At 38.2% G+C, this 115,343-nt stretch carries 108 protein-coding genes, 1 tRNA gene, 3 pseudogenes, 2 riboswitches and 1 other annotated feature (2 of these 115 only partly in view); of the genes and pseudogenes, 95 read left to right on the forward strand and 17 right to left on the reverse strand.

The genetic code is table 11. The annotated features are described in order from the left end of the window. The 6 genes from P3R27_RS00790 to P3R27_RS00815 form a co-directional block, all read left to right on the forward strand. Positions 1–169 carry the final stretch of a carbohydrate ABC transporter permease gene (locus P3R27_RS00790; RefSeq protein ID WP_010736672.1) on the forward strand. 695 nt of this gene lie to the left of the window's left edge, so only the last 169 of its 864 coding nucleotides appear in the window; the start codon falls outside the window, past its left edge; the stop codon is at positions 167–169. Between the two features lie 4 nt (positions 170–173). After that, the gene (locus P3R27_RS00795; protein ID WP_301356613.1) at positions 174–749 is read left to right on the forward strand and encodes a DUF624 domain-containing protein; all 576 of its coding nucleotides are present in this window, start codon (positions 174–176) and stop codon (positions 747–749) included. After that, positions 746–2,278, forward strand: a complete 1,533-nt coding sequence (locus tag P3R27_RS00800; protein ID WP_034686972.1) for an alpha-N-arabinofuranosidase — start codon at positions 746–748, stop codon at positions 2,276–2,278. The genes P3R27_RS00795 and P3R27_RS00800 overlap by 4 nt, the downstream gene beginning before the upstream one ends. Further along, positions 2,275–3,240, forward strand: a complete 966-nt coding sequence (locus P3R27_RS00805) for a glycoside hydrolase family 43 protein (RefSeq protein ID WP_301356610.1) — start codon at positions 2,275–2,277, stop codon at positions 3,238–3,240. The genes P3R27_RS00800 and P3R27_RS00805 overlap by 4 nt, the downstream gene beginning before the upstream one ends. Before the next feature lie 265 nt (positions 3,241–3,505). After that, positions 3,506–5,362: an LTA synthase family protein gene (locus P3R27_RS00810; protein WP_126134337.1), complete on the forward strand. Its 1,857-nt coding sequence runs from the start codon at positions 3,506–3,508 to the stop codon at positions 5,360–5,362. A 95-nt stretch (positions 5,363–5,457) separates the two neighbouring features. Continuing rightward, complete coding sequence (locus P3R27_RS00815; protein ID WP_034686965.1) at positions 5,458–5,889, forward strand: hypothetical protein; 432 nt, start codon at positions 5,458–5,460, stop codon at positions 5,887–5,889. A 59-nt stretch (positions 5,890–5,948) separates the two neighbouring features. Here the strand turns inward: P3R27_RS00815 and P3R27_RS00820 are convergent, their stop codons facing one another. Beyond that, positions 5,949–7,106 carry an AI-2E family transporter gene (locus tag P3R27_RS00820; RefSeq protein ID WP_126134336.1) on the reverse strand — a complete coding sequence of 386 codons (1,158 nt, stop codon included), beginning with the start codon at positions 7,104–7,106 and terminating at the stop codon, positions 5,949–5,951. Then, a complete protein-coding gene (locus P3R27_RS00825; protein WP_034686961.1) occupies positions 7,106–7,468 on the reverse strand; it encodes a PTS glucitol/sorbitol transporter subunit IIA in 363 nt (120 codons plus the stop codon). Before P3R27_RS00825 ends, P3R27_RS00820 begins: the two co-directional genes overlap by 1 nt. 136 nt (positions 7,469–7,604) lie before the next feature. Between P3R27_RS00825 and P3R27_RS00830 the strand changes: the two genes are divergently transcribed. The 3 genes from P3R27_RS00830 to P3R27_RS00840 all read left to right on the forward strand — a co-directional run bounded on the left by P3R27_RS00830 (position 7,605) and on the right by P3R27_RS00840 (position 9,469). Next, a complete protein-coding gene (locus P3R27_RS00830; RefSeq protein ID WP_034686959.1) occupies positions 7,605–8,624 on the forward strand; it encodes a lactonase family protein in 1,020 nt (339 codons plus the stop codon). 11 nt (positions 8,625–8,635) lie between these two features. Further along, on the forward strand, positions 8,636–8,797 hold the full coding sequence (locus tag P3R27_RS00835) for a hypothetical protein (protein ID WP_164546249.1): 162 nt from the start codon (positions 8,636–8,638) through the stop codon (positions 8,795–8,797). Between the two features lie 375 nt (positions 8,798–9,172). Next, positions 9,173–9,469, forward strand: a complete 297-nt coding sequence (locus P3R27_RS00840; protein ID WP_126134335.1) for a bacteriocin immunity protein — start codon at positions 9,173–9,175, stop codon at positions 9,467–9,469. A 130-nt stretch (positions 9,470–9,599) separates the two neighbouring features. Here P3R27_RS00840 and P3R27_RS00845 read toward each other — a convergent pair whose 3' ends face one another. Together P3R27_RS00845 and P3R27_RS00850 are read right to left on the reverse strand one after the other, a co-directional pair. Next, positions 9,600–10,220: an NAD(P)H-dependent oxidoreductase gene (locus tag P3R27_RS00845; RefSeq protein WP_034686954.1), complete on the reverse strand. Its 621-nt coding sequence runs from the start codon at positions 10,218–10,220 to the stop codon at positions 9,600–9,602. Positions 10,221–10,337: 117 nt separating this feature from the next. Next, the gene (locus tag P3R27_RS00850; RefSeq protein WP_034686951.1) at positions 10,338–10,646 is read right to left on the reverse strand and encodes a rhodanese-like domain-containing protein; all 309 of its coding nucleotides are present in this window, start codon (positions 10,644–10,646) and stop codon (positions 10,338–10,340) included. A 193-nt stretch (positions 10,647–10,839) separates the two neighbouring features. Between P3R27_RS00850 and P3R27_RS00855 the strand changes: the two genes are divergently transcribed. The 26 genes and pseudogenes from P3R27_RS00855 (at position 10,840) to P3R27_RS00980 (ending at position 43,230) form a co-directional block, all read left to right on the forward strand. Beyond that, complete coding sequence (locus tag P3R27_RS00855) at positions 10,840–11,484, forward strand: TetR/AcrR family transcriptional regulator (protein WP_126134334.1); 645 nt, start codon at positions 10,840–10,842, stop codon at positions 11,482–11,484. Between the two features lie 15 nt (positions 11,485–11,499). Then, the gene (locus P3R27_RS00860; protein ID WP_034686944.1) at positions 11,500–13,227 is read left to right on the forward strand and encodes an ABC transporter ATP-binding protein; all 1,728 of its coding nucleotides are present in this window, start codon (positions 11,500–11,502) and stop codon (positions 13,225–13,227) included. Next, positions 13,224–15,101: an ABC transporter ATP-binding protein gene (locus P3R27_RS00865; protein WP_034686942.1), complete on the forward strand. Its 1,878-nt coding sequence runs from the start codon at positions 13,224–13,226 to the stop codon at positions 15,099–15,101. Before P3R27_RS00860 ends, P3R27_RS00865 begins: the two co-directional genes overlap by 4 nt. A gap of 244 nt (positions 15,102–15,345) precedes the next feature. Then, on the forward strand, positions 15,346–16,200 hold the full coding sequence (locus P3R27_RS00870; protein WP_023520295.1) for a VOC family protein: 855 nt from the start codon (positions 15,346–15,348) through the stop codon (positions 16,198–16,200). 194 nt (positions 16,201–16,394) lie between these two features. Beyond that, positions 16,395–17,414, forward strand: coding sequence for a serine hydrolase domain-containing protein (locus P3R27_RS00875; RefSeq protein ID WP_301356609.1), 1,020 nt, complete (start codon positions 16,395–16,397; stop codon positions 17,412–17,414). A 45-nt stretch (positions 17,415–17,459) separates the two neighbouring features. Next, positions 17,460–18,413, forward strand: coding sequence for a mannose-6-phosphate isomerase, class I (manA, locus tag P3R27_RS00880; protein WP_034686938.1), 954 nt, complete (start codon positions 17,460–17,462; stop codon positions 18,411–18,413). Positions 18,414–18,688: 275 nt separating this feature from the next. Further along, positions 18,689–19,597: a ribokinase gene (gene rbsK / locus P3R27_RS00885; protein WP_126134332.1), complete on the forward strand. Its 909-nt coding sequence runs from the start codon at positions 18,689–18,691 to the stop codon at positions 19,595–19,597. A gap of 22 nt (positions 19,598–19,619) precedes the next feature. Next, the gene (gene rbsD, locus P3R27_RS00890; protein ID WP_034686932.1) at positions 19,620–20,015 is read left to right on the forward strand and encodes a D-ribose pyranase; all 396 of its coding nucleotides are present in this window, start codon (positions 19,620–19,622) and stop codon (positions 20,013–20,015) included. 17 nt (positions 20,016–20,032) lie between these two features. After that, positions 20,033–20,920 (forward strand): ribose/proton symporter RbsU, encoded by an 888-nt coding sequence (gene rbsU, locus P3R27_RS00895; RefSeq protein ID WP_034686930.1) that lies wholly within the window; start codon positions 20,033–20,035, stop codon positions 20,918–20,920. 158 nt (positions 20,921–21,078) lie between these two features. After that, positions 21,079–22,770, forward strand: coding sequence for a PTS transporter subunit EIIC (locus tag P3R27_RS00900; RefSeq protein WP_301356606.1), 1,692 nt, complete (start codon positions 21,079–21,081; stop codon positions 22,768–22,770). A 1-nt stretch (position 22,771) separates the two neighbouring features. After that, positions 22,772–24,802: a BglG family transcription antiterminator gene (locus P3R27_RS00905; RefSeq protein WP_034686926.1), complete on the forward strand. Its 2,031-nt coding sequence runs from the start codon at positions 22,772–22,774 to the stop codon at positions 24,800–24,802. Positions 24,803–24,815: 13 nt separating this feature from the next. Then, a complete protein-coding gene (locus P3R27_RS00910; RefSeq protein ID WP_034686925.1) occupies positions 24,816–25,259 on the forward strand; it encodes a PTS mannitol transporter subunit IIA in 444 nt (147 codons plus the stop codon). 156 nt (positions 25,260–25,415) lie between these two features. After that, the gene (locus P3R27_RS00915) at positions 25,416–28,538 is read left to right on the forward strand and encodes a SpaA isopeptide-forming pilin-related protein (protein WP_301356605.1); all 3,123 of its coding nucleotides are present in this window, start codon (positions 25,416–25,418) and stop codon (positions 28,536–28,538) included. Next, entirely contained in the window at positions 28,531–30,168 is a 1,638-nt protein-coding gene (locus P3R27_RS00920) for an immunoglobulin-like domain-containing protein (RefSeq protein WP_235186250.1), read from the forward strand. The genes P3R27_RS00915 and P3R27_RS00920 overlap by 8 nt, the downstream gene beginning before the upstream one ends. Before the next feature lie 58 nt (positions 30,169–30,226). Then, positions 30,227–30,905: pseudogene (locus P3R27_RS00925) on the forward strand (IS607 family transposase). After that, positions 30,847–32,040: an RNA-guided endonuclease InsQ/TnpB family protein gene (locus tag P3R27_RS00930; protein WP_034686921.1), complete on the forward strand. Its 1,194-nt coding sequence runs from the start codon at positions 30,847–30,849 to the stop codon at positions 32,038–32,040. Before P3R27_RS00925 ends, P3R27_RS00930 begins: the two are co-directional and overlap by 59 nt. A gap of 184 nt (positions 32,041–32,224) precedes the next feature. Next, a complete protein-coding gene (locus tag P3R27_RS00935) occupies positions 32,225–32,428 on the forward strand; it encodes a hypothetical protein (RefSeq protein ID WP_034686920.1) in 204 nt (67 codons plus the stop codon). A 13-nt stretch (positions 32,429–32,441) separates the two neighbouring features. Then, positions 32,442–33,275 (forward strand): VirB6/TrbL-like conjugal transfer protein, CD1112 family, encoded by an 834-nt coding sequence (locus tag P3R27_RS00940; protein ID WP_034686919.1) that lies wholly within the window; start codon positions 32,442–32,444, stop codon positions 33,273–33,275. 21 nt (positions 33,276–33,296) lie between these two features. Beyond that, a complete protein-coding gene (locus tag P3R27_RS00945; RefSeq protein ID WP_126134329.1) occupies positions 33,297–33,680 on the forward strand; it encodes a PrgI family protein in 384 nt (127 codons plus the stop codon). Further along, a complete protein-coding gene (locus P3R27_RS00950; RefSeq protein WP_369075740.1) occupies positions 33,664–36,066 on the forward strand; it encodes a VirB4-like conjugal transfer ATPase, CD1110 family in 2,403 nt (800 codons plus the stop codon). The genes P3R27_RS00945 and P3R27_RS00950 overlap by 17 nt, the downstream gene beginning before the upstream one ends. Next, the gene (locus P3R27_RS00955) at positions 36,063–37,988 is read left to right on the forward strand and encodes a peptidoglycan amidohydrolase family protein (protein ID WP_126134327.1); all 1,926 of its coding nucleotides are present in this window, start codon (positions 36,063–36,065) and stop codon (positions 37,986–37,988) included. The genes P3R27_RS00950 and P3R27_RS00955 overlap by 4 nt, the downstream gene beginning before the upstream one ends. Continuing rightward, positions 37,985–38,512 carry a hypothetical protein gene (locus P3R27_RS00960; protein ID WP_034686913.1) on the forward strand — a complete coding sequence of 176 codons (528 nt, stop codon included), beginning with the start codon at positions 37,985–37,987 and terminating at the stop codon, positions 38,510–38,512. Before P3R27_RS00955 ends, P3R27_RS00960 begins: the two co-directional genes overlap by 4 nt. Before the next feature lie 60 nt (positions 38,513–38,572). Continuing rightward, complete coding sequence (locus P3R27_RS00965; RefSeq protein ID WP_034686911.1) at positions 38,573–39,586, forward strand: hypothetical protein; 1,014 nt, start codon at positions 38,573–38,575, stop codon at positions 39,584–39,586. A 256-nt stretch (positions 39,587–39,842) separates the two neighbouring features. Next, positions 39,843–41,615: a PTS mannitol transporter subunit IIBC gene (locus tag P3R27_RS00970; protein ID WP_126134326.1), complete on the forward strand. Its 1,773-nt coding sequence runs from the start codon at positions 39,843–39,845 to the stop codon at positions 41,613–41,615. 12 nt (positions 41,616–41,627) lie between these two features. Then, on the forward strand, positions 41,628–42,065 hold the full coding sequence (locus P3R27_RS00975) for a PTS mannitol transporter subunit IIA (protein ID WP_019723779.1): 438 nt from the start codon (positions 41,628–41,630) through the stop codon (positions 42,063–42,065). Positions 42,066–42,078: 13 nt separating this feature from the next. After that, positions 42,079–43,230: a mannitol-1-phosphate 5-dehydrogenase gene (locus tag P3R27_RS00980; protein WP_034686908.1), complete on the forward strand. Its 1,152-nt coding sequence runs from the start codon at positions 42,079–42,081 to the stop codon at positions 43,228–43,230. 86 nt (positions 43,231–43,316) lie between these two features. Here P3R27_RS00980 and P3R27_RS00985 read toward each other — a convergent pair whose 3' ends face one another. The 3 genes from P3R27_RS00985 to P3R27_RS00995 all read right to left on the reverse strand — a co-directional run bounded on the left by P3R27_RS00985 (position 43,317) and on the right by P3R27_RS00995 (position 46,963). Beyond that, the gene (locus tag P3R27_RS00985; protein ID WP_034686907.1) at positions 43,317–44,018 is read right to left on the reverse strand and encodes a type 1 glutamine amidotransferase; all 702 of its coding nucleotides are present in this window, start codon (positions 44,016–44,018) and stop codon (positions 43,317–43,319) included. Continuing rightward, positions 44,011–45,363: a Mur ligase family protein gene (locus P3R27_RS00990; protein ID WP_034686906.1), complete on the reverse strand. Its 1,353-nt coding sequence runs from the start codon at positions 45,361–45,363 to the stop codon at positions 44,011–44,013. Before P3R27_RS00990 ends, P3R27_RS00985 begins: the two co-directional genes overlap by 8 nt. Before the next feature lie 199 nt (positions 45,364–45,562). Next, the gene (locus P3R27_RS00995; RefSeq protein ID WP_034686905.1) at positions 45,563–46,963 is read right to left on the reverse strand and encodes a TrkH family potassium uptake protein; all 1,401 of its coding nucleotides are present in this window, start codon (positions 46,961–46,963) and stop codon (positions 45,563–45,565) included. 360 nt (positions 46,964–47,323) lie between these two features. Between P3R27_RS00995 and P3R27_RS01000 the strand changes: the two genes are divergently transcribed. The 4 genes from P3R27_RS01000 (at position 47,324) to P3R27_RS01015 (ending at position 50,549) form a co-directional block, all read left to right on the forward strand. Continuing rightward, positions 47,324–47,797: a hypothetical protein gene (locus tag P3R27_RS01000; protein WP_034686904.1), complete on the forward strand. Its 474-nt coding sequence runs from the start codon at positions 47,324–47,326 to the stop codon at positions 47,795–47,797. Next, positions 47,794–48,573, forward strand: a complete 780-nt coding sequence (locus P3R27_RS01005; protein WP_034686903.1) for a DUF6681 family protein — start codon at positions 47,794–47,796, stop codon at positions 48,571–48,573. The genes P3R27_RS01000 and P3R27_RS01005 overlap by 4 nt, the downstream gene beginning before the upstream one ends. A 204-nt stretch (positions 48,574–48,777) precedes the next feature. Then, complete coding sequence (gene lepB, locus P3R27_RS01010; RefSeq protein ID WP_010736630.1) at positions 48,778–49,347, forward strand: signal peptidase I; 570 nt, start codon at positions 48,778–48,780, stop codon at positions 49,345–49,347. 236 nt (positions 49,348–49,583) lie between these two features. Further along, complete coding sequence (locus P3R27_RS01015) at positions 49,584–50,549, forward strand: peptidylprolyl isomerase (protein WP_034686901.1); 966 nt, start codon at positions 49,584–49,586, stop codon at positions 50,547–50,549. Positions 50,550–50,672: 123 nt separating this feature from the next. Here P3R27_RS01015 and P3R27_RS01020 read toward each other — a convergent pair whose 3' ends face one another. Beyond that, a complete protein-coding gene (locus P3R27_RS01020) occupies positions 50,673–51,272 on the reverse strand; it encodes a class I SAM-dependent methyltransferase (protein ID WP_034686899.1) in 600 nt (199 codons plus the stop codon). A 178-nt stretch (positions 51,273–51,450) separates the two neighbouring features. Between P3R27_RS01020 and P3R27_RS01025 the strand changes: the two genes are divergently transcribed. The 7 genes from P3R27_RS01025 (at position 51,451) to upp (ending at position 58,754) form a co-directional block, all read left to right on the forward strand. Continuing rightward, positions 51,451–52,035: a thymidine kinase gene (locus P3R27_RS01025; RefSeq protein WP_010736627.1), complete on the forward strand. Its 585-nt coding sequence runs from the start codon at positions 51,451–51,453 to the stop codon at positions 52,033–52,035. A 2-nt stretch (positions 52,036–52,037) separates the two neighbouring features. Further along, a complete protein-coding gene (gene prfA, locus P3R27_RS01030; RefSeq protein WP_034686898.1) occupies positions 52,038–53,111 on the forward strand; it encodes a peptide chain release factor 1 in 1,074 nt (357 codons plus the stop codon). Beyond that, positions 53,104–53,940 (forward strand): peptide chain release factor N(5)-glutamine methyltransferase, encoded by an 837-nt coding sequence (prmC, locus tag P3R27_RS01035; protein WP_034686897.1) that lies wholly within the window; start codon positions 53,104–53,106, stop codon positions 53,938–53,940. The genes prfA and prmC overlap by 8 nt, the downstream gene beginning before the upstream one ends. A gap of 192 nt (positions 53,941–54,132) precedes the next feature. Beyond that, positions 54,133–55,158: an L-threonylcarbamoyladenylate synthase gene (locus P3R27_RS01040; protein ID WP_034686896.1), complete on the forward strand. Its 1,026-nt coding sequence runs from the start codon at positions 54,133–54,135 to the stop codon at positions 55,156–55,158. Positions 55,159–55,347: 189 nt separating this feature from the next. Then, complete coding sequence (gene glyA / locus P3R27_RS01045) at positions 55,348–56,592, forward strand: serine hydroxymethyltransferase (protein WP_126134321.1); 1,245 nt, start codon at positions 55,348–55,350, stop codon at positions 56,590–56,592. A gap of 374 nt (positions 56,593–56,966) precedes the next feature. Further along, positions 56,967–57,908, forward strand: a complete 942-nt coding sequence (locus P3R27_RS01050; RefSeq protein WP_034686891.1) for an alpha/beta hydrolase — start codon at positions 56,967–56,969, stop codon at positions 57,906–57,908. A gap of 216 nt (positions 57,909–58,124) precedes the next feature. Next, positions 58,125–58,754 (forward strand): uracil phosphoribosyltransferase, encoded by a 630-nt coding sequence (gene upp, locus P3R27_RS01055; protein WP_010736621.1) that lies wholly within the window; start codon positions 58,125–58,127, stop codon positions 58,752–58,754. 104 nt (positions 58,755–58,858) lie between these two features. On the opposite strand, the gene P3R27_RS01060 is transcribed toward upp, so the two are convergent. Then, on the reverse strand, positions 58,859–59,101 hold the full coding sequence (locus tag P3R27_RS01060; protein ID WP_034686887.1) for a hypothetical protein: 243 nt from the start codon (positions 59,099–59,101) through the stop codon (positions 58,859–58,861). A 121-nt stretch (positions 59,102–59,222) separates the two neighbouring features. Here P3R27_RS01060 and P3R27_RS01065 point away from each other — a divergent pair. From P3R27_RS01065 to P3R27_RS01105, 9 genes are all read left to right on the forward strand, one after another. Beyond that, positions 59,223–59,295: transfer RNA gene (locus P3R27_RS01065), tRNA-Thr, on the forward strand. A 364-nt stretch (positions 59,296–59,659) separates the two neighbouring features. Beyond that, positions 59,660–59,793, forward strand: a riboswitch (FMN riboswitch). A gap of 109 nt (positions 59,794–59,902) precedes the next feature. Then, positions 59,903–60,976 carry a bifunctional diaminohydroxyphosphoribosylaminopyrimidine deaminase/5-amino-6-(5-phosphoribosylamino)uracil reductase RibD gene (gene ribD / locus P3R27_RS01070; protein ID WP_034686885.1) on the forward strand — a complete coding sequence of 358 codons (1,074 nt, stop codon included), beginning with the start codon at positions 59,903–59,905 and terminating at the stop codon, positions 60,974–60,976. Further along, positions 60,961–61,581, forward strand: coding sequence for a riboflavin synthase (ribE, locus tag P3R27_RS01075; protein WP_034686884.1), 621 nt, complete (start codon positions 60,961–60,963; stop codon positions 61,579–61,581). The genes ribD and ribE overlap by 16 nt, the downstream gene beginning before the upstream one ends. Next, positions 61,578–62,753 (forward strand): GTP cyclohydrolase II, encoded by a 1,176-nt coding sequence (gene ribA, locus P3R27_RS01080; protein ID WP_284592107.1) that lies wholly within the window; start codon positions 61,578–61,580, stop codon positions 62,751–62,753. The genes ribE and ribA overlap by 4 nt, the downstream gene beginning before the upstream one ends. Before the next feature lie 18 nt (positions 62,754–62,771). Further along, positions 62,772–63,233 (forward strand): 6,7-dimethyl-8-ribityllumazine synthase, encoded by a 462-nt coding sequence (gene ribH / locus P3R27_RS01085; protein WP_034686878.1) that lies wholly within the window; start codon positions 62,772–62,774, stop codon positions 63,231–63,233. 603 nt (positions 63,234–63,836) lie between these two features. After that, complete coding sequence (locus P3R27_RS01090; protein WP_034686875.1) at positions 63,837–64,547, forward strand: glucosamine-6-phosphate deaminase; 711 nt, start codon at positions 63,837–63,839, stop codon at positions 64,545–64,547. Between the two features lie 191 nt (positions 64,548–64,738). Beyond that, positions 64,739–65,530 carry a MurR/RpiR family transcriptional regulator gene (locus tag P3R27_RS01095; protein ID WP_010734608.1) on the forward strand — a complete coding sequence of 264 codons (792 nt, stop codon included), beginning with the start codon at positions 64,739–64,741 and terminating at the stop codon, positions 65,528–65,530. A gap of 90 nt (positions 65,531–65,620) precedes the next feature. After that, entirely contained in the window at positions 65,621–67,189 is a 1,569-nt protein-coding gene (malX, locus tag P3R27_RS01100) for a maltose/glucose-specific PTS transporter subunit IIBC (RefSeq protein WP_126134320.1), read from the forward strand. 19 nt (positions 67,190–67,208) lie between these two features. Then, positions 67,209–68,369 (forward strand): MalY/PatB family protein, encoded by a 1,161-nt coding sequence (locus tag P3R27_RS01105; RefSeq protein ID WP_126134319.1) that lies wholly within the window; start codon positions 67,209–67,211, stop codon positions 68,367–68,369. Positions 68,370–68,524: 155 nt separating this feature from the next. Here the strand turns inward: P3R27_RS01105 and P3R27_RS01110 are convergent, their stop codons facing one another. From P3R27_RS01110 to P3R27_RS01120, 3 genes are read right to left on the reverse strand one after another with little or no spacing between them, the layout of a single operon-like run. Next, positions 68,525–68,902, reverse strand: a complete 378-nt coding sequence (locus tag P3R27_RS01110) for a hypothetical protein (RefSeq protein ID WP_126134318.1) — start codon at positions 68,900–68,902, stop codon at positions 68,525–68,527. Positions 68,903–68,930: 28 nt separating this feature from the next. Next, positions 68,931–69,395, reverse strand: a complete 465-nt coding sequence (locus tag P3R27_RS01115; RefSeq protein ID WP_126134317.1) for a hypothetical protein — start codon at positions 69,393–69,395, stop codon at positions 68,931–68,933. A 12-nt stretch (positions 69,396–69,407) separates the two neighbouring features. After that, on the reverse strand, positions 69,408–69,764 hold the full coding sequence (locus P3R27_RS01120) for a hypothetical protein (protein ID WP_126134316.1): 357 nt from the start codon (positions 69,762–69,764) through the stop codon (positions 69,408–69,410). Positions 69,765–70,584: 820 nt separating this feature from the next. Between P3R27_RS01120 and P3R27_RS01125 the strand changes: the two genes are divergently transcribed. The 7 genes from P3R27_RS01125 to P3R27_RS01155 all read left to right on the forward strand — a co-directional run bounded on the left by P3R27_RS01125 (position 70,585) and on the right by P3R27_RS01155 (position 76,086). Next, positions 70,585–71,199 carry a hypothetical protein gene (locus tag P3R27_RS01125; protein ID WP_023520262.1) on the forward strand — a complete coding sequence of 205 codons (615 nt, stop codon included), beginning with the start codon at positions 70,585–70,587 and terminating at the stop codon, positions 71,197–71,199. A gap of 65 nt (positions 71,200–71,264) precedes the next feature. Beyond that, a complete protein-coding gene (locus P3R27_RS01130; protein ID WP_034686858.1) occupies positions 71,265–71,807 on the forward strand; it encodes a hypothetical protein in 543 nt (180 codons plus the stop codon). A 158-nt stretch (positions 71,808–71,965) separates the two neighbouring features. Beyond that, positions 71,966–72,397, forward strand: coding sequence for a LysM peptidoglycan-binding domain-containing protein (locus tag P3R27_RS01135; protein ID WP_241234776.1), 432 nt, complete (start codon positions 71,966–71,968; stop codon positions 72,395–72,397). A 74-nt stretch (positions 72,398–72,471) separates the two neighbouring features. After that, the gene (locus P3R27_RS01140; RefSeq protein WP_241234775.1) at positions 72,472–72,648 is read left to right on the forward strand and encodes a hypothetical protein; all 177 of its coding nucleotides are present in this window, start codon (positions 72,472–72,474) and stop codon (positions 72,646–72,648) included. A 10-nt stretch (positions 72,649–72,658) separates the two neighbouring features. After that, the gene (locus P3R27_RS01145; protein WP_010734620.1) at positions 72,659–73,042 is read left to right on the forward strand and encodes a phage holin family protein; all 384 of its coding nucleotides are present in this window, start codon (positions 72,659–72,661) and stop codon (positions 73,040–73,042) included. 97 nt (positions 73,043–73,139) lie between these two features. Further along, entirely contained in the window at positions 73,140–73,808 is a 669-nt protein-coding gene (gene bacL2 / locus P3R27_RS01150) for a BacL2 family protein (RefSeq protein ID WP_126134315.1), read from the forward strand. Positions 73,809–73,845: 37 nt separating this feature from the next. Then, positions 73,846–76,086 (forward strand): glycoside hydrolase domain-containing protein, encoded by a 2,241-nt coding sequence (locus P3R27_RS01155; protein ID WP_284592110.1) that lies wholly within the window; start codon positions 73,846–73,848, stop codon positions 76,084–76,086. A gap of 1,378 nt (positions 76,087–77,464) precedes the next feature. Here the strand turns inward: P3R27_RS01155 and P3R27_RS01160 are convergent. Then, positions 77,465–78,418 carry a glycosyltransferase family 2 protein gene (locus P3R27_RS01160; RefSeq protein ID WP_034686848.1) on the reverse strand — a complete coding sequence of 318 codons (954 nt, stop codon included), beginning with the start codon at positions 78,416–78,418 and terminating at the stop codon, positions 77,465–77,467. Between the two features lie 196 nt (positions 78,419–78,614). Here P3R27_RS01160 and P3R27_RS01165 point away from each other — a divergent pair, with 196 nt between their 5' ends. Continuing rightward, the gene (locus tag P3R27_RS01165; RefSeq protein ID WP_126134313.1) at positions 78,615–79,079 is read left to right on the forward strand and encodes a methylated-DNA--[protein]-cysteine S-methyltransferase; all 465 of its coding nucleotides are present in this window, start codon (positions 78,615–78,617) and stop codon (positions 79,077–79,079) included. Between the two features lie 83 nt (positions 79,080–79,162). Here the strand turns inward: P3R27_RS01165 and P3R27_RS01170 are convergent, their stop codons facing one another. Continuing rightward, the gene (locus P3R27_RS01170) at positions 79,163–80,206 is read right to left on the reverse strand and encodes a YeiH family protein (RefSeq protein WP_034686845.1); all 1,044 of its coding nucleotides are present in this window, start codon (positions 80,204–80,206) and stop codon (positions 79,163–79,165) included. Positions 80,207–80,327: 121 nt separating this feature from the next. After that, positions 80,328–81,296 (reverse strand): TDT family transporter, encoded by a 969-nt coding sequence (locus tag P3R27_RS01175; RefSeq protein WP_126134312.1) that lies wholly within the window; start codon positions 81,294–81,296, stop codon positions 80,328–80,330. Between the two features lie 290 nt (positions 81,297–81,586). On the opposite strand from P3R27_RS01175, the gene P3R27_RS01180 reads away from it, so the two are divergent. From P3R27_RS01180 to P3R27_RS01270, 19 genes and pseudogenes are all read left to right on the forward strand, one after another. Beyond that, entirely contained in the window at positions 81,587–82,408 is an 822-nt protein-coding gene (locus P3R27_RS01180; RefSeq protein WP_034686840.1) for a LysR family transcriptional regulator, read from the forward strand. Positions 82,409–82,595: 187 nt separating this feature from the next. Beyond that, entirely contained in the window at positions 82,596–83,783 is a 1,188-nt protein-coding gene (locus P3R27_RS01185; protein WP_010734630.1) for an FtsW/RodA/SpoVE family cell cycle protein, read from the forward strand. Positions 83,784–83,789: 6 nt separating this feature from the next. Further along, positions 83,790–84,146, forward strand: coding sequence for an arsenate reductase family protein (locus tag P3R27_RS01190; protein ID WP_126134311.1), 357 nt, complete (start codon positions 83,790–83,792; stop codon positions 84,144–84,146). A 1-nt stretch (position 84,147) separates the two neighbouring features. Further along, on the forward strand, positions 84,148–84,486 hold the full coding sequence (locus tag P3R27_RS01195; RefSeq protein WP_010734632.1) for a glycine cleavage system H family protein: 339 nt from the start codon (positions 84,148–84,150) through the stop codon (positions 84,484–84,486). 67 nt (positions 84,487–84,553) lie between these two features. Beyond that, positions 84,554–84,803 (forward strand) — a binding site (T-box leader). Positions 84,804–84,870: 67 nt separating this feature from the next. Continuing rightward, positions 84,871–85,905 (forward strand): methionine ABC transporter ATP-binding protein, encoded by a 1,035-nt coding sequence (locus P3R27_RS01200; RefSeq protein ID WP_034686838.1) that lies wholly within the window; start codon positions 84,871–84,873, stop codon positions 85,903–85,905. After that, positions 85,898–86,584, forward strand: coding sequence for a methionine ABC transporter permease (locus P3R27_RS01205; RefSeq protein WP_010734634.1), 687 nt, complete (start codon positions 85,898–85,900; stop codon positions 86,582–86,584). Before P3R27_RS01200 ends, P3R27_RS01205 begins: the two co-directional genes overlap by 8 nt. Before the next feature lie 23 nt (positions 86,585–86,607). Then, entirely contained in the window at positions 86,608–87,456 is an 849-nt protein-coding gene (locus P3R27_RS01210; protein ID WP_126134310.1) for a MetQ/NlpA family ABC transporter substrate-binding protein, read from the forward strand. 212 nt (positions 87,457–87,668) lie between these two features. Further along, a complete protein-coding gene (gene sufC / locus P3R27_RS01215) occupies positions 87,669–88,442 on the forward strand; it encodes a Fe-S cluster assembly ATPase SufC (protein WP_010734636.1) in 774 nt (257 codons plus the stop codon). 14 nt (positions 88,443–88,456) lie between these two features. Beyond that, entirely contained in the window at positions 88,457–89,746 is a 1,290-nt protein-coding gene (gene sufD / locus P3R27_RS01220; RefSeq protein ID WP_019724375.1) for a Fe-S cluster assembly protein SufD, read from the forward strand. Continuing rightward, a complete protein-coding gene (locus P3R27_RS01225; RefSeq protein WP_126134309.1) occupies positions 89,743–90,978 on the forward strand; it encodes a cysteine desulfurase in 1,236 nt (411 codons plus the stop codon). Before sufD ends, P3R27_RS01225 begins: the two co-directional genes overlap by 4 nt. Then, positions 90,965–91,435: a Fe-S cluster assembly sulfur transfer protein SufU gene (gene sufU / locus P3R27_RS01230; RefSeq protein ID WP_010734639.1), complete on the forward strand. Its 471-nt coding sequence runs from the start codon at positions 90,965–90,967 to the stop codon at positions 91,433–91,435. Before P3R27_RS01225 ends, sufU begins: the two co-directional genes overlap by 14 nt. A gap of 4 nt (positions 91,436–91,439) precedes the next feature. Continuing rightward, entirely contained in the window at positions 91,440–92,831 is a 1,392-nt protein-coding gene (gene sufB / locus P3R27_RS01235) for a Fe-S cluster assembly protein SufB (protein ID WP_034686829.1), read from the forward strand. Positions 92,832–93,914: 1,083 nt separating this feature from the next. After that, positions 93,915–94,262 carry a hypothetical protein gene (locus tag P3R27_RS01240; protein ID WP_301357071.1) on the forward strand — a complete coding sequence of 116 codons (348 nt, stop codon included), beginning with the start codon at positions 93,915–93,917 and terminating at the stop codon, positions 94,260–94,262. Then, positions 94,259–95,107: a T7SS effector LXG polymorphic toxin gene (locus P3R27_RS01245; protein ID WP_126134272.1), complete on the forward strand. Its 849-nt coding sequence runs from the start codon at positions 94,259–94,261 to the stop codon at positions 95,105–95,107. Before P3R27_RS01240 ends, P3R27_RS01245 begins: the two co-directional genes overlap by 4 nt. A gap of 17 nt (positions 95,108–95,124) precedes the next feature. Further along, the gene (locus P3R27_RS01250; RefSeq protein WP_301357072.1) at positions 95,125–95,604 is read left to right on the forward strand and encodes a hypothetical protein; all 480 of its coding nucleotides are present in this window, start codon (positions 95,125–95,127) and stop codon (positions 95,602–95,604) included. 12 nt (positions 95,605–95,616) lie between these two features. After that, positions 95,617–96,102 (forward strand): DUF2247 family protein, encoded by a 486-nt coding sequence (locus tag P3R27_RS01255; RefSeq protein WP_034686825.1) that lies wholly within the window; start codon positions 95,617–95,619, stop codon positions 96,100–96,102. Between the two features lie 396 nt (positions 96,103–96,498). Next, positions 96,499–97,119, forward strand: a complete 621-nt coding sequence (gene yqeK, locus P3R27_RS01260) for a bis(5'-nucleosyl)-tetraphosphatase (symmetrical) YqeK (RefSeq protein WP_126134271.1) — start codon at positions 96,499–96,501, stop codon at positions 97,117–97,119. Then, the gene (locus tag P3R27_RS01265) at positions 97,104–97,307 is read left to right on the forward strand and encodes a hypothetical protein (protein WP_034686821.1); all 204 of its coding nucleotides are present in this window, start codon (positions 97,104–97,106) and stop codon (positions 97,305–97,307) included. The genes yqeK and P3R27_RS01265 overlap by 16 nt, the downstream gene beginning before the upstream one ends. Positions 97,308–97,310: 3 nt before the next feature. Next, positions 97,311–97,436 (forward strand): annotated as a pseudogene (locus tag P3R27_RS01270) (family 1 glycosylhydrolase); the annotation flags it as partial. A 148-nt stretch (positions 97,437–97,584) separates the two neighbouring features. On the opposite strand, the gene P3R27_RS01275 reads toward P3R27_RS01270, so the two are convergent. Further along, positions 97,585–98,220, reverse strand: coding sequence for a VanZ family protein (locus P3R27_RS01275; protein WP_034686819.1), 636 nt, complete (start codon positions 98,218–98,220; stop codon positions 97,585–97,587). A gap of 454 nt (positions 98,221–98,674) precedes the next feature. Here P3R27_RS01275 and P3R27_RS01280 point away from each other — a divergent pair, with 454 nt between their 5' ends. The 12 genes and pseudogenes from P3R27_RS01280 to P3R27_RS01340 all read left to right on the forward strand — a co-directional run bounded on the left by P3R27_RS01280 (position 98,675) and on the right by P3R27_RS01340 (position 113,530). Next, the gene (locus P3R27_RS01280) at positions 98,675–100,249 is read left to right on the forward strand and encodes a hypothetical protein (protein ID WP_301357436.1); all 1,575 of its coding nucleotides are present in this window, start codon (positions 98,675–98,677) and stop codon (positions 100,247–100,249) included. A 25-nt stretch (positions 100,250–100,274) separates the two neighbouring features. Next, a complete protein-coding gene (locus tag P3R27_RS01285; protein WP_034686814.1) occupies positions 100,275–101,168 on the forward strand; it encodes a hypothetical protein in 894 nt (297 codons plus the stop codon). 421 nt (positions 101,169–101,589) lie between these two features. Then, positions 101,590–101,767, forward strand: a riboswitch (cobalamin riboswitch). A 189-nt stretch (positions 101,768–101,956) separates the two neighbouring features. Then, positions 101,957–102,925 carry an ABC transporter substrate-binding protein gene (locus tag P3R27_RS01290; RefSeq protein WP_034687228.1) on the forward strand — a complete coding sequence of 323 codons (969 nt, stop codon included), beginning with the start codon at positions 101,957–101,959 and terminating at the stop codon, positions 102,923–102,925. Then, positions 102,918–103,916, forward strand: coding sequence for a FecCD family ABC transporter permease (locus tag P3R27_RS01295; RefSeq protein ID WP_301357493.1), 999 nt, complete (start codon positions 102,918–102,920; stop codon positions 103,914–103,916). Before P3R27_RS01290 ends, P3R27_RS01295 begins: the two co-directional genes overlap by 8 nt. A 13-nt stretch (positions 103,917–103,929) precedes the next feature. Further along, the gene (locus P3R27_RS01300) at positions 103,930–104,454 is read left to right on the forward strand and encodes an ATP:cob(I)alamin adenosyltransferase (RefSeq protein ID WP_034687224.1); all 525 of its coding nucleotides are present in this window, start codon (positions 103,930–103,932) and stop codon (positions 104,452–104,454) included. Between the two features lie 13 nt (positions 104,455–104,467). Then, on the forward strand, positions 104,468–105,244 hold the full coding sequence (locus tag P3R27_RS01305; protein ID WP_034686811.1) for an ABC transporter ATP-binding protein: 777 nt from the start codon (positions 104,468–104,470) through the stop codon (positions 105,242–105,244). A gap of 908 nt (positions 105,245–106,152) precedes the next feature. Further along, the gene (locus tag P3R27_RS01315) at positions 106,153–107,556 is read left to right on the forward strand and encodes a UvrD-helicase domain-containing protein (RefSeq protein ID WP_034686809.1); all 1,404 of its coding nucleotides are present in this window, start codon (positions 106,153–106,155) and stop codon (positions 107,554–107,556) included. Next, positions 107,549–108,223: a DarT ssDNA thymidine ADP-ribosyltransferase family protein gene (locus P3R27_RS01320; RefSeq protein WP_034686807.1), complete on the forward strand. Its 675-nt coding sequence runs from the start codon at positions 107,549–107,551 to the stop codon at positions 108,221–108,223. Before P3R27_RS01315 ends, P3R27_RS01320 begins: the two co-directional genes overlap by 8 nt. A gap of 10 nt (positions 108,224–108,233) precedes the next feature. Further along, positions 108,234–109,805: an ADP-ribosylglycohydrolase family protein gene (locus P3R27_RS01325; RefSeq protein WP_126134269.1), complete on the forward strand. Its 1,572-nt coding sequence runs from the start codon at positions 108,234–108,236 to the stop codon at positions 109,803–109,805. Positions 109,806–110,616: 811 nt separating this feature from the next. After that, entirely contained in the window at positions 110,617–112,092 is a 1,476-nt protein-coding gene (locus P3R27_RS01330) for a glucosaminidase domain-containing protein (RefSeq protein ID WP_034686804.1), read from the forward strand. Between the two features lie 134 nt (positions 112,093–112,226). After that, positions 112,227–112,436 (forward strand): annotated as a pseudogene (locus P3R27_RS01335) (transposase); the annotation flags it as partial. A gap of 209 nt (positions 112,437–112,645) precedes the next feature. Further along, positions 112,646–113,530 (forward strand): diacylglycerol/lipid kinase family protein, encoded by an 885-nt coding sequence (locus P3R27_RS01340; RefSeq protein ID WP_126134268.1) that lies wholly within the window; start codon positions 112,646–112,648, stop codon positions 113,528–113,530. A 443-nt stretch (positions 113,531–113,973) separates the two neighbouring features. Here the strand turns inward: P3R27_RS01340 and P3R27_RS01345 are convergent, their stop codons facing one another. Further along, positions 113,974–114,690, reverse strand: coding sequence for an N-acetylmannosamine-6-phosphate 2-epimerase (locus P3R27_RS01345; protein ID WP_126134267.1), 717 nt, complete (start codon positions 114,688–114,690; stop codon positions 113,974–113,976). A 240-nt stretch (positions 114,691–114,930) separates the two neighbouring features. Between P3R27_RS01345 and P3R27_RS01350 the strand changes: the two genes are divergently transcribed. Next, positions 114,931–115,343: the 5' portion of an MFS transporter gene (locus P3R27_RS01350; RefSeq protein ID WP_301356840.1), read on the forward strand. The gene runs 781 nt beyond the window's last position; 413 of the gene's 1,194 nt are visible here — the first part of the coding sequence; it begins with the start codon at positions 114,931–114,933; its stop codon lies beyond the right edge, outside the window.

The following is a 115,343-nucleotide window of genomic DNA, read 5'->3' on the forward strand; positions in this document are numbered from 1 at the left end:
AATGCGGACGTTACCTGCAGGATTAGCTTTATTCACTGGACAAAATATTTCATTTTATGGACCGGTGATGGCAGGAACAGTTATTTCGATGTTGCCATTGTTGATCATTTATATTTTTGCTCAAAAATACTTTGTACAAGGAACTGCAATGTCTGGCATGAAAGAGTGAGAAGATGAAATTAGTCGAAACAAAATGGTATGGTCAATTGATCCAGATTTCCGATCATATCTTATTAGGGATTTTATGGGTCGTCGTTTCTTTGCCTTTAGTCACAGTAGTACCAGCCACAACAGGTGTTTTTACTGCGCTGAATAAATGGAAGAATGGCGAATCAGGGCATGTTTGCTATTCCTTTTTGCAGGGCTTTAAGCGTAAGTTTTTCCTTCAATTAGTGATGAGTTGCGTGACCATCATCAGTTATTTTGCGATGAATCTTATTTTGCAAGAATCTGCTATTTGGTTAGTGATTTGTGGTTATGTAACAATGTTGGTTTTTACGATGTTTTTACTTTCTTGGTGTAGTTCTCTTGCTCAAAATGACGCTCTTTCCGGAAAGGAACTTTTTCAAGAAAGTACGTTGTGGGTGTTGACCAACTTTTTGAAGAATCTTGTATGTTGTGGCATATTATTAGTTTTTCTTGTGCTTGTGTTTATGTTTCCGCCGATTATTTTTGTATTAGCAGGTGGGGTTTGGTGGTTGATCAATCATTTAGTGGGAAACATAGATAGGAAAGGAGTGTGGCAATGAAAAAAGTTGAATTAAAGGTACGTCAAGGATTTTCTAAAGGAGCTATCAGTCCACGACTCTTCGGTTCTTTTGTCGAACATATGGGAAGTGTCGTATATAACGGAATATTTGAACCAGGACATCCGACCGCGGATAGGAATGGCTTTCGACAGGACGTACTTTCTTATGTAAAAGAACTGTCTTTAGGGGTGATCCGTTATCCTGGAGGGAATTTTACTTCAGGATATGACTGGCAAGATACGATTGGTCCAGTCACCGAGCGTCCAAAAAAAATCGATCTTGCATGGCAAGGAATCGAACCAAATACATTCGGGCTACATGAATTTTTCAAATGGTTAGACATGGTCGAAGCAGAGCCAATCATGACGGTGAATCTAGGCACAAAAGGAATCGACGATGCGCGTAATCTAGTAGAGTATTGTAACTTTCCTCAAGGAACCTCTTGGAGTGAGTTACGGAAACAAAACGGACAAGAGCAACCTTTTAACGTGAAACTTTGGTGCTTAGGAAATGAGTTAGACGGTCCTTGGCAAATTGGCGCAAAAAGTGCCTATGAGTATGGCCGCTTAGCCAATGAATCTGCCAAAGCGATGAAATTAGTCGATGAATCGATCGAAACGATTTTAGTCGGTAGTTCGACGCCACGCTTAGCGTCTTATCCTGAATGGGACCGAATCGCTTTAGAAGAAGCATATGAAAACGTAGATTATATTGCTTTGCATAATTACATCGATAAATATGACGAAGAAGATTTGACTAAACCTCCAAAAAATGAGCGAGCAGATACCAAAACTTACTTAGCTAAAGCGGAACGGTTTGATCGACAAATCGAAGAAATCATTGCGACGTGTGACTATGTGAAAGGCTATCTACGCAGTGACAAGACGATGTACTTAGCTTTTGATGAATGGAATGTTCATAGCCAACCAGAACAAACCTATCAAAAATTCCAAGAGGGGTCACCAATCGATTGGTGCCAGTTCACTATGGAAGATACATTGTTGTTCGGCACATTGGGTCTTGCGATTTTACGGCATGCAGATCGTGTCAAAATTGCTTGTCAATCGCTTTTAGTCAATACCATCCCGCTTATCCTAACAGAGAAAAATGGGATCGCATGGGTAAATCCAACCTATTATGTGATGCAACATCTGGCAAAATATGCGAAAGGCACTGTATTAGACCAACAAACGTTTTGTCCCACTTATGACTGTGATACTGGAAAAGAAGTGCCGATCATTGATAGCGTAGTTGTCGAAAACGAGCAAGAAATCGTACTGTTTCTAGTGAATCGTACAGAAGAGAAAGTCTCTATTACGACAACGCATGATTTTGAGTTGGAGACTAAAGCAGTCCAACTAGTAGTAAAAAGTGATCATTTACTTGATAAAAATACGAAAGACGCACCGAATACGATCCAGCCGATAGAACAAGTAATCAATGTAAATGAAAAGAACACGATCCATATGGTGCTTGAAGCATATTCTTGGAATGTCATCAGACTAAAAAAATGTGAGGAACCTTTATGAAAAAAACAACTTATGCTAATCCAATCGTCCTTGAACGAGCCGATCCTTGGATCTACAAACATACGGACGGCTACTATTATTTTACGGGTTCTCTACCTGGTTATCAGTCCATCGAAGTAAGACGTGCGAGAACGATCGATGGATTGAAGCATGCGGAAACGTTACTGGTTTGGCATGCACCTAAAACTGGACCCATGAGTCAATTGATCTGGGCCCCAGAAATCCATTATATCCAAGGAAAGTGGTATATCTATTTTGCAGCCAGTGATCATGCAGAGATTCGTGATCGGGATCATCACCACCGAATGTTCGTTCTTGAAAACACGTCCATTGACCCAATGAATACTGATTGGGAAGAAAAAGGGCAAATCATCACTGCTACAGATACATTTAGTTTAGACGGCACGACTTTTACACATCAAGGAAAGTTGTATTATGTTTGGGCGCAATTAGACCCGCGTATTCCGGGAAACTCCAATCTCTATTTATCAGAAATGGCAAATCCTTGGACACTGACCGGGAAACAACTATTATTAGCCATCCCAGAATTTTCTTGGGAAAAGCAAGGATTTGCAGTCAATGAAGGACCAGCCGTACTGATTCGTAACGGGAAAATATTCATCACTTACTCAGGGAGTGCCACTGATGAAAATTATGCGATGGGTTTGCTGTGGGCTGAAGAGTCAGCGGATCTACTTGACGGTTATTCTTGGCATAAGAACCCTGAACCTGTCTTTGTCTCTTCGGAGAAAAATAAGCAGTTTGGACCGGGACATAACTCCTTTACTCTCTCAGAAGATGGCAAAGAAGATGTATTAGTTTACCATGCACGACCAGAAAAAAATGAAGGAATCGATCCACTGAATAATCCCAATCGTCATGCCAACGCACAAGTATTTTCGTGGGACACAAAAGGGTTCCCAGTTTTTGGTGAACCAGTTGCGTATTCGGCTAATATTTGAGCATCATTTCAATCACAGTGACATAAAGCCCTTCAAGAAATAAGCGGTAATAGCCACAATTTGTTGTTTAAAATTGTGGCTATTACCGCTTATTCTTTGTGAGCTGGAGAGACTAAGACACAGTTTCATTCCTTTTGTTTTCTATTTATTTTTTTATAAAATTGGTCGTTCAGACCACTTGTTTTTTGAACTTTACTTTCATTTATGAAGCGACTAGAATAAAATAGGCGTTAAAGTAATTTAGAAAAAGTGAAGGAGCGCTCTCTTGAACAAACATTTAGATAAGCTTTCAACCAAACAACAAAAAATTCTACGAATCACTACTCTGGGGATAGTAACAGTTTTAGTGATACTTATAAGTAATTTGTATTTACAATGGTGCCAGAATAATCTTTCAGTTGATTTAGCCTTGAAATTTGCTTTTTCATGGCACACAGAAAAATTTTTACTTGCTTGTTTCGTATTACTTACTGTCTTTTTATTTATGGTCGCTTTCGCGGGTTCTTACTTATTTGGTCTGCTTTTTTATCTCGTAAGTATCGGTATATTAGGTTTTGCGAATTACTTGAAAATGAGCTATCGTCAAGAACCAATCTATCCAGATGACTTAAAGATGATCACAGAGTTCAATTTACTCAAAGACATGACTGGAACACCGATTTTTATTGGGTTGATGCTAGTAGCGATCCTTGCCTTTGGTGGAGTGGTCTGGGCAATTGTCCGTAGTTTCAAAAAAGATCGAACATTCCAAATCTATCGTGTCTTGACTTTAGTCATGACCGTTGCAATGATGGGTTATTTCAGTAACTTCAATAATCCCAATAATTTGTTGCGTAAAGCTTATAATCAAACGGCTTTGTGGATTCCTTATAGTCAAAAAATGAATTATTATAATACAGGATTCATTGGTGGCTTTTTGTACAATCTAAAAGTTGAACCGATGGAACGACCAGAAGGTTATTCAAAAGAAAAAATCAATGAAATCACTGAAAAATATCAAGCAATCGCAGACGAAAAAAATCAAACGGCACATGATGAGCAGCCAAATATCATTTATGTGATGAGTGAAAGCTTTTCTGATCCAAGTCATCTAAATGGTGTCACGGTGACCGGTGATCCCTTAGCTGACTATCGTGAAGTGGCAAATCAAACCTATAGTGGCCGAATGCTTTCGCAAAATTATGGTGGTGGAACAGCAAATATTGAGTTTGAAGCCTTAACGGGTCTATCCATGGCGCTATTCAATGGTCAAATGACCACACCATATACGATGCTCGTTCCCAAGCTGGATCAATTACCATCGCTTGTTTCCACGCTCAATGCACAAAACTACCGAACAACGGCGATCCATCCTTATAATACATCGATGTATAAACGTGAAGATGTCTATCAGACGCTAGGGTTTGATTCGTTTATCAGCGAGGGAAATATGACTTACACTGATACCATTGATAATAATCCATATATTTCAGATGAGTCTGCCTATAAAGAAATTTTAGACTTATTAAAGGATGAGCAAACGCCTCAGTTTGTCCATTTGGTCACGATGCAGACCCATATGCCTTATGCAGGCAAGTATTCGCAATTAGATTTTTCAGCTACAACAGAAGATGATACTGGAACAGACACACTCAATAATTATTTGCAAGATATTGCTTATAGTAGTCAAGCATTGAAAGCATTCACTGAAGCGCTGAAAGATACTCCAAGAAGAACGCTAGTCGTTTTTTGGGGAGATCATTTACCGGGGATCTATTCGGACGAGATCAAAAATAAAAATGAGAAACAAGCCTTACATCAGACAGAGTTCCTCATGTTCGATACAGCAGGTGAGTTAGAGAAACGTGAAATCAACGATGCTGTCACTAGCCCTTTTTATTTTGCAGCGAATCTTTTAGAACAAACGAATCAAAAAACCACTGGTTTTTATCAATTACTGCTTGAAATGGAGTCGGCTATTCCCGCGTTCGAACGAGAACTGTATTTTCAAAATGGCCAATGGGGAAAAGAAGCTCAGTTGAATCAGGCGCAAGAGGAAGTATACGAGGCGTATCGCTTGATCCAATATGATCTGGTTTCAGGAGAACAATATAGTTTGGATGCAGGATTTTATGAAAAATAAACGATAAAAATAACATTTTATTGATGTAATGACTTGTTTTCTACTAGAATAAACAGGTAAAATAGAGAAAGAAAAAGAAGAAAGTAGGAAAACCTATGTTACCGAATCTCGGTTATTACGTGCAGACAGTCGATAAAATCGTGAAAGAAACAGAAGCAATCGGCGAAACGATGCACCCAAAATATGAAAAAATCAGAGAAGCAATCGATCAAAAGAAGACAGCTGAACTAACGCAAGCCGAGCTTGTTGAGACGGTTGAGTTATTTGACCAAGGTACTGAAAAATATCGTAATATGCTAAAGAAAATCAGTACGTTGCGTCCACCAGCCAAAGTAATGGGTATCCATAAGAACTTTGAAAAAGCCTACAAAAATTACGTAGCTGGTTGTGAAGAAATGACTCAAAGCGTCCAACCAGAAAAAGGCATCGATGCTGAACAATTTGATGCGTCAGAAGCAAAACAAGACCAAGCGACAGATGATATTTCCGCAGCGATCCAAAAAATGACTAACTTATTGATGAAATAATCAAAAAGCCGAGGCGACTGAAAATAGGGTTCCTATTCTCGATCATCTCGGCTTTTAATTTATTCTTGTTGCTTTTCTTCATAAAGGGAAGAAATCGTAGTGTACCATTCAAAAATATGAGAAATCAATACTTTCGCTGCGGCATAGACAGGTATCCCTAAAATCACACCGACCACACCAAATAATTTTCCGGATGTTAATAGGACAAGTAAAATCGTCACTGGATGGATCGACAACTGATTACCAAGTACAAGTGGCGAGATCAAACGGCCTTCGATGGTTTGTTCTAAGGCGAAAACGATCAATACTTTGACCAACATGATCGGTCCTGCAACGATAGCTAAAAATACCGCAGGGATCATCGCTAAAAATGAGCCTAAGTAAGGGATCAAGTTCAAGAAACCGGCAATGATCCCTAAAGTGACAGCATAATCTAACCCGATGATTGCAAATCCGATCATGAACATCACCGCAACTGCGAAAGCCACAGTCAACTGTCCACGAATATAAGAAGAGACTTGGCTGTTCATCTCACCTAAGACTTTTAACGTAGGCACTCTCATGCGATTGGGTAAGAACTTAACCAAATAAGGTGCTAATTGTTTTCCATCTTTCAACAGATAAAATAAAATAAACGGCATCGTCAATACGGCAACAACGATCGTAGCTACAGCGCCAACAAAACTCCCTAAGCTTTGAACGGTGCTTTTTGATAGATTCTGTAAAATATCGCCAGCAGAACTCATAAACTGATCGCCTGTATTTTCCAGTTGCTCTCTGAATTGACTGAATAGTGGATCACGAAAAATCTCGGTTAATTTATCATCGATGGTCTCGACGTATTGTGGGAAATTGCTGACAAAGCTGACGGTCTGTTCTTGGATTTTCGGGATGATCACTACACTTCCCCATACGATCAAAGCGACAACAAGTATAAATAAACCGATGATACTATAGAGCCTTGGGATATTTTTCTTTTCAAAATAATCGACGACAGGATTCATCAGGTAATATAAGATACCTGATAGAATGATCGGTAAACTAACGATCGCTAGAAACTGCCAAATGGGCTCAAAAAGATAAGAGACTTTCGTAAATAAGAAAACGATCAGTAAGACCAAAAGAACGACTAATAAAGCCGTGACTACTTGATTATTCAAAAACCAACGCCAAAACCATGAAACAGGTTTGATTTTTCTCTTTTTATCCTCTTCCATTAGTTCACCTGCTTATAATCGATGGTCGTGCCAACAGTGATTTCTGGTAGTTGATAGGGGGACAAATAGATTCCATTGACGATTCTGTCACCTGCTGGTGGTTGTTCAAAAACCAGGGTCACATGACCAACCGTTGTTAAGTTTTCATTGGCCAAAGGACCAACATGTTCGATGGTATATTCTTGATGATCAAAAGAAATTTGATCACCTTGATTAAGTGAAAAATTCTCTTTTGCACTAAACTCTTGAATAATCGTATAGTCGCGCAACGCAGATGTTGCCGACTGATCGAATAAAATCAGCATAGGTTCCTCTGAATTGATTGCTGACGTGCCAATTTCTGTTATCGTTGCTTGAGTCATCTCATTTCTCTCCTTTACTCCTAAAAAATCAATGATTCTATGGTTACAAAAACAGTATAACATATTCTCTTTGATTAACGACATGAATGGATGTATGATAGAATAAATTAGAATTCTTAATTTGAGGAGGATTAAAATGATAAAAAAAATCATTCTAGGAACATATACAAGACGAAAAAGTGAAGGGATTTATCAAATCGAATTAGATACAGATAAAGGCACTTTAGAGAATCTAACTTTAGTGACAAAAGAAAATAGCCCAACGTATGTGGCAAAAAGCGATGCAGGTAATCTTTACACAGTAACAAGTGTCGATGGGTTAGGTGGAGTTGGTGCATACGATCATTCATACAATTTTTTGAATGCGGTAACAGAAGCCGGCGCACCTTTGTGTTACGTGACAGTCGATGAGCAACGCCAACTGGTTTATGGCGCAAATTATCATAAAGGAGAAGTCAATGTTTATCGTATCACTGAAGACGGCAGTTTAGAGGCGACAGACGCAGTCTTTCATCAAGAACCGACTGGTCCACACAAAAACCAAGATCATGCTCATGTTCATTACACAGATTTAACACCTGACCAACGATTAGCAGTTTGTGATTTAGGAACTGATCGTGTGTACACATATGATGTCGATGAAAAGGGTAAATTAGCTGTAAAAGCTGTATTAGAAGTAGAGCCAGGAACCGGCCCACGTCATTTAGTTTTCCACCCTAATAATCAATTCGCCTATTTGTTTGGTGAGTTAGACAGTACAGTTCGTGTTCTTTCCTATGATGAAACAACAGGCGAATTCAAAGAAGTGCAAAAAATCAGCACATTACCTGAAGGATTCACCGAAGAAAATGGTGGTGCTGCCATCCGTATTTCAAATGATGGACGTTTTGTCTATGCATCAAATCGGGGACATAATTCGATTGCTGTATTCGCTGTGAATGAAGAAGGTTCACATTTAGAACACGTACAAACGATCTCAACTGAAGGAGATTTCCCAAGAGATTTCGCCTTAGATCCAGAAAATGATTACGTAGTATGTGCCAACCAGAATACGGATAATCTTACCTTGTATAAACGTGATGCTACAACTGGAGAATTGACATTGATCCAAAAAGACATCTATGCACCTGAGTGTGTCTGTGTTTACTTTGATTAAGGAGTAGTGACATGAATAAAGAAGAAGTGTTAGACCGTTTACGCGAAGAATTAGAGATTCCGTTTTTTCAAGGAAAAATCGAAGACAAAGAGTATAGTAAAGAAGAATACCAAAAGATCAAAAGTGATTTGATCCAGTATTTTGATGACTATGTTCGTAATGTTGAAAATTAAAGAAGGAAATATAGCCGAGAGTAAAATGATTTCTATCTTATCTTGAACTAACACGCTAGCATGCCAAAGCTGTTTAGTTCGATAAAAATGGGAGACGTATGAAAGAGTTGAAAATGATTTTTGGTGCGTTTCTTTTGTCACTACTTTTAAACTGGGGCTTATCCTATCTATTAAATCGTCCATTTAAATGGTGGATTACTTTAGGTATGTTCTTCGGATTCTCCATTGCCTATTTAGTTGGTTCAAGAAAGAGTTCAAAAAACAAATAGATGTTTTTTGAACTCTTTCTTTTAATAACATCTGATTTCAACCAAAGTTTAGTTTGCGTAAGACTATAGTAATATTCCTTGAAATTAAGAGAAGGAGCAACAGTAAATGAGTCATCTAAGATGGTTTTCTAGTGGAAACGATCGACGCAAAAGAGCAGAAACAATCATTAATGAATTGATAGCTGATTTAGCGTTAGACCGTGGAAATGAATCGCTTAGAGAGGTTTTACACGCTTATCTAGAAAAATTACAAAATGATGGAGCATCAGTGCCGTTCATTTTAAGCCGTATGAACTTAGATATATCTAATGCATTGAAAAAAGATGGTGCCTCTCTCAACGAGCATCAATCCGAAAAGCTACATGAACTGATGGCTATCTCTAGTATTAGATATGGTTATTAATTAATTTTAGCGTCACAGATCAGCCACTTTGCAACAAATAAAAAAGGATTTCATGAACATTTATTGTGAATGTTCATGAAATCCTTTTTATTTTCTCAACGTTTTAAGAGAAAGACTTACTTAATAGTGACTAGAAGTCTTTACCAAATGCCGTTGCTTTATCTAAGGCAGCCTGCATCAATTCTTCCGCACGATCAGGTGTATAGTCGATTCCCTCGATAAATAATTGGTCGACTTGTTCGATGCCGACAAAGTTCAAGATTGCTTTTACATATTGAGAAGCAAAATCTTGTCCATTGTAGATTCCGCCATTTGATTGGATGTGTAGTGCTTTTTTACCAGTAACTAAGCCAACAGGACCATTTTCAGTATACTTGAAAGTTTTACCAGCAACATTGACTGTATCAAACCAAGCTTTTAATTTTGTAGGAATGTTCAAATTCCATAAAGCATTGGCAATAACGATTTTATCTGCTGCTAGGAATTGCTCTGTCAATTCGTTGAAACGAGCAATTTTTTGTTGTTGGTTTTCAGATAGACTAGAGAAATCTGCACCTGCACGAAGCGCTTCCCATCCAGAAAGCAATTCTTCATCAATTTCTGGGATATCATCACGATAAAGGTCTAAAACAGTTACCTCGTCGTTTGGATGGTTTTCTTTGTAGCTAGTTAAAAAACTAGTTAATGCGTTAACTGAACGTGATTCTTGTGCAGTTAGTGGATGTCCTTTGATTACTAATACTGATGCCATAATCTCTCTCCTTTAGTCGTAATTGTTAACTTTACTGCTAACAATACCAGTTTACTTGAAACAGAAAAGGCTATCAAGTATTTTTACTGATAAAAAGTAAGTTATTTTCCAGTACGATCAAAGAGGACTAGTTAATTCACGACTTTCAAATAACTTCATGTTATCGATCACATAAGTTGCTTGCAATCCGTTTTCTATTAGGTAACTAGTGATTTCTTGTGCCGAATGGTTAGATGCTCCGACAATGTAGTAGTGTTTTTTTGTATCGAGATTATTTAATTGGGCTGGCAAACTGGTAATAGGGATGGATATCGAATGACTTAGATGTTTTTTTATATACTCATTCGTTTTTCGGACATCTAGAATCACAACATCCTTCTTTTGATAGACGAAATAGAGTTCGTGGACGGTTATTGATTTGATCATGGCGTTCATCCTTTTTATATAATGATCCTATTTTAGATGTATAGAATAGAAGAAACAAATCTTTTTACTCGATTTATTCTTTTTTTAATAATTATGAAAAAGAATGTAAATGACTTGCAAAACATTCAGATGGTGTTATAATGACAAGGTGTCATATGACAACGTGTCATTTTTATGTGGGGAGGAATAAACGATGCCGACACAGACTTTTTTTCATCTACCAGAAGAAAAACAGCAAAGGCTATTAGAAGCGGCCAGGGTCGAATTTTCAAGAGTACCATTGAATGAAGCTTCGATTGCACAAATCGTGAAACTTGCGGGGATCTCTAGAGGTAGTTTTTATCAATATTTTGAAGATAAAGAAGATCTTTATTTTTATTATTTTGAAACCGTTCGTAGTGATAGTACAAAAAATATGATTCAACTAATCAAAGAATCGAATGGAGACCTATTTATCGGTTTTGAACTTTACTTTGGAAAAATGATTCGAGATATTCTAGAAGGTGAAAATGCTGCGTTTTACAAACATCTTTTTATGCACATGGATTACCGTGCTTCAAGAAAAGTCGTGCCGCATCCACAAGGACATCGTTCATCACCACATAAAAATCATAAAAAAGCGTCCAAAGAGTTGATTGGTTTGATTGATCGTTCCCATCTTAGAGTAAAAGATGACCATGAAATGGAATTATTGTTTCAGTTAGTCATGAGTACACTGTTTACAACGATTGCGCATGCCTATAAATCATTTTCAACCTCTGAGGAGTATTCTGTTGAACAAGCCATTGCAGAATTCAATCTAAAACTGTCATGGATAAAAGATGGCGCTTATAAATAGAAAGAAGGGGAAAGAATGCTAAAAATTGTCAAGCGAATTTCATTGACCTCAGCGATTGCTGCAACGGTCTTTATGATTATTCAAGTGTTAGCAGATCTTTATTTGCCAACGTTAACATCTAATATTATTGACAAAGGCGTAGCAAAAGGTGACATCGACTATATTTGGCAGACGGGATTTGTCATGATCGGATTTTCTTTGATCAGTATTTTAGCCGCCATTGCCAATACGTTTTTTGCTACACGAGAATCTCAAAAGTTAGGAAAACAATTACGAACAGAAGTCTATCAAAAAGCCGAAAATTTGACGAAAGACAAATTCGACAAGTATGGAACAGCTTCATTGATCACTCGTACAACGAATGATGTGACGCAGATCCAATTGGTGATGCAAATGTTTTTACGGATGATGATCAATGCACCGATCACTCTTGTTGGGGCAAGTATCCTTGCTTATCAAAAGGACCATCAACTGACTAGGATTTTCTTAGTCGTGATTCCTGTCATGATCATTTTGATCGGTGGTATCATGTATTTTGCTGTTCCTCTATTCAAGAGCATGCAAAAGAAAACGGACCGCTTAAACCTTGTTTTTCGTGAAGGATTAACCGGTGTACGTGTCATCAGGGCATTTGACAAAACACGTTTTGAAGAAAATCGTTTTGATTTAGCGAATAAGGATTATACAAATACGGCAATCAAAGTCAACACGATTGTTGCATTGATGATGCCATTGATGACGTTGATCATGAGTGGGACGAACGTAGCGATCACATGGTTTGGTGGGCACTACATAGCGGATATGACATTAGAGGTCGGCAATCTGATTGCTTTCATGACTTATGCGATGCAAATTTTGATTAGTTTCATGATGCTATCAGCAATCTTTATCATGGTTCCTCGTGCCCAAGCTTCGGCTGATCGGATCAATGAAGTACTAGAAGAAGACGCGGGTATCGTTGATCCAGAACAACCAAAAACAGTTGCTTTAGCTGGAAAAGATGCAACTTTATCCTTCAAAAAGGTCGATTATCGTTACCACGGCGCAGAAAAACTAGCGTTGGAAAACATTGATTTTGAGGCGTCCTCTGGGGATGTCGTAGCGATCATTGGAGGAACAGGTTCAGGAAAAACGACATTAGTGAACTTGATCCCACGTTTGTATGATATTGAATCGGGTGAGATCGCGATCAACGGAACGAGCATCACTGATATGACGCAATATAACTTGCGTGAATTGATGGGATTTGTTCCCCAAAAAGCTGTCCTTTTTTCTGGAACGATTCGTGAGAATATGCAATATGGGAAAGAAGACGCAACAGATGAGATGATTTGGAAAGCATTAGAGATCGCCCAAGCAAAAGACTTTGTCTCTGAAATGGAAGATGGTTTAGATAGTCATGTCGAACAAGGTGGCGGAAATTTCTCTGGTGGACAAAGACAGCGATTAGCCATTGCGCGTGCCTTAGTAAAAGAAGCAGATATCTATGTCTTTGATGATTCATTCTCAGCACTCGACTTCAAAACAGATGCGAAACTCCGTCAAGCACTAAAAGAAAATATGACAGAAAGTATCACCGTTTTAGTGGCGCAACGAGTAAGTACCGTCATGGATGCAGATACGATTTTAGTATTAGATGAAGGAAAACTTGTTGGAAAAGGAACGCATAAAGAATTACTAGCAACAAATGAAACATACAAAGAAATCGTCAACTCACAATTGAGAGAGGAGGATTTAGCATGAGTAAAGGAAACAATCGACCTCCTCAAGGGCCAATGGGTGGTGGACCAGGACGTAACATTGGTGCGAAAGGAGAAAAACCAAAAAACTTTTGGGGCACTGTTCGCCGGTTATTCGGCTATATGTCTAAGCGTTTAGTAGCGATCATAGCTGTATTTGTCTTAGCGATTGCAGCGGTCGTCTTCCAAATCCAGACACCAAAAGTATTAGGGAAAGCAACCACAGAAATTTTTAACGGTGTGATGCTTGGCGCAAGACAAATGCAAGAAGGGCAACAAGTCACGAAATTCCCAATCGATTTTGACAAAATTGGTCAAATCATTGCGACAGTGATTGTCATGTACTTGATTTCTGCCGTGTTCAACTTCTTGCAACAGTTCATTATGACTCGCGTGTCGCAACGTACGGTATATGAGTTAAGACATGATTTAGAGACAAAAATGAATCGTGTGCCGATCTCTTATTACGATACACATACGAATGGGGATATCATGTCTCGAGCAATCAACGACATGGATAATATCGCCAGCACGTTACAACAAAACTTGACTCAATTTGTCACAAGTGCGGTCACACTGATCGGGGTCATCGTTATGATGCTATCCATCAGTTGGCAACTGACATTAGTCGCTTTATTGATGATTCCATTAAGCTTGATCATTGTCATGGTTATTGCACCGAAATCACAAGTTTTCTTTGCGGATCAACAAAAGAGTTTAGGATTATTGAACAACCAAGTCGAAGAAACCTATGCTGGACATACGATCGTCCAAACGTTCAACCATACAGCAAAAGACCAAGCTGTATTTGAAATTGAAAACCAAAACTTGTATTCTGCTGGTTGGAAAGCGCAATTCATTTCAGCAATCATCATGCCACTGATGAATTTTGTTAAAAATCTAGGGTACGTTTTTGTGGCTGTTCTTGGTGGGATCAAAGTAGCCAATGGGAATATGGCCTTAGGGGATGTGCAAGCATTCTTGCAATATACGACACAATTTTCTCAACCGATCACACAATTGGCAAGCTTGATGAATACGATCCAATCAACAGTAGCTTCGGCTGAACGTGTGTTTGAAGTCTTAGATGAAGAAGAGATGACAAATGAAAAATCTGGTTTACCAGTCGAAGAAAATACACCGTACAAAGTTCGTTTTGAAAATGTGCAGTTTGGTTATACCCCAGATCATTTATTGATGAAAGATTTCAATTTGGATGTGAAGCCAGGTGAAATGGTCGCTATTGTTGGTCCGACTGGGGCTGGTAAAACGACTTTGATCAATCTATTGGAACGTTTTTATGATGTTTCAGGCGGAAGCATTCGGTATGACGGTGTCGATACGAGAGATGTTTCTCGTGATGTATTACGTGCGCAATTCTCAATGGTACTACAAGATACATGGTTATTTACTGGAACGATCTATGACAATATCAAGTATGGAAATGATGATGCGACGGATGAACAAGTGATCGAAGCTGCAAAAGCTGCCCATGTCGATGAATTTGTCCGCAAATTACCTGACGGTTATGATACGATCTTAAATGAAGATGCAAGTAACATCTCACAAGGTCAACGTCAATTGATTACGATTGCCCGAGCATTCTTAGCAAATCCAGATGTCTTGATCTTGGATGAAGCAACCTCGAGTGTCGATACTCGTACGGAGATTTTGATTCAAAAAGCGATGAACCGTTTATTGAAAAATCGTACAAGTTTTGTAGTTGCGCATCGATTATCAACGATTCGTGATGCGGATAATATTATCGTGATGAACCAAGGATCGATCGTTGAAACAGGAAACCATGATACGCTCATGGAAAAAGATGGGTTCTATGCTGATCTGTATAATAGTCAGTTTACAGAAGAAGCTTCATAATAAGATAAAATAAGTTATAATAATCTTTATAGGATTATGGGAAAGCGGCGTTTAAAAAGGTAAAAAAGTTTTATCAAAGATTCGCCGCTTTTCTTACATATAGAATGATTTTCCCTTCCCATTCTGATAATTAGCTAAAAAATAAGACAATCTGAGAATTAATTCAACAAAAAATAAGATATTGCTTGAAAGAAAAGAGAAGCATCGTTAAAATAAAGCTTAACGTAGAGGGGAGCAAGAAATTATGAAAGTTTTTGATTTGGGGTCTACTACTTATTTGAAAAGTATTGCGATACGTGTAAAAGACCGTGATAAAATGATCGAGTTTTATAGAGACACGATTGGTTTCGATTTAAAGAGAGAAGAAAATGAATTAGCGATTTTCGGTACAGTAGAGAATGACAGCGAGATGTTATTATTAGAGGAAAGTCCACGAGCAAATGATCACTTTGGGGAAATCAAAAAGCTCAACCGCTTTTCTTTGATCATTCCAACATTAGAAGAGATGGCAGATGTGCTGTATCGCATTCGCCAAACGAATCAAACGATCGAAGAAGCACTGGAAAGTGATGGCAGAATCGGTATTTTATTGAAAGATCCTGAAGGCAATATGTTAGAGATCTATCATGAAGAAACTCATACTTCACAAGAACAAGCGGTGGAACAATTAGACCAAGAAGCACTATTAAGACAATCAAATGAACGCTTTAAGAAATTATCTGCTGGTACTTATTTCCAAAAAGTCCACCTAAATGTACTAGATATGGAAAAGGAACGAGAATTTTTATCAGAGCTTTTAGGTCTGACTGTGCATAAAGAGGAAGAGAAAGAATTTATCTTGAATAAAGGTGATTTTCATGTAGGATTGACTCAAGCTGAGAGTCCAGTGATTGCCTTACCGACTGATGAAATCTTAGGCTTAGACTTTTTGAAATTTGTTGTTGATCCAGAGAGTATGCAACGTCTGATTGCACATTTGAACACAGAAACGATCGATTTTTACATTGACAAAAAACAAAAAGTTTTGACTTTGTATGATGCAATTGGCATCGAATGGTGGTTCGTGGACGAAACAAAAGCAACTAATGTTATCCAATGAACAGTGGTTAGGATCAGTCGATTGCTCGACCGTTGGAAAAAGCAGGAAAAATTCAGCTGATGCTGAAAGTTTCCTGCTTTTTTATGTCAGCCACTAAATACTGGGATAAATGAGAAAAACAATTGATTCTTATGGAAGAAAGAATTATGCTTGGGGAGCAAACAAGCATATCCAGAGATAAATAAGGAGAAACTATGTACGCTAAAACGAAAGAATATATACTAAAAAAAATGAACGAGGGATATTATCCAGGGGTCGTCGCTGCTTTTATTAAAGGGGATCAGATTGGAAAAGTGATTGCAGGTGATGCGCAGATCATTCCTACAGTCAGACCAATGACTGAATATTTGCTCTTTGATGCAGCCTCCCTAACAAAAGTGATTGCAACGACAAGTCTTGTCTTGCGATTGATCGAAGACGGGAAAGTTGAATTAGATGAACCTTTGCATACGTACTTGCCGACTTTTGAGAATCAAACGATCACGATTCGCCATTTATTGACACATACCTCAGACATCCAGACATTTATTCCTGATCGAGATCGTCTATCACAAACAGAATTGATTGCAGCTTATTTGAAACTTCAACCAGGCAATCAATTAGGCATCGAAGTTCACTATACAGATACAGGCACAATTCTTTTAGGATTGATGCTAGAGGAGATTTTCCAGGAGGAGGTGGTCGAGCTTTTTGAAGAACAAGTACTAGCACCGTTAGGAATGATAAATAGCTTATTCTTACCACGTCCTTCAGAACGGATCGTTCCTACTGAACAGCTTCCTTCTGGTGAGGTGATCCATGGCTTGACACATGATCCAAAAGCACGAGTGTTAGCAGAACATGCAGGTAATGCGGGTCTATTTATTGATCTTGCGGATTGTGAGAAGTTTGTCCGGATGTATCTTCAATACGGAAAGCTAGATTCTGGTCATTTTTTGGAAGAGACAACCATCCGTTCCTTATTGGCTGATCATACGCCAACTGGTAAAGGTGGTCGCTCACTCGGCTGGGCTTTAAAACAAGATAAAAAGGATGGCCACCCATTACTATTCCATACAGGCTATACAGGGACATTTCTATTGATCGACCCAATCGATCAAGAAGCATTCATCTTTCTATCTAATCGCCTGCATCCAAACGATCATCGTGAAGAATATCTAAAATGTCGGGATGAAATCATTGAAATTTATTTACAAGAGAAAGCGTTACACTGAAAATAATGCTATAATAGCAATTGAAAATTGAGAGGAGTTTGACGTATGCAAGAACCATTATTTTTAAAACCTGTTTTTCAAGAAAAAATCTGGGGAGGCAGTCGCTTACGTACTGTTTTTGGCTTTGATATCCCAAATGATAAAATTGGGGAAGATTGGGCGATCAGTGCCCATCCTCATGGCGTGAGTGTCGTTGAAAATGGCCCATTCAAAGGCTGGAAACTAGATGATCTATGGAAAGAACATAAAGAATTATTCGGTCATCCAACAGAACCAGTTTTTCCGCTATTGATCAAAATCTTAGATGCAGAAGATGATCTATCTGTTCAAGTTCATCCGGATGATGCTTATGGTATGGCACATGAAGGAGAGCTAGGAAAAACAGAGTGCTGGTACATCATTGATGCCGAACCAGGTGCAGAGATCATCTATGGTCATCATGCAAAAACACGTGAAGAATTAGCCGAAATGATCCAAGATAGTCGCTGGGATGACTTATTGAAAAAAGTTCCTGTCAAAAAAGGTGATTTTTTCTACGTACCAAGTGGAACGATCCATGCAATCGGTAAAGGGATCATGATTTTAGAAACACAACAAAGTTCAGACACAACTTATCGTGTTTATGATTATGATCGCAAAGACGATCAAGGAAATACTCGGGAATTACACATCCAACAATCGGTCGACGTAACAACAGTACCAGCAAAAGCTCCTGAGTTACAGATCAAAGAGATCCGTCAGGGGAACTCTTCGATCGTCACTTACGTAGAAACAGAATTTTTCAACGTCTACGAGTGGGACATCAAAGGAATCACCTCCTTTAAAAAACAAGCACCGTATACATTGATGACAGTTATTGATGGTGCGGGAGAATTGGTGACAGGCAACCAAACCTACCCATTAGAAAAAGGAACAAGTGCGATCTTACCAAGCGATATCACGGAGTGGAAAGTTCAAGGAGAACTTTCGATCATCGCTTCTGAGCCAGGAAAAAAATAATAAGATAAAACTGTCGTTGCTAGGTTCAGCGACAACAATAAAGCGTACCAACCGAAAATGGACTTGCTATTTTTGGTTGGCGCTTTTTTTAGAACAGTGATGAGCTATCACTGTTCTAGTGATGTAAGAATAAAGAAGGTACAAATTACAGTTAGTTTTATAGTTTAAAAGTTGCTTGTTGAAATCACTTACAAAATATGTTATATTCTTATCGTAGAGTTAAAACGTTTTAATAGAACGTTAAAATGATTTTCTTGTTAAAGGAGAGGGAAAAGATGAATACTGTTACAGTTATCGGAAGCATCAATTTAGATCGAACCATCCGTGTGACTTATATGCCAAAACCTGGAGAAACGATCCATACAAAAGAAACTTTTTCAGCTGGTGGAGGGAAGGGAGCCAACCAAGCGGTTGCTGCTAGACGTTCGGAGGCAAAAACTTACTTTATTGGTGGAGTGGGTAAAGATGAAGCAGGAAAAACGATGACAGAATTACTTGAACAAGAAGAAATCGATTTATCTGGTGTAGCGACATTAGAAAATCAAGCGACTGGACAAGCGTATATCATTGTTGATGACCAAGGTGAAAATAGTATCATGATCCATGCTGGTGCGAACAATGCGTTTACCGTAGCACAAGTACAAGAAAATAAAGCAATCATCCAAAAAAGTGATTTTATTATTGCTCAGTTTGAAAGCGCTATAGAACCAACGATCGAAGCATTTCAAATCGCTCGAGAAGCTGGCGTGAAAACGATCTTGAATCCGGCACCGGCGCTAGAAAATGTTCCTGATGAGTTATTAGCAGTAACGGATATGATCATTCCAAATGAAACAGAAACGGAGATCTTAACTGGTATTACTATTACCGATGAAAAAAGTCTAAAAGAGGCGGCACAAGTCTTTCATGGATTAGGTATTGAAGCGGTGATCATCACGATCGGAAATAAAGGCGCTTACTATGATATTGCTGACGGAGCTAATGGGATCGTACCAGCTTTTAAAGTGCATGCAGTGGATACAACGGCTGCTGGGGATACCTTTATTGGCGCGATGAGCAGTGTATTAGCCAAAGACTTCAGCAACCTAGAAGAAGCGATCCGTTATGGCAATAAAGCCTCTTCTGTGACTGTTCAACGTTTTGGTGCACAGCCTTCTATTCCGTATAAACATGAATTAATCTGATTGAGGAAAGGATGAACAAATAATGAAAAAAACGAAAGTAATTAATTCTGATATCTCACGAGTGATTGCACAAATGGGACATTTTGATAAATTGAGTATTGGAGATGCAGGAATGCCTGTACCTATGACCACTGAAAAAATCGATTTAGCAGTCACGCAAGGAGTTCCTAGCTTTATGGAAGTCTTACGCAATGTGTTGTCAGAATTAGAGGTACAACGTATTTATCTAGCAGAGGAAATCAAAAATGAGAATCCTGACATTCTTTTAGAAATCCAAAAAGAAATGCCGGAGACACCGATCACGTTTATTCCGCATAGTGAAATGAAAACTGAGTTAAACAATTGTCACGCATTTATTCGCACAGGTGAGATGACACCTTATGCGAATGTCTTGTTAGAAAGTGGCGTCGTATTCTAAAAAAGGAGATGTAATAAATGAATGCAACAGCATTATTGATCGGATTAGGACCATTACTAGGTTGGGGACTTTATCCAACGATTGCTTCGAAGATCGGTGGACGTCCTGTTAACCAGATTTTAGGATCAACAATAGGAACTTTGATATTCGCACTTATTTTTGCCCTGATCAATGGCATAGCACTACCATCTGGAATGGATCTTGTCTTTTCTATTCTTTCCGGTGTGGGCTGGGCGACTGCTCAAATCATTACTTTTCAATCTTTTACACTGATTGGCTCATCACGTGCAATGCCTATCACCACAGCTTTTCAATTACTTGGGGCTTCATTATGGGGTGTTTTTGCGCTAGGCAATTGGCCAGGAACGACAGCGAAGATTCTTGGTGGATTAGCATTGATCTTGATTATTTTAGGCGCATGGATGACTGTTTGGACTGAGAAAAAAACCGAAGAAAATAGCAGTTTACTGAAAAAAGCGGTTTTATTATTAGCAGTTGGAGAGATTGGGTATTGGGCATATTCAGCAGCACCTCAAGCAACAACCATCGACGGAATGCACGCTTTCTTGCCACAAGCAATGGGGATGGTCTTAGTGGCGATCATCTACACCGCTGTATTAAGTATGAGAGGGCATGAAAAATCAGCATTTACAGAAGTTGTTTCTTATAAACAAATTTTTTCTGGCTTCTTTTTTGCCTTTGCTGCATTGACCTATTTGATTTCTGCACAACCAAATATGAATGGTTTGGCAACAGGCTTCATCTTATCGCAAACTTCTGTTGTTCTAGCAACCTTGACTGGTATCTGGTTCTTAGGACAAAAGAAAACGAAAAAAGAAATGACTGTCACGATCATTGGCTTGATCCTTATCTTAGCAGCCGCAACGATGACTGTTTTGATATAAGATGTTTTGTTAGAAGTGTTATTTTAAAGAATTGGGAAGTAACTGCGGTTACTTTCCAATTTTTTTTGTGGAAAATAGATAACGGAAACTGTTAGAATAGAGCTATCTAAAAAAAGCATAAGCGCAGTCTGCTGAAGTAGAAAGGGCAGGTGATCAACGTGGGGGAGAATTTGAATGCGCTTCCTGCTAATGCAGTGGCGAAATTAACCTGGTTTTGTCAATTACTACATTATTTCAAACAAATGATCATGCCAAATCTAAGTATTTTTATTGCTTGGGGTTTTTTATCGATTGTATCAAATATCGTATCAGGTGATTTGCATCAAACGCTTGCATATGTCAGTGACTGGCTGATTTATCTGTTATTGCCTATTTTAATCAGTTACTCTGGAGCAAAGCTTTTTGATCAAAAAGCAGCTGTAGCAGGTGGGATTGCTGTCATCGGTATTATAATAGTTTCTGATCTTCCACAACTATTCGGAGCGATGATCATCGGTTTGATCACAGGAGGTATTTTTCATTGGGTGGATCTTTGGTTGGCGCCGAAAATCAAACCTGGCTATGAGATGTTGCTGAATAACTTGTTGATCGGTCTAATCGGTGGGGTGGTCTGTCTGTTAGGCATACTGGTCATCCAACCAATTGTTGAAAGTAGTTTGTCTTATGTTGGACGCTTTGTTTATTGGCTCATTGAACAACATTTGTTGCCAGTGGTCAGTTTAGTGTTGGAACCGTTAAAGGTCTTATTTTTGAATAATGTCATCAATCACGGTATTTTGACCCCTTTAGGAATGGAGATGGCCCAACACACAGGGCATTCGATCTTATTTTTAATGGAAGCCAATCCTGGGCCAGGAATAGGGATTTTAAGTGCGTTCTTGTTTGCTGCCGATCGAGAAAAAAGTGTCAAAGCAGGTGGAGCATTGATGATCCAAGCAGTCGGAGGAATCCATGAGATTTATTTTCCTTTTGTCTTGATGCAACCCGCGCTTTTTTTTGCCGTTATGATAGGAGGAGCAACAGGAACATTTGTGTTCCAACTGTTTGCTAGTGGGTTGAATGCTCCGGTTTCCCCAGGTTCATTGGTAATTATTTTAGGAAATACACCACCTTCACAATTAGCAGGTGTCATTTTAGGTATTATTCTCAGTGCGCTTGCTACGTTTATTTGTGCCATACTGTTATTGAAAAGAACGAAACCTGTGGAATCGATCCTCCCAGAAAGGAGCCAACTGATGAATCATGAAGCGGTCAACCAAATCATCTTTGCTTGCGATGCCGGGATGGGTTCTAGTGCAATGGGCGCAGCCATTTTGAAGAAAAAACTGCATGCGCAAGGGATAGTTATACCTATAAGCTATACCTCTATTTATAGTCTGAAGAATCATCAGAAACAATTGGTGATCGTACAAAGTGCCTTTCAATCTTTAGCACAAGAAAAAGCCAAAGAGAGTCAGATCATTGCTGTCGAACATTTTTTAGAAGTTGAGTCGTATCTACCATTGATCAAGCAGCAACTTCATGAAATAAATATTGAACCTCAGATCAAAAAGCAACAAGAAGTTGAACAACCTAGAATCAGCGTTGTGTTTTTATACCAAGGAAATCGACGAGGCTCACAAACGATGGGGATGACGATTTTAATGAAGCTAGCCAAGGAATATCAGGTCGATCTATCTGTAGAAAAAACAGCCGTTGAAGACCTAGTACCCGAAAAAGAAGTGGTATATCTTGCGAATGAAAGTATGGCAAAGGCGTATCAATTGGAACAACAAGTGGAGCATTTGTTGATCATTGATCATTTTGTCAGTACCAAAGCCTATCTATCATTAGTAAAGGAAGTGGACTAAGATGTATTTGTCACCAAGGGAAAAAGAATTATTGACAGAGCTCATCAATAGTCCAACACCTGTTTCTATACAAAAAATGGTCAATGTTTTACGTGTCAGCAAACGGACTGTATACCGTGAGTTGGAGCAATTAGAGCAATCGCTCAAGGAAGTAAATGCTTCGCTGAAAAAAATTGCCCGTGGATCATTTACGATTGAAGCAACACCTGAAACAATGACACAACTGCGCCAGCTACTGAACGAAAAAGAGATGGAACTATCGACAACCGAAAGGCAACATGCGATTTTATTAGAACTATTACTCACGAAAGAACCATTGTCTTTAAGTTATTTTTTAGAAAAGTATTTGATTAGTAACACAACTTTTTATGCTGATATCAAGCAACTTGAAACCAGTATGAAACAGCTACCATTATCTATCACTCGTAACCGTGGTTATGAAATCACTGGACCGGAAAAATACCGAAGATTGCTGATCGCAAATATCTTAGAGTTGGAGATCAATGCGTATGAAATCTTTCACTTGCTGGAATTTGATACGACAACGAATTCTTTTTTTCAATTTATCACAACAGACAGTTTATTACTTGCACGTCAAGTTGTACGAGAAGAATTGGTCCAGCAAAAGAAAGAATTAAGTGACCGAAAATTGGAACATTTAGTCCTGATACTGAGCATCACGATCGATCGTGTCAAAAAAAATCACGTGCTGACGAATGAAACTTACACTGGACTAGTGAATAAAGAGTTATTACGTATCGCCAAAGCTTTATTTTCTAAAATCGCTAAGGAAACGCAACAACTTTATCCAGTCAATGAAATCGTCTTTTTTGCTAGTCTATTAAATGATTTCTCGAATTCCTTTGATCAGGATTTTTTTGAAGAAACATTTGATACGCAACTCGCTTATCTTGTGAAACACTTGATCCAAGTGGTAAGTGAAGTGACCAATAATCCATTCTATCAAGATGAAACACTATACAAGATGTTGTTGACCCATTTATCAGGAGTATTTTCTCGAGCGGTACTTCAAGAAGAACAATTGACTAATCCAATCTTAGAAAAAATCATGGTTCAGTATCAAGAGATTGCTCAAGCCATCCGTCATGGAATCGAGCAAATTTTTCAAGAAAAGAAACTATCCGAAGAAGAAATTGCTTATATGATTCTCCACTTTGCGAACTCGTTAGAAAAAACACCAAAGGACAGCACGATCAAAATCGCTGGTTTTTCCCCTAGTGGGTTAGCTTCGACAAGTATGCTTGAGTTAAAACTAAAGAGGTACTTCCCATTTGTTCAACATATCCATTTTTATCGAATTGCTGATCTAAAGAAAATCAATTTAGAAGAAGAGTATGATCTTGTCATTTCCACTTCGATCTTAAGTGGCTATGAGGGGAAATATCTATTAGTTTCACCATTACTTCTTGAGGAAGAAATCAAACAATTAAAAGCAGAATTTGCTCGTTTGACAGCACATCGAACGGAACATATCCGGTTAGCTGATCAACCTTCTGTTATCGAAGATACTTATGAAGAAACGGTGTTGATGATGAGTAAAATCAATCGATTACTTCAGCACTTCTTCATTCAAGAATTAGACAATCCAGAAACAGTAGAAGCTACGTTGAAGGATATTTTCGACTATTTACCTACAGGGTTGGTCCAAGATACAGAAAAAGTCTATCAGCGTTTAATGAAAAGATATCACCAAGCACCGATCGGATTACCTCATACCAACATGGGGCTTTTCCATACGTCTAGTTCTGAGATCACGGAACCTTTCTTCTGTCTTTTTCAATTGAAGCAAGTATTGGAGATCGAAGGAATGGACAAGACGAAAGTCAATTTATCAAGAATGCTAGTAATGCTAGCCCCGTCTCCAATTGACGAAGCTACTGGAAAATTACTTGGGAAAATAAGTGGTGCATTGATCATGAATGATTTGAATACTGAGATTTTTCGATCAGGAAATGAGGCAATCATCTATCAGTTGTTATCTAAAATTTTGATCGATGAAATAAAAAAATAAGGGGGCTCTATTGATGCTTGAGATGTCATCTGAACATATTTGGTTGAACCAACAGTTTGGTAGCTGGGAAGAAGCCATTCAGCAGATTGGTGAACAACTGCTTGAAAAAGGAGTCATCCAAAAGGAATATATCGATGCGATGGTTGCTCGTCAAGAAGCAGCAAGTGTCTATATCGGCAACTTTGTGGCACTTCCTCATGGAAAAGCAAAAGATGAACAGATCGTTGAAGAAGGTATTTTTTTGTTCCAAGTACCTGATGGTGTTGACTTTGGTATCGATGATGAAAAGAAAATCGCAACGATTTTATTTGCAGTGATCATGCGAGAAAACCAACAATTAACAAGTTTACAAGAACTTGCCTTTTTTTGTTCCGATGTCGATCAAGTGATGGCATTGAGCGATGCCCAAACAGTAGAGGAAATCCAACAAATCTTAAAACAAGCTGAGGAGTTTTGACGTAAAATACGCAACGACCAATCAATTGATTGGTCGTTTTTTTCTATTTTTTTTGGGGAGAATTTCGACAAAATCGTAATTATATAGTGAAGGAGGTGCGACGAGAAGGGCACATGTTCCCAGTTGATTTATTCCACTAATGAAAGGAGTCAAAGAATGAAGAAATCCTCTGAATCACTATTTTTGATTCTACCAATCATTATTATAATCACTATTTTTTTTCAAATGAAAGTGAGACCAGTCTCGGCAGAAACATTGCCTGACCTACCCATGTATCAACAAATCACTGCATCTGATTCCAATCAAACTATACGTACAGCTGAACAATCAATCCCACAGGATAATAGCTGGACAAGTTTCAAAAAAAACTATCAATTAGTCCAAAGGACCAATGGGAAATTGATTACTATTGGCTCGACGAATTATATTGAAGCGGTGATCCATGAATATTCTCCAAGATTGGCTGATCCATTTGCAAATGAAAGTGTCGTTGTTGATCCAGCGATCCATATCCCTCATATCGATATCCATCTATCTAATGGTGGCAGAGAAATTGGTTGGTACGGCAAGCGAGTGAAGGGAGAGATTGCGCTTTGTCTGGAACAAGGAGTAGCGCTGAATATCGGAGAAAATAGCGGGTATACTTCAAGTATTCAAAACACAGAATTATTGAAGAAAATTTCTTTGATCAAATACTATGGGGTGATTGCGACAAACTATACGATGGAAAAAGAATTAATGACTCAACTCCTTGCTTGGGAGCAACAAGGAATCACCCCCACCAGTATTTCTGGTATTTTGACAATGAACGATTACCAAACGTTCAAACGAACAGTGATGGAACAAGTGGAACGGTTTTATACCCAACCGAGTTTTGATGGACAAATATTGGATATAAAAGCTGGCGAAAGGCAAACGTTGACCGACACAACAGGAGCATTTTCAAATTATAGCTCATCGCCTGTTCAACAAATCAATGGAGTAACCATTGAAAAGCAAGGAAATCAAGTAACAGTCACTGCATCGAAAGAGGCACCGGCGACAAGTGAGATCGCATTTGATTATCATATCCCCAGTAGTTATCAAGGAGCAATCATCGTGTACCAACATCCTTATACACAAAATATGGTAGTCGGTAGAGTGCCACAGCTGACAAGAACCTCCTTTCAGTTACGCGTGCAAAAATATGGACATGCTGGTATCCGCAAAGTCGATCAACAAACAAAACAACCATTAGTAGGCGCCGTTTTTCGTTTCACGACTGCGGATGGACAGATGAAAGAATTGACGACAGATTCTGATGGTGTTGCTATTTGGCATGATCTACTCGTTGATACGGTCGTTACGATTCAAGAAATCAAAGCGCCAGAAGGCTACGTTTTAAATCCAACGCCCCAGATTGTCACTGTCAAAGTGAATGAATTGACGAGTATCACGTTAGCTAATCAAGAACAGACAGCTAATTTGAAGGTCATCAAAGAAGATGCAGAAACAGGCAATCAGCCTCAAGGAGGTGCCCAATTGATCGGAGCTGTGTATCAATTAACGGACAAAGACGGAGAAACAGTTGCGGAATTGACGATGGAAGAGGTTAATGGAAGTGCATCAGCTGAGCTAAAAGGGTTAAAACTAGGAACCTATTATTTACAAGAGACCATTCCACCGAAAGGTTATCACTTAGATCCGACAATCTATCCTATACATTTGACTTACGCAGGGCAAAATGAAACGGTGGCTGTTCATAGCAAAACAGTCACTGATCGCGTCATCAAGGGTCATGTTGAAGGATATAAATTTGGTTCAAAACCTCTTATCCCCACTTCTATCTTCGAAATTTTACACGCATTAACAACCAATCAAACGAATCATAAACCACCACTCGAAGGAATCGAACTAACAGCCACTGCTCATACCACAGGAAAAGAATATGTCCAAGTCACTGAAAAAAACGGCTACTTTAAATTTATAGATTTACCCTATGATACGTATACGATCACTGAAACAAAAGGAACGGATGGCTATTTACTCATTGAACCATTTGAAGTGACGATCAGTGAAGAAGGTTATACACATTTCTTTTTATTAGAAGATGAAATCATCGAATCACGCGTACATCTCATCAAGATCGATCAAGAAACAGGACAACAAATTCCCTATGCTGGCGCACAATTTAAGATTTTTGATACTTGGGCGAATGATGGACAAGGGGCATTTGTAGTAATGACGCGTCCGAATGATACAGAAAAAACTGAGATTTTTGAAACGAATCAAAAAGGGGAGTTAGTGACAACTGGGAGCTTACCTTGGGGCGTGGATCGCTATGAGCTTCATGAGGTCAAAGCGCCAGAAGGCTATCTCCCGTTAGAAGAACCATTGATTTTCGGTGTAACAGCGGAAAATCATAGTGCATTGATTCGCTTAGAAGTCCCTAACCGTTTAGCAAGACAATCCATTGAGTTGATCAAACGAGATCGGTTGAATGAACAACCTTTGGCGCAAGTACCATTTGGCCTATATCAGGTAGAAAGAGCAGACAATGGCGAGGATATCCTTCAATTTATTGAAGAATATCTCACGGATGATGAGGGAAGAATCGAAGTAAGCGATTTGCCCTATGGGACCTATCAATTTATTGAAGGAAAATCATTAGAAGGGTATTTACCATTAGAAGAACCTTTAGATTTTTCAGTAACTGTTGAAAAAGACGGAGAATTGATCGTATTAGAAGCCTATAACGAACGCGAAAAATTAGCATTGACGAGTTTGTTCACATCCCTCGATGGAAGCAAGGAGCTTGACCCAACCAAAGACAACCAATTGAAAGACGTAGTCTGGATCAAAGGAGCAGCCATTGAAATCGGTCATACGTATACCGTAGTGACCCAGTACCGAAAAGGTGAGACCGGAGAACTCATCAACGAAGCAATTTCACCCTACACAGCAAAGAGTAAAGAAGATCAGTTTGAAGTTTTTCTTGAACTAAAAGCCAATACGCTAAAAGCCAATGATCAGTTGATTGCCACTCATATTTTGTACTACGAATCTGAACAAGAAAATGAGGTTGCACGTGAAGATGATCTGACGAATCAAGAGCAGACTGTTCATTTCAATATACCAAAAAACGGGGAAAAAGAAGAAGCGAAAAAGCAGGAAAATACTCGTAATTTACCTAAAACGAATAGTCGTACTTCTGTTTATCTAGTAGGGATAGGTAGCTTGTTTCTAGGAGTGGGTGGTGTTTTGATCTATCAACAAAAAAAGGGTGGTTTAAATGACTAAAAGGAAAAAATACATGAGATTTGGCTTGTTCATATTCAGTTGTTCAGTTGTTTTGTTCGTCAGTGGCTGTAAAACACAACAAACAGAAGTGCCACCAACAGCTGGCCCTGCTTCAAGCAGGATGAAACAGGTCAGAGTGGAGACAACAGAAGAGAGTCATCTGAAAAAAGAAGAGAACGCTTCTCAGTTGTTTAAGTTTGCTTCTCAATTTCGAAAACCATTAGCTCTCCCCGCTGAAGCAACGATCAAGGATGAAACCAATCAGCTGAGGATCGCTTATCTCGAAGCAACAACAGTACCTCAAAGTCTGGAAAATCCAGTATCAAGAAGCAATCTCACACATCGCCACGCAGAAGACGAACAAAAAGTTATACTATCGGAGGTTGTAGCAATTCCAAAGAGCGATGATCATTGGCAAAGTCCCTACGTGCATGCAAATGCTCCATTGCAGATCTTACCAAGAGGAACAGTGATTGATCCCTTTGCCTATTTTACTGTTGTTCAAGGAAGTGATCCCGTTCCAGTGATCCACTATACGCCCGTCAATCCTAATGAATCTGGCTACCAAGTGATGCAGATCACAGCAATTGATTCAAAAGGGAAAGTGAGTGTTGCGACAGTCACCTTTCTGTTTAATCACTCTCCGATCATTCAGCAAGTAAGACAAAGTCCCCACATCACGATTGGTTCAAGTATTGACTTATTAGCTGGCATTTCCGCTCATGATGAAGAAGATGGTGAATTGACGTCAGAGGTGCAAGTACAAACCACACTCCAAACAGAACAAGAAGGCAGTTATGAAGTGATTTATTCTGTGACTGATCAATTTGGAGCAAATACCAAGCTGATAAGTAATATTACGATCACCAATGAAGCACCGATAATCAGTGGGCCGAATCAGCTCGTTTTACCTGTTGATCAATCATTCTCTTTATTTGATTATTTCTCCGCAAATGATCAAGAAGATGGTGCGATCAACCTTACCTCAGACAATATCTTGGCATCCGATCTTGTCCCATATGTACCAGGAAACTACTTCGTAAGAATTGGGAATGTCGTTGATCGGTATGGCAAACGAGCGGCAGAGCGTACGATCCGTGTTCACTTAACAAATGAAGCGCCGACGATTACAAATACGCATATGACTCTTCCTGTATTTAGTGAACTGAATAAAGAAAGCTATTTAGCAAAACTAGTTCTTGCAGATCGTGAAGATCCGGTTGAGCAATTACATGTGGCAATCGATCTGCCTTTTTGGGAGAAAATCGACACTTCCCGATTAAATACCTATCGTTTTCCTCTTCAAGTCCAAGATACACATGGGGAGCTCACCAAAACCTTTGGGAGCATCCAAATAATCAATGAACCACCTGTATTTTCTGGAATAGAGGATAAGAAAATCATTGTAGGCGAAGAAAAGCCAGATTTATTAGCAGGAATCTCCGTGTCGGATCGTGAAGAGAGTATAGGAATAGAAGATGTTGAGATCGTAGAAGAAATCGCTTGGGATATATCTGGAACCTACCCTGTTTATTTGACGGTCAAAGATACATTTACAGAAACGACAGTATCTTTTCATGTCATTATTCAAGAAAATAATCCAGAAATATCAGAGAAATTGAGCGAATAAGGAGAAACGAAACTAAACAGCAGTGATTTTTTACACAAATATACGCAAAAGTAGTTTTATGCGCTGTGGTTTTTATGAGGGGAGAAATAACGATGGAGCACCAAAGCTTATGGCAGAAAGATTAGGGGTTTCTGTGCAAACGCTACAATGTTGGGCTAACGATGATATGTTAAAAGCACATCGGACACCAAAAAATCGAAGATAGTATACAGAAGACCAGTATTTAACTTACATCAAAGGCGATAAAACAAGTGGCAAAAAGAACATTGCTTACGCTCAAGTGTCTAGTGTCGGACAAAAAGATGACTTGAACAATCAAGTGTAGTTTTTGAGAAATTATGTAAATGGGAAAGGCATAAATTTAGATGATGTATTTGAGCATATTGGCAGTGAGTGGTCTTAATTACAAGCGCAAAAAATGGAGTATGTTGTTAGACGAAGTAATGGTGGGAAACATAGACACCATTTATATCACATCCAAAGATAGATTTGTACGGGGTAGGTATGATTGGTTTGTAAAAACATGGGCAAAGTTTCGTATGACGATTATTGTATGGTATAACCCAGATTATAGCCACAACAGGAATTAGTTGAAGATTTAATTTCAATCATTCACGTTTTTAGTTTCCGTATTTATGGAACTACGTAAGTATAAAGATGAGATTGAAGGTGATAAAGATGTTAGTGGCGTACAAAACAGAAATTCTTCCAACAGAAGAACAAAAAGAAATCATTAATCGAACCATTGGTGTTGCTTGTTTTGTAAAGAACTTTTATATTTACCACAACCAAGAAGTCTATAAATCAGGTGGGAAATTTATCTCAGGTATGGATTTTTCAAAGTGGTTGAATAACGACTACATTCCGAACCATCCAGACAAGCTGTGGATCAAAGCTGTTTATGCGAAGTCAACGAAACACGCGATTATGGAGACAGAAAAAGCCTTTAGAAAGTTTTTTCAAGGAAAAGCTAATTTTCCTAAATTTAAAAAGAAGAAGCACCAAGATGTATCGATGTATTTCGTAAAGAACGATAAAAAGACAATCATCCGTTGTGAGCGTCATCGGATAAAAGTTCCCTCTTTGAATTGGGTAAAACTGAAAGAAAAAGTCTATATTCCTAAACACGATGACAAACATAGCATAAAGAGTGGCACCATCAGCCAACAAGCAAACCGCTACTACCTGTCGGTCATCGTGGAACAGGACTGTACCGCTCAAGTACTGAACGATACTCCTACCGAAGGCGTGGGTATCGACTTAGGATTAAAAGATTTTGCGATTCTTTCCACGGGGAAAACCTATAAAAATATCAATAAATCAGGAAAAATTCGTAAAATCGAAAAACAATTAAAACGACAACAATGCAAGCTGTCGAGGAAATACGAAAGCGAAAAAAAGGGTGTCAACGAAAATCAAGGGGAGAGAGGAGAAGCTACTCGCAAAAATATTGGAAAACAAGTCTTGAAAGTACAAAAACTTCATAAACGGTTGACAGATATCCGGAGGGACAGAGCGAATAAAATTGTGTCAGAGTTAGTAAAAACCAAACCAGCTTATATCACAATCGAAGATTTGAATGTCAAGGGGATGATGAAAAACCGGCATCTTTCAAAAGCTGTGAGAGAGCAATCTTTCTATGCTTTTCGTAAAAAATTAGCAGATAAATGTAAAGTCTATCATATTGAGTTAAGACTAGTCGATCGATTCTATCCTAGCTCGAAACGATGTCATGAATGTGGGCATAAGAAAGTAGCTTTAAAGCTATCTGAGCGTACCTATCGCTGTGAGAACTGTGGATATGTAGCAGATAGAGAGTATAATGCGAGCATGAATTTGAAAGATGTGAAGGAATACAAAGTGATTGCATAAGGTCGGAACTTTGCATATGTACCGATGGCTTAGTCGGGAATTAACGACTGTGGAGAATGAGACAAACCGTAGTAGTGTGTAAGTGACGAGGCGGCATTCGATGAAACAGTAATTTCTAACTACGTGAGTAGTAAAGAAATCTCGATATAGATATATTTGTCTATATTTTGAGTAGCAGAAGCAAATGGATTATTTCAATCAAGCAATGTCTTTATTTTCCAATGGGATCATCACCGCAGGAAGCTTACTGACCGTTTGGGGCATTATCCAATTAGGCGTTGCAATCAAAGAGCATAATGGGCCAGGGATGCAACATGCCATTTTTCAAATCGTTGGGGGTGCAGTGATTTTAGCTGCTGGTGCGTGGATCACGAATATTTCAATGTGAGGAGCGAAAAAGAATGGACGGTGCGATCGAATTTTTACTACAAACGATTGCAGAACAATTAAGTTTATCGACGAATCATAAAAATAGTCTTTTACAAAACCTCGAACATTATCTGCCGGAAATCTATCGTTACAGTGTGACGATCATGGAAAGTGTCGTCAAACCTATTGCTTATTCACTATTAGGTTTTCTATTGTTGATCGAATTTCAACAACTCGCACATCGACTATACGGCAAGCAGTCAGAGTTTGGTGGACTGGATCTTTTCTTGCCATTGTTTATCAAAATCGGATTGACCGTACTGCTTTTACGCCACTTGATGGTTTTCCTCAATGCCATTATGGATGTAGGTATTTTTGTTAGTCAAGGAATCAATCAATTGGAGATTCGAGGTGTGACGGATCAGACAATGGATATCTTCAACGTGACGGAGCAGATCGATCAGCTAGGTTTTTTTGAAAAAATGGTGTTGTTGATGATTTTACTCGTTCCCTTGATTCTATCGATCATTGTTAGCGTCCTTGCTCAAGTGCTGATCTTTTTACGCTTTTTGGAAATGTATCTTTATTTGAGTATCTCACCTTTACCGATTGTCGCTTTAGTGAACACAGAAATTGGGCATGTCGGAAAGAATTTTTTAAAACTATTTGGTGCGGCATCTTTACAAGGTGTATTGCTCTTTATCGTGTTGAATATCTATCCACTACTAGTGAGTACTATTTTTTCATTTGATGAGACTCAGGGGATGATTGCAGTGATCAGCGCGATCGTCGGTAATTGCTTGGCGCTATCCATGTGTTTGTTTTACACCATGAAATGGTCGAAAGCAATCATCGTTGCTTCTTGAGTGGGAAAAGGAGTGTGAAAAATGGCGATTGAAGTCGTGATCAGAAAAGAAATCAAAGAGTATCAAGAGAAGATCTTTTTTGGCTTCTCTTTAAGACAGGTTATCGTTATCACATTGGCTTTAATCGTGATTTTACCGATCGGTCTACTTAATCATTTTATTTGGGGATATTCAATTGATGATCTAGGAATTGTATTGATGTTTTTTACTAGTCCAATTTTATCGGTGGGGTGGATCAAAAAAAATCAGTTACCTTTAGAAAAATATCTCCTTATCCGTTGGCGTCATCTTATCGCAACAAAGCACTATCCATATCAGAATGCTCGTTTGGAGGAAGATCATGAGGGGATTTCAACGAGGAAAATCAGTAAAACAGAGAAATATCGAAGTGAACAAGGGAATTAAAAAGTCTTCCTTAACCAAACTATTACACAAGCAAAAGAAAAAAAGAGGGGAAAAAGAACGAAAATCAGCACCAGCCAAACAGGCACAAAGGAAGATTCGTTATGAAAAAATGTATGAAAGTGGAATTTGTGAACTTGCTTCGGGATATTATTCAAAAAGTATCCAGTTTTCAGATGTCAATTACCAAATTGCACCTGTGGAAGACCAACAAGCTATTTTTCAAGGATATTGTACCTTACTAGATAGTTGTGATGAGCGAACGCATCTAACGATTACCTTGAAAAAAAAGCGAATGGAACAAAAAGAACTTGAAAAGCAATTGTTCTATAAAGAAATAGGGGAGAGACAGGACATTTACCGTCAAGAATTGAATGAAATGCTTCGGCGAACCATGACAGAAGGAGGAACGAATTTTAGCAAACAAAATCTATTGACCTTCAGCACATATGCCACTGATTATGACCAAGCCAAGCATTCCTTAATGCGTATCGAACAACAACTTAGTCATAGTCTTTCGGAAATCGAATCAAGTAGTCAAACACTTTCTGGCAAAGAACGGTTGCAACTGCTCCATGAGTTGATCAAACCTAATGAATGGTTCCAGTTCAATTATACAGATTTAGTTTATAGCCGTTTGTCGACAAAAGCAGTTGTTACTCCTGCAAGTTTCAGCTTTAAAGCAAAAGACTATATCGAAATTGGCTCAGAGTATGCCCAAGTCCTATATCTGAAAGATTACCCCACCAAACTTTCAGATAAATTGATCTTAGAATTAATGGATATTGGCGAAGAGTTGTGTTTATCGATCCACATTGAACCAGTGGATTCTGAAAAAGCAAATCAGTTGGTTCAAATTAAAAAAGCTTATATGGAAGGGGACAAAACGACTGCTGAAAGAAAAGCAACACAAAAAGGCTATGATCCTTATTCAAGTATTCCGTATGAATTGACCAATAGTATCAAGGAAGCCGAAGCTTTATTAGACGATCTAGTCAAAACCGGTCAAAAATTATATTTTGTTACCTTCCTCGTTTATTTCCGATCTCAGACCAAAGAAAAACTTGCTGATATTGCGGAACAAGTCCAACATGTTGGACGTAAAAATCGTTGTCATTTCAATGCATTAGACTATCTACAAGATGAAGGATTCAATTCGGTCTTACCTTTAGGCAAAAATTGGATCGAACAACAACGGACGTTGACGACAGAAAGTACAGCGATTTTTATTCCATTTTCAGCGCAAGATCTTAATCATATAGATGGCAAATATTATGGAAAAAATGAAATGACCAAAAATAGTGTAAGGATCGATCGTAAGCAACTAAACACGCCGAGTGGCATGATTTTAGGTAGCTCTGGTTCAGGCAAAGGTGTAGCCAAAAAATATGAAGAAATCACGACGTTACTTAAAAATCCCGAAGATGAAGTCATTTCGATTGATCCGGAAGACGAGGATACGTTCATTGGCAATGATTTTGAAGCTCAAATCATCAATATCGCTCCTAATACAAATACCTTCATTAACTTACTAGATATTTCAGAAGACTTAAAAGGAGAGGCAGATCCAGTAAAATTGAAATCTGACTTTTTGTTGACTGCTTGTGAAGCCTTGATCGGTGGTCCAACTGGTTTAAATTCAGCACAACGATCGATCATCGATCGTGTCACGCGATTGACGTATTTCAATTTTCAAAAAAATTCAGAAAAATCAGCGCCAACATTGGCGGAAGATTGGTTTCCGCTTTTAAAAGAGCAACCGGAAAAAGAGGCGCAGACATTGGCGTTAGACTTAGAGTTATACATCGATGGCTCACTTTCGATGTTTTCTAAACCAACTAATGTTTCTTTAAATAAGCGTTTTGTGATATACAATACGAAACAACTAGGGAACCAATTGAAAACTTTTGGGATGATGGTTGTTTTGGAACAAGTGTGGAATCGGGTCGTTCGCAATCGAGACAGAGGCATCACTACTTGGATCTATATTGATGAAATGCAACTCCTGTTAAATGATCCTTACTGTGAAAATTATTTTTTTGAACTATGGAGCCGAATCCGTAAATGGGGCGCGATTGCCACTGGTATTACCCAAAATGTCGAAACCTTATTATTATCAGATAAAGCACGCCGAATGTTAAGTAATACGGAATTTATCATTATGTTGAAACAAGCAAAAAGTGATTTAGATGAGCTGTCTTCTTTGTTCAATCTTTCGTATCAGCAACAAAGACAATTACTTAATCCAATCAAAGGAGCAGGATTGATACGGGCAGGCAACGCCATTGTCCCTTTTTCCAACACTGTTGATCCAACAACAAAACTTTATGAGTTGATCACCACTGATCCTGTCGAACGCCACAGATTACGACAGGATGTATCGCCATGAAAAAAAACGATGTAGGCATTGAAGAGACCGTGAAATCACAAAATAAACGAAGGAGTAACAGACATTTTCTGCGTAGAAAAACCAAAGATCCTCGCAGATTCATGCTTGAATATCAGATAAAAATAGTTGATTTTTCTTTACTTGGAAATAAAACTTCGATCAGTAGCAGAGTCAGCCTTTACCTACTTGTTGGTGTTAGCATTCTCATATTTTTTCTCTTTTTCAGTATGATCGGCTTCGTTTCGTCTGCCGCGATCAAAATCAATGAGCTTGAATTGACGAAGGCCTGGAAATATTTGACCGAGTTGGATGCGGAATTAACACTAGAATTAAACTCAACAAAGAGTTCGATTCTAGTAAATGAACGAGTAGTGGCTGCAAATGAAGTCATGATCAGGACTGACATTGAAGAGGTGCTGATTTATTTAGATATGGCTTATGGCGATGACCAATTAAGAAATCCAGATGTTCTCAAAGAAACGATCCAAAGATTGCATGAACAAATGTGGCAATTAGACAGTGACGGGAAACAAATCAAATTAACATCACAGCCATTGTCGCAAGTGATCACTTGGACGCCGGAGTGGAAAGAACGCAGACAGCTGTTAGCAGAAATTGGTCTTTATGCAAGTTTGACTGAATTAAGCAATCCATTGAAAGAAACAGACTCTTTACGCATAAAACAACGCTTTGGTTATTACGTAACAAATCAAGAAAAAAGCTTACTTGAAGGACTGCTCATCCAGACAGAACCGAAAGAAAGCATAGTCGCTGTGATCGCTGGAGAAATTACAAGAGACCGAGAGAACGTAACCATCACAATGGACGATCAAACCATTATTTATCATGATGTAGATTTAACAGCTACTGAAGGACAGATGGTATCGGTGGGTACAGAGATTGGGCGAGTAAAACAAGAGGAACTGCATCTGTCTTACCAGAAAAAAGGTGAAATCGTCAATCCAGCTTTTTATCTCCCCAATGTAGTCGACAACAATGAGACACAGCTTGATCCCATTGAAACGGACGTTACATTCAATGAACAGAAATTTCGAGAAGTGATTTTACTGCATTGTCACGCATTTAGCGATCATGCAGAAACGATTATCCAAGAAGCTAAAAAGAATACTATCTCCCCCATTGTTCTAGCAGCCATCATGATCCACGAAACTGCTTGGGGGACGAGCAAAGGGATTCGAGAAAAGAACAATCCAGGTGGCTTGATGCGAGAAAATGAGTTGCTTTCCTACGCCACACTTGAAGAAGGGATTACTGCCACCGCTCGAACACTAAACCAATTGATCGTGAACCAAAGACTGCTGACAGTCGAGCAACTTGGAAGTGTGTATTGTCCTGTAGGTGCAAGTAATGATCCCCTGGGATTGAACAAATACTGGGTACTGGCGGTCAAAGAATTATTTGTACAACTAGGTGGCAGTAAAGAGATGAGCTTACTCTGGCAATCGAATCACACAGTGGGTCAAGAGGTGTTGGCACAAGCCAGAACATTGTATCGTCAAAACGTTCAGTACTCACAAGGCTTTGAACGAGGCACCTTTCCTTATCATGATTGCTCTTCTTTTGTTCTGTGGGCGATGAGAAGTGTTGGCTTGCCTGTGCCACTAGGTAGCACTGAGACATTGTATTCTTTGGAAGGGACTTTCCTGATGCCGATCAGTCGAGAAGATGTCAGAGCCGGTGACTTGTTTGTATGGGGGAAGAAAGGACACTCTTTAGGTAGTTATGGCCATACAGGGCTATTTTTAGATGATGGTGGAAAAACGATTCTTCATTGCACACCTGCTACTGCACGAGGGTATGGTCAAGAAGGCGATATCGTCATCACTCCATTTGAAGGCTATGCAGGTGATTGCCAGCTGGCGCCTGTCTATTTCTATCGATTGTTGGGAGAAAGCAAATGAATGCAAAATCCCGCATCCTTTGTCTTATTCTAGCTTTCTTTCTGTTTAGTAGCATGATTTTTAGTGTTGGCAGGTCTATCAGCTCTCGTTCACAAGAAAAAAGACAAGCCTCTGAAAAGAAAGCCAGCCAAATTTCGGAAGCACAGGTCAGAGCGTTTTTACAAGCTTATTATACGTTCGAAACAGTCGGCGACAATTATCCCGCATATGTTGATTCTCTTTCTAACAAGATGAAAGAAAAAGTAAAAACAGAACAAGGTAAAAAAACGTATAGTCCGCAGCGTTTTGGCTTTAGTCGTTGGCTCAAAAGCGAGCATTATTTTAAACAAACGAACAAGAGAATGATTGAAGTCCTCTGTTTGGTTGATTTTACGACGTCTTTATTGAATGAAGAAGGCGGAGTTGTAAAAAAGGATATTCGCCATCGTGAAGGTGTCAAACTGACTTATTTCTATGACACTAAAAATCATCGCTATGTCTTGGATGATCTCGAACAACTGTCTTCTTTTATGGACATACAATGATTGAGTAAGGAAGACCTTACAGATGGACGCAACAAAAATGAATGAGGGGAGTGACAACGTATGGCGAAAGAAACTGTAATCATTGATCAGATCCATCACTTACAAGTAAAAGAGACTCAGTTGGATTTGTTTCAGGCTTTGGAAGATTTAGAAACTGAAAATCGACGAGTCTTGTTGTCAAACACGCAAGGACAATGTCGCATACGTATTTATGATCGTAAGGGAGAAATGATGATAGAAAAAGTGCTTCAATTTCCTTTGACAGAGGAGATTGAAGAGATCTTAAGTCAACACTGGGAGCAAGAAATAGCCAATACAAAAAAGAAGAGTCAGTTCCCTCATTCAAGCAATACGCTGAAAAAAAATCAGTTGTTACAAATCGATTGGAAAAAAATCATCAAGCGATTACTTCTTAGTGGAGTAATCGTTTTTGCTGTGGTTCAAGGCAACATGTGGATCGAACAAAGAACGAATAACGAGCAAGCGATAACCAAAGAAAATCAGAAAAGTTCATGGCAGTCATTAGTAGACCTAGGTGCATATGAAGAAGCAGCTGAAAAATATCCCGCTCGGTATCACCAATTGATCGATCACTTAGTAGAAGAGCAGGAATTTTCTTGGGTAGAGAAGTTGAATGAGCAAAAGCCAACAGGAAATGCCACCTTTGATTTGTCTTTTTATCAAAACGATTGGGAAACAGTAATTGTGACCCATGTGGAACAATTGACGGAAAAGCGCCAAGTCAAGTTAGCGATTGCTTATTTGAAGCTAGAACAAGTACAAGAAGCCGTTGTCTTGAATCGCCACTTAAAACATCCGGAGGTCACGTTAGCACTGGATCAGTTTTATTTTGAAAAAAGCCTTGATTGGTTGAAAGTAAAAGAAATGGAAAAAGCGAAAGACGCATTTGAACAGATCCAAACGGAAGAATTAAAAGTGGTGATGGCGGCTTACATAGAGCAAGGAACGATTATTTTAGATTTCATTACATTCTATGAGGCATCATCCAACACGTCTGAAGATCTAGCGCTTTGGGAAGAGCGACTGGCTCGTTTAGGAAAAACAACGGAATAAAAAAATTACTTTGCAAAAAAGAGTCTAAAAGATCACGATGATGTGCTTTTTCGTAGGTATCTACAGATAAACTGCTCCCTTAAATGAAGAAAATAATTGTTTCAGCGTCTCTAATCGGTACCAGAAGTCTTTCATCAAATCACTCATTTGGATCACTCCATGTTTTGGCACAAATGATTGTGACAAAATCCGACTATTTATCTAAATGGTAAGCGGATACAATTTGATTAAAGAAAGAGATAAAGGAGCGATTGAAGTGGAAGAGACGATACCAAAAAATAAAATTTCATTCAAAGCAAAAGTACAAAAGTTAGGAAGTACCTTATCTAGTATGGTGATGCCGAATATCGGTGCGTTGATTGCTTGGGGTGTTTTGACTGCATTATTTATTCCAGATGGCTATTTACCAAACGAAGCGTTTGCTACGATGGTCGGCCCAATGTTGACGTATTTAATTCCTTTATTGATCGGCTACACCGGAGGGAAAGTTATCGGTGGTGATCGTGGTTCAGTCGTCGGCGCAATTGCGACGATGGGTGTGATCGTTGGGACAGATATTCCGATGATGCTAGGTGCCATGATCATGGGTCCATTAGGTGGCTTTGCCATCAAGAAATTCGACCAAGTGTTTCAAAAACATATCAAATCAGGGTTTGAGATGTTGGTCAACAATTTTTCTGCAGGATTGATCGGTTTTGCGTTAGCATTGATCGGCTTTTCTGCAATTGGTCCAGTGGTGGATACACTGACGCAAGCGATGGCAACAGGCGTCGAAGCAATTTTAAATGCGAATTTGATTCCATTGACGAGTATTTTTATCGAACCAGCGAAAATCTTGTTTTTGAATAATGCGATCAACCATGGCATTTTGACTCCTTTAGGAACAGAACAAGTGGCTACAGCCGGTCAATCGATCCTATTCTTGTTGGAAGCCAATCCTGGACCAGGTCTAGGTGTATTGTTAGCTTTCACATTATTTGGCAAAGGTGCAGCAAAATCATCTGCACCGGGTGCAATGATCATCCATTTCTTAGGTGGAATCCATGAAATCTATTTCCCATACGTAATGATGAAACCGTTATTATTCTTATCAGTGATTTTTGGTGGAATGACGGGTAGTTTCGTTTTCCAATTGATGGATGCAGGCTTACGTGCGCCAGCTTCACCGGGTTCGATCATTGCCATTTTAGCAATGGCACCATTGAGTGCTTACTTACCAGTTATTTTAGGGATCGTCGCTGCAACAGCCGTTTCTTTCGGGATCTCTGCGGTCATTCTAAAAGCTGATGCGAAAGAAATAAGTGAAGATTTTGAAAAATCAGTGGAAGCGACTCGTCAAGCGAAACAACAAGCGAAAGGGACTGGAACAACTAGTCAAGGACAACCAGCTTTATCAGCGATCAAAAAAATCATTTTTGCCTGTGATGCTGGGATGGGGTCAAGTGCGATGGGTGCCTCCTTGTTAAGAAAAAAAGTCCAAGAGCATCACTTACCTCAACTCGTGACGAATCAAGCCATTAGTCAATTATCTGATGAAGCAGACGTATTGATCGTGACTCAAGTTGAGTTGCAGGAACGAGCAAAACAAAAAGCACCACATGCTCATTTTGTTGCAGTAGAAAACTTTTTAAATTCACCAAAGTATGATGAAATCATCCAAGCATTAGGAAGTAAGGAAGAAACACCGTCAAGCCAACCAGTCTCTACTACTCCAACAGATGATTTGGAATTATCTGAATTAAAAGATATCAAAGAGATTTTACTTGTTCATGATGACCGTGCAGGATCAGCGACAATGGGATTGTCCTTATTGAAAGATATTTTGAAGAAAAACCAATTGGAGATCCCTCTGAAAAAAATCAATATTGATGAGTTGACGGAGCAACCGAATACATTGATCGTTTCAAGAGAATCCTTGTCTGAGGAAGCACGTTCAGTGGCACCACATTCACTTCATTTTTCAGTGGCGACGATGGTCAGTCCACAAAAATTTGAAACGATTGCTCACTATTTGAAAAAAGTAGCATAAGGAGGAAGTAAGATGTCTGAATTAGCATTTGATATGATCGAGTTGAATAAGGCTTTTGCAACAAAGGAAGAGGCCATCCGATACTGTGGAAGAAAATTAGTGGAAGCCGGTTGTGTCGAAGAACCCTACATTGACGCAATGGTAGAACGTGATGCGATGTTATCCGTTTATATGGGGAATTTTATCGCGATCCCTCATGGAACAGATGAAGCCAAAGCATTCGTAAAAAAATCAGGAATCTGTGTGATCCAAGTGCCAGATGGCGTCAATTTCGGTACTGAACAAGAAGAGAAGATTGCGACAGTCTTGTTTGGTATCGCTGGTGTAGGAGAAGAACATTTGCAATTAGTGCAACAAATCGCTCTTTATTGTAGCGACATGGACAATGTTGTCCAGTTAGCAGATGCACTGAGTAAAGAAGAAGTCACACACAATCTAGCAATTGCCTAAGGAGAGAAGACGAATGAGAGCAGTACACTTTGGTGCAGGAAATATCGGCAGAGGATTTATTGGAGAAGTTTTAGCTGAGAATGGGTTTGACATCACTTTTGTTGATGTCAACGAACAGATCATCGATTCATTAAATGAAAAAAGACGTTATACGATCGAACTAGCTGACGAATCGAAAAAACAACTTATCGTTGAACGCGTTCGCGGATTGAACAACCAAAAACAGCCTGAACAAGTGATCAAAGAAATAGCACAAGCAGATCTTGTAACCACAGCGATCGGTCCCAATATCTTACCATTCATTGCTGAACTGATTGCAAAAGGGATCGAGCAAAGAGAACAAGAGGGCAATCAGCAACCGCTAGACATCATCGCTTGTGAAAATATGATTGGTGGTTCTGAGCATCTAAAAATGGAAGTCTATAAATATCTGTCAGATACTCGCTTTGTAGATCAATCAATCGGATTTCCGAATGCAGCAGTGGATCGCATCGTGCCGATGCAACAACATGAAGATCCTTTGTTTGTGCAAGTGGAACCTTTTAAAGAATGGGTCATTGATGATACGCAACGAAAAAATAAAAAGATTTCGTTAAATGGCGTACTATACGTCAAAGATTTGGAACCATATATTGAACGAAAACTATTTAGTGTGAATACAGGACATGCGACTGTAGCTTACACCGGTGCATTATTAGGATATGCAACGATCGATGAGGCAATGCAAGATTCGTTAGTCGTTGCCCAACTAAAATCAGTACTACAAGAAACAGGAAGTTTACTGGAAGCAAAATGGGGCTTTGATAATAAACAACATGAAGCCTATATTGAGAAAATCATCCAACGTTTCCAAAATAAATATATCTCAGATGCCATTACTCGGGTCGCTCGAACGCCTTTACGTAAGTTAGGCTATCAAGAACGCTTTACTCGTCCGGTTCGGGAATTACAAGAATACAATTTGACTTGTCCACATTTGACAGCTACGATGGGGATCATTTTCAACTACTATGATCCTGAAGATGAGCAAAGTCGTGAACTGCAAGAGATGAAAGTGCGAGAAAATATGGAACAGTTGATCCAAGAAGTCACAGGTATCCATGATCCGACAACGATCAGTAACATCAAGCAAAATGTGATGCGTTATGCGAAACAAGTGGCTTGATTCTTGATACGATCAATGGAATAAACAAGTGGATTGTAAAAAAACCTCTAAAAATATCTTAGATATTTTTAGAGGTTTTTCGCTGTTTACTTGATTGGAGCTGCGGCAACTGTTGGTAGATCAAGTTCTTTTCCATAACGTTGCTCTAATGCTAAGCGAACGAGACGCTCCGCTAAATGTTCGTTACGTGCTAAGATCGGGCCATGGAAATAGGAGCCGTAAACGTTGCGATAAATGACACCTTCTGATTGATCTTCCCCATTGTTTCCTTGACCTTTGACGATTTTTCCCAACGGGCGTTCGCCTTCGCCAAGAAATGTTCGACCATTATGATTTTCAAATCCATAATAGGTTTCGTTGAACTCTTCGTTGTGGATCACGATGTCACCAATGAAACGATTATTCTCTTGGCTTAAAGTGTAATGATCCAACGCACCGATTCCTTGGATTTTTTCACCGTTTGCGCCCATATAATAATGACCAAGTAGTTGGTAACCGCCACAAATCGCAAGTACGACACCATCATTTTCAATGTAATCAGTCAATGATTCTTTCTTTTCTTGAATATCTTTTGAAATGATCATTTGTTCAAAATCTTGACCACCTCCAAAGAAAACTAAGTCGTATTTATCTGCCTCAAAGGGCTCATGGATGCTGACGATCTCAGTATGAGAAGTGACCCCCATTTTTTTGGCGATATATTGGAGCATCAAGAGATTGCCATTGTCACCATAAGTATTCATCAGATTCCCATAGAGATGGGCAATGCGTAATTCGTAGTTAGCCACGATTCATGCCTCCTTTGATAAAGCCTTGACTCGCTAATTCTTTTCGTAATTGTAAGACAGCTGTATAGGTCGCTAAAATATAGACATGATCCGTCGGTAGTTGTTTGATTTTCTCAATGACATCAGTCAATTCTTTTGCTTGTGTCAATTTGTCTTCAGCGATACCCGCTACTTTCAAACGTAGTGCCATATCTGTGTGGCGATCGCCACCAGCAATCACAGCAGGGATCTCCATATCTGCAAAGCGTTCAAATTCTCCGTCCCAGATCCAACTCACATCGATTCCATCTGCGTAGTTCGCATTCAAGAGGGCAACTAGTGAAAATGGATACGGTGCATGTCCCATCATGTCGATGACTTGGTTGATCCCTACAGGATTTTTGACTAGAACTAATGTACAGGACTTGCCATCGATTTCGATGACTTCTTGACGACCAAATACTTTTTCGTCATACCCTAAGCCTTGTCTGATTTTTTCAGGAACAACACCATAATATTCAGCCACCGCAGTAGCTGCTAACGCATTATAGACATTGTACATGCCACCAACTTCGATGCCATATTCATGACCATCAATGACGAAATCAGCTGATTTGTTGTCCATTCGTTTCATTTCTGTCAAACGATAATCTAGTTCTGGACGTTTAAATTCACAATTTGGACAATAGTATTTACCTAAGTTTGCATAAGTGATCATTTTGTAGTGCAAGATGTGATGACATTTCGGACACAACACGCCATCTGTATTGTAGTGGGCCATCTGTTCATGGTCTTCTTCGTGATCAAATCCATAATATCTTCTAGGGTTGACCGTCTCAACTGAATTGAAGATCGGTGAATCGCCATTACTGATGATCGTAGCATCTGGCGATTTTGCGGCACCATCAACGATCATTTTATAAGTGGTATAGATTTCACCGTAACGGTCCATTTGATCACGGAAAATGTTTGTAAATAAAAATAGTTCAGGTTTGATGTATTCAGTCACTCTGCTTAGACTGGCTTCATCGATTTCTAATACCGCAAATTTCTTTTGGCCTTTTCCGGCTTTTGCTTGTAAAAAAGTCGAAACGATTCCTTGGACCATGTTTGCGCCCGTAGGATTCGTCAAGACTTCATCAAATTGTTGTCGTAAGATATTGACGGTCAAAGCGGTCGTCAATGTTTTTCCATTTGTTCCAGTTACGACGACGACTTGATAGTCTTTTGCTAATGTATCTAAAATATGAGGATCGATCGATAAAGCAAGTTTACCAGGTAAACTTGATCCTCCTTTAAAAAAGGTTTTTAGTCCCCATTGTGCGGTTTTACCAACTGCAATCGCAAATTGACTGCGTATTCCCATTATGTAACCTCCAAAACGTCATAATTACAAATAAATTCAACTAATCATACCATATGTTGAAAAAAAGGTTAAATTGCTTTGTCTTATTTTACAAAAGTTTATACTGTTCGCAAAACAAAAACGAAAGAAGCAAGAAAACGAAAAACGATCGCTTCCTTGCTTCTTACATATCGGTTTTTTATGGTAACGATAAACTTGCTTATCCGATAATGATTTTTTCTGTAGGATATTCATAACCTAAATCTCGTGTTTCTTTTGGCACAAATAACATTAATGTGTACAACATCCCGATACGTCCAATAAACATCAAAGCGCCAATCGTGATTTTCCCGACGGTGGACAGATCACCAGTGATGCCTAGCGATAACCCCGTTGTACCAAAAGCAGAAGTCACTTCCACGATGATCGAGATCAATGGTTGTTTCTCCGTGGCAGATAAAAAAAGAATACAGAAGAAGCACATCCCTAAGGAGAGCATAAAAACGACCACTGATTTTCGGACATCATCTTCATCGATTCGACGACCAAAAATATTAATGTTATCTTCACTTTTCAAAAACGAATAAAGATAAAGACCAATGATCGCCACAGTCGTGGTTCGGATACCCCCGCCGACAGAACTCGGACTACAACCAATGAACATCAATAGGGAAAAGACGATCAAGGTCGTGATTTGAAAATCCCCCAGATCATGGATCTGTAAACCCGCATTACGAGTTGTCATGGAATAAAACATTGAATTGATCCACTGGACACTAGGATGGAGATCTTTAAACAAGTGATTTTTTTCAAGTAAAAAAATCAAGATAGTCCCGCTTACAAATAAAATGATAAAAGCGAGGACGGCGAGTTTTGTAAACAAAGAGAACCGAAAAGGAATCTTGGCTTTCGTTTTTCGATACAAGCGCCATTCTCGAAACTCCATCAATACTGGAAAACCGATCCCGCCAATAAAAATCAGGAACATGATCATAAATAAAAAAGGATAGTCATGTTCAAATGGCTTGATCGACTCACCAGTAATATCAAATCCCGAATTTGTGACCGCGGAAATAGCTTGATAAAATCCATGGAAAACGGCTTCGTGCCAATGATCGAAATAGCCGCGAATATAGAAATAAACGGAGAACAAGGCACCGAATAGCAATTGGAACCAGAGCAATATGACAAAAGTGATCCGAATCAAACGAACGATACCAGATAAACGTGGTTGATTCATATCTGTCATGATTAATTGTCTCTGACGTAATGTGATCCGTCGTTTAGAAAAGATAATAAATGCCGTGGAGATCATCATGATCCCTAAACCACCCACTTGAAACAACCCTTCGAGTAAAATAATACCATTGTTATTAAAAATCGCGTGGATGTCAAATGTCGAAAGGCCAGTGACACTGATCGTACTGATAGCCATAAAAAGCATGTCAATAAATGAAGCATGACTACCCGGATTTCGGAAAAATGGGATGTAAAACAAGCCCAAAGAAATAATAGTCATTAAAATATAATAAAATACAATAATTTGAATAGAAGAAAAGTGACTAGAAGCATATCTTGTACTACGCCTTCGCCATTTCCGAAAAAAAAGATTCAATTGCACAAATTCGATCCTCCTTGTTAGATGTTTCTTCCAGTATACCGACAATAAAATAAATACACAAAGAAATAATAAAACTAAAATTTACTAGGATTTTAGTTATTGGAAAAGTGTCTTATAATAAAGATGACTTTGCGAGAGAACTTGGAGGGAGATCCATGATAAAATGAAGTGTATCAACCAGTCATAGACTGTCTGATTACGACTAAAACAACATTCGAGTAAATCTACACAAAAGTTTCATGAAAAAATAAGAAAAAAATAAGAAATTTATGGTAAAACTAAAGAATACGTGTGAGAAAAATCAACTTTTGCCAAACTGATCAAGACTTCAAGCGGCAACAAGGAAAAGGATGAGAGAATATGCGGAAAGTAGCACCTATATTAAAGCCAATCGCTGTATTGACGATTTCGACGATTGTTGCTACCACAACAGGCATTGTTAATAGTTCTAGCTATCGTGCACCAAGTCGTTCTACAGAGACGACGACGACTTCTACCAATGAAGGAACAGGGCAAACGAATGACACGGTAGAAACAACACCGACGACTGTAGAACAAGACACAACCAATTCTACATACAACCAAAACTCAATACCAGAAAGTTCCGTGGATGAAGGAAATACAGGATATACGACCGATTCGACTAGTCAAAATCAAGGGGACAACAGCGGTTCAAGTACGACGCCAAGTGCCACTACACCAAGCAGTACGACGCCTAATACAACGCCAAGTACTTCTACGCCAAGTGAAGGCAATCTAAATGAAAAAAATGCACCTACAGAGCAATCCGCTGAAACACAGATGTATAATCAACAGGCAGGTGATGAAGAATGACAGTTATATTAGATATCATCAATGGGATACACAAGTTTTTAGGATATTTAGATATCAGTCCTAAATATTTGAACCGAGGCTATACTATATTAAGTGTGATTCCGACCGTTTACCTTTTACGGATTGTTTATGGATTATGGCAAAATCAAAAGTATTTGCAGTTTTTTTTATACGGATTAGGCTTTTTAGTTCTTTTATATTTCACTATTCTAAATGTGTTTTATTACTTTTTTGATAAAAATTCAAAAGCCGATGTGACGCAAATGATCGTAAAATATTTACCTGATGAAGCATTCAATATTGAAGGAGAAACGGTTCGCGGGAACAACGGAAATATCGACAAAGTCAATACAGAAAAAGCCAATGTTCTATTCGATGAAGACTACCAATTGAAACTAGCAGAGAATATGCGTTATTTGATTGAAAAAGGGGAAATCAAGGTCAATGAACTTGGTCGAATGGACGGGTTCTTGATTGATCGAAATACACTTTATCCGTATTATTATGTGAAAAAAATCTCCGACAAAACTTATCAATTAAGTATCGGTCGTAATTATTCCAGCATGGAAAAAGTAGGGACGATCAAGGTCGACTCGCCAGAAGATCATATTGAACCCGTAGGCTTATTCCTTGCAGGCGGTGATTTTGTCAAAGATGGTCTTAGATACCATGAACCCTATCGTTTGAAGTTGATCATCAAGAAAAATCAACCAAAAGAACAAGAAGGTGAAGTGACATACAGTCGAAGCCAACGAAGAAAAAAATCAAAAGTGTAGGATAAATCTTTTCCATCAAGGATTTATTTAGCTCTAATATTAAAGATACATGAAGTTCAAAAAAACATTTCTAAAAAAAAGGATTATTCCCAACACGATCCGACACTTATTCTTTCTTTTAATCGATAAAAAATGTAAAATAAAGAATAGCTAACAAATAAATAAAAAATAACATAAAAATGTTTGGTTAATAGGAGGTATAAAGTGAAAAACTTTTTGAAAAATTGGGGAATCTTGATCGTTGTTTTAGCCGCCATCATTTTGGCAAGAGTCTATGTATTTACACCAGTCACCGTGAGTGGTCATTCCATGGACCCTTCGTTACATGATGGACAACGTTTGATCTCATCTAAAATCTCAGATTTTGACCGCTGGGATATCATTACAACAAAAGAACCTGGGGATGAAGAACGGATGATCGTCAAACGAATCATTGGGATGCCCGGTGATACTGTGAAAATGGAAGATGATCAACTATACATCAATGGGGAAAAGCAAGATGAACCTTACTTAGATGAGTATAAAAAAGAATTTTCAGAAGACAAACTACAAGAGGAATATTCTTATAACTCAGCCTTCCAATCGCAAGCTGAAAATGCTGAAACGTTCACCAGTGATTTTGAATTCACTGTTCCTGAAGGACAATACTTGGTACTGGGCGACAATCGTTTGATCTCAAAAGACAGCCGCATGTTTGGTTTAGTCGATGAAGACTTGATCCAAGGAAAAGTCGTTTTCCGCTATTGGCCGTTGAATAAGATCAATATCATTTAATCGATGATACGTAATGTGATAACGATATAACTCTAAAAAGTAAAGATATACCCTGAAAAAACCTCAACATTCATTTGGAATGTTCGAGGTTTTTTTGTTATATAAACTACATCAACAGGTGATCAATTTAATTTTTTTTATAAAATCACGTTATTTTCAAAGTTTGTTCATAAAGTAAGGTTAAAGTGAAAGACACATAGGTATAAATAACTATTAAAATATATAGGAGTGACAGCATGAAAAAATTTATCTCAATATTAGCTGTATCATCAGGACTGGTTTTATTTTCTGCATGTACCACAAATCCATCAGACCAAGCCGCAGTGACTTATAAAGGTGGAACGATTTCCGAGCAGGAACTAGTCGACCAGCTGAAAAAAATAAATGGTGCCGAATCAGCCGTCCAAAATTTGATTATTTTCCAAATATTTGAAGAAAACTATGGAGATAAAGTTTCTGATGAAGATGTGGAAAAAGAATACAATGATAGCAAAGAAGCACTCGGTGATTCTTTCGATTCGCAATTGAAATTAGCGGGCTATACGACTAAATCCTACAAAGAAGAAATCAAAAAAAGATTAGCTTATAAGGCAGGGTTACGAGCGAATGTCGAATTGACGGACGAGGATCTTAAAACAGCATGGGAAAACTTCCATCCAGAAGTAGAGGCACAATTGATCAAAGTAAGCAGCGAAGATGAAGCCAAGGAAATCAAAAAGTCACTCGATGAAGGAGGCGACTTTGCTAAAATCGCCAAAGAAAAATCGACAGATGAAGCGACAAAAGAAAAGGGCGGAGAAATCACCTTTGACTCGCAATCAACAAGTGTGCCAACAGAAGTCAAACAAGCAGCCTTCAAACTTAAAAATGAGGAAGTTTCTGACGTCATCACAGCGACTAATTCCTCTACGAACGCCACGGAATATTATCTTGTGAAAATGGTCAAACAACAAGAAAAAGGCAATGATATGTCAAAATATAAAAAAGAACTAGAAAAAATAGCAACAGAGACAAAAATAGCAGATCCAACATTCATACAAGAAGCTGTGCGTAATGAGTTGAAAAAAGCAAATGTAAAAATCAAAGATGAAGATTTCAAAAACGTATTAAGTGGCTTGATGACGGAACCGTCGACAAGTGAAAGTTCGACCGATGCTTCAACCGACTCTTCAACAAACACTTCGACAGATAGTTCAAACTAGTTGATCATTGGAAGAACTAAACAAATACGAACTCAATTAAAATAATCAAAAACCCGAGAATAATTTTTTTATTTTCGGGTTTTGCGTATTTATGAAAGTTTTTTTATAGAAAATAGAAAATGCTTATTCTTTGCATGCTATGGCTAAAAACAAAGAAGCATCTTGTTTCATAAACAAGTTTTTTCCGTGATGGAATGTTTCAATTGAAAGTGGTTTAAATCCAGCAAATTCCAATTGTTCTCTTAGCTCCTCGTGGTCAAAACCATTATGGACTTTTGGATGCTGGATGTTTTCGTTCTTATCGAAGTCAACGATATAGAGTTTTCCACTTGGATGAAGGAGTTGCGAAAGTTGTTTTAAAATGACTCTCGTTTCTGGAATATGCAATAAGACTAAAGACAATAAGATGATGTCGGCTTTCTCTGCCGGCAAATTCCTTGTTGCATCCATTTCTACCGTTCGTACATTTGCTTGTTTTGCTTCTTTGATTTTTTTATCAGCCATCGCTAGCATTCCTGCGGCTGAATCTATGAGGATCACTTCTTTAAAACGTGAGGCAAAGGGTAATGTGACAAGACCAGTTCCCCCACCGTAATCGATCAATTTCTGGTCATGAGTCTGTGCAGAAAATTCTTTTTCAACAGCTGAACGAATCGTGGCAGCTAATTGGATTCGTTCGGGGGTATCATAATAGTTCGCCATTTGGTGGAATATTTCGGACATAAGCGCTCTCCTTTATTTTTCATTCGATTATACCAAAAGAAGTGCGGGTAGTTTATTAATTTATAACGAAAATACCAATATTTACACTAGGGAAATCTCGCTTCGAAAATTCTCACTGTAAAAATGATTGAAAATCAAGTATAATACCATAGGAACAAACTGGAAGGTGAATGAGGACATGGCACAACTATTTTTTAAGTACGGCGCAATGAACAGCGGCAAGACAATCGAGATCCTAAAAGTCGCACATAATTATGAAGAACAAAACAAACCGGTTGTTTTGATGACCAGCGGAATCGATACAAGAGATGGCGTTGGCGTAGTTTCAAGCAGAATCGGGCTGAAACGTGAAGCAATTCCCATTTTTGAAACGACCGATGTATTTGAAGTCATCCAGCAGATGGAACACCCACCATTCTGTGTATTGATCGATGAAGCGCAGTTCTTAACAAAAGAACATGTCTTAGCATTCACGAGAATCGTTGATGAACTCAATATTCCGGTGATGGCGTTCGGATTAAAAAATGATTTTAGAAATGAATTATTTGAAGGATCGAAATATTTATTGCTTTATGCAGACAAAATCGAAGAAATGAAAACGATCTGTTGGTTCTGCCATAAAAAAGCAATGATGAATTTACATTATATAGACGGAACACCGGTGTACGAAGGAGATCAAGTCCAGATTGGTGGCAATGAAGCCTATTATCCCGTATGTCGAAAACACTATTTTCATCCATTGATGATCACAGAAGGAGATTAAGCATGTACGACCAATTACAATCAATCGAAGACCGTTACGAAGAGCTTGGGGAACTACTGAGTGACCCAGAAGTGATTTCAGATACGAAACGTTTCATGCAACTTTCAAAAGAAGAAGCAAATACACGTGAAACGGTCGAAGTTTATCGTCGCTACAAGGAAGTTGTTCAAGGGATCAAAGATACAGAAGAATTACTCGGCGAAAAGTTAGACGACGAAATGGCAGAGATGGCTAAAGAAGAATTAGCTGATTTGAAACAAGAAAAAGAAGAACTAGAAGAAAAAATCAAGATTTTGTTACTTCCAAAAGATCCAAACGATGACAAAAACATTATCATGGAGATTCGCGGAGCCGCTGGTGGCGACGAAGCCGCACTATTTGCAGGGGATCTTTTCTCGATGTATCAACGATACGCAGAGAGCCAAGGCTGGAAAACAGAAGTCTTGGAAGCAAGTGTGACAGGGATCGGTGGCTATAAAGAAGTCATCATGATGATCTCAGGTGAAAATGTCTACTCGAAATTAAAATATGAAAGTGGCGCACATCGGGTCCAACGTGTCCCTTCAACAGAATCTCAAGGACGTATCCATACATCAACGGCAACCGTCGTTGTCATGCCTGAAGCAGAAGAAGTAGAGATCGATTTGGCTGACAAGGATATCCGCGTCGATATTTACCACGCTTCTGGAGCCGGTGGACAGCATGTTAATAAGACAGCATCTGCGGTACGTTTGACTCACTTGCCAACTGGAATCGTAGTGGCGATGCAAGATGAACGTTCACAATTGAAAAACCGTGAGAAAGCGATGAAAGTCTTACGTGCGCGCGTCTACGACAAGATCCAACAAGAAGCACAAAGCGAATATGATGCGAATCGTAAATCTGCGGTAGGGACTGGGGATCGTTCAGAGCGTATCCGTACTTATAACTTCCCTCAAAATCGCGTGACGGATCACCGTATTGGCTTGACGATCCAAAAACTGGATCAGATTCTAGCAGGAAAACTAGATGAGATTGTCGACGCATTGATCGTGTACGACCAAACATCTAAGTTGGAAGAGATGCAAAATGGATAAAACCTATCGAGAAGTCCTCACACGGGCTTCTTCTTTTTTAGAAGAACAAGGAGTAGAAGGATATAATATCCAATTTGTCTTTCTTGAACGCAAGCAGTGGACGAAACTGGATTGGCTCATGCGAATGAATGAACCAATCACAGCCGAGGATCAAGCCATGATCGATGCAGATATGCAACGACTAGTGCAACATTATCCACCCCACTATTTATTAGGTTTTGCTGAATTTTTTGATCACCGTTTGAAAGTCACGAAAGCAACCTTGATTCCTCGTCCAGAAACCGAAGAATTAGTCGCACTATGTTTGGCAAAAACAAGCAAAGAAACCTTAAATGTCGTGGATATCGGTACAGGAACTGGGGCAATCGCCATCAGTTTGAAAGCTACTAGAAAAAATTGGCGGGTCTCAGCAATTGATTTATCTTTAGAAGCACTAGCTGTCGCCAAGGAAAATGCAGAACATGAACAAACGACGATCAATTTTTATCATGGTGATACGTTGGAACCTGTCATGGATCAAACCTTTGATGTCATTATTTCTAATCCCCCTTATATCAGTCGAGCAGAATGGTCGGTGATGGATCAGAGTGTACGAACCTACGAACCGAAGATGGCATTGTTTGCTGAAGAAGATGGTTTAGCGATCTATCAGAAAATCGCAAAGGAAGCTTCACAAATATTAGCTAGCGATGGACAACTTTTTTTAGAGATTGGTTTCCAACAAGGAGCAGCTGTCAAAGCAATCATGGAGCAAGCCTTTCCCACAAAAAAAGTACGGATCAAAAAAGATATGGCAGGCAATGATCGGATGATTTTTGTTACCAATTAGTTTGTGGATGAAAAAATTTTTTTCTGTTTTTTTATAATAAAAAAACACTGATTTGATAAGGATGAAAACGAATATTTTAGTTATCAACATACTTATCCACTATTGACAAACTAGTTATCAACAATTTGTGTATAACTGTCTGGGAAAACGGAATAAAACAAGGATTTTAAAAAAAGAGGATGTGGATAGACTGTGGAAACAATGAAATATGATGAAACACAATTAAATGAAGCTGCGAAGGAATTAGCAGTAGGGAATCTAGTGTCTTTTCCAACGGAAACTGTCTATGGATTAGGAGCTAATGCCCTTTTACCGGAGGCTGTCAAACAAGTCTTTACAGTGAAAGGTCGACCACAAGACAACCCATTGATCGTCCATGTCGCCTCCTTCGAACAAGTAAAAGAGTATGTGGACAACTTTCACCCCCTAACAGAACAAATTGTGAAAAACTTTTGGCCAGGACCACTGACTTTGATTTTTCACATCAAAAAAGGCAGTTTACCGGGGATTGTCACTGGTGGTTTATCCACAGCTGCTTTTCGCATGCCAGATAACAAGAAAACATTAGAATTAATCCAATTAGCAGGTGTACCACTTGTAGGGCCAAGTGCCAACACTTCAGGTAAACCGAGTCCAACAACAGCAGACCATGTCTTTCATGATCTAAATGGGAAAATCACAGGGATCATTGATGATGGGGCGACGAGGATCGGTGTAGAATCAACGGTACTGGATTTGAGCGACCCATCTGCACCGCCGATGATCTTACGACCAGGAGCAATCACGAAAGAGCAACTAGAAGCTATCATTAAAAGTCCAGTGGCGACAGACCGCCATTTGGTCAAAGAATCTGAAACACCGAAATCTCCGGGGATGAAATACAAACATTACTCACCTGATACTCGAGTACTGATGGTTGAAAAAACGGATTGGCCAGAGGCGATTATCTGGACAAAAGAGCAAAAACTACGTACCGGTGTTTTAGCTGGACCAACAATAGCTGATCAGGTACGCAAGGATGTCGCAGCTGTGTATATGTATTACGATGATTCAGTAGAGGCAGCAACGAAAGGGTTGTTTGCGGGGTTACGTGGCTTAGATGATGATCGATTAGCTCTTGATCTGATTCTAGTACAAGTTGCACCTGAAGAAGGTCTAGGTATTGCTTATATGAATCGGTTGAAAAAAGCCGCAGGACAAAATTATTATAAAAAATGATCCAGAAGTGATTGCTGCAAAATCATTCTGTGATACAATCTAGGAAACAAACTAAAATAGCTATTTAAGAAATAATGTTCGTATTCTTAGCTAGTAATGTTTGGTCAACATCAAAAAAAGACAAATAAACTGAACAATCATTTGAAATTTAGAGAAGTTGACACATAAATAAATAAGGAGTTGTTGTTTGTGGTAGACTACAAAACGTTTGACCCTGATTTATGGGCAGCAATCGCAAAAGAAGAGGAAAGACAAGAAAACAATCTGGAGCTGATCGCTTCTGAAAACTTTGTCTCTGAAGCTGTGATGGCAGCACAAGGAAGTATTTTAACGAATAAGTACGCTGAAGGGTATCCAGGACATCGCTATTATGGTGGGTGTGAATTTGTGGATATCGTTGAAAATCTGGCGATCGATCGTGCCAAAGAATTATTTGGTGCCAATTTTGTCAATGTTCAACCACACTCTGGATCACAAGCCAATACAGCTGCATATCTTGCGTTAGTTGAACCGGGCGATACGATCTTAGGAATGGATCTTTCTGCTGGCGGACATTTGACACATGGCTCTCCAGTCAATTTTAGTGGAAAAACGTATCACTTTGTTGCTTATGGTGTAGATCCGACAACAGAAGTCATTGATTATAATGTCGTACGCATCTTAGCGAGAAAACATCAACCAAAATTGATCGTAGCAGGAGCAAGTGCTTATGGTCGAACGATCGATTTTGCAAAATTCAGAGAAATCGCGGACGAAGTTGGGGCAAAATTGATGGTCGATATGGCACACATTGCTGGTTTAGTTGCAGCGGGGGTTCATCCAAGCCCAATCCCTTATGCCGATATCACAACAACGACGACTCACAAAACATTACGAGGGCCTCGTGGTGGGATGATCTTAACAAACAATGAAGAATTGGCTAAAAAAATCAATAGCGCAGTTTTCCCAGGCATCCAAGGTGGCCCTTTGGAGCATGTGATTGCCGGAAAAGCTGCTGCATTTAAAGAAGCATTGACTCCTGAATTTAAGGAATATAGCGAACATGTCATTGCCAATGCAAAAGCCATGGCAAAAGTATTCAATCAATCGATTGGTACCCGAGTGATTTCAGGTGCCACAGATAATCATTTGATTTTGATCGATGTACGTGACTTAGAATTGAACGGAAAAGAAGCTGAAGCGATTTTGGACAGTGTTCATATCACCGTCAATAAAAACTCGATTCCCTTTGAAACACTAAGCCCCTTCAAAACAAGCGGTATCCGTATCGGGACACCAGCAATTACGACCCGTGGCTTCCGCGAAGAAGATGCGGCAAAAGTAGCTGAATTGATCGTCAAAGCTTTACAGGCAAAAGATGATGAAGCACAATTAGAAGAAGTGCGTGCAGGCGTCCGTGAATTAACAGAGCAATTTCCATTATATAAAAAATAAACAGTTTATAACTAAGAGTCATCAATAAAAAGGTAAGAGAATCGAAAAAGGTGAGACAATCAGGGATGTAGCTATTTGGTTGTCTCACCTTTTCTCTGATTGTTGAAGTGTTAGATGGCTCTCTGGAAATCTATACAGATAGTGTTGAGCTTCTTTCACAACCTAGATAAACGGTGTTCAAGAAGCAACACTTCGGTCATAAGGCAAAAAAATCAAAAATGAAACAGCCATTTTTAATTTTTCTGCCTTATGCCTTAGTGTTGATCGCTTCTTTCACAACCTCTTTCAATCTGATTTTTTGACTTTTGTCTGGTTGCTCTCTAGTATATGAGGTGTAATTTTATTTGTTGCATTCAACTTAGGGAGGAATCCGTATGACTGATCGAATTTCATTAGAAAAAGAAGCAATTGAGTTTAGTGATGCTAATGCACCGCACCCGCGTATCTATGAATTACCTCCGGAAGAAGGGCGTGATCTTCTAGAAGAAGTTCAAAGTTCTTCTGTGGAAAAATTACCTGTGGATATCGAGGATTTGAAAATGGACACCAATGATTGGGGACAAATCAATGTGCGTTTTATCCGTCCTGAAGGAAATGTAGAAAAATTACCTGTCATATTTTATATACATGGTGCTGGTTGGGTATTTGGAAGTGCCAAGACACATGACAAATTGATTCGAGAATTGGCTGTTCGTACAAATTCGATCGTGATTTTTCCTGAGTATAGTCGTTCGCCAGAAGCAAAATATCCTACTGCAATTGAACAAAACTACGCGATTTTGCAAAAACTTGCGGAGCTTTCTGAGTCGAAAGGCTTGGATCTTGAGAACTTGACAGTCGCTGGGGATTCCGTAGGTGGGAACATGGCAACGGTGATGACGATCCTTACAAAGCAACGTCAAGGATTACCAATCAAAAAACAATTACTATATTATCCTGTAACTAATGCAAATTTCGATACAGATTCTTATAACCAATTTGCAGAGAATTACTTCTTAACAAAAGAAGGGATGCAATGGTTCTGGGATCAGTATACGACAGATGAAAAGAAACGAGCAGAAATCACTGCCTCACCTCTACGTGCAAGTAAAGAAGAATTAACAGGTTTACCGCCTGCAATGATCTTGACAGGTGAAGCAGATGTGTTAAGAGATGAAGGAGAAGCATATGCTAGAGAACTTCGTGAAGCTGGCGTGGAAGTTACGCAAGTACGTTTCCAAGGGATCATCCATGATTTTGTCATGGTAAATACGATGGACCAAACCAATGCGACACGAGCAGCGATGAGTCTTTCGACAGAATGGCTAAAAAACTAGTTGTTTTTTGTCATCTTTTTCCATTAATAAATTAGAAAAATAACAAAAAACGTCTGATTTCCAGGCGTTTTTGTTATTTTTTGCTGATTTTAAAAAGAACATCGCTTTGTTTTTTTATTTCTTTGGTTTTCTTTAGGAAAATGACGGGTTAGACTAGTCAAGTCAGTGATTTTGTTTTACAATTAAAAAGAAACGAGAGAAAAAGGAGACAAAAAAATGGGCAAATTTCAAGTAATCGACCATCCATTGATCCAACACAAATTAACGATTATTCGCGACAAAAATTGTGGTACAAAAGTTTTCCGTGAGGTTGTTGATGAAATCGCTATGCTGATGGCATATGAAGTATCACGTGATATGCCACTTGAAGACATTGTCATCGAAACACCGATCACAGAAACAACACAAAAAACATTGTCTGGTAAAAAAGTAGCCATTATCCCAATCTTGCGCGCAGGTATTGGAATGGTTGACGGAATCTTAGAATTGATCCCAGCAGCTAAAGTCGGCCACATCGGATTATACAGAGATGAAGAAACGTTGGCACCGCACGAGTATTTCGTTAAATTACCGGAAGATATCGACGCACGTCAATTATTCGTCGTTGATCCAATGTTAGCGACAGGTGGCTCAGCGATCATGGCGATCGATGCTCTGAAAGCACGTGGCGCTTCAAACATTAAATTTGTTTGCCTTGTTGCAGCTCCAGAAGGTGTGAAAGCCTTACAAGAAGCACATCCAGATATTGATATCTATACTGCATCATTAGATGAAAAATTAAATGACAAAGGCTATATCGTTCCTGGTCTAGGTGATGCTGGCGACCGTTTGTTTGGCACAAAATAAGAAAATCAAATACAAAAAGATCTGGGTCGTACAAGAGCCCAGATTTTTTTGTACAATCGATTCAACCAAAATAAAAAACCACCCAATTGATGGATGGTAAAAAACTAAAGCTTACTCATATCTTTGTAATTGACAATGACAACGCCTTTACTTTGGGTCATCAAATCGGCATTCTCATTAGTTTCATCAATTGCAACAACAGCAGAGTTTTTCAATTGCTTGGAAATTGTTCCGGTTTGCGTTTTTCCGTGAATCATAAAGGTAACATGTGTATCAGTGGTAAATTTTTCTCCAAATTCTGACGGTTCGACCTTTGTTTCAAATTTTCCAAAAGTTGCCATTTTCATAAAACCTGCCTTTCATCTATAATTATAGCACATTTTTTGAAAAAAATCATGAAAGTAGAAAAATCTTCCATATTACCTCTTTACATTTCTTAACATAAAGACTATAATTTCTCTTGGAAACGCCAGCTTAGCTCAGTTGGTAGAGCAACGCACTCGTAACGCGTAGGTCACAGGTTCGATCCCTGCAGCTGGCATACGATAAAAGCAGTCATATCAAGGTTTTTACGCCTTTGATATGACTGCTTTTTGATTTTGGTGAAAAGAGAATGACTAAAAATGCCTACTTACAATAAATTTATTCCAATTGTTCACTTTGATTAATGAGACACGAAAATAAAACATTTTACTTGCTTTTTTCGAATTATTTAAAACGATCTTTAATCATAGGCCAAAAATTTTTTAATATTCTATTAGTTACCATTTCATAAGCATATAATCGTATTCTATTCATGCGATTCACACTAATTAAGTGGTTATGTTTAACCTACATTTTATTTTTATGTGTTTTTTTTAAGGTTGACACATGTAAGCTTTAAGAATATACTCTAAACGAATTGAATATTTCTTCGGGGCAGGGTGTAATTCCCGACCGACGGTGACGAGTTTACTCGAAGTCCGTGAACCACATTTTTGTGGTTGAGCTAGTGAAAATCTGGCACCGACAGTTAAAGTCTGGATGGGAGAAGAAAAATCGACTGAAGATCGGTTTTATTTGTATTAAAATCGATTATCTTTAGGTTTATTTAGTTATGCCCTGTGATTAAATTCGCAGGGCATTTTTTGTTGAAAGGGGGAATTGATATGCACCAGTCTTTCATGTTAGCTGCGATTGAAGAGGCAAGAAAAGGAAAGGGAAAGACCTTTACCAATCCATTAGTTGGAGCTGCGATTGTTAAAGAAGGAAAGCTACTCTCATTAGGTGCGCATTTACATTATGGCGAGGCTCACGCTGAAGTAAATGCTATTCAAAATTGTGGTTCCCCCGAAGAACTGTTTGATTCAACTTTATATGTTACTTTAGAACCTTGTAACCACCAAGGAAAACAGCCACCTTGTACGCAAGCCATTGTCCAGTCTGGTATCACAACGGTAGTCATAGGCCAACTTGATCCCAATCCTTTAGTAGCAGGAAAAGGCAGAAAATTTTTACAAAAGCATGGAATCAAAGTGATTGTAGGCGTAGAAGAAGAGAAATGTAGAGCATTGAATCCTTTTTATAACCACTTTTTTGAAATGGATCGTCCCTACATCACATTAAAACAAGCCGTTACACTAGATGGGAAAATCTCTATACAGAAAGATTCTAGGTACTCAATAACAGGCTCAGAGGCAATCTCAAGAGTTCGCAAAGAGCGAGGAGAATATCAAGGAATCGTGGTAGGGAGCGAAACCGTTCTAATTGATGATCCTCGTTTGTTACCTGATGTCGAAACTATCTTCCCACCAGTACGCATTGTTTTGGATCGTAGAGGACGGATCCTTAAAAGCCCTAAACTCGATCTTTTTCAAACGACCACAAGTCCGGTCTGGATATTTACGGAAAATCCTAAGCTAGAGGAACTATTTCCCCATGTAACTATTTTTTATACACCTAGGTTTTCTTTTGCATTCTTTATTGAGACCATGAGAAAGAAAGGTATTCAGTCGTTGTATATAGAAGGTGGAGCGAAAATCCATGATGTTTTTTTAGCAGAAAGTCTCTGGGATGAAGTCATCAGTTATATTGCACCCAAACTTTTTGGTGGAAAAAGTCCGATGTCTTTTCATAGTGAACGTTTAGTTTCTAAAGATCAACAATTAGAATTTTTAGAAATTGAACAGCTTGGAGAAGACATTCGAGTTAGGGGGAAACGAAAGCAATGTTCACAGGATTGATCATTGAACAAGGAACAGTCAAAGAAATTCGACGAAATCAACAAATGATCCAACTCACTTTTCAAACTTCCAATAGTGTCCTACGTGATTATAAAATTGGAGATAGTATGGCAGTCAATGGGGTATGTTTAACTGCTATTGAGACTTCAAGTACTTCTTTTAGAGCTGAAATAATGCCTGAAACCTTTAAACGGACCACTTTCTCCACCTTAAAAGTTGGAGATAGGGTAAATTTAGAACGAGCAGTTTCCATGAAGCAACGCTTTGAAGGCCATTTTGTTTCGGGACATATTGATACTGTTACAAGATTGATCAAAAAAATAGAGAATCAAAACACATTAGTTTTGACATTTGCTTACCCAACCAAATATGAAGGTGAAATCATTCCACAAGGATCAATTGCAATTAATGGAGTAAGTTTAACAGTTACGGATACTACAGCAGCAAGCTTTTCAGTTAGTCTGATTCCACATTCCAAATCTTTGACAAATCTGGGGAATTTAGGTGTAGGACATCTTGTGAATATAGAAACGGATATCATTGGAAAATATGTAAAGGCACAGAGAAAAAAATTTGAGAGGTACAAGGAGAAGGACTTACTATGAGTAATATTACTGAAGCAATCAAGACTTTGAAAAAGGGCGGTCTAATCATTGTAGCTGATGATGAAGATAGAGAAGCAGAAGGAGATTTAGTTGGTTTAGCCGAATACGTGACACCTGAGGCAGTTAATTTCATGATCAAATTTGGTCGAGGATTAATATGTGCGCCAATATCTAAGAAGATTGCGCAACACTTATCTTTAGAAGAAATGACAACTCATAATACTGATGCGTTTGGTACAGCTTTTACGATTAGTGTGGATCATAAACACACGAAGACTGGTATTTCAGCATTTGATCGAGCTACTTCCATTAAAGCATTGGCTGATCCTCGTTCGAAATCAAGTGATTTTCTTAGACCAGGACATATTTTTCCTTTAATTAGTGTAGATGGTGGAACGCTTATACGTCGAGGACACACCGAAGCTGCAATTGATTTGGCCAAATTAGCTAATAGTATAGAAGCCGCTTATATTTGTGAGATCCTGAAAGAGGACGGGACGATGGCAAGGATGAAAGATCTGACACGTTTATCTAAAGAATGGCAATTACCCTTGATCACTATTGATGAGTTGGTAAATTTTTTAGAAGAAAGCAGCCATATAACAGTAAATTTACCGACAGATTATGGTGATTTCAAATTGACTATTTATGAAGAGGGAGAAAAGCTGGAGCATTTATTGCTAACAAAAGGAGATATTCAAAATAGTCAGTCTCCTACATTAGTCCGTGTTCATTCAGAATGTTTAACTGGTGATGTCTTTGGTTCTCATCGTTGCGATTGTGGTGAACAGTTACATGAAGCAATGAGAATGATTGCAGAAGAGGGGACTGGAGCTATTCTTTATCTTCGTCAAGAAGGTCGTGGCATTGGATTGAGAAATAAGTTAAAAGCTTATCAATTGCAAGAACAAGGATTTGATACTTATGAAGCAAATATTGAATTGGGCTTTGCTCCGGATGAACGGGATTATCACTTTGCAACAGACATTTTAAAATCAATTGGTACAACTACTATTCGGTTACTTACAAACAATCCCGATAAAGTAACAGAGTTACAAAAAGCTGGAATTACGATTGTAGAAAGAGTACCAATTGAAACCTTCCCACAAAAGGAAAACCAAGCCTATTTAAAAACAAAAAAAGATAAGTTCAATCATTATTTATCATTATAAAAATAAAGGAGTGTAGACATGACGATTTATGAGGGGAATTATTCTACAAAGGATCTTCGAATAGGGATAGTAGTCGCGCGATTTAATGAATTTATCAATCAAAAATTGTTACAAGGAGCGTTGGACAATTTAAAAAGACATGGTGTTAAAGAAGAGCAAATTGATATTTATTGGGTACCGGGAGCTTTTGAAATTCCCTTTATTACCAAAAAACTCAGCGAAAAGGATAGTTATGATGGATTGATTACGTTGGGGACAGTTATCAGAGGTGCAACTACTCATTACGAATTGGTTTCCAATGAGGTAGCCAAAGGAGTCGCACATATTAACCTAGAGTCCAATATTCCAGTGATGTTCGGTGTATTAACCACAGAAACTATTGAGCAAGCAATTGAAAGAGCAGGTACGAAAGCAGGAAATAAAGGTAGTGAAGCTGCTCAAGGGTTAATTGAGATGATTTCTCTTTCACAACAAATTTAAGAATTATTATTTTTAAAAATATGATGATTTTACTGCGGGTATACTAACCTCCAGTTTACTGAATATATTAAAAGCAGTTCTTAATATCAAAAATATCTGTCAGGATAATTCTTGCCAGGTATTTTTGATAAGTAAAAAGGTTACGTAGGTAATAATGATTTCTGTCATAACATATATAAGATTTAAAAGTTCCGTAATGTTACAATATTTTACTCAACACATTTTTCATATTGCTAATATTTCATGATTTCCCTTGGAAGATATGTAATTTGGGTAACGTAATATCTCAGCATCGACGTCGAAAGTTTAAATGTAAGATTATTAAAATCATGATTTTTAAAAATATGTTTAAGTGATAGAAATTCCCACTTTTTCATGAAGCTAATGTGATAAAAAACCATTATAATAATATCAAATATTTTTAAATATGTAAAAAAATATTTGTTTTTTTATATGTATCTAAAATAAGTAAAAATTACCTTGAAAAAACGTTTGTTTTTTATATTAATGTTATATATTTTAGTTCATTTTTAAGAAAACGCTATCAAAAAAATTCTGACACTGTTACACTTTAACTAAATGAGTGAAAGGAAGTGGACAGCAATGGATTTAGTGATTGCAACAGATTATGAAACACTTAGTGAAGTAACAGCAGGGATCGTTTTAGAGAAGATGTTGAAGCATAGAAGAGTGAATTTATCTTTGACAACCGGAAATTCACCTAAGATGGCCTACGAGATTTTGGTTGATAAGCTTAGTAAATTACAGATGGATACATCGATGATCCATTATTATAATTTTGATGAAGTGGCGCTGAAGGATAAGCAGTATGGTTTGACTATGTCAGGACTAAAAAAAGCTCTTTATGATCCGATCGGAGTTGCTGCTGAGAATATTCACGAACTGACTATTGAGAATTATCATGAGGTTGACAAAAAAATTGCTCAAGCAGGTGGCTTGGATTTAGTTTTGATGGGACTTGGTGAGGATGGTCATTTCTGTGGGAATATGCCAGGGTACACCGATTTTAGCAAGGAAACCTATAGTATTCCAGTCATTCCTGGAGATCAGATGTACGAATCGTTGCAAGAACATCTGGGAGAAGAACCTGGGGATTACTTCGTGACATTTGGACCAAAGACGGTCATGGCAGCGAAACAGCTAGTATTGATCGTTAATGGCGAACATAAAGCAGAGATCATCAAACAAGTCATTAAAGGACCGGTAACGGAGGAAATTCCTGCATCCATTTTAATGACTCATCCCAATATCACAGTGATTTTAGATGAAGCAGCTGCAAAATTATTAAAATAAATAGTCATATCAATGGATTGTTTCAAAGAACAACACAGAATCCACGAAAATCATATTACCGATTTTTGTGGATTTTTTTGCATTTCTGAATTTATCCGTAGACTCGTTTTCCATCGTATTCTCCGGTAGAATAGATAAGAAAACAGACCATATCGTTCATTGGCGAAAAACTGCCAGAATAGGAGAAAGAGATGAATCAGTTTTATAAGAGAATCCAATATAAATTTTCTGAATTAAATCAAGTGGAAAAAAATATCTTAGATTATTGTTTGCATCAATCAAGAAAAGTTTCCTCCATGACAGCCGAAGAATTAGCGAGTGAAACATTTACCAGCCAATCGACTATTACTCGAATGGCAAAAAAGCTTGGCTTTAAAGGATTTCAAGAATTTAAGTTTGCCCTTAAAAGTTACCGGTCATTAGAAGAAACGAGTGGTTCTACTGATGTGTCGGATGAATTCAAACCATTGATCAATGAAATCCTTCGTCAGTTTACAGAGACGTTAGAAAAAATCGAGCCGAAACAAATCGATCGCGCAGTCAATATGATTAAAGAAGCACAACGTATTGAACTGTTTGCTGTAGGGCAAAGTATTCCGGTCGCTGTTTCCCTGAATCGAAAATTGCATTTTCTTGGTAAAAATGTGGGGCATTCAACCGATTGGGACGAATTGCTAGCAGTGAGTAAACAACTAGGAGAAGGAGATCTTGCTATTTTTATTAGTCATAGTGGGGAAACATTAGGAATGCTCGATTATGCTAAACGACTAAAGGAGCGAAATGTTCCTCTGCTGTCTTTTATTGGTCAACCGACAAGTTCTTTAGAAGAATTGTCGACGGTCGCATTTATTGCAGAAATGTTGACGATCTATCATCAGAATATTGATTTGAGTCCAAGAGTTTCAATGGATATCTTGTTAGATATTTTGATGATCCATTATGCGAAACAAGTCATTTCTCAGAATGGAGATTCTAATTTATGAATGCCCATTCTACATGGACAAGAAGTATTGCAACCGTCTTTGTTATCGCTTACATTTTAAGGGTAAGAAATAGAGTAAGGGGGAAAAGGGATGCAAAAAGGGAAGAAAGCAAGTTGGATGGAGATTTTTCAAGGGTTAGGCAAAACGTTCATGTTACCAGTCGCACTGTTAGCTTTCATGGGATTGTTCTTAGGGATTGGGAGTGCGTTCTCCGCTGAATCAGCAATTACTGCTTTTCCATTTTTAGGTGCTGCTTGGTTACAGGTGATGTTTCGCTTTATGTCGACGATTGGTGGCTTTGCTTTTAGCTATTTACCTGTGATGTTTGCCATGGCGATTCCTTTAGGCTTAGCACGTAAAGAAAAAGGCGTGGCTGCTTTTTCTGGGTTTGTTGGATATGTAGTGATGCAATTATCGATCAATTTTTATTTGCAAGAAACGAATCAATTGGCAGCAAGTGAACAATTACGTGAAGCTGGTCAAGAAATGGTTTTTGGTATCCAAACATTATCTATGGGTGTTCTGGGAGGGATCATTGTCGGGCTAATCGTTTATCAGCTCCATACGCGATTTTATCAATTCCAATTACCAGATAGTTTTGCCTTCTTTTCAGGGACACGTTTTGTACCCATCATTACTTCAGTAACTTTAGCAATTGTTGGCGTGTTGATTCCGATGGTTTGGCCACTTTTTGCCATGTTGATCACTGGGATCGGAAATTTGATCCAACGCTCTGGGGCATTTGGCCCGTTCTTATTCGGTTCTGGAGAACGACTCTTATTGCCATTTGGCTTACATCATATTTTAGTATCGATGATCCGGTTTACGGAAGCTGGAGGAAGTCAGGTCATCAATGGGCAAGAAGTCTTTGGCGCACTAAATATTTTTTATAATGAATTGCAACAAGGATTGGCGATTTCACCGAGCGCCACTGCTTTTCTTTCACAAGGAAAAATGCCGACATTCATGTTTGGCCTTCCCGCAGCGGCTTTAGCGATGTATCAAACCGCAAAGCCAGAGAATCGTGCAAAAATCAAAGGATTATTGATTTCAGGTGTGATTGCGACTTTTGTAACAGGGATCACAGAACCAATCGAATTTCTCTTCTTATTTGTCAGTCCTCTCTTATGGGGATTCCATGTGTTGATGACTGGTGCCGGATTTATGGTCATGAGTTTGTTGGGCGTAACAATCGGGAACACCGATGGCGGTATCTTAGATTTTATTATTTTCGGGGTCATGCAAGGGACTTATACTAAATGGTGGTTGGTTTTACTTGTGGGGGCTTGTTGGTTTGGTATCTATTACTTTACATTTAAAACGGTGATTTTACGCAAAAACTTAAAGACCCCTGGACGTGAAGAAATGACTGCTGAGACAGAATATACAGACGAAGAAGTAACATATAAAGGAAAAGGCACAGTTGATGCACGAGGAATCTTGGTTGCTTTAGGTGGTGCTGAAAATATCACTGCTTTAGATAATTGCATCACCCGTCTAAGGTTAGTGGTGAATGACGGATCGATCGTTGATGATGACCGACTGAAAAAGTTAGGTGCATTAGGCGTGGTTCATTTGGATGATACGAATGTACAAGTCATTATAGGAACAAAAGTGACGACTGTTAGAAATCAACTGGACGACATCTTGTCGTTCTGAAATCGGGAGAGTGTAGAAGATGTCTTTCAATGAACAAATCGATCGTAAAGGGACGTATTGTACGCAATGGGATTATATTGAAGACCGCTTCGGTAAAAATGATCTCTTGCCATTTACGATTTCTGATACAGATTTTAAAGTACCAACAGGCGTCGAAGCTGCGCTCCAAGAAAGGTTAAGACATCCCATTTTTGGCTATACTCGTTGGAATCACACAGATTTCAAATCAGCAGTCACTCACTGGTACAAAGAACGTTTTGGACACCAGATCGACGAGGACTGGTTGGTTTACAGTCCTTCCGTCATCTATAGCATCAAGCAACTGATTTGTTTATTAAGCGAATCGGGAGAAGGTGTGATTATCCAAACGCCTGCTTATGATGCCTTTTATAAACTGATTTCTGGGAATGGCCGCAAACTGGTAAGCAATGAATTGATTTATCAAGAAGGTGCCTATAAATTGGATTTTGAGGACTTGAGGCGCCAATTTGAGCAACCGGAGAATAAAATTTTGTTATTGTGTAGTCCCCACAATCCAACAGGTAGAGTGTGGACCAAAAAAGAATTAGTGAACATCATCGAGCTTGCCCAAAAAAACGAGGTGTTCATTATTTCGGATGAGATCCACATGGATATTCTCAGAAAGGGACAACACCATCAACCACTGACAGAATTGATTCAAAAAAATGTCGCAGTCGTCACCTCTGGAAGTAAAACCTTTAATTTTCCTGGGTTGATTTTTTCTTACGGATTGATCCCAGATCCATCTTTACGTCAACGATTTTTGCATCAGATGAAAGAAGCTGATGGACTCAGCTCAACGAGTATTTTTGGATTAGTTGCGACGATTTCAGCGTATGAAAAAGAAAGCAACTGGGTCAGTGAACTCAATCGGTACATTGATGATAATATTGCTTTTGTCACTGCGTACCTCAACCAACATCATCCAGAAATCCTCGTGACCAAAAGCGAAGCCACCTACTTGATGTGGCTCGATTGTGCCCGACTCCCATTCACTATGGAAGAACTTCAGCAACGAATGATCGAACGAGGCAAGGTTGCGATCATGTCAGGCGAAGTATATGGGAAAGCTAGTCACAATTTTTTGCGATTGAACGTGGGATGCCCACGTAAGAAATTGGAAGAAGGATTGCGGCGATTGACGGAGAGTTTGGGGTAAGAGAGAGAAAGTATTTATAAATAGATCACCTATCATTTTATTTAAAACAAGCGCCAAAGGACAACTACTTCTTGTATCTTGTCCTTTGGCGCTTATTATTTCAAGAACCTTTCTTATCAAATGATTTGATATAGATAGGAATCACCTATTTATTGTTAATTAGACTTAAAGTCTTCAGGAAGTTGATCGAACGTAACGGAAGAAACGTTTAAATAGTCTTTTTCAATCCCATTGTTCGTAAAAATCATCCCTAGTAATACGCCAGTTTTGTCATCAATATTTAGTTTAAAGTGATTAGCCTGATATCTGACTTGATTGGCGTCTGATAAGCTACCTTCTAAAACTACTGTATTTCGTCCAGCTATTTTTCCAGTATCTGTAAGTTCATAAATAGCTTCATCCTCTAATAAGTTAATTGCTAAATCGGAAGGTAATGCAACTATTTTTGCATTGCTATAATAATTTGCATCTGGTCTTGCCTTGTACAATTTTTCTCCATCCTCACCAATTTTTATACTATCGGCTAATGTCATAGAATGATTACTAGATGCTCCTTCTAATCTAACAAAGGAAGTATATGCCTAAGCTTTTATCGTTTGAATCAAAATTTTCCGTTTCAATATTGCCGTTGTCGTAAAAAAGAAAACTTCGATTATTTGTTGAATAAGTAGTATCGATTTTCGTGAGATGATTGTCAGGCAGATTAACAGCTGATAGATGAATTGATTCGATTAATTCTCCTGCTTTTTTAGTTGCTAAAAAATGAATCTCGATACTGTGATAATAATCAATAGCATTGATCATTCGATAGACTGCTTCTTGTTTTGTTGTGATTTCATCTTCTATTTGTACAGTTGGTATTTCAATTGTTGTTTGTTTTTCTTCTTCTGGAGAAGTCGTGATTACTCTACTCTCAGACTTAACTTGTACATCTGTTTGTTGATTAGCTAAGACAGCATAAGTAGAGCTTGCCAAGATTGTTGTCAACGTTAAACCAATAATAACTCCTCTTATTTGTTTTTCCATAGTTATCTCCTTTTACCATGTGATTTTGAATGCATCTGCATCCAGACCACCCTGAATATTCACATTATTAGGTTTCCCAACATTTGCAGCTAGGTTCCAATTAGTGGCACCCAAATCACCAATCCAATTCCATCCTACAGCAGCGTAGTATTGTTCAATAGTATTTCCTTCACCTATCCCTGGCGGTGAAGCAACATTATAAGCAGCTGTTGACTCGAATGCTGGATTAGCTAAATATGCGTAAAAATTCCCAACATTTGTTCTATTTGTAGGGTTAAAGCCATACGCATAAAATGCACCACTTTTGTCGTAACTAATCCTTGCGTCTCCAAAATAACCTGATGAGATCCACGTCCAATTCCCTGACATAATATGACTCAAACCCGGTTGCCCTGCAGCTGCATCGTTGTCCACTAATTGCTCACCATCAAAAACCTTGTACCCAGAAAAAATAGTACTGACAAAAAACAAAATAAAGAAAAGATTTTTTTCATGAGTGACTCCTTTACTTATTTATTTGTTCTCTTGAAGTATAAATCTAAGAAATAAAAAAACATATATTTTTTATTAATCATTATATTTGCATAATATTTAATGAATAATTTACTCTTCATCAACCTGTTTTTTTGTATAATTTAGCTCGGAAAATAAAATTTTATATTGTGTGAAAAAAATAAATATATTATATATAGCAAAAAAGATAAAAAAACATAAAATTAGGAGATTTAAGTGGATGATTTATTTAATAACTATAGAAATTTATTAATTTTATATTAAGAATAATGTGTATGTTTTTATACTATCTATTCTTAAATTAAATAATAATAAATTGAAATCTGTGAGATTCTAAATACGCTAAAAGCTTTTTTAATAGAATAGAGCATAAAGTTTAAAATAGATAATATTAGAAGGAGTATTCTACTTAAATAACGTAATAATCATTTTTAATTTTATATTAATACTTTCTAATTCATTTACATAAAAGTAGAATAAGTTAACAAAAATGAGCAGAAAATCTTTGAATGTTAAATAACTAATTATATATATTTATATTTATATAAATATATATAATTAACAAGTCATAGTTTATTCGAATAATTTATTATATTGGTGAAGATATCTTCTAAAATCGAAAATATAAACACACTTGGTAATGAATTATAATTGAAGATCAAGGAGAGAATAAAAAATGAAGGAAGTATTGATGGGGTTTACAATGCTGTTTGGTTTGATAGTTAGTGGAATGCATACTGAGGTTGCAGATGCAGCAATTCGAGCAATTGATCCTGAAAGTATTGTTATTTCGAAAGAAGATAACCAAAAAGCAATACAACAACTTGAAGAACAGGGGATTGATGTAGATAATCTACCTTTTTCAAAAGACAAGTTGACGACACAAAAACCAAAACCTGGCACATATATCATCGAAGGAGAAGATAAAAATTCAACAGATAATTTAAGTACAGAAGAGTTGTTACCAAAGGCTAAACTATATAGTATTAATGCAACAGGGTTCTCAGTTCAAATTTATAATCCTAGTTCAGGTAGTACTTCGTCAGCTAGTGGGATAAGATGCAACGAATTAGCACCTTTATTTACAATAGAGGACAATGGCATTGCGGGTATCCATGCAATAATGTCTTATAATCAGTTTTATTTTCTAGGTGATTATGTGCAAGATTATGGAACTGGTGTATGGGATGGAGGATATTACTATAGATACTTCAACATTTCTGATACAAAGTGGCAATGGTATAGAAGGTTATGGCTGAGTGTTGCTGATAAGAATGATTTGCTAAACTAAAAATAGACTGTTTGGGAAGAAGCCTCTTTCTATTTTTTGAAATGAAGAGAGAGTGATCAAATAGAATGAAGAAACGAATAATATCCATCCTGCTATTTCTATTACTAATGGCTGGCTGTAGTAGCGAAACAAATACAAGACAATTTGAAATGAGTGACAGCGTTCCGGAAACAAAAGAAAGCACTCAATCACAGGAAATAGCTGATTCAGACGATTTAACATTCGAGGAATATAAAACAGCCTTTCCTGGTCCGGGAAAACTCGATGAAGCATATCAGAAATTAAAAATAAAAAGCGATATTTCCCACGACCAGTTACACGATCTCTTGATTAAGTATTCCTGGAAACTGGAGGGAGGGGGTATTTTGATCTTCAATGAATCAGGTGAAGTACAGCGAATCAATCTGTCTGGGCTGATAGAGTATGCTGGAATATATTCAGTTAATCAAGATAACTTCTATTTAGAACCAGATCCAGCAAGTGTGAACTATGCAAATGTGATCAAAGATCATAAGTACAGAATCGAAGCAGATAGATTGTTTTTATTCAGCGAGGAAGTGAAAGAACATCAAGTCATTATGTATCCTATGAAAAAAATAATTCCATAAACCAGTATTTTTTGTGCTCAATCTATTTATAAGTCATTAAATAAATAAGCGATTTAAAGCATCGGTATTCTGCCGATGCTTTTTTGTCACAATTTTCTTCATTTTACCGACATATTAAACGTATTTAAATACGCAAAAATTTTGAGAGGAGAATCAAAATGAAGTATGTTGTAAAATCTGGAGATTCGTTAAGTAGGATTGGTGAAAAATTTGGGGTATCAGTTAGTCAATTACAACAATGGAATGGAATCAAAAATCCTGACTTTATTTTAGTTGGGCAAGAGCTGATGATCATGAAAGAGTTGAATGATACACTTACGCGAAAGATTACTAGGAGCCAACTTGAAGCAATTGGATGGAGTAATTTTTCAGAGCAGATAATCAACGATTTAAATCAGTGCATCAACGTGTATCGTATCACTGAACTTAATCCTTTACAGCATTTTATTAGCCAGTGTAATCACGAGTCAGGTTGTGGGAAATGGCGCATAGAACTTGCTTCTGGAGAAGCTTATGAAGGGCGTAGTGACCTTGGAAATGTTTTTAGTGGGGATGGTAGAAAATTCAAAGGGGCAGGGTTTATCAACTAACTGGTCGTTATAATTATACACAGTTTTCTTTATCAATCGCAGATCCAGAAGTTGTCAATCAAGGAGTAACTTATGTGGCTGAAAGATATCCTTGGTCAAGTGCTGGCTATTGGTGGGAGGCCAATGGGATGAATAATTTCTGTTTATTATCACCTACTGTTGAACAAGTGACATTTAAAGTAAATGGTGGATACAATGGATTGGCTTCACGTAAATCCTATTACGAAAAATGTTGCGAAGTGATCAGTTAAGAGGGAGATAATGTTTAGTAAAATGGGGATTTTTATACATTTATTTGAAACAGAAGAAGAATTGATCCATATCTTCTTTTTGTTGATTTTATTAGATTTATTCACTGGTTGGCTAAAAGCGAAAGTACAAAGAACTTGGTATTCTAATCTGAGCTGGCAAGGCCTATGGAAGAAGCTTAGTCATTTTGTTTTATTGATTTTGACTGGCGTTGTCGATATCGTTTTAGCAAAAAATAATGTTCAACTTGAATTCACGTTAGTTCAAGTATTTACAACATTTTTAGTACTGACGGAAATCGGAAGTATTTTAGAGAATATGGCAGAAACAAATCTAACAAAATATTTTCGTCAGATCATCGAATCGATTGAACAGAAATTAAAAAAAGGCAGCTAATATCCAAAAAATAGAAAAATAAAGAATAGATTCTATGTCACAGATTTATTCAACTTATCGACATATCCTTTCAAAAGAATGAATGGAGTGGCTAATGATGAGTTTTTGGATAAGCATAACAGAAAGAGTGGATTTGTATGTAATAGAACAAAATGGAGAGTTACTGGAAGCAATACTCAGAGATTTTTTTCCATATTTAAAAAAAAGTGCTAAAAATGCCCAAATTTCAGCAGAGAAATTGGGCGTATACATACCTTTTGAAGATTTTTATAGTACCTATCTGTTAGCTACATGGAAAGCGATTGAAGATTATCGACTGGAAAGAAAGAAGAAAGAGTTGAAGTTTAAAAATTTGTTTCTCTATCGCTTAGCAATTGCTGAGAAAGATGTATGGCGTCTTTACAAAAAAAGTTCAAACAATAAGAATGACAAAAATGGGATTACTTATGATGCTGGGCGTTGGCAATCTTTAGATCCTGGATTTATAGAGAGTCAGTCATCGGTGGAATTTGATTCAACTATCGATTTAAAAGAGATGGTTTGTAATTATCAAAAGCAAGAACCACTTGATGGGTTCTTCTTTTCATTGCTAGTTGAAGGGCTTACTTGTTCTGAAGCAGCGAAAATCATGTTTTCAGAAAAGGACTACCATCCGTCAGTGCGTAAAAGAGTGGAGAGAATGAAGAAACGCTTAAAAAAATATTTGCTTCAAGAAAAATATTTCCTGAATACTGTCACAAATTCTAAAAAATCTCAACATATCTAAGTGATTCGAATCAAAATAATGTTGAGGAGTGAAAAGAATGGATAAGAAAGCAAAACAAACACGTGATCCTTGGGTGTTAGAGGTACAGCAATGGTTGAATGAGACATATGGAAATGTAGCAGGCTTTGGTTCAGTACCGGAAGATGGTTATACTGGATGGAATACGATTTATGGATTGATTCGAGCGGTACAACATGAACTAGGAATTACGACATTAGTTGATAACTTCGGTGCTACCACTTCTGCTTTATGGGATAAAGAAGTGACCCCCAATCTAATCAACACATATGAAAGTAATTTTGTAAAGTTGATTGATGGTGCATTTCGTTGTAAAGGAATGGGAACTGGAAAGTTTAATACCATTTACACAACGGACAATGACAATGCAATAAAGCAGTTAAAAATTGCCGCAGGATTTGAATCAGTCAATAGTACATTAGATTCCACATGGGCTAAAGCCTTGTTTGATATGAGCGCTTTTGTTTTAGTACCAAGTGGAGATGCGACGATTCGCTCGATGCAACAAGGATTGAATCGAGAGTACTGGCAATATACGGGGATTTTGCCTTGTGATGGCGTTTATCAGCGTCAAACCAATACAGCATTGATTTATGGTCTTCAAGCAGAAATTGGTATGGATACAAATACAGCAAATGGTAATTATGGTCCTGGGACTGAAGCGGGTACCCCAGTACTAAATCAAGGAGACATCGGTCCATTTGTTCGAATTTTGCAATACGGTCTTTATGTGAACGGTTATAACAAACAAGGTGATTTTTCAGGAAACTTTACGTCATATATTGCGGAGCAAATTCTTGCTTTCCGACAGTTTATGGTATTGCCACCGTATAATCAAACGTCGGATTTAACCGTGATGAAAGGTTTACTAACATCAAACGGGAACACGAATCGTTCAGCAGAGGCCTTTGACACCTCGACAATTTTGACTAAAGAAACAGCGGAAGGTTTGAAATCACAAGGTTTTTCGATTGTTGGACGCTACTTGACAGGTACGGTTGGAACAGGAGCCGACGAACGTGATAAAAGTTTATCCTTTGAAGAGATAGAAGCAATTACACAAGTTGGCTTAGCCATTTTTCCTATCTACCAAGATGGCGGTTGGTATGAATCTTATTTCACGCAAGATCAAGGCCTAAAAGATGGAAAACTGGCGATTGAAGCAGCATATAACTTAGGTTTTCCCTTAGGAACAACCATTTATTTTGCATGTGATGTGGATATTCAAGACGGAAATATCCCCGGAACCGTCTTACCTTATTTTGCGGGAGTATGGTCAATTCTTTCATCAGACCAGACATATAATGTTGGCGTTTATGGTACTAGAAATGTTTGCCAGAAAATCATTGATGCGAGTTATACAACTCAAGCTTTTGTATCTAATATGTCCTCAGGCTTTAGTGGTAATTTAGGATTTCCTATGCCTAAACAATGGGCATTTGATCAGTTTATTGAACTGACCACAGCGGGAGTAGGTATCGATAAAGTTGCTGTGTCAGGTAGAGATCGAGGTATTTCATCTTTTTCTGTATCTCCAGAAGCAATTGCGAAAAGAGAGTTATTGAAGCTGTATAAAAATTTCGGTGTAGCAGAAACAGCATTTGAATTTGAACAAGAAGTACGTATAGAGCCAGCACCAAATTACGTGGTCTATTTGAAACCTCATATGGAGTGGTCTATTTCAGGAGAAGAATATGGGATTTCTGTATTAGTGAAGGATAAAAAAGTGGATATGTCTCCTTATTACAATGAAATCACTGATTCGATCGTGGAATACAGTGAGTATCTTAAAGGAGACACAAAAAGTTTTGAAGATGTCATCAACGAACTTGGACCAAAAGTAGATAATGGAGCGATTGCAGTTGGATTAGCAACGAAAGAAGGGTTAATAGGTACACGTATCTTGATGACCTTTGAGAAAGAGTTGAAGCACGGAGACCATGAAATTACATCCAAATTTCAATTAGAGATTGAGATTTACTTACGTCCGCTTGTTGATTCCCCCTTGCCAGATCCAGTTTATCAGGACGTCGTAGAACAGTTGAAGAATGGGACGTTTGAGTGGGATACTAAGCTAATTGTTGGGGTATTGGTATCAACCACAGCCGTTGTACTGCTTTATGCGTACGGTTCAGCTATCATAGGTGCTATAGGAGCAATTATTGTTGGTATTACTGGTTTTATTTCAACCGTTGTTGCTGCACTAGCAGTAATTGGTATCACTTTAATGGGGATATATTCTCATTTTATTGGAGCATAACAATCAGGAAACAAGATAAATCAAAGTTGAAAAGCACTTTGGTTTATCTTGTTAAACTGTAGTCATTAAACCAATAAACAGTGACAAGGAACCAAAAATAAATATCAAGTAAACTGAGTAGATCATTTTGCTTTGCCAGGACAGGATTTTTTGTTTCTCTTCTAAATTAGTGAAAAAATAAGTAAAATGATTCTTTTTTTTAGTAATGATTAAATATCCTGCTAAAATTGTTTTTTTTAAATATCGCCATTTTTGTAAAGCTACAAGACAAAAAATTATACCTAGGATAATAAATAGTATGGAGAAAGGTATGTTATTCTCGGTTATAAAAAAAATTGACAAAATACAAGAAATTAATGAGAAAAGTATAAAACGATTACTTTTTCTAAGAATCGGAATATATTCATTTGCTTCAGCTGTACTGAAACTCAGAATATTACGTTTAATTACTGTCTTTTTGAACACTTCTATCTTAGTGTTTATGTAGCTTAAGAATACTAATGTAATTAACATAAGTAATAGAAAAAAATAACTGGTCATAACCAAGAAATTATGCATGCTGTTTCTCCTCTTTTATAAATATGTAAAGCTTCTTGAATAACTTTCTGCATAGTGCCTTACAGGGGAAATTTACTTAATCATTCTTACAAATCAAAAATTTTAGAACAAAGAATACAATTTACAATTATAATTGCTGAAAAAGCTCCTAGGTATGCGAGTACAAGCATGACTCTTTGCCTAGAAAGAATCTTTTGTTGCTCTTCTGGTTCTGTAAAAAAATAGATAGAATATAGTTTTTTCTGTAGGTTACTAGGTAACCTTGAGAGATTGTTCTTTTAAAGTATCGCCATTTGTCTAGAGATAAGTGTAAGCAGAGTACAGCAAATAAGGCGCCGCCTAAAGTTAAGTAATATTTGTTATTTATCAAAAATATGCCAGCTATGATACAAGAAGTTAAGCCAGTAAAAACAAATAGATTACTTCTTTTCGTAATCAAATAATACTCTTTTGTGTATTCAATATCTGGTAATAAGTATTTATTCTCGAAGATTTGTTTACGATATTTTTCCATTTTCAAAACAAAAAAAGCCAATGAGAATAAAAATATATAGAGAAGAGAGAGAAAAAAGTAAGCAACTATTACTAAAAAATTATCCATGTAATAACTCCATTCTTACGGATTAGTCAAAAATCTAACATAAAAAATGCTATCAGCTATAATTAACAGATAGAAACATTATCATCTATAAGTATACGCAATGAATGGATAGATAAAACGCAATCAGTTAAAACAACTTTTTATAATGAGAGTTATTTTAACTGGCTATCATAAAGAAAAAGCTACCCTCTAATTTTAAAGGATAGCTTTATTCATTGATTATTTGTCTGTTTGTTCACCAATTTGGTGGGCTTTTTGTTTTTCAGTTTCCCGTACGATATAGACTGGGCGTTTTTTCGTTTCCAGGAAGATTTTCCCGATATATTTCCCAATGATGCCAAGACAAAGGAGTTGGATTCCGCCGATGAATAGGACGATTGAGACGAGTGAAGGCCAGCCGGATGTTGGATCACCAAATAATAACGCACGTAAAATAATAAATAAGATGGCGATTCCTGAACCGATACATGATAATGCGCCAACAAATGAGGCGATGTTCAATGGCGTGTCAGAAAAATTGACGATCCCATCGATTGAATAGTTGAATAATTTCCAAAATGACCAAGACGTTTCACCGGCAACGCGTTCACGATTTTCAAATGAGAGATACTCTGTTTTGAATCCTACCCAACTGAATAGTCCTTTTGAAAAGCGATTGTATTCCGCTAATTCTAAGACCGCATCCACCATTTGGCGAGTCATCATGCGATAATCTCTTGCACCGTCAACCATTTCAGTATCACTGATTTTATTGATCAATTGGTAAAATTTCTTCGCAAAGAAACTACGGATAGCTGGTTCACCTTCACGAGTAGAACGGCGTGTACCGATACAATCGATATCGGAGTTGATGACTTTATCAATCATCACTGGTAATAATTCAGGCGGATCTTGTAAATCGACGTCCATGACAGTGACAAGGTCTCCTGTAGAGGCTTGCAGGCCGGCATATAGTGCGGCTTCTTTTCCGAAATTTCGTGAAAAAGCGACAAAACGAACGGATTCATGTACATTCGCTAATTTTTTGATGGCAGCCAAGGTACCATCACTGGACCCATCATCGATAAAAAGATACTCGAACTCGTAATCGCCACGAAATTTTTCGACTTCATCAAAAAAAAGTGGGACAGTTTTTTCTTCATTAAAACAAGGGATGACAATTGATATTTTCATGTTTTCGTTCCTTTCAAGCATGTTTTTTTCATATAACCTATATATATAAAAGTATGCTTAAATAACAAAAATAAAAGATGTTATAAGCGCCTTATTCAGTGTACCATCTCTATGGCATTAAATAAACTTTTAGGTTGCTTTTTTTTCTTGAATCATAGATGATAAATAAAATAAGTGAGGAGGAAGGCGGACAAAAATGAAAATTGAAACACCAATCGGTCCTTTGTGGCTTGATGCCGATCAAAAAGGATTAACAGCTGTCTCTTTTGAACGGATTTTTGAAAATGAAGAAGCCAATGCTCAGATTTTATCCTTGGCAAAACAACAGCTGGAAGAGTATTTTTCAGGTGAAAGACACGTTTTCGATGTACCTTTATCTTTCCAAAGAGGAACAGCCTTTCAACAAAAGGTTTGGCGAGTGCTCACAAGAATCCCTTATGGACAAAGTCGCACATATAAACAAGTGGCACAGGCAATCGGGCAACCAAAGGCAGCTCGTGCGATTGGTCAAGCCAATCGTTTGAATCCTCTACCAATCGTTATTCCTTGTCACCGAGTGATTGGACAAAATGGACAATTGACTGGGTATATGGGGAAAGCTGAAAATGGGTTAGTGATCAAACGGCAACTATTAGTGCTTGAAAATATTTTAGCTCATTAGGCTGTACTACCAGATAACAGCATAAATAAGCACCAACACCTCGAAATAGAAATTCTTTCCGAGCTGTTGGTGCTTATTTTTACTTATAGTTTGATCAACCAAATAAAGAATAAAGCCATGATCGTTTGTAAAAGTCCCACAGTCAATCCATACGTCAAGAATCGCTTTCCTTCTTTCATGAACTTTGCAAAATCCAAACGTAAGCCAATTGCAGCTAATGCAGTGACCTCAAACCAACCACTAATAAAACTAGCGCTTTGATCAATCACATGGGGAATGGTGAAGAAGCTGTTGATTAAACACACGATCAAGAAGCCTAAAACGTACCAAGGAAGTGGCATTTTTCGTTTGTGGTTTTTTGGCGTATACGTAGACGAGACGGCCGGCTGTTTTTTTGTCATAAATTTTTCAAAGAGGAAGACCACGACCACAAGCATCATGATCCGCATGATTTTAAACAGCATCGCAAATTGCACGACAGAAGCATCTAATAGACTTGCTCCAGCAACAACTTGTCCAACGGATTGTAAAGTACCACCTATCAGCGCACTTTTTTCGATCAGTTGATCACCAAACAGTTGGAGACCTAAAAAGGGAAGTGTCAACATCATCACTGTTCCTAAAAGATTGACCAAGGTAATGACTTGGCCCTTTTCTTCTTCATCTGCATGGATCACTGGAGCAATCGAAGCAATGGCTGAAGAACCGCAAATGGCGTTGCCACCTGCCATCATCAAGGAAAATGTATCGCTGAACAATAGTTTTTTCCCGATAAAATAGGCACCAAGGATCGTGACAGTCATTTGAAGTAACACGAAAGTTACACCTTTGATACCAATCTGTGCAATCGTTTGGATCGTCACAGTTGCACCAAGCAAGAAAACGGAACATTCTAATAGTTTACTTTCGGCAAATTTGGTACCCACCGCCAGCTCAGGTTGCTTAAACAATGTGTTTCCTAAGACGATGCCAAGTAAAATCGCAATCGTTCCTGCACCGAGTTGTGGGACAAAGGGTCCCAGTAACCGACTAATGACTGCGACGGAAAAGGCGAGTAGTAGTCCGGGTAAAATTTTTCGGCCACCAAATTTTTTCAGCGTTTTTATATAAGTGAATAAAGCATTCATCTGATTCTTTCCTTTCATTTAAGAAAAAGTTTTTCTAAAATATAGTATCATTTATTTGTTTCTTCGTGAATACAAAAAAACTTCTGCCTTTTTACTAAATGAAAAAGACAGAAGGTGAAGTCTATTCTATCAATCCCTTTGAAAGGTGATGTTTATGTTGACTGTGTTCTTTAATCAAGTAGATGGCATAGTGTCCTAAGACGTAAGCAATCATGCCACAGGCAATCAAACACTCGATAACTTTCAATCCATCTAAGATCCCTGTAGCAAACCCTAATTGATGGAAATAAGCAGTGGCAGTAGAGATTGCTGTAGCAGAGATCACCAATGGGAAAGTAAAGGCTGCAAAGCTTGGATAAAAATCAAGCAATAACAGACGTGGTAACATGGCTAAAACGACAAAGTAAAGTACTTGCGAAACAAGGAACAACGTCATGACTAAGGCCAAATTTGGGTCTTCAAAGTTTTTTAAGTACCCTGTCAGGCATAAAGAACCAGGTGCTGCAAGAATCGCAATCAATGGTAAGGTTGGTTGCGCCATATTTTTGACAAAGAAAATTCGATGGATGATGATTGGTAGTAGTACGACATAACAAGCTAACGAAAGCCAGAAGAAGATCTTTCCAAGGATCGGAGAAAAGTTTCCAGCAGTTACTGTGATGACACCAAAACCAACATACACGATAAACCAGCTTGGAAAAATTGCTTCTATTGACAAGTCTGCTTTAACTACATGATGGTAATTAAAGTACAGAACCAAGATGATTTGGAAGATCACTGCGGCTAACCAAATCAATTTGACGATTGGCGTAATTGATTTGAAAGAAACAAAATACGTACAGATGACCATCAAAGACATCGTAAAGGTCGGCGAGACGGAAGCGACGATTGGATCATATAGATGTTGCTTCGTGTGTTCAAATAAAAGGATCAGTTTGCCGATGATCAACAGCATCAAAAGCATACCGATCGCGCCTACAAAATTCCCTACATGTGTCAAATGATAGTCTTTTAAAAGATTCCCTAAAGAAGTCAACCCAAGGATCAACCCACAAATCGGGATCGGAACAATCTTCAAGAAATGCTTCATACATTACTCTCCTTTTTCATTGATAATAAAGGACAGACTCGTTGCAACGATAAGTAGCCAACGATGAAAACTGCTTGTTACGAAGAATAGTAAAGTTTTTCAATGGGAAAAAACAAATCGCATGGATGCTTCTCCTTATCGTTGCAGTAAGCTGTCTGGAAGGCTGTGAGGTGTGTGTAACTGAAGGTCCACAACCTGTTCCTTACACTTTTCATTATAGAGTCTTTTTGATATATTTAAATCAAATAGTTATTATAGTTACTATAAAAAAAGATAATGGAAGTGGTTAGATGTTTAAATTATTAACAACCTTTCGTGTCGTTTATGAAACAAGAAATTTTTCGCGAACCGCTGAATTACTCTATTTGTCTCAACCTGCGGTGTCCAATCAAATCAAACAATTGGAGCGGGATCTTGGGGTGGAACTTTTCCAGCGTAATGGACGACAAGAGATGAAACCGACAAAACAAGCGGATTTGCTTTATGAACGAACATTGGTTTTATTGGAAGAATGGGAAACAACACAACAACAATTAGCGGATGAAAAAAATGAAGAAGAAGTGTGCCGGATCGTCGCTTCCCATACATTTGCTGTGTATTTATTGCCTCAATTGATGAAAGAGTTGATCGTGCGTTTTCCTAAAATCAAGTTTTCGATTGCTTTTGCGAATTCCCATGAGAGTTTGGAGCAAGTGGCAAAACATGAAGCTGATTTTGGTTTTATCGAAAAACCTTTAGAAACAACCGGCGTACAACGCTTTTCTTTACTTGAAGATGCGTTGGTTGTTGCAGGTGATCCTAAGAGTGAGCTATGGCTAGTCAGGGAATCTTCTTCAGGTGTGTTCCATTACACGCAACGTTATTTTGAAGAAAAGAATATCCAAGGGAAGAAAATGCTTGTAAAAAGTAATGAAGTCATTGTGGCGATGTTGATAGAAGGAATCGGACGATCCATATTATCCAAACGAGCAGTACCAAAAGGGATACACGTTGAACCTTTAGCTGAATCTCGTCAGTTCTATTTGATCCAACGGACCCATTTGACCTCTGAACGGTTATTAGAAGTAGGAAACGAGATCTTGGATTTCTACAAAAAGGAAAAGAAAAATTGAAAAATATCAGACGGAATCAATGGAACTTCTCCCTTGAATAAGCGTTTTTTTCGTTTTTATCTTAAGAAAGGATAAAGAGAAATGAATAAGATTAATTTTTCGCAAATCTCATTTGCTTTGGCTTTCATTTATAGAAGGAGACAGCTATAATATAGGGCAGTATGGTTTTTAGGAAAAGGGATGAAAAATGGAAAAAAAAATAAAAACTTCGAATGATAACCGCATTGATTACGGAGTCATTCTACCAGTATTTTTATTATGTTTGATTGGGATTTTATCCTTATACGTTGCATTGACACATGATCCAAACGGTCCTTCTGTGACAAGAGGTGTCGGGATGCAGATCATTTGGTACCTTGTGGGAGCAGTAGCGATTGCAATTGTCATGCGGATCAATTCAAAATGGATCTGGAAATTGACACCGTATCTCTATGGACTAGGATTGCTTGTCATGGGGTTGCTCTTACGATTTTACGACCAAAATCTGGCGGCAAGTACCGGTTCAAAAAACTGGTTCCGTTTTGGAAGTGTCACATTTCAACCAGCCGAGCTGATGAAGATCGCTTATATTTTGATGCTGGCGTTGATCGTAACGAAGCACAATACGCAAGTCAAAGTTCGCACAATCAAATCTGATTTTTGGCTGATTGCAAAGATGTTGATCATTTCGATTCCTGTGATTGCGTTAGTTATGGCGCAAAAAGACTTTGGGACGATGCTCGTCTTTCTGGCGATCTTTGGTGGCGTCTTTTTGATGTCAGGGATTTCTTGGAAAATCATTGGCCCGATCTTTGCTTTAGCATTTATTGTGGGGGCAGGAACGATTTTCCTTGTGACCACAGAATCAGGAAGAGAATTCCTATATACTGTTGGATTCAAATCTTACCAATTTGCCCGAATCGATTCTTGGCTGGATCCATTTCATGATACGTCGGGCTTTAGTTTCCAACCTGCCCAAGGGATTTTAGCAATCGGAACAGGTGGGATGTTCGGAAAAGGCTTTAACGTCAGCAACATTTACGTGCCAGTCCGAGAATCAGATATGATATTCACTGTCATCGGCGAGAATTTTGGATTTATTGGTGGCGCATTTGTCATTTTCTTGTATTTTGTATTGATTTATCGTATGATACGTGTCTGCTTCGATACGAACAATGAGTTTTATGCCTATATCGCAAGTGGATTGATCATGATGCTCTTATTCCATGTCTTTGAAAATATTGGCGCAAATATCGGTTTACTTCCATTAACGGGTATTCCATTGCCGTTTATCAGTCAAGGAGGTTCATCGATCTTAGGGAATATGATTGGGATCGGATTGATCTTATCTATGCGTTATCAAAACGAAGCACCGGTAAAAAATTCTAGGAGGTAACGCAAGTTGTTTACTTTTTATGAGTACCCAAAGTGTTCTACTTGTCGAAAAGCCAAGGCTTGGCTCGACAATCATCAAGTAACGTATCAAGCGGTCGACATGGTCAAAGATACGCCTACGTCAGAAACGATCGAATCATGGTTGAAGCATTCCGATGTGCCGCTTCGACGTGTCTTTAACACAAGCGGGATGAAGTACCGTGAACTTGGTCTAAAAGACCAAATCGATGAATTATCCCTCACAGAAGCAAGTCAGCTGTTATCTACGGACGGCATGTTGATCAAACGTCCATTGATCGTCAAAGACAATCAACTGGTCACAATCGGTTTTAATGAAAAAATATACGAAGGAGCATTTAATTAAAATGGCTGGGAAACACTTAAAGAAGAAAGATAACCTTTGGATTTTATTTAATGGAAAAGAATACTGTGTAGGTTTGACAAAAGAAGCGCAAGAAGATCTAGGTGAGATCACGTTTGCCAACTTACCAAAAATCGGTAAAGCGTATCAAGCAGGCGATGCACTAGTTGAAGTAGAAGCAGAAAAAGCAGTCACTGAATTTGCAAGTCCATTATCTGGAACAGTCTCATCTGTGAATGAAAAAATCAGTGAGAATATCGCTGTTTTGAACGATGAAGATGAAATGACTGCGTGGTTATTGAGTTTTAAAGATGTCGATGCAGCAGAATTCGACGCGCTTTAAGAAACACGATGTTCAAATAAACGTTTGACACCGATTCTTGTAACTGCTATAATCATAAACAATCATATTGAAAGCTTTGATAAGAAGAGTACATGTCACAGATGTTTCAAGAGAGCCCGGTTTGCTGTGAAAGGGTAACGGAAATGAGATGGAAGATGGTCTTAGAGCAGAGTGAGTGAGCGCAAGCAAACTGACTACGGGAGTGCCCGTTATAGCACAGCAGTATGCGACTAGCGTCAAGTACTGAACGAGGTTGTTATTGTGAAATAGCAGCGAATCAAGGTGGTCACACGGAAGTCTAAACTTTCGTCCTTTTGCTAAACGCAAAGGACGAAAGTTTTTTTGTTGTCTAAGAGAAAATAAGTAAAGAAAGATGTGAACGATATGTCATTGATCCAATTGACGAATGTCAAGAAAACATTTGGCGGGAAACATGGGACGATCCACGCTATCAACGACGTTTCACTACAAGTGGAACAAGGCGACATTTACGGCATCGTCGGTTATTCCGGTGCTGGTAAGAGTACGTTAGTTCGTTTGTTGAACGGCTTGGAATTACCTACAGATGGTCAAGTAATTGTCAACGACCAAGACATTACTAAATTAAAAAATAAAGAATTACGCGTTTTTCGTAAAAAAATCGGTATGATTTTTCAACATTTCAATCTATTGTGGTCACGTACCGTACTAGAAAATATCCAGTTCCCTTTGGAATTAGCCGGTGTACCGAAACAACAACGGAAAGAAAGAGCAGAAGAATTGCTCCGTTTAGTCGGTTTGGAAGGACGAGGACAAGCTTATCCGTCCCAATTATCCGGTGGACAAAAGCAAAGAGTCGGGATTGCTCGTGCGTTAGCCAATGAGCCAGAAATCCTCCTTTGCGATGAAGCGACAAGTGCATTGGACCCACAAACGACAGAAGAGGTCTTAGATTTATTATTAGCAATCAATAAAAAATTGAACTTGACGATTGTTTTGATCACTCATGAAATGAACGTTATTCGTAAAATCTGTAACAAAGTGGCAGTGATGGAGCGTGGGCAAGTCGTAGAAGAAGGCGATGCGTTGACCGTTTTCCGTCATCCGCAACAAGAAGTCACAAAACGCTTCGTCCAACAAGACATCGAACCAGAAGCTGAATCCACTGAATTATTGGCAGAGTTGATCAAAGAAAATCCAGATGGTCGCTTAGTGACGTTGACCTTCAACGAAACGAATGCCAATGAACCAGTGATTTCTCAAGCCATTCGTCGGTACAATGTCGATATCAATGTCGTATATGGGAAAATCAAGCAAACCAAAGAAGGCTCGTTTGGTTCGCTGACTACCTTGATGATCGGAGAGGAAAACGAATTGGACCAAGCAGAAAACTTCATCAAAGAGCAAGGCGTCGGAGTGGAGGTGATCCATCATGGATAAAAGCTTCACAGAAACCTACCTTGATTTCAGCCAAATCAACATGGAGACAATGCAACAAGCCATCATGGACACGTTATACATGACGTTGATCTCCATGGTCTTAGTAACCATCATCGGTTTGATCCTTGGTTTGATCCTTTACTCGATTGGTCGCAAAAACAAACCGTACGCGCGGATCATTTACGGTATCGTTTCGATCATTAGTAATATTTTCCGATCGACACCATTCATGATCTTGATGGTCTTGATCATTCCCTTTACCAAAGCAATCGTAGGAACGATGTTAGGCGCACAAGCAGCGATTCCAGCTCTCGTGTTGTCCGCTGCTCCTTTTTACGCTCGACTTGTAGAAATCGCGTTTCGCGAAGTCAGTCCTGGGGTCTTAGAAGCCGCAGATGCGATGGGCGCGAGCTATTGGGAAATCATTTGGAAAGTCTTGATCCCTGAAAGTGTCCCAGCCTTGATCTCAGGTTTGACTGTAACGACGATCTCGATGATCGGTTTTACTGCCATGGCAGGAGCAATCGGTGCCGGTGGTCTAGGTGGCTTGGCTTGGCAAGAAGGCTACCAACGTGGTAATTTAACAGTGACTTTTGTCGCTACCTTGATTATTTTAGTCATCGTATTTATTGTTCAAGGAATCGGGGATTTCTTAACGAAGAAAACAGATAAAAGATAGTAGGAAATAGGAGGATATAGGATATGAAAAAGAAAATTTTTGGATTTGCAGCAACGCTTTTACTGACAGTTGGATTAGCCGCATGTGGAAACGGCGGAAGCAGTAGTGACTCATCAAACGCATCAGACGATACAACCTTGAAAATCGGCGCATCACCAACACCACATGCGGAAATCTTAGAACATGTGAAGCCGCTTTTGAAAGACGAAGGCATTGATTTGGAAATCGTCAAATTTGACGACTATGTCTTGCCAAATCAAGCATTATCAGAAGGCGACATTGATGCGAACTATTTCCAACACATCCCTTACTTGAACAAAGAAATTGACGAAAAAGGCTATGATTTTGTCAATGCCGGTGCTGTCCACATCGAACCAATGGGCTTGTATTCAAAAAAAATCAAAGACATTTCTGAATTAGAAGATGGCGCAACGATCATTACTTCAAATTCAGAATCTGACTGGGGACGGATCATCACGATCTTGAAAGCCGCTGGTTTAGTGACAGTCAAAGACGGCGTTGATTTAGAAACAGCCACATTTGATGATATCGATGAAAATCCTAAAAACTTGAAATTCAATCATACGATCGATCCAGCATTATTGGCTTCCACCTACCAAAATGATGAAGGTGATCTAGTAGCTATCAACGCGAACTTTGCTTACGGCGCTGGATTGAATCCATTAGAAGAGGCGGTATTACTAGAAAAAGATAACTCACCATATGTCAACATCATTGCGACACGTAAAGGTGACGAAGACAGCGACAAGATCAAAAAATTGATCGAAGTCTTGCATCAAGAAGATGTTCGTCAATGGATCGAAGAACAATGGGAAGGCTCCGTGAAATCTGTTGATGCGGATGCAAAATAAAACCTGTAAAGTCTGGGAATGATTCCCAGACTTTTTTTGAGAAAAAACGAACAAAAACTATTTTATTTAGTTTATAAAGATTATCAATTGAAAATGATGTTTTATTTGCAATAAATCAAAATTATGACATTTTTAACTGGTCGGGGCGTTGCGCTTCATTCTCAATTAGTCTAAAATAAGTGAGAACGAATCAGAATATGGAGGGGAACTACATGTCTGTCTTAGAAATAAAAAACCTACATGTGTCGATTGAGGACAAGAAAATCCTTAAAGGCGTGAATTTAACAATGAAAACAGGGGAAATCCATGCCATCATGGGACCAAACGGAACAGGTAAATCGACCTTGTCTGCTGCAATTATGGGAAATCCGAATTACGAAGTAACTGAAGGAGAAATCCTTTTTGATGGGCAAAATGTGTTAGAGCTAGAAGTAGATGAACGTGCACGTTTAGGTCTGTTTTTAGCCATGCAATACCCAAGTGAGATTCCAGGGATCACAAATGCCGAATTTATGCGTGCAGCGATCAATGCGACACGTCCGGAAGATGACAAGATTTCTGTCATGTCATTCTTGAAAAAGTTAGATGAAAAGATGGCACTTTTGAACATGCCAGAAGAAATGGCTGAACGTTATTTGAACGAAGGCTTTTCTGGTGGAGAGAAAAAACGTAATGAGATCTTACAACTCTTGATGTTAGAACCAACGTTTGCGATTTTAGATGAAATCGATTCTGGTTTAGATATCGATGCACTGAAAGTCGTGGCAAAAGGCGTGAACGAAATGCGTGGCGACAGCTTTGGTGCCTTGATCATCACTCATTACCAACGCTTGTTAAACTACATCACACCTGACGTCGTCCACATCATGATGGAAGGTCGTGTCGTGATGACTGGCAGTGCAGATCTAGCAAAACGCCTAGAAGCCGAAGGATATGCTGGCATCAGTAAAGAATTAGGAATCGACTACAAAGAAGAAGAAGCGTAAGGAGGAGCACATCTATGAAAGACATTAAATGGCTCGATCATCTTGACGCTGTTACAGATTTTTCATTCAGTAAAGGTGAACCGGAATGGATGACGACGCTTCGTCAAGAGGCGCTGAAAAAAGCAGATGAACTACCATTGCCCCATATCGAACGTGTGAAATTCCACCGTTGGCCATTGTTTTCAATCAATGAGTTAACTGATCAGACACCTGAATCTGGAAATGTTGCGGCATTTGATGCGATGAAAGACAATCCATTAGTCGTGCAACAAGGTACCTTGACTGTCTTTGAGCAATTATCCGCAGACCTTGCAGAACAAGGAGTAATCTTTACAGATCTATTTACTGCAATGCAAGAATACCCTGAATTAGTCCAAGAATATTACATGACGAAAGCGGTTGAAATGGACGAAGACCAATTGACTGCGCTTCATGCGGCATTCATGAATAGTGGCTTGTTCTTATATGTACCAAAAAACGTAGTCATTAAAGAACCGATCGAATCCCTGTTTATCCAAGAAGGAGCATTTTCGCAACACTTCTTTAAACACGTCTTGATCGTCGCAGATGAACACAGTGAATTCTCTTACTTGGAACGATTCCAAACAACTGGAGAAGAATTACAAAAAGTCTCTGGGAATATCATTGTTGAAGTCATCGCCAAAGCCGGTGCTAAAGTCAAATATGCAGCAGTCGATCAATTAGGCGAAAATGTCACAGCATATATGAACCGTCGTGGACATATCTTACGGGATGCTTTTGTGGACTGGGCAATCGGAGTGATGAACGATGGGAATATCGTCGCTGATTTTGATTCAGATCTTGTCGGTGAAGGCGGACATGCGGAAGTCAAGATCGTGGCAATCAGTTCAGGAAAACAAACCCAAGGAATCGATACCCGGGTGACAAATAAAGCCCCGCATACAATCGGACATATCTTGCAACATGGCGTGATCCGCGAACGTGGTACGTTGACATTCAACGGTATCGGACACATCTTGAAAAAAGCTAAAGGTGCCGATGCCCAACAAGAAAGCCGTGTCTTGATGCTTTCAGATAAAGCCAGAGGCGATGCCAATCCGATCCTCTTGATCGATGAACACGAAGTTACAGCAGGACATGCCGCAAGTGTTGGACGTGTCGATCCGGAAGAAATGTATTATTTGATGAGTCGAGGCTTACGAAAAGAAGAAGCAGAACGTTTAGTCATTCGTGGCTTCTTAGGGTCTGTCTTAACTGCGATCCCAGTTGAAGCGGTGCGCAAAGAACTAGTGGCAGTTATTGAAGGGAAGTTAAATGTATGATTTCTCCAGAAAAAATCCGTCAAGATTTCCCGATCTTATTTCAGGAAGTCAATGACGAACCCCTGGTGTATTTAGACAATGCAGCGACTACGCAAAAACCCAAACAAGTGTTAGCGACTATGACGCATTATTATTCCGCAAACAATGCCAACGTCCATCGAGGCGTGCATACGTTAGCCGAGCGAGCAACCCATGATTACGAAGCTGCCAGAGAAAAAGTTCGTCGTTTTTTAAATGCCCAAGAGACCGCCGAGATCCTTTTCACTCGTGGAACGACCACAAGCTTGAATTGGGTAGCGCAAAGCTATGGCGATGCCTTTGTCAAAGCCGGTGATGAAATCGTGATCTCTTATATGGAGCATCATTCGAACATCATCCCTTGGCAACAGTTGGCAAAACGAACTGGCGCTACTTTGAAATACATCGAATTGACCGAAGAAGGCTTCCTTGATCTAGAACATGCTACTTCGATCATTACGGAAAAAACCAAGATCGTGTCGGTCGCCCATGCTTCTAATGTATTAGGTGTCATCAATCCGATCCAAGAGTTGGCAGCAATTGTTCATGAAAAAGGCGGTATTTTAGTGGTGGATGGTGCACAATCTGCCCCACACATCAAAATCGATGTCCAATCACTAGACTGTGATTTCTTTGCCTTTAGCGGACATAAGATGTGCGCAACGACCGGAACAGGTGTATTATATGGAAAACGGAAATGGTTGGAACAAATGGAACCCGTTGAATTCGGTGGAGAAATGATCGACTTTGTTGGCCTACAAGACAGCACATGGAAAGAACCTCCCTGGAAATTCGAAGCAGGCACACCAAACATTGCCGGTGTGATTGCACTCGGCGCTGCCATCGATTATCTTGAATCGATTGGTCTAGCAGGCATTCATCAATATGAAGAAGAACTTGTTGGTTATGTCATACCAAAACTCCAAGCAATCGAAGGCTTGACGATCTATGGACCAAAAGACCCAGCGCATCGTACAGGTGTGATTTCCTTTAATTTAGAGAATCTACATCCCCATGATGTAGCGACAGCCCTTGATATGGAAGGCGTCGCCGTTCGTGCCGGTCATCATTGTGCCCAACCATTATTGAAGTATCTAGGGGTTGCTGCGACAGCTCGTGCCAGCTTTTACATTTATAACACAAAAGCAGATGCCGATCGTTTCGTCCAAGCAATTCTCGCAACAAAGGAGTTTTTCCAACATGGCGCTATCTAAATTAGATAATCTTTACCGTCACGTGATCTTGGACCATTCATCCCATCCACATCATCGTGGCACGTTGACGGAATCAACGAATAAGATTGAAATGAACAACCCCACCTGTGGGGATGTCATTGAATTACAAGTCGAGATCAAAGACGGCAAAATCAATAATATCGCCTTTGACGGCAGTGGTTGCTCCATCAGCACAGCCAGTGCCTCAATGATGACCGATGCTGTCATCGGCAAAACAATTGCAGAAGCAGAGCAATTGACGGACGACTTTTTACTACTGGTCCAAGGAAAAGAAGTCGCAGAGCTTGAATCACTAGGGGACGCTGCCATGTTAAGTGGTGTCGCAAAATTCCCCGCGCGCATCAAATGCGCAACACTTGCCTGGAAAGCACTAGGCAAGGCAATGGAAGAAGACGGTACTGCAACCGTCCATCATGAGCACAAGGAAAAGGAGTGAGCAAATGGGCGTACCAGAATTAGAAGAATATAAATTTGGCTTCCACGACGACGTGGAACCCGTTTTTAGTACAGGAGAAGGCTTGACCGAAGAAGTCGTTCGGGAAATGTCACGAATCAAAGAAGAACCAGAATGGATGTTGGAGTTTCGTTTGAAATCTCTGGAAGCATTCAACAAAATGCCTATGCAAGACTGGGGACCAGACTTATCTGACATTGATTTCAATGCCATCAAATATTACCAAAAACCAAGTGACCGACCTGCTCGCGATTGGGATGACGTACCAGAAAAAATCAAAGAAACCTTTGAACGAATCGGTATTCCAGAAGCCGAACGTGCTTATTTAGCCGGCGCTTCTGCCCAATACGAATCAGAAGTCGTATACCACAATATGAAAGATGAATTCGAAAAACTCGGCATCGTCTTTACCGACACAGATTCTGCATTGAAAGAGTATCCTGAACTATTCAAAGAATACTTTGCAAAACTCGTGCCACCAACAGATAACAAACTAGCCGCACTAAACTCAGCCGTTTGGTCTGGGGGGACGTTTATCTATGTACCAAAAGGCGTCAAAGTCGATGTTCCATTACAAACCTACTTCCGAATCAACGCCGAAAACACCGGCCAATTCGAACGTACGTTGATCATCGTGGACGAAGGCGCCAGCATCCACTATGTCGAAGGCTGTACGGCACCGACTTATTCAAGTAACAGCCTACACGCAGCTATCGTGGAAATCTTTACCCGTAAAGACGGCTACTGCCGCTATACAACGATTCAAAACTGGTCAGACAACGTCTATAACCTCGTAACCAAACGAGCAAAAGCCTACGAAGGCGCAACTGTTGAATGGATTGACGGCAACTTAGGAGCCAAAACAACCATGAAATACCCAAGTGTCTACTTAGACGGACGAGGCGCACGAGGTACCATGCTATCCATCGCATTTGCCGGAGCCAACCAAATCCAAGACACAGGCGCAAAAATGATCCACAATGCACCAAACACTTCAAGCTCGATCGTCTCAAAATCAATTTCAAAAGACGGCGGTGAAGTAAACTATCGTGGCCAAGTCACCTTTGGAAAAGACAGTGCCGGCTCGATCTCTCATATCGAATGCGATACCATCATCATGGACGAATGGTCCAAATCTGATACCATCCCATTCAACGAGATCCACAACAGCCAAGTCTCGTTGGAACACGAAGCAAAAGTCTCCAAAATCTCAGAAGAACAACTCTACTACCTCATGAGCCGCGGCTTGACCGAATCCGAAGCCACAGAAATGATCGTCATGGGCTTCGTCGAACCATTCACAAAAGAACTACCGATGGAATATGCGGTAGAGTTGAATCGGTTGATAAGTTATGAGATGGAAGGGTCAGTTGGTTAAGTAAATAATTATGCGGTCTCTTTTTCAATAAGAACTGCTGATGCGTTCAATCAAGTAAAAGAGTGTGGGACAATCATCAGAAAATATCGGATGATTGTCCCATTTTTTTTCTTTTTTTAAATTTAAGGAACGAAAATTTTTTTAACTCATGATAAAGTTGAGAAAGAATGATATCGTTAAGGTCAGTTAAATATATGAGATAATAGTTATCCTGGAAATATTAAAAGGTTTATTCTTTTTATCAAAAAACTGATGCAGAACCTTGTGTATGAGAGTTTAAGCAACTCGTCAAGGAACGTTTGGGAATCAGTCGTTGTTGATGTCGTAATGGGATACTGTTACGTATCAAGTGAGTATTCTTGGTGACAAGAAGAAAGCCAGTGTAAAAGCATTGGAACGCAAAGAACGTGTGCAAAGTGTGACCAAATGTAAGGTAGCGAACTTGTCGGGACGACAATAGAAAGCTAAGTTGATAAGACTTAGCCTCTCCGTGAAGAGATTTGCTAAGAGATTGGCATTTCACACTGATGGAACCATCCAAAGAAGTCCTTCGCCGTGAAGTGATTAGAAATAATCTATAAGACAAGAAACGCGTGAGAGTAGCAGAAGGCGGTATATGTTGATACTAATCATAATCAAAATATACCGAATGCCCCTGTGGAATTTGTAGGCTGTCATGCCTGACCACATCTCGTAAAGCTACAATATGCCAGCGGTCGCTCCGTCTGGTACGGTATTGTAGAATGTGTGACTGAACAACATTGCAATCGCATGGCGTAGAGAGAGACACTCCGCATAGTTTTTTGGTAAAGGGCGTAAGCCTTTTTCTTTTGCATTTTTTTCTATTCAAAAGAACAATTACAAAGAGTTGCACGATTATGATATCAAAACTATATTTTATGAGATTTTTCGTTTTTCGATTTGTATATTTGGTAAGCTTTACGTAGAATGCGCTTTCTTTGCAAAGGTCGATAGTGATACGATTTATATCTTGGAAGTAGCGAAACGTTCTCTAAAACGGTAAAAATCATTACTTCTAGGTAGATTCAAATCAAATGTATGAGATGGAATGGAGGTAAGAAAATGAATGATGAAATGCTAAAGAATCAACAAGAAATTGTCAAAGTGGAACAACATCAAGAAAAGTTATCGAATGAAAAACGTGTATTGGAAGAAAAACTGCTTCAGTTACAAGATATACTTCAAAGAGGTTTTCGTCAATTAGCTGAGTTAAACTATGAAGGAGTACAACAGGGGCATACCTCCACAAAGTGGGTACATAAAAACAATGAAACAAAACAGCATATTTTTCAACGCCAGTTAAGGCAAGCCGATGAGGAGTTAAATCATACATATAATAAAGCCATACAGAAATTAGAAATAGAACGGGAAGAATTACAGGTGCAGAGGAGAAACCTCTCAAGGGATTGATTTATGTTAGTAGTGAATCTTCGGACTTTATGTTTGCGCTTAAAAGTAATTTAGAAAGTGGCAAAGAAACAGTTAGTCAATTGAAATCGGGTAGTCAAAAAGTTGTCTTAGCAGTAGATGGCAAGCAATTATCTGGCGCGGCGTATACAGCAGGCAAAGGCTTGTTTGCGGACTTGATCATTCCAACGATCACCCGCACAACAAATGCCATTGAACAGATTGAACAAGAATTGAAAAAATACCAAAATGCCGATAAAATAGTGGCAAGTGAAGGCGAATTGAATGAAGATAAGTTAAATCAACAGATACAAGTCACACGTACAATGAAAAACTCAGTAGACCAGACCTTATTTTTCGTCCGATTACAAACGACACTGAACCCAATTGCAAGTGTACTAGATACCTTGTTGAATGTTCAAAGAGAGTTGGAACGAATGACTGATAGCTTTCAACAAGCTATCGATCATTTACAAAATCAACTAAGAAAACTACAGGATTTCAATACACAAACAAGTGATTTATTTGCTAATAGTTTAAATGAGCTGAAGATAGCGATGCAAGGCGTATTGATATTAAATAATACGACAATCAAAAGTGATGGCTCATACTCATTACCAAAAGGTACAAATAAAAGTTATTTTGAGAAAATAAAAAAAGATGTAGCTTTGGTTGTCGAATCAGGCGATCAAGAAATTGAGTTAATTAAAGAAACAGATAGTCTAGAAGAGATCAATCGCAAAACACTCGCTTGTGCTAGTATAGGAATCAATCCCTACACAGGAAAGAAAATCATCAAGAAGAAGCGAATAAATTCAAGTATGCTGCATGGTCAGGAACACTTATAAATATTGGCGATACAGTGATGGGCGCATATTATGGAAACAAAGGTGCTTCGAGATTAGATGGCATCGATGATGTTGGGAGTGTCAAGAAAAAGTCTAATAGTGAGAGTACTGGTGGGGCTACTCAGAAAGTTATTTCTGAATTTAAGAGTCCTGTGTTAGATGGCAAGCGAGTCGGGGGGGGAACAACAGTTGATGATATAAAACCAATTTGGGGAAAAGATCCTTTAGGCAAACCAATTATAGATAAGGAATTTCCACATGTTCCAAAAGAACATGGATTTAGCAACATTGTTGACAATTATCCAACTGTTGCAAATGAGTATTCTTTAGTTGGTGGGGATGGAATTAGTAGAAGATTTTTTCAAATTGAAGGAAGTAACAATGGAAAAATAGGTGTTTTTGAATGGATTGTCGAACCTAATGGTAATATAAGCCATAGAAGATTTATAAATGGTGGTACGTTGACTGGAAAACCAAATCAAGTTCCTAAAAAATAAAAGGAGAAAATAATGAATTTAGCATGTTTTAAAGAAAAAGATGTGAACTATAGTTGGAAAACTATCTATGTTGGAGTAATTCAAAAATTTTTCGATCTAAAAGTAATTTCTGACTATGCGATAGAGCTAATGGATCAGGGAAATGATGATGATTTTATTAATGAACTTGCATGGGGAATAAAACCTGACGAATTACAATCAGTGTTATTTGAATTAAAAAGAAAGTGCTTTCCTAATGTGGATGAAGGCGGTAATGATTACAAATTTGAAGAACAAAAACTTAGATTTATTTATTTATCTAAACTAAATGATACCATGAATGATGAAGATGATTTGTTAAATGGAATTGCAGAATTCTATAATAACAATGGGTATCCAGAAGATATGGTTAGCTTCATAAATTATATGCCTCAAGAAGTTCCTACTACAAAAAAAGATTTGATAGAAAGATTCCATCAATTCTTAGATTCAGAAAATGAAAAACTTAATGAAAGATGAAATAGCACTTTACTCCTAATTAAAATTAAATAGTAAAGTATTGACCGGTAAATATACCACCTAGAGCAATCAAGTCGTCAATAGTTAATAACAAAAAGAAGCGATTCAAATTTATCGTTTCTTTTTCTACATATGAAGTTATTACACACTTATCAAGAAAAGTGATGAAGTGGAATTAAATTACATAAAACAAATCTTTGGCAAAGAAATCCAGTAGTTAGATAAGACCGAGATAATTGTTAAATCAGAAGAAAAATTATGAATATATTTAAAAGTAGAGTATAAAATATCTAATTCTCTATGTATATTTTTTCTATGTAAGGTCGATTTTTTTAATAACCATAAGTAGTAAATAATTCATTTGAAAATACACATAGTAAGTAAATGGAGGAAAAAATGACAATAGTGAATAGTTTGGCATTAAGAGATGATGTTTATCGCTTTCTTGAAGAACATGACCATATAAAAACTTATAAACATTGTATAGCAGTCGGCGATTGTGCGGAGAAACTTGCTGTAAATTACAATATCAATGGCGAAAAAGCCAAAATAGCGGGTTATTTACACGATATATCCGCAATTTATCCAAACAATTGTAGAATTACTATAGCAAAAGAAATGGGGATAGAACTAAATCAAGAAGAGTTGGTATTTCCAATGATCATTCACCAGAAGATCTCAAAAAAAATGGCAGAAAAGATTTTTGACCTCACTGACAACGAGATTTTATCCGCAATTGAGTGTCATACAACTTTAAGGGGGAGGTATACTCAACTAGACTTAGTTGTGTTCGTTGCAGATAAAATAAGTTGGGATCAAGATGGAATTCCTCCGTATCTAGACAGTTTATTATCAGCACTTGACTGTTCTTTAGAAAGTGCTGCATTGTATTATATTAAATATCTATTGGATCAAGGCGTCAAAGTTGTTCATCCATGGCTAAAAGAAGCACATGAATCATTGTCTAAGGCAGTTAGTAAAGGAGAGGACGGGAGAGATATATGCCAGAATTTATAAATTTACCAAACTTTTGTCATGATAGTGAAATTTTAAATAATGTTGATTTACCTGAAGAAGACCAAGCTTTACAAATCCAAAGAACTTTAAAAGAAACAGAGAAAATACAAAAATCCGTTTCTTCTCTGGAAGATAGTGAAGAAAAAAGAAAAAGAAGAAAACAACCGACCTTTCAAAAAGAACAGTAATAAGTGTCGAAACGGTATGGCTTCATCTATGTTGACTTGGATGATGAAGGAAAGGGCAGTGGCAACAGATACAATAAGAAATCGTTTGACTGGTATAAAAGTGTGATTGAAACAAACGGAATAGAATGATAAAAAGCTAGAAGCCTCTAAAGAAATGTTCGTTCATTCTTTAGGGGGTCTAGCCTTTTTCATAGAGGTGGTATTTCTAATACAACGAGAGGACAACTGACGTCAAAACATTTAAGTGATGGCGATATGTTTTCCTGTTTCTTGCGTATTAACTAAAAAATGTATTAGCGAAAGCAATAAAAATGACCAATACAGGAATCGTCCATGAAAAACCATGCGTTTTATCAAGGATTTTGTTTGACGAATGATTGATCATTCTTAAGATGACCTCAATCAGAAAATAACCTAGAATCATTCCCAGTACATTTGAAATTAAATCGTCAATGTCTGTTGCTCTAACTATCGTGAACAGTTGGCTTATTTCAATCAACAATGAGGTACCAAATCCAAGTAAAAGAGAATAACTGAATTTTCTATACTTACTGCTAATCAATGGACACAAGAACCCGATGGGTATAAAGCAAAGAATATTAAGAATATAACCTGTATTTATTCCATCGATAAAAGGGATAAGATTGATATTCGGATTGAAAATACTCTCGCCAAATCCACTGATCCTATTCAACTCACGAAGCGTAGGAACGCCGAACACATTGAAGAATGTGAAACTCATATAATAAAATAGTAAAAGTGCTGAGAGAATGTTGATCAATTTAGAGGAATCTTTATTTTTTCTAGTGAGCCAGAATAAAAAACTTGTCAAAATCAGTAGACCTATCAAGAATACTGGCTTTAAAGTCAAGATATCTACTATGGATTCCCAGAATCCGATTTGTTGCGTCATATTTTTCGCCTTCTTTCCTTAAGTGAATGAGTAATTCGTATAGTTAATCATCTCATAGAAGGAGAATCAAGCCATCAGCCTGTAGACTTATTTTAGAAGTTATCCGAGTATACTGACACACTGGTAAATGATACAAAGTGAAATCAATTGAGTGGTACAAAAACAATCACTGAAATAGATAGAAAAAATTATAAAAAATCTAGTTGAAAAAGTCCTAAATACTTATTGAATGAAGTATTTTAGGACTGTTTTAGTGTGCGTATAAGATTAAAAGTGGTCGTATCCGATGCAGATGATTCTTATCCAAACGATTTTCGTTAAAATAAATGGAACTTGCGTATAGTAATAATGAATGAGATGAGGATAAGTAAATAGAAGTGCAAAGAGAAAATACCATCAAGTACTACATTAATAATAGACCGCCAGCACCTATCTAATTGAAAGGACAAAAATTATGGGATTAATCTATTCAGCCACCGAATCTTTTAACTTAATAAGTAATATGACCACTAATTTATCACTTGCTCGTACAACCATCGATCAATTACGAACAGGTAGCCAACAAATTGTTCAGGCAGTTGACGGAAAGACACTCTCTGGGGCGGCTTATCAAGCCGATATAGGACTGTTTTCTGAGTTGATCATTCCTACGATTAATCGGGTAAACACTGCGGTACAAGGGATTCAGACAGACTTGAATCTTTACTCCGCCGCGCATCAAATCGTTGCTAGTGAAGGGTACTTGGATGAAGAGAATTTAAGTGGACAGATTCGTGCCAAATCATTTGCTAAACAATCGATTGAAAACCATGCGCAGGCGATCAGGCACTTCGCCAATACAAGCATCTTACCAGGTATCACAGAAATGCTGTCCGACTTCCATCGCAACTTGATGAGAATGTCAGACAGCCTGCAAGAAGACATTTACAAGTTGCAACGCAAACAGCAAAAACTTTATACCTTTAATTCTCAAACCAGTGGACTGTTCAACAACAGTCTACTGGAATTAAAACTCGCCATGCAAAGTGTCTTAGTCTTGAATCGAACCACCGTAAAAGCAGACGGAAGTTATATATTGCCGAAAGGGGTGGATGGAAGTTGGTTTGAGAAGTACAAACCAAACGGACAAGCTTTGTTGGGAGAATCTTCAACCAATGCCTACTTAGAACTGTATGCGGAGATCGAAAAATTGGTACAACCTCTGAAAGAAGGAAAAAACGATGCAATCAAACGACTTGAAATGTTGCTCAGCAATTATCCTGATGCATTGATAAACAAATTATTATCTAACGATGAATTTTGGATGTTTGCCAATCATCTACCTTCTGGACTACAAAATAAATTGATCAGCGCTCTTGCAAAATACGAAAGTTTAGGTAAGGCCATTGCCCTAGGGAAATGGCTTCCTAAAATCGACACGATAGGCAAAGCCTATCAATATTTTACTAAATTTACCTCTCCCGTAAAAACCTACGTCAGCGAAGGATTAAAGAACTCCCACTTGATACAAGGAGCTAAAAAATGGGGTGTCGTCAAAGGATTAGGAACGGTAGGCCAAGTAGCTACTTACGCGCAATTAGGAGTCACTTTCGCAGCAAATGCGGTGAATGAATATGGAAAAACAGGAAGTATTGGTAAAGGAATAATAGGCGGTGGAATAGAGATGGTGAAGAGTATTGGTCCGTTAGAGGGGATGACGATTGGGAGTGCTATCGGAGGGGCTATTGGTACCGCAATTCCTATTCCATTTTTGAGAACAGTTTCGGGAGCTGTAGGAGGTGCGCTAATTGGAGGAGCTATAGGCGGGATAAATAAATTAGTGCAATTTGTTAAACCAGATATCTATAATAGTGCAAAAGAAGGAGCTTATAGTTTGCATGAAAAGGCGTATGAAGCGATAAGTGAGATCACAAAAAAGATAGGGAAATCAGTGACACAAAATATAAGAACAGTAAAATGTGTTTACAGTAATATTCAGGTAGTGGGAAAATCAATAGGAAAGGTGCTATCTCCAGTAGAAAACTATTAGAGAATAGCTTTAGTGGATAAAAATCATGAAACAACTATTCAAAGCAACGTTCGAAGAGAGTTTAAATTTAAGTGATGACACATTTGTTACTTTTATGAATAAAGATGTTAATCAATTGCCGGATCCAACAGGTGGTAAAAAGGTAGTTGCTAGAGTTGTAGGAGTGCTATTACTTGCCTTTTTAATAGGAATTAATTATTTGATCGCCGTTATATCCACGAAAATTAGTGCAGGAGAATTAGGACCTAGTCCAGTTCCTATACCAGACATCAATTTTTTACCAATATGGTTGTTCTATTTATTATTTTTTGTGTGGGTAACTTTAGTTTTCATTTTTAGGGATAGAGGAGAGTATTACTTTACAAGGATACGAGCTCAATTCAACTTAAACTTATATATCATTTGGTTAGTGATAGAGATGAATCTTTTATTCATCACAGTATTTCTCAAACCACTAACCATTTTAGGTATGCTGTTCCTACTAGGATTGATCGGACTAGTAGGTTATCTTGTATTTAGGACTAAAAAACGTTCGCTTGAGTACGTATTATATGAAGTTGAAAGAAAAAAAGGCAAGATAGATAGGTTGGTAGATCAAGTAATGAAATTAGCAATGAAATATGGCTGGGGAATTGTGACCGTAGGTATAATATGGAAATTCGTTTTCCCGAAAAGTGAAGTACGAACAGATTTTGTTGGATTTATCAGTATATTAGGTATGTGGATAGCTATGGATAGTGCAATCATTTTTGCAGAAGCCTATCTATATTTCCCCTATCTATTACATGGTTATTATAAATATAAATATCCAGAAGAATATCGCAATTGGGAAGGTAAGAGTAAACTAGAATGGTACGGAGAAAAATATTTTAACAAGCATATCAAAGGAACAGCCAAAGAAATGAAAGAGGAGAAATAGCCCAAAACCTTGGGCTAAACGTCTATCTAAATGTAAACTTTGGCTTGAATATTAAAATGAATAGCTTTCATCTGATAAATCTTTTCTTTTTTCTAATGAATAACATATGAAATTTTTGCATGATTGTTAACAAATTCTTGTCCTTTTGCCTTACACTTACATGATAAGAATGCCTATTAAGAGCTTTGTTTTATTAAAATAAAAAACGTTAGATAAATCAACGAATGATACAGTGTCGTCAGTTTTTATAGTATAAATGAATACCATTTTAAAAAAAAGAATAAGATATTTTTGTTGGAAGTAGGGTATTTTAGTGCTTTTTTCGCTTGATTTTCGTCTATCTTTTATGAAATCCATATGTTAAAGTATTGGCGGAGATACTTTTGTTGGTATAGCTAAATTTTTCCAAAAGATAATTGATTGAATAAAAGTAAAGTTAAAAATAAATAGCCGATTAGATGTCAGGGAAAGAGGTGAAAGTCCTCTACAGACCTACCTACTGTAAGGTGGATGAAATCAATAGGACCACAGATCATTCTGGAAGGTTTGGGAGTAAAAGGAAGCCAAGTCAGGAGACCGATTTAACGGCAATCATGTTCTTTTGTAGGAGAAAGATCAAGCGTTTTTTTTGTGTGATCAATCAAACTGTCTTCTCCTGTAATAGGAAAGGCAGTTTTTATTTACTTTTAAAAAAGGTTGTTTGTTAAGAGATTGGAAATAGAAGGGTTATCGTAAAAAAGTAATCACTGGGAAAAGTAAAAATGAGTCAAAGAAAGTGGGAATAGATGATGAAAAAATTATCGAAATTAGTTGCTGTGTTGGGATTGAGCGTAGTTTTTGGGTTAAGTGCTTGTTCAAATAATAACAACGAAATAAGCCAAACAGCTGAAACAACGACAGCTTCAGAAGTTGCTTTGCCGACAAAAGATCGTGGTGGCGAAGAAATCGAGATTCCAGAAGAAGTAGATAAGATGGTTTCTTTGGTACCTTCAGTTACACAAGTGATCGATGATTTAGGACGTAAAGATCAATTAGTAGCGGTTGACACACAAAGTCCGGCAATGACGGAAGAACTGGATGAGTTGCCACAACTCGATATGATGGCTGTGGATGCAGAAACATTGATTTCATTGAACCCACAAGTGATCTATGTTTCAGATATTAGTCTGCATGGCTCTGAAAATGTTTGGTCACAAGTAAAAGATGCAGGAATTACTGTCGTGAATATTCCAACAAGTAATAGCATTGAAGATATTGCCTTAGATGTTCAATTTATCGCGGATACTTTACAGGAGCATGAAAAAGGACAAGAATTAGTCGATACAATGAACAAAGAGATCGATGAAATCAAAGAAATTGGTGAAACCATTACAGATAAGAAAAAAGTATTGTTTGAAATTAGCGCATTACCTGAAATCTATAGCTTTGGTAAAGGCGTTTACTTGAATGAAATGATCGAACTTGTCGGTGCAGAAAATGTCTTAGCGGATCAAGAAAGCTGGATTCCAGTAACAGAAGAAGCTGCAATCGCTAGTAAGCCCGATGTAATTTTGACGAACGTGAATTACTTGGATGATGCAGTGCAAGAAATCTTAGATCGTGGCAACTGGAAAGACGTTCCTGCGGTGAAAAATGAAGCAGTATTCTATATCGATAACGCTGCGAGCTCTCTACCAAACCACCATATGACAAAAGCCTTAAAAGAAATGGCATTAGCAATCTACCCTGATGAATACAAATCGTTGGAAAATGAATAAACAAAGTCGGTTGCTGATAGCAGTTGTCTTAAGTATCGTCGTGGTATTATTTGGGATCAAAAACGGGAGTGTATCCATTCCTTTTGATACCTTAATCCAAGCATTATTTTCAAGAGGAGACAAACAGCTAGATGCAACGATCGTCACCATTCTTTGGCAGGTTCGCCTGCCGAGAGTGGTTTTGGCGTTTCTTGTAGGAGCTGCTTTGGCTGTGAGTGGAACGGTCATGCAATCCTTATTAGGTAATCCATTGGCTTCTGCTTATACGCTAGGTGTGTCATCAGGGGCATCACTTGGCGCTGCGTTGATCATTGTCACTGGGATCACTTTACCGTTTTTCCCTAATTTTACATTACCTCTGACCGGCTTTATTTTTGGTTTGGCAACTGTTTTTATTGTCTTGATGATGAGTCAAAGAGTGGATCAGCAATTATCGAACCAAACAGTTATTTTAGTGGGAATGGTCATGACCTTATTTGTGGGCGCGATGTTGACGATCGTCACGGCGTTGTTCAAAGATCATTTGCAGCAATTAGTCTTCTGGCAAATGGGTAGCTTTTCAGGAAGCACTTGGGCAAAAATCCAAATCTTTTTACCTATCTTACTATTTGGAACAATCGCTCTTTGGTTCTCTGCTAGAAGTTTAGATGTGTTATCTTTAGGTGAAGAAGAAGCAATGATTTCTGGTGTAGATGTCCGAACCATCAAGTTATGGATCATGGTCCTTGCAGCATTGCTTGCAGGAAGTGCGGTTTCATTTGTCGGCGTGATCGGATTTGTTGATTTGATTGCCCCCCATGTCATTCGACGTTACTTCGGTGCGAGTCATCGTTGGGTCATTCCAGGAGCAGCACTGTTAGGTGGCAGTATGATGGTCGTCGGCGATACGATTTCTCGAACGCTATTATCTCCCCAAGAAATACCAATAGGCGCGGTCACTGCACTGATTGGTGCGCCCTTTTTTGCCTATGTTTATTTCAAACGAAAGTGAGTGTTTTACAACTATGAAAGATATTTATCGAAGTCCTTATGAGGCTTATCCATTTTTAGCAGACGATGCAGATGATTTACGCTGCGATTATGAATTACACACCGATCGCTTATCTTCAGAAATCGGGTTATTGCGCACAAAGTGTGAAGATTCTACTTTTTACGAAGAGTTAGAGAAAATTGGGGAATTAGTTTACCATGCCAATGCGTGCGTGCGTACAAAAATGACGATCACGCAAGAAGAAATCGACTGGTTAAAGAATCGTGTCGATGAATTGAATGCAGAAAGAACAAAACAAAGCGGACCATTTTTCTTGCCTCAAGGAAGCGAACGAGGTGCGTTGGCTCATATCTTACGTGTCGATTGTAAAGTAATCGTTCGTTTGTTGTATCGCCATCTTTACCAAGGTAAAAAAGTCGATTCAGGCTTGCTCGATTTTTTCAATTTGTTGTCTGGTTATTTCTTCATGGTTGCGCTGAAATTCAATCGAGAAGACGACGTAACGGAAATTCCTTTTGTCAGCAGAAATTACCGCTAAAGGAGGAAAAGTGATGACGTTGAAGCTATCGCAAGTCACAGCTGGCTATGGCTCAGTAAAAATCATCAAAGAAGTCTCCTTTGACTTGAACAAAGGCGAAAACCTTTGTATCTTAGGACCTAACGGCTGTGGCAAGACGACCGTATTGAAATCAATTGCGGGCATCCTTTCCTACGAAGGATCGATCACAATCGATGGAAAAGAAGTCCGCACGCTGAAACGCAAAGAAGCCGCACGCAAAGTTGCCTTACTCAGCCAGTTTTCAACCATTGCCTTTGATTACACCGTCTATGAAACCGTCATGATGGGCCGCTATACGCACATCAAACAAGGACTTTGGTCAGTCACCACAGCAGAAGACCGCGAAAAAGTCATGGAGTGCCTGACGCTCACTAATTTGTTGGAGCTGAAAGACCACCCAGTCAACCAACTTTCCGGTGGTCAAAAGCAACGCGTCTTCCTAGCCAAAGTATTAGCCCAAGACCCAGATATCTTATTACTAGACGAACCCAATAATCATCTCGATATCAAGCACCAGCTCGAACTCATCGGGTATTTAAAAGACTGGGGCAAAAACCAAGACAAAACAATCATCGGAGTCTTCCACGACATCCGTTTAGCCCTCTCTTTAAGCGACCAAGTCTTGTTCATGAAAACAGGCCAAGTCATCAAGCAAGGTCCATTTCTGGAAACAGCTTCGAGAAAATTGCTCAAAGATATCTTTGATGTGGATCTAGTGAAGCATTTTCAGGAGCAGAGTGAGATTTGGGAGAAGTTGGGGGAAGGGTAAAGAAACAGTATAAAAGTTAATATGTAAAAAACTAAGACTTTGAACGAAGTCTTAGTTTTTTTATACATAATCGTTTTATCGCAATATTTGGCGTATATATTAGTGCCACGATTTTTCGTTATAACACAAATAAATCAGTTGAAGACAATATTTTTGGGGAGTTGCCAAGTAAGAACAATGTTCATTCGAGTTACATATGACATGAATCAAGTATCGTGACAATTTTAGCAACTATCTTAATAAAATACAGATGGAATCAAGAAGGGAGAATAAATCAAGTTGGATGACATCCAATTTTTTGATGTATGAAGACAGTGAAGAAGTGGTCAAGCTTAGACCATTTGAGCAACACAAAAAACGTTTTCGAAGCTTTTTGATGTTGGCATTCCGGCAATTAGTAAACATCTGAAAAATATATTTGATTCTGGTGAATTGATAGAAGATCGAACTATTTCCAAAATGGAAATAGTTCAAAATGAGGGGAAAGGTCAGTAAAAAAGGCGACCACATTATATAAACATCTTGAAAAAGATAAACACTTATGCAATATAACAATTCTTCAGTTTGTTATATTGCCGGACACAGTATGTTTGGTTAGTTTTAATTGAAATAATTTCATCGAGAATCGGTTTAAGCATGAAATATGCTTAGGTTGTTTCTTTTATTTTTGGTTAAATGATGTTGCTTAAGAGAAGTCGTGAAATAATTTTTCCATAGCCTCTCTTCTTATTTGAAAATAAATGTTATTTTAAAAACAGATTATAACTTTACGGTTTAATGATTTAGTGTATATAATGATAATATAAAATAATTGATAAAGGAGGTTCCGTGACAAACCAACAATTTTTTATACGAGCTTTTCTTCGTGGGGGAGATATCTGGATAAATAAAATAGTGGAGGTTATTTTATGGGATTACCAAAACCTGAAGGAAAACAAGTGGATGTACTATATCTTTCTGATGAAGATAATATTGTTGTTTTAGGTACGGCAGGAAGCGGAAAGACAACTATTGCTTTAGTTAGGGCGGTAAATATGGCAAAAAATTACCCTGATGATATAGTCCTTATACTTACATATAATAGGACACTTATTAAATATATGGAGTTTATATTAGAAGATTCTCCCAAAAATTTATTGATTCAAAACTATCATAAGTTGGCACGAGGGTATCTGAATTCAAGAGGTAAAATGGAGACAAACGCCATCTTACAATCAAAAAATAAACTTATTGCAGAGGCGCTAGATAAAGTGAAAAATAAATATCCTGATGAGAATACGTTAGAACGACATATGGATATTTTTATCGATGAAATTGAATGGATACAAAAAATGGGAATAATGGATCAAGAGACGTATATTAAAATTGAACGAACTGGAAGACGGGATGCTCGGATTTTAAGGAAAAACAGAATCTATTTTTACGAAGTCTACCAACAATATGTAGATCTAAGGAATAAAAGAGGCTATTTATATGATTGGGATAGTATAGCTACAGCGGTGTTTGAAGAAGCGCAAAGAGATGATACGGAAAAGCGATATAAATATATACTTGTTGACGAAGGTCAAGACTTTTCGCCAATGATGTTGAAGTCTTTGAGTATGCTAGTATCGAAAGATGGTAGTATCAATTTCTTTGGTGATGAGAATCAACAAATTTATGGAAGTAGGATTTCATGGCGTTCTGCGGGACTAAATAATGTCAAGATTTGGAAATTGGAAAAAAACTATCGAAACAAATCAGGAGTCGGAAAGTTAGCGAAAGCAATTTCGGAATTACCCTTTTTTGAAATTGATGAGAATGATAAAATCGACTCCATTGTTCCAGATGTGGTTGGTCCAAATCCTCTTGTAATAAAATGTAGAGACAAAAAAGAGGAAATAGAATCTTTGATGGGTTTAGTAGACAACTCGGATGTATCAAGAACCAAAGCAGTGCTAGTCAAAACGAGAGAAGATGTCAATTTAATAGCGTCTATTTTTGCTGAAAAAGGAATTGAGCATACAATATTAAAAAAAGACATGGGTAAATGGAAGAATACTGACAACTTGCACATCGGAACTTATCATTCTGCTAAAGGATTAGAATTTGATTTAGTTTTCTTACCATTTATGAGTGATCGATATATGCCTACAGAAGAGGAAATAGCTAAATATGGTAGCAAACAAGACGCGCTAGTAAAATTTGTCAAATTGATCTATGTAAGTGTGACGCGGGCAAAATCTGGAGTAATAATTACGTATGTGGACAAATTAACTGAACTATTGCCAGAGGATACAAGTTTATATGATTTGAGGAACGGTTATGAATGAGTATGAATCATATATTAGTGAGAGAAAAATTACTCGTTTGTGCCATTTTACTAAGTCCAAAAATTTGCCCAAGATATTGGATAGAGATGGTAAGATCCTTGCGAACAATTTTATCAAAGAAGATCTGGAAAAAAATGATCTAAATAGAATTGATGGTAAAGAAGATTATATTTGTTGTTCAATCGAATACCCTAATGTCTATTATTTATATGAGTTAGAGAAGAGGAATAGGCTTGATTTATTTAAAGAATTCTCTATTTTGTTGATTTCTCCTAGTGTCATTAATGATCAAACTCTTTTTTGTCCATGCAATGCTGCTACAGAAAGTGGGAAACTCATAAGGAGTGGTCTATCGAGTTTCAAGAGTCTGTATAAGTCTAGATCAGTAGGGAAGATGGAATTGAACAGAACAAAGAATATGTTGATCTGCTCACCTACTGATAATCAAGCGGAGGTGCTAATAAGACATTCGATCTCAAAGACAGATATTAAAGGAATTGTATTTAGAGACCAAGCACAAGCGAAGAAAGAATTGAATCGTCTTGAAATTGCTCAATGTGATCTATCCACAATTAAAATTTTTACTTGTGCAGATATGTATGACAAAAATTTGGCGAATAAATTAAGAGCCGGTGATATCCCTGAAGAAAGTCTTTATATGGAATAGGAGTGAGAGGATGAACTCAATAGAAGATAAATATCTGGGATCTTTATTAGGGGTTGCAATCGGTGATGCCATGGGATGGCCACAAGAAAGAAGTCAAACAAAAAATAAATCTGCTAGGAGTACAGATTTTCAAAAATGGGTAAGACGTTCGGGTTATGGTCACACCTATACAGAAGAAATCATAAAAAAAGGAAGTTACAGTGATGATACCCAACTGACGCTAGCGACTGCGAGGGCGTTAAACTATCGTAATTTTCTATCTTATTTTGGAAGAAGCGAATTACCTTCGTGGTTGCTTTATGAACGTGGAGGAGGAGGAGCTACGAAGCGCGCTGCTCGTTCATGGTCGAATGGCAAACCACCGTGGAAGCAGAATAAGAGTGCCATCCAATCCTATTTTGAAGCGGGTGGAAATGGTGTAGTCATGAGGGTCATTTCGCATGCTTATGAGAAAAATATAAGTAGTGAAGAAATGAATCAAAAAATATTTTTGAATGGAATATCTACCCATGGACATCCTAGAGCTATTTTGAGTGCGTTAGTCTATGGAAAAGCTGCGGAGTATCTGATTACCAACAACAAACAAATGAAATATGGGGAATTAGTTGACTATCTCATTAATAAAAAAGAAGAATGGTCTAAGTTTCCTGTACCTAATAATATCAATGATTGGTTGAATGCTTCATTTTCTATAGGTATAAATTATCAAAAACTGTGGGAACAGACGGGAGAAGAGTTATTTGATGGATTAACATTAATAAAAGAAGCGTTAGCAAATGGATTATTTGATCAAACATCTGAGACGTTATCGAAATTAGACTGCAATAATCCGAAAATGAAAGGTTCAGGAGTCGTTACTTGTTTGACAGCGATCTATATCGTATCTAAATTCTCTATAGATCCACAGAATGGATTGTTAGAGATCGCTTTTTTTGAAGGGAGTGACACGGATACAAATGCGGCAGCAACAGGCGGTTTATTAGGAGCAATCCATGGCACACGATGGATCAAATCAGAATGGTTGGGTGTTCAAGATGTTGAGTATATCACTCAGTTGGCTAAAACGATACCGGAAGCAACCATTCCCGAAAGAAGAGATATGTGGAATTTTTCTGAATCAAAAAATTTGATAAAAGAACTACATGGAAATGATAGAAAGAAAAAGTCTGTAAAGCTAGGTCCTTTTGACAATCTAACAGTTGTAGATAAATACCCTATAAGGTCACAGAAAAATAAAGAAGTCTTTGTATTAAAAAATGAAGAGAGTCAAACATTTTACTGTAAGTTACAAAAACCTGTCTTTAAAAATGAGGACACTGAGTTAAGGAGAAGTGAACTCTTTGATTTGGAACTTTCACCAGAACAAATAATCGAACTACAAAATACTTTACCTCAAAGAATTACTCTAGCAAAGTTTACCTCTTTACTAAGTGAAACCATACGTATGCTTCGAAATAAACCTTTAGATATTTTTGGAGAATTAGATGTAGAGCAAATAGAAAATGAAGTTAGAAAAAAATGCTCATATAAAAAAGAGATACGTCTGTTTGTAGAAAAAGTTTACAGATATTATTTTGAATAGACGATGAATTATTGAAGACAGATTGACAAGTGAAAACGACGCCCCACAGCTGCCAAGTCTAATTTATAAAGATAGAACGATCATCGCCGAATATGGAAAAATCAATGATATAAAAGTTTGTTTAAGCATCGTTAAAGTCAAAGTGAATAACGAAGCCACACCAGAAAAAGAGTTTCCTAATCAACCATAGCCAAGGAGATCCGCTCCAAAGAAAAATGGCGTAAGAGAATCATTTCTTCCTAAAACGGGAAAATCTGTTTTTTTATATGCGAATTGCTCTAGGAGGTATCTTAGTAGTAGTTGTACTAATCGTTGCAGTAAAAAAGGAAACAATGATTTGACTGGACGTAAAAAAACTGAATAATCAAACTGTATTTAATTTGTAGTAAACTTCACTAATAGGATTGGTTATTCTATCTTTTTTTCGATATCAATTTAGCAGAGACTGTCCTCCAAATAGTTGAATAGCAATATTTGGAGGGCTTTTTTTATAGATTATTTGATATTACTCGGTAAAAAAAATGGGGGGAAAATCAATGTCAAGTTCAAATTTTGCTCTTAATGATGAAAAAATATGGACTGCTTAACTCTTCTTATTCCTGTTAAAATGAACTATAATAAAGTAAAAGTCTGACGTATTATCTCAGTGTTCGCTAGATGTTTTCACTTAACGTTTGTTATTAGTAGTGGAACGAAGCATAAATACGAGATAAATAATTATTATTACTTTATAAAAATTATTATTTTTTTAACAAAAAATTCATAACTAACATGTATCTTAAAATTAACTAAAGAAAAGGATGTAAGAAAATTGAAAAAAAAGTCTACGTATAAATTAGTTTCATTTGTATTTCTTTCACAAATGTTATTAACTACGCCTTTACAAGTATTAGCAGATGAACAAGTTTTTTCTGCGGACCAACCAGTAACAGCGGAAGCCCAAACAGAAACAACAACGGATTCGTCTGATACCACAGGTGAAGATAACACAACAGATACAACAACAGATGGTACAGAAGAATCAACGCCACCGGCTACTGGTGATTCAAGTGAACCAAGCACACCTGATACTTCAGAACCGACAGAGCCAAGCACACCGGAGGAAACAAAACCAACGGAGCCGACAAAACCAACAGAACCGACGAAGCCGACAGAGCCAACACAGCCGAGTCAGCCACAAAAACCAACGCCACCATCAACTGGCGGTTCTACTGGAGAAACACAACCAACTACACCACAGCCGACACAACCAGTGACACCACCTGCTACACCTGTGGCACCAACGCCTGCTCCTGCAGCGCCAGTTGCTCAAGAGGTACGTCAACCTTCTGCAACTACACCGATCCAAGATCTTGTACCATCAAGTCAAGAAACGGCTGAAGGATCGATCCATTTTGAAAAAGATGAATCAGTTGAGAGCTTCATTCGCAAAATCGGTGAATCTTCTCGAGAAATCGGGCAAGAACATGATTTATACGCATCAGTGATGATCGCCCAAGCGATTTTAGAATCAGCTAGTGGACAAAGCCAGTTGGCGCAAGCGCCTAACTACAATCTTTTTGGGATCAAAGGTACACACGAGGGTAATGGTGTGACATTTGCCACACAAGAAGATGCTGGTGATGGTACATTGTATACGATCCAAGCAACATTCAGAAAATATGCCAACTATGAAGAAAGTCTTGAAGACTATGCTAAATTAATGACTGAAGGCTTGACTGGAAATAGTGAGTTCTATTCAGGTGCTTGGAAATCCAATGCAGAAACTTATAAAGAAGCAACAGAATTTTTAACAGGCCGTTACGCAACAGATACAAGATATAACGAAAAACTAAATGGTCTGATCGAAACGTATGATTTAGAACAATATGACAAAGAAGTTGCCGGACCTGAAGTGAATAAAGAAGGATATATCGTGCCATTAAGAAATTATACGATTTCTAGCCCATTTGGTCCTCGTGGTGGTGAATTCCACCGTGGATTAGATTTTGCGGCACCTCAAGGGGAGCCAATCTATGCTAGCAAAGCGGGTACTGTGATCAAAGCAGAATTCCATCCTTCATGGGGAAATTATGTTGCCATTGAACATGAAGATGGTACAACAGCGCTTTATGCTCATCAACAAGAATACGTCGTGAAAGTTGATGATGAAGTTGAACAAGGACAAATCATTGGGTTTGTCGGTTCTACTGGTAATAGTACAGGCAGCCATCTGCATTTTGAGATCAGTCGTGACAACAGCTTATCTCAAGCGCAATTGATTGATCCAGCAACTGTTTTGTTTTAATTAGTGATAATAAAAACGTCATTGAAAGGAAATTTCTTTCAATGACGTTTTTTTATTATTGACTTCAGTCGGTTTTGTTCACATAGCGTCCGAAACAAAAAACCTGCGTTTCTATGCGTGGATGAGATAGCATTATGCGCTATTTAAAAGGACGCAGCGCAACTTCAATACATGAAAAACATGCGAATTTGAAATATTAGTATGGAAATAAAAGCTTTTGGTCCTAAGGATACTACGTGAGTATGAGTGTGTTAAATCAAAAAAGATTGAATAAATATATTCGAGAACAAGAAGCAGATGATCGAATCAAAGATAAAGAGTATGTAGATCCATTTAATAGTTAAAGAGCAGATAGGGCTGTGAAGAGGTTAGTGGTCATTTAAAAAAGCCCATTCATAGGGGGTAGCGACGGTTAGCCATTCCTGGGCTGTTAAAAAGCTACCCGTTTTCACGGGTAGATATTTACTTGCTTTTCCCAATAGCATCATTTCGTAGAATTTTCTTGTTTTATGTTATTGTAAGAGAAAGAACAAACAAGAAAGGAAGAAATCGGATGAAAAAAGCGTTGTTGATCGTTAACCCTAGTTCTGGAGGAGAAAAAGCAAAAGAATATGAAGAAATGGCAGAAAATAAATTGCGTACTCTTTTTGATGAAGTCCAAGTTTTGCATACTGAAAAAAGTGGTGACGCGACGAAATTTGCTCGTGAAGGGGCGCTAGGGAAAGTCGATAGTGTCTTTGCGATGGGCGGTGATGGAACAGTCAATGAGGCGATCAGTGGTCTCGCAGAGCAAGAGGAACGACCAAATTTTGGCTTCTTCCCTTTAGGAACGGTGAATGATCTAGCACGAGCGTTAAATATGCCGATTGATCCAGAGGAAGCCATTCAACAATCCTCGATCGAACACACGAAACCGTTAGATATCGGGAAAATCAATGATCAATACTTTATGAACGTCGTTGCCATTGGAACGATTCCAGAAGCAATCAATGACGTTGATCCTGAAAAGAAAACCAAATTAGGAAAGATGGCTTATTTTATTTCGGGCTTCAAACAATTGACGAATACCCAGTCCTATACGTTCCGCGTGGAAGCTGATGGCGATGAGGAAGAAATCGAAAGTAGTACACTGTTGATCGGTTTGACGAACTCGGTCGGTGGTTTTGAAACACTCTTACCAGAGGCAGAAATCAATGATGGAAAACTTCATTTTGTATATTTAAAAGACCGCTCATTTTTTGATACCTTAAAAGCAGTGCCTGATTTGATCAAAGGGGTCGATGCGGAAACAGAGAATCTTGCCTATCAGACAGCAGAGAAGTTAGTGATTTCTTTAGTGGACAAAGAAGAACTAGCAACAAATATCGATGGAGATGAAGGAACAAAACTTCCAGTAACGATTCAAGTGTTACCGTCTCATCTATCCGTTTATTGTTAGAATCACATTTAGCAAAATCAACTTGACCAACTACCTAAAACCATGACCATGAAAGATAAAAGATAGAAAAGGGAGACTCGGTGATGAAACAAATCAACCGAGTCTCCCTTTATTTTTTGCGCTTTTTTGTAAACTTTGGATGAATTTGTGAAGAGGATTTTTTATGGTTTTCATTTATTTCAAAAAAACTCAGTTGTCCCAAAGTGTTGGTTGATTATGATCAACCAACACTTGTTTCACAAATGATTTACCCTCTTCGTCTACTCTTATCTTGAAGTCCATTAGAAATTTATAATGAATGTCAGGGGCATCCCCCCTCTAGGACCACCTAAAACCGGATAATCGACTGGAACAGAATAATCTTTTCGAGAAATAAGGCGCCATCCATAAAAGTTTGCAGAACAATTTTCGTGGATGGTAGGATGGTACCTTATTTTTCGGGATTAAACACCTCCGTCCCGACCTCTCGCGCCATCTAACGCAGCAACAAATCGTTGCGTGATTTCTTGTGGGCGGGTAATGGCGCCCCCAACCACGATACCAGCTACACCTAACGCTTGGATTTCCTTGGCTTGTTGGGGCGTGTGGATCTTTCCTTCTGCAATCACGCACACATCTGCTTCAAGAAGTCGTTTGATCAACTGCACATCGGGCCCTTCTGTTTCTTCACTTTCTTCGGTATAGCCGCTTAATGTCGTCCCGACAAAATCAATCCCGGCTTTATAAGCATTGATTCCTTCTTCAAAGGTCGCAATATCTGCCATAAATAATTGATTAGGATATTTTGTTTTGATTTGTTCAATAAATGCGTTGATCGATAAGCCATCGTGTCGTTTACGCAGGGTACAATCAAGTGCGATCACTTCTACGCCAGTGGCGACTAATTCATCCACTTCTTTCATCGTTGCAGTGATAAACGGTTTTTCAGGTGGATAATCCCGTTTGATAATACCGATCATCGGTAAATCAACTTTTTCTTTGATCTCTAAAATATCTCTGACCGAATTTGCCCGAATACCGACTGCGCCAGCTTTCTTTGCAGCTAGTGCAAAATAAGGCATCAAGCCACCTTCTTCTGAATAAAAAACTTCGCCAGGCAATGCTTGGCAAGAAACGATCAATCCATGACTGATTTGCTCTAAAAATTCTTGTTTGTCCATTTGTCAAAAACTCCAATCTGAAAACAATAGTAAGCCATTTCTACCAAGAAATATAGCATCCGCTTTCATGCGTGTAAAGAGAAAGGACCTTATTCATAGCACCTTCTATTGGAAAAATCATTCGTTTACAAAAGAAGGATCAAAATTTTTTAATATATACTGAAAAAGTTCTTGATTTTTTCTTGAATTTTGGATATGATTTTAACAATTTAGGGTGATTTAAAGAAAAGGGGAAGAAAAATGACGAAGTATCAACGAAAGGTATTATTATCAACATCGGCGGGTATTGCTTTAGAAAATATGGACATTATGTTTTTAGCTTTTTCATTATCTTCAATGATCGCAACTTTTAATATTAGTGGAACGCAAGCAGGATTGATTGCAACGATTACTAATTTAGGGATGCTCGTTGGAGGTATTTTTTTTGGATTGATGGCGGATAAATATGGGAGAGTCAAAGTATTTTCGCAAACAGTCATTTTGTTCTCAATTGCTTCTTTACTCATGTATTTTGCATCGAATATTTATCTTGTTTATCTGTTTCGTTTTATCGCAGGAATCGGCGCTGGCGGAGAATACGGCGCATGTATGTCATTGATTTCTGAAAGCTTTTCAAAGAAACAAATTGGTCTTGCATCTTCGGTAGCTGCAGT

It is taken from the genome of Enterococcus spodopteracolus, from assembly GCF_030441955.1.
In the GTDB taxonomy this organism is placed as follows: Bacteria; Bacillota; Bacilli; order Lactobacillales; family Enterococcaceae; genus Enterococcus_B; species Enterococcus_B spodopteracolus.

Coding starts and splice junctions, on each gene's coding strand:
- P3R27_RS00795 (WP_301356613.1), top strand. CDS start 174: ATGAAATTAGTCGAAACAAAATGGTATGGTCAATTGATCCAGATTTCC.
- P3R27_RS00800 (WP_034686972.1), top strand. CDS start 746: ATGAAAAAAGTTGAATTAAAGGTACGTCAAGGATTTTCTAAAGGAGCT.
- P3R27_RS00805 (WP_301356610.1), top strand. CDS start 2,275: ATGAAAAAAACAACTTATGCTAATCCAATCGTCCTTGAACGAGCCGAT.
- P3R27_RS00815 (WP_034686965.1), top strand. CDS start 5,458: ATGTTACCGAATCTCGGTTATTACGTGCAGACAGTCGATAAAATCGTG.
- P3R27_RS00820 (WP_126134336.1), bottom strand. CDS start 7,106: ATGGAAGAGGATAAAAAGAGAAAAATCAAACCTGTTTCATGGTTTTGG.
- P3R27_RS00825 (WP_034686961.1), bottom strand. CDS start 7,468: ATGACTCAAGCAACGATAACAGAAATTGGCACGTCAGCAATCAATTCA.
- P3R27_RS00830 (WP_034686959.1), top strand. CDS start 7,605: ATGATAAAAAAAATCATTCTAGGAACATATACAAGACGAAAAAGTGAA.
- P3R27_RS00835 (WP_164546249.1), top strand. CDS start 8,636: ATGAATAAAGAAGAAGTGTTAGACCGTTTACGCGAAGAATTAGAGATT.
- P3R27_RS00840 (WP_126134335.1), top strand. CDS start 9,173: ATGAGTCATCTAAGATGGTTTTCTAGTGGAAACGATCGACGCAAAAGA.
- P3R27_RS00845 (WP_034686954.1), bottom strand. CDS start 10,220: ATGGCATCAGTATTAGTAATCAAAGGACATCCACTAACTGCACAAGAA.
- P3R27_RS00850 (WP_034686951.1), bottom strand. CDS start 10,646: ATGATCAAATCAATAACCGTCCACGAACTCTATTTCGTCTATCAAAAG.
- P3R27_RS00855 (WP_126134334.1), top strand. CDS start 10,840: ATGCCGACACAGACTTTTTTTCATCTACCAGAAGAAAAACAGCAAAGG.
- P3R27_RS00860 (WP_034686944.1), top strand. CDS start 11,500: ATGCTAAAAATTGTCAAGCGAATTTCATTGACCTCAGCGATTGCTGCA.
- P3R27_RS00865 (WP_034686942.1), top strand. CDS start 13,224: ATGAGTAAAGGAAACAATCGACCTCCTCAAGGGCCAATGGGTGGTGGA.
- P3R27_RS00870 (WP_023520295.1), top strand. CDS start 15,346: ATGAAAGTTTTTGATTTGGGGTCTACTACTTATTTGAAAAGTATTGCG.
- P3R27_RS00875 (WP_301356609.1), top strand. CDS start 16,395: ATGTACGCTAAAACGAAAGAATATATACTAAAAAAAATGAACGAGGGA.
- manA (WP_034686938.1), top strand. CDS start 17,460: ATGCAAGAACCATTATTTTTAAAACCTGTTTTTCAAGAAAAAATCTGG.
- rbsK (WP_126134332.1), top strand. CDS start 18,689: ATGAATACTGTTACAGTTATCGGAAGCATCAATTTAGATCGAACCATC.
- rbsD (WP_034686932.1), top strand. CDS start 19,620: ATGAAAAAAACGAAAGTAATTAATTCTGATATCTCACGAGTGATTGCA.
- rbsU (WP_034686930.1), top strand. CDS start 20,033: ATGAATGCAACAGCATTATTGATCGGATTAGGACCATTACTAGGTTGG.
- P3R27_RS00905 (WP_034686926.1), top strand. CDS start 22,772: ATGTATTTGTCACCAAGGGAAAAAGAATTATTGACAGAGCTCATCAAT.
- P3R27_RS00910 (WP_034686925.1), top strand. CDS start 24,816: ATGCTTGAGATGTCATCTGAACATATTTGGTTGAACCAACAGTTTGGT.
- P3R27_RS00915 (WP_301356605.1), top strand. CDS start 25,416: ATGAAGAAATCCTCTGAATCACTATTTTTGATTCTACCAATCATTATT.
- P3R27_RS00920 (WP_235186250.1), top strand. CDS start 28,531: ATGACTAAAAGGAAAAAATACATGAGATTTGGCTTGTTCATATTCAGT.
- P3R27_RS00930 (WP_034686921.1), top strand. CDS start 30,847: ATGTTAGTGGCGTACAAAACAGAAATTCTTCCAACAGAAGAACAAAAA.
- P3R27_RS00935 (WP_034686920.1), top strand. CDS start 32,225: ATGGATTATTTCAATCAAGCAATGTCTTTATTTTCCAATGGGATCATC.
- P3R27_RS00940 (WP_034686919.1), top strand. CDS start 32,442: ATGGACGGTGCGATCGAATTTTTACTACAAACGATTGCAGAACAATTA.
- P3R27_RS00945 (WP_126134329.1), top strand. CDS start 33,297: ATGGCGATTGAAGTCGTGATCAGAAAAGAAATCAAAGAGTATCAAGAG.
- P3R27_RS00955 (WP_126134327.1), top strand. CDS start 36,063: ATGAAAAAAAACGATGTAGGCATTGAAGAGACCGTGAAATCACAAAAT.
- P3R27_RS00960 (WP_034686913.1), top strand. CDS start 37,985: ATGAATGCAAAATCCCGCATCCTTTGTCTTATTCTAGCTTTCTTTCTG.
- P3R27_RS00965 (WP_034686911.1), top strand. CDS start 38,573: ATGGCGAAAGAAACTGTAATCATTGATCAGATCCATCACTTACAAGTA.
- P3R27_RS00975 (WP_019723779.1), top strand. CDS start 41,628: ATGTCTGAATTAGCATTTGATATGATCGAGTTGAATAAGGCTTTTGCA.
- P3R27_RS00980 (WP_034686908.1), top strand. CDS start 42,079: ATGAGAGCAGTACACTTTGGTGCAGGAAATATCGGCAGAGGATTTATT.
- P3R27_RS00990 (WP_034686906.1), bottom strand. CDS start 45,363: ATGGGAATACGCAGTCAATTTGCGATTGCAGTTGGTAAAACCGCACAA.
- P3R27_RS01000 (WP_034686904.1), top strand. CDS start 47,324: ATGCGGAAAGTAGCACCTATATTAAAGCCAATCGCTGTATTGACGATT.
- P3R27_RS01005 (WP_034686903.1), top strand. CDS start 47,794: ATGACAGTTATATTAGATATCATCAATGGGATACACAAGTTTTTAGGA.
- P3R27_RS01015 (WP_034686901.1), top strand. CDS start 49,584: ATGAAAAAATTTATCTCAATATTAGCTGTATCATCAGGACTGGTTTTA.
- P3R27_RS01020 (WP_034686899.1), bottom strand. CDS start 51,272: ATGTCCGAAATATTCCACCAAATGGCGAACTATTATGATACCCCCGAA.
- P3R27_RS01025 (WP_010736627.1), top strand. CDS start 51,451: ATGGCACAACTATTTTTTAAGTACGGCGCAATGAACAGCGGCAAGACA.
- prfA (WP_034686898.1), top strand. CDS start 52,038: ATGTACGACCAATTACAATCAATCGAAGACCGTTACGAAGAGCTTGGG.
- prmC (WP_034686897.1), top strand. CDS start 53,104: ATGGATAAAACCTATCGAGAAGTCCTCACACGGGCTTCTTCTTTTTTA.
- P3R27_RS01050 (WP_034686891.1), top strand. CDS start 56,967: ATGACTGATCGAATTTCATTAGAAAAAGAAGCAATTGAGTTTAGTGAT.
- upp (WP_010736621.1), top strand. CDS start 58,125: ATGGGCAAATTTCAAGTAATCGACCATCCATTGATCCAACACAAATTA.
- P3R27_RS01060 (WP_034686887.1), bottom strand. CDS start 59,101: ATGAAAATGGCAACTTTTGGAAAATTTGAAACAAAGGTCGAACCGTCA.
- ribD (WP_034686885.1), top strand. CDS start 59,903: ATGCACCAGTCTTTCATGTTAGCTGCGATTGAAGAGGCAAGAAAAGGA.
- ribE (WP_034686884.1), top strand. CDS start 60,961: ATGTTCACAGGATTGATCATTGAACAAGGAACAGTCAAAGAAATTCGA.
- ribA (WP_284592107.1), top strand. CDS start 61,578: ATGAGTAATATTACTGAAGCAATCAAGACTTTGAAAAAGGGCGGTCTA.
- ribH (WP_034686878.1), top strand. CDS start 62,772: ATGACGATTTATGAGGGGAATTATTCTACAAAGGATCTTCGAATAGGG.
- P3R27_RS01090 (WP_034686875.1), top strand. CDS start 63,837: ATGGATTTAGTGATTGCAACAGATTATGAAACACTTAGTGAAGTAACA.
- P3R27_RS01095 (WP_010734608.1), top strand. CDS start 64,739: ATGAATCAGTTTTATAAGAGAATCCAATATAAATTTTCTGAATTAAAT.
- malX (WP_126134320.1), top strand. CDS start 65,621: ATGCAAAAAGGGAAGAAAGCAAGTTGGATGGAGATTTTTCAAGGGTTA.
- P3R27_RS01105 (WP_126134319.1), top strand. CDS start 67,209: ATGTCTTTCAATGAACAAATCGATCGTAAAGGGACGTATTGTACGCAA.
- P3R27_RS01110 (WP_126134318.1), bottom strand. CDS start 68,902: ATGACATTAGCCGATAGTATAAAAATTGGTGAGGATGGAGAAAAATTG.
- P3R27_RS01115 (WP_126134317.1), bottom strand. CDS start 69,395: ATGGAAAAACAAATAAGAGGAGTTATTATTGGTTTAACGTTGACAACA.
- P3R27_RS01120 (WP_126134316.1), bottom strand. CDS start 69,764: ATGTCAGGGAATTGGACGTGGATCTCATCAGGTTATTTTGGAGACGCA.
- P3R27_RS01125 (WP_023520262.1), top strand. CDS start 70,585: ATGAAGGAAGTATTGATGGGGTTTACAATGCTGTTTGGTTTGATAGTT.
- P3R27_RS01130 (WP_034686858.1), top strand. CDS start 71,265: ATGAAGAAACGAATAATATCCATCCTGCTATTTCTATTACTAATGGCT.
- P3R27_RS01135 (WP_241234776.1), top strand. CDS start 71,966: ATGAAGTATGTTGTAAAATCTGGAGATTCGTTAAGTAGGATTGGTGAA.
- P3R27_RS01145 (WP_010734620.1), top strand. CDS start 72,659: ATGTTTAGTAAAATGGGGATTTTTATACATTTATTTGAAACAGAAGAA.
- bacL2 (WP_126134315.1), top strand. CDS start 73,140: ATGAGTTTTTGGATAAGCATAACAGAAAGAGTGGATTTGTATGTAATA.
- P3R27_RS01155 (WP_284592110.1), top strand. CDS start 73,846: ATGGATAAGAAAGCAAAACAAACACGTGATCCTTGGGTGTTAGAGGTA.
- P3R27_RS01160 (WP_034686848.1), bottom strand. CDS start 78,418: ATGAAAATATCAATTGTCATCCCTTGTTTTAATGAAGAAAAAACTGTC.
- P3R27_RS01165 (WP_126134313.1), top strand. CDS start 78,615: ATGAAAATTGAAACACCAATCGGTCCTTTGTGGCTTGATGCCGATCAA.
- P3R27_RS01170 (WP_034686845.1), bottom strand. CDS start 80,206: ATGAATGCTTTATTCACTTATATAAAAACGCTGAAAAAATTTGGTGGC.
- P3R27_RS01175 (WP_126134312.1), bottom strand. CDS start 81,296: ATGAAGCATTTCTTGAAGATTGTTCCGATCCCGATTTGTGGGTTGATC.
- P3R27_RS01180 (WP_034686840.1), top strand. CDS start 81,587: ATGTTTAAATTATTAACAACCTTTCGTGTCGTTTATGAAACAAGAAAT.
- P3R27_RS01185 (WP_010734630.1), top strand. CDS start 82,596: ATGGAAAAAAAAATAAAAACTTCGAATGATAACCGCATTGATTACGGA.
- P3R27_RS01195 (WP_010734632.1), top strand. CDS start 84,148: ATGGCTGGGAAACACTTAAAGAAGAAAGATAACCTTTGGATTTTATTT.
- P3R27_RS01200 (WP_034686838.1), top strand. CDS start 84,871: ATGTCATTGATCCAATTGACGAATGTCAAGAAAACATTTGGCGGGAAA.
- P3R27_RS01205 (WP_010734634.1), top strand. CDS start 85,898: ATGGATAAAAGCTTCACAGAAACCTACCTTGATTTCAGCCAAATCAAC.
- P3R27_RS01210 (WP_126134310.1), top strand. CDS start 86,608: ATGAAAAAGAAAATTTTTGGATTTGCAGCAACGCTTTTACTGACAGTT.
- sufC (WP_010734636.1), top strand. CDS start 87,669: ATGTCTGTCTTAGAAATAAAAAACCTACATGTGTCGATTGAGGACAAG.
- sufD (WP_019724375.1), top strand. CDS start 88,457: ATGAAAGACATTAAATGGCTCGATCATCTTGACGCTGTTACAGATTTT.
- P3R27_RS01225 (WP_126134309.1), top strand. CDS start 89,743: ATGATTTCTCCAGAAAAAATCCGTCAAGATTTCCCGATCTTATTTCAG.
- sufU (WP_010734639.1), top strand. CDS start 90,965: ATGGCGCTATCTAAATTAGATAATCTTTACCGTCACGTGATCTTGGAC.
- sufB (WP_034686829.1), top strand. CDS start 91,440: ATGGGCGTACCAGAATTAGAAGAATATAAATTTGGCTTCCACGACGAC.
- P3R27_RS01240 (WP_301357071.1), top strand. CDS start 93,915: ATGAATGATGAAATGCTAAAGAATCAACAAGAAATTGTCAAAGTGGAA.
- P3R27_RS01250 (WP_301357072.1), top strand. CDS start 95,125: ATGGGCGCATATTATGGAAACAAAGGTGCTTCGAGATTAGATGGCATC.
- P3R27_RS01255 (WP_034686825.1), top strand. CDS start 95,617: ATGAATTTAGCATGTTTTAAAGAAAAAGATGTGAACTATAGTTGGAAA.
- yqeK (WP_126134271.1), top strand. CDS start 96,499: ATGACAATAGTGAATAGTTTGGCATTAAGAGATGATGTTTATCGCTTT.
- P3R27_RS01265 (WP_034686821.1), top strand. CDS start 97,104: ATGCCAGAATTTATAAATTTACCAAACTTTTGTCATGATAGTGAAATT.
- P3R27_RS01275 (WP_034686819.1), bottom strand. CDS start 98,220: ATGACGCAACAAATCGGATTCTGGGAATCCATAGTAGATATCTTGACT.
- P3R27_RS01280 (WP_301357436.1), top strand. CDS start 98,675: ATGGGATTAATCTATTCAGCCACCGAATCTTTTAACTTAATAAGTAAT.
- P3R27_RS01285 (WP_034686814.1), top strand. CDS start 100,275: ATGAAACAACTATTCAAAGCAACGTTCGAAGAGAGTTTAAATTTAAGT.
- P3R27_RS01290 (WP_034687228.1), top strand. CDS start 101,957: ATGAAAAAATTATCGAAATTAGTTGCTGTGTTGGGATTGAGCGTAGTT.
- P3R27_RS01295 (WP_301357493.1), top strand. CDS start 102,918: ATGAATAAACAAAGTCGGTTGCTGATAGCAGTTGTCTTAAGTATCGTC.
- P3R27_RS01300 (WP_034687224.1), top strand. CDS start 103,930: ATGAAAGATATTTATCGAAGTCCTTATGAGGCTTATCCATTTTTAGCA.
- P3R27_RS01305 (WP_034686811.1), top strand. CDS start 104,468: ATGACGTTGAAGCTATCGCAAGTCACAGCTGGCTATGGCTCAGTAAAA.
- P3R27_RS01315 (WP_034686809.1), top strand. CDS start 106,153: ATGGGATTACCAAAACCTGAAGGAAAACAAGTGGATGTACTATATCTT.
- P3R27_RS01320 (WP_034686807.1), top strand. CDS start 107,549: ATGAATGAGTATGAATCATATATTAGTGAGAGAAAAATTACTCGTTTG.
- P3R27_RS01325 (WP_126134269.1), top strand. CDS start 108,234: ATGAACTCAATAGAAGATAAATATCTGGGATCTTTATTAGGGGTTGCA.
- P3R27_RS01340 (WP_126134268.1), top strand. CDS start 112,646: ATGAAAAAAGCGTTGTTGATCGTTAACCCTAGTTCTGGAGGAGAAAAA.
- P3R27_RS01345 (WP_126134267.1), bottom strand. CDS start 114,690: ATGGACAAACAAGAATTTTTAGAGCAAATCAGTCATGGATTGATCGTT.